Genomic DNA, 88,997 nt, shown 5'->3' on the forward strand with positions numbered 1-88,997 from the left:
ATTATGAGAACAATACGGTGAAGAGCCGCTCCTTGATCGAGAGCGCGGTCAAAGGCGGGGTGCGTCACTTCATCTTCTCCTCGACCGCGGCGACCTACGGCATTCCCGATGCGGTGCCGATCGACGAGGATGCGCGCACCCGGCCGATCAACCCCTATGGCTGGTCCAAGCTGATGACCGAGCAGAAGCTCGCCGACACCAGCTTCGCTTTTCCGATCAACCATTGCGCCCTGCGTTATTTCAATGTCGCAGGCGCGGATCCGCAGGGCCGTTCGGGCCAGTCGACCGCCGGCGCCACCCATCTGATCAAGGTCGCGGTCGAGGCTGCGATCGGCAAGCGCAGCCATGTCTCGGTCTACGGAACCGATTACGGCACTCCGGACGGCACCGGAGTGCGCGACTATATCCATGTCAGCGATCTCGCCGCGGCCCATGTCGACGCGCTCGACAAGCTCATCGCGACTCCGGACCAATCCTATGTGATGAATTGCGGCTACGGCCGCGGATTCTCGGTGCTCGAAGTGCTCGACGCGGTCGACCGGGTCACCAACCTGCACATCGAGCGCAAAATGGAAGGGCGCCGCGCCGGCGACCCCGCCGAACTCGTCTCCGACAACCGCAAAATCCTCGCCACGCTGCCGTGGCGGCCCAAACACGACGATCTCGACGCGATCGTCCGCGACGCGCTGGCGTGGGAGCGCAAGCTTGCCGAGCGGGGTGACGCCTAGAAGCTCTTGCTCACCCCCACGAAGAACGCCCTGCGCTGGCCGAACTGCGGCGCGCCGACGCCGATACCCGAACCGTCGCGGATTTCGTAGATATGATCTCCTATGTTGAAAATATCGGCGCGGATGTCGATGCCGGGCCGCTTGAAGGTGTGGCTGAGCGTCAGGTTGAACACCGCATAAGGAGGCAGCTTGCCGCCATTGGGCACCGCGCCATCCTTTCGCAGACCAGATCCGTAAATCATGCTGCCGCCGATATTGGTTCCCGCCAGCACGCCGCCGTCGAAGCGGTACGATAGCCCGGCCGACCCCGTGTAGGTCTGATCGTGGTCGAGATAGATGAAATGGTTCTGGATATAAGCGAGGTCGGCCGGATCGAAATTGAACTGGCCCGACACGATGTTTTCGCCCTTGGCCTTGGCGTAGGAGAAATTGGCGTACGCCAACAATGGCCCTTTTTTGTAATTGATGTTGCCCTCGATCCCGTCGATCCGCCCCTTGCCGTAGTTGAACGGCGTCAGGATGATCGGTGCGCCGAACTGGCCTTCGTCGATCAGGTTGCGCGAGCGGCGGTGATACGCATCCAGCCCGATCAGGATCGATTCGCCGATTTTCTGCTGAAAACCGACGTCGAAATAATCCTGGCGCTCGGCATAGGGCGTGTCGCCGGTCAGGCCGGGCGCGGCGGCGCTGGTGCCGACGAACTTGGCGACGCTGGTCGCCGCGATATTGGCAAACGGCGGCGGCGAGAAATAACGCGCATAGCCGACGTGCAGCGTGGTCCCGCCGCTCGGTTTCCAGACCGCATTGATCCGCGGGCTGAATTGCTGCTCCGACCGGAACCCCGTGTAGCGATCGAACCGGCCGCCAAAATTGATCGTCACGCCGGCAAGCGGATTCCATTCGTCCTGTAAGTAGGCGCTATAGGTCCATTCGGTCGCGGCGCCGTTGTCGACGATGGTGAATGGCTGGCCGGTCTGGTTGCCGCCGGCATCGACCGGGAAAACCTGGGTCGATGTGCGGCTGATGCCGCGATCGCGCGTTATGACGATCCCGCCGCGCAGCGTGTGCGCGCCACTCAGCTTATAGACGCCTTCGATCTGGCCGCCGGTGGTGAAATCGCGCTTGGTGGCGCGTTGTGCCAGCCCGTTGAACAACAGTTCGCCGAGCGTATCGGGGAAATAGTCGAGCGTCGAATATCGCGCGAACAACGATCCCTGCACGGTAAATGGTCCGGCGCTGTGGAGCAGGCTGAGGATGCCGAACCCGGTGCGCTCGTTCTGGCGTTCGTTCAGGTCGTCGCTTAGAAAGTCTGTGCGTCCACCGACATTGTAGGTGCCGTCGGGTTGGAGACCGCGCGGGTTGGGAATCTGGAACCGCTGGCTCGAATAGCCGCCGATCAACGACACACGGTCGTTATCGCCAATCGTCTTGTCGGCATAAGCGAACGCCTGATATTGATCGGTACGGTTGTGCAGCGAGGTGCGCCCGGGATCGACCGCCTCGATGCCGAGGTCGCTGCGCTTGTAGCTGCCGGTCAGGAAGTAGTTGGTCGTGCCGGTCGACCCGCCATATTCGATACTCGGCTCGATGGTATTGTTGCTACCGCCGTAGATTGAGACGTCGCCGCCGTTCTTGAACCCGGTCTTGGTCGTGATATCGACGATGCCAGCCGTGCGCAGGCCATATTGCGCCGGGAGAGCGCCGGTCCTGAGGTCGAACTGGTCGACTAGCTGCGGCGACAGCGTCTGGCCGAACACCGCAACGCCTTCGGGCAGAATCGTGCCGTTGATGCGATATTGCAGATTGTTGTGATCGGCGCGGACATGGAACTGGCCGAACCCGTCCTGCACGACGCCGGGCAGTTGGAGCAGGATCTTGTTGAGCTGCTGCTTGTCGCCACCGGGCAGCTCGGTAATCGTTTCATTCGAGATCGTGTAGGTGGTCGCGCCCAAGCTTGGCTGGATCGAGGCACGCGCCTTGTCGAGGTGCCCTGTGATGACGATGTCGCCGGCGGCCGGGGCGGTGGCGGTGGCAGTCGGGGCAGTCGCCGGCGGCGGAGGCGCGGCGGGTGCGTCCTGAGCGTAAGCCAGCGCGGGCGCCAGCGCCGCGATGGCGGCGCCGATCAACAATGTATTTCGCATGATATCTCCAATCTTCACGAGCCTGGGTCGGTCGGCGGGATAACCGTCGACCAAGCGGCAGTCGGGACTGCCGCAATCGTCTGTCGGTCAGGTCGTGAAGATGGGTGGTGCGCGACTTCGCCACGCGTGCGACGACGCGTGAAGCGCGAGTGGCGGCAAGGAGGCCGCCGCATAGTGGTACGCCACGCCGACGGGCGCGACGATCGTGATCGATCCACTCAGCAAATAGGCGCCGAACAGCGCCTTTTCTTCGCATAGCGGGCAGGCCGGAGCGGCCGGATCCTGCTTTTGGCCATCCACCGCCACGGTGGCTACGCTTGTCGATGCAGCCGCAGCCGACGTGCGATCCACACCGAAGTGCGCGTGAGTCTGGGTCGCAAACCCCTGGAAGAGCAGCGCAACGACAAGCCACAGCAGCGCGAACCGCCGCCCGGGTCGGGCAAACCGCCCGGCGAAGGGCTCAGGTAAAGAGGCGATCGACTGCGTCACTCCGGAGCCCGTTATGATACATTGTCTCTGACGACAACCCCTCCATGCCGGAAAGGGCACTGGTGGGCCCGTCGGGACTCGAACCCGAGACCTACAGATTAAAAGTCCGTTGCTCTACCAACTGAGCTACGGGCCCGCACCAGAGCCGCGGCGCTTACGCGAGGCGCGCGCGCCGGGTCAACCGCGCGGCGATCTGGCGCACGATCAGGCCGGTCAGCGGGTCTCGCCAGCCAGGGGCGATCTGTACCAGCGGATCGAGCACGAAGCGGCGTGCGCGAAACGCCGCATGCGGGATCGTCAGGCGATCATCGTTCCAGACGCCCTCGGACCACAGAATGATGTCGAGGTCGATCACCCGGTCGCCCCAGCGTCGGCCCCGGCGGCGCCCGAAGTCCGCCTCGATCGCCTGGAGCCGGTCGAGCAGGGCGAGCGGGTGTTCGTCGCTATCGATCAACGCCGCGGCATTGACGAAGCGCCGCAACGACGGGCCGAGCGGTGCGGTGCCGATCATCGCCGACACCGCGACAACCCCGCCGATCGCCGCCAGCGCGGCGCGCACCTCGTCGGCCGGGCCGCCGTGGCGGCCGCGCCGGTTCGATCCCAAGGCAATGACAAAACTGGACGGCATGACGCCACAGCGCCTACCGCTAAGCCGTGAACTTTGCATCCAGCCCGTTGCCCCACACCGAACCGCCGCACGATTGCCCTTTATGCCTGCGGCTGGTGGCGTTTCGCGAGGAACTGCGTGCCGAGCATCCCGATTGGTGGAACGCGCCGGTGCCCGCGTTCGGCGACTCGGACGCATGGCTATGCGTCATCGGCCTCGCGCCGGGCAAACACGGCGCCAACCGCACCGGGCGGCCGTTCACCGGCGACTTTGCCGGCGACTTGCTGTTCGCGACGCTGGCAAAGTTCGGGCTGTTGACGGGGAGCTATGCCGGCACGCCCGACGACGGGGTCGGGCTGACCGGCGCGATCATCTGCAATTCGGTCAAGTGCTTGCCGCCCGCGAACAAGCCGGTACCGGCCGAGATTCACGCCTGCCGCCCGTTCCTCGCGAGCCAGGTCGCGGCATTGCCCAACGCGCGCGTCTTCATCGCGCTCGGCCAGATCGCGCATCAATCGGCGGTCAAGGTGCTCGGCGGCAGGCTGCCCAAATGCCGTTTTGGACACCTCGCCGAACATCGCATGCCCGACGGCCGCATGCTGATCGATAGCTACCACTGCTCGCGCTATAACCAGAATACCGGTCGGCTGACGGCCGAGATGTTCGAAGCAGTGTTCGCGCGCGCGATGGAATTGCGCCTTTAGATGTCCTCGATCAACCGCCCGTACAGATCGGGCCGGCGGTCGCGGAAGAAGCCGAATGCGGCGCGGTGGCGCTTGACGCGATCGAGGTCGAGGCCCGCGACGATGACGCCTTCCTCCTCGCGGTCGAGTTCGGCGAGGATGTCGCCGCGTTCGTCGGCGATGAAGCTGGTGCCGTAAAAGGTCTGGCCGTGCTCCACCCCGACGCGGTTGGCGGCGACAATCGGGACCACGTTCGACACCGCATGCCCGACCATCGCCCGCCGCCATAATCGCGCCGTATCGAGGCTGGTGTCGTGCGGCTCGCTGCCGATCGCGGTGGGGTAGAATAGAACGTCCGCGCCCATCAGCATCATCGCGCGCGCGGTTTCGGGATACCATTGGTCCCAGCAAACCCCGACGCCCAGCGTCGTGGCGTCGGGGCCGTCCCACACCTTGAACCCGGTATTGCCGGGGCGGAAATAGAATTTCTCCTCGTACCCCGGCCCGTCGGGGATGTGGCTCTTGCGGTAGACGCCGGCGACCTTGCCGTGGGGTCCCACCATCGCGAGACTGTTGTAATGGTGCGGCCCGTCCGCCTCGAAGAAGCTGGTCGGGATCCATACCTTCAGCTCGGCGGCGAGCGCCTGCATCGCCACGACCGACGGATGCTCGGCGGTGGGTTTGGCATTGGCGAACAGCCCCTCATCCTCGATTCGGCAGAAATATTCGCCTTCGAACAGTTCGGGCGGCAGGATCACCCGCGCGCCCTGGGCATGCGCCTCGCGCACCAGGCGCGCGACGTTGGCGATGTTGCGCTCGGTGTCGGTGGTAAAGCCGAGCTGGAGCGCGGCGACGGTGATCTGGGTCATGATCGTTGTCATAGCCTCGGCGCGGTCAAAGTGGCAGTCCCCCCGACAGTGTTGACGGGAGACGGGCGATGGAACGGCTATTTGAGACGGTAGCGGGCAAGGTATCCGGTTGGGCCGGACGTCCCCCCGCATTCATTCTGGCGCTGTCGGTGATCATCGTCTGGGGCGTAACGGGTCCGATCTTCCATTATTCGGACACATGGCAGCTGATCATCAATACCGGCACCACCATCGTCACCTTCCTGATGGTGTTCCTGATCCAGAATGCGCAGAACCGCGACGGATCGGCGATCCAGGCCAAGCTCGACGAAATCATCCGCGCGACCACCGACGCGCGCAACGGCTTTATCGGGATCGAGAATCTGATGCAGGAGGAGCTCGAGGAGCTCAAGGTCGCGCTCAAGAAGGAATGCGGCGACGACGAAGGCGGCAACCACGAATCGGTCGAGCGGCTGCTCAATCGGCTTTAGACGGTCAGCCCTGCGAGCAATTTGGGCAAGGCGCCCGATTCGCCCCGCGCTTCGCGGATGAAGCGGTCCTTGAGTGCGGGCGAGCGCTGCACCGCCGACAGGCCAAAACGCCGCGCGGCATTAGCCGTCTCGCCGGGGATACCGAACAATCGCGTCAGCCCGTCGGTCGCGAGACTCACCATGAACGTGTCGAGGCTCCGCCAGCGCTGGTAGCGTTTGAGCAAGGCAGGATCGCCCGGATCGAGCCCGATGCGCTTGCCGTCGACCAGCACCTCGACCAGCGCCGCGACGTCGCGGAATCCGACATTGACGCCTTGCCCCGCGATCGGATGGATACCGTGCGCGGCGTCGCCGACCAGCGCCAGCCGCTCTGCGGTGATCGTTGCGGCATGATGGAAGCCGAGCGGATAGCCGAAGCGCGGGCCTAGCCAGGTCAGTTCACCCAAAAACCCGCCCATCTTGCGCGTCAGTTCGGCGAGATAGCCGCGCTCGCCCAGTTTCTGCATGCCCGGAGCTTGGCGCGTGCGTACCGACCAAACGATCGCCGAGCGATGCCCACGATCGTCATCGACCAGCGGTAGGATCGCGAACGGCCCCTCGGGGTAGAAAATCTCGTAGGCGACGTTTTCGTGGCTGCGCTCGTGGCCGATCGAGGTGACCAGCGCGACATGGTCGTAGCTCCAGCGCGCGACGTTTAGCCCTGCCGCCTCGCGCGTCGGCGAATTGCGTCCCTCCGCCCCGATCAGCAAGCGCGCGCGGACCTGGCCGCCATCGCTGAGCGTCGCGCGAACTCCGGAGTCGTCTCGCACGACTTCGAGCGCGCGGATTTTCATGCGTAGATCGACATGCGGCGCGGCGTTCGCGGCATCGAGCAACGCCGCGCGCAAGTCGCGATTCTCGACCATCGTCCCCAGCGCGTCTTCGCCGTCCTGCGGCACGAAATCGAGCGCACCGGGCTTCAGTCCGTCGCTGACGCGAATTCCCTCGATCGGACAACCCTTGCCGGCCAACCGTTTGGCCACGCCGATCGCTTCGAGCATCCGCATCGGCGCGCTGGCAATCGCCGAAGCGCGCCCATCGAACCCCGCCGCGGTCACCACCGCCGGATCCGCAGGATCGACGACGATACTGGTCAGCCCGTGCGCGTCGAGCGCCACCGCCAGCGCGCTGCCGACCAGTCCGCCGCCGAGGATGAGGATGTCCGCCTGACTCATGCCCGCCGCCCTAGCGCGCGTCCGCGCCGCCCACAATCACGACTGCTTGACGCGGGACTCGCCAGGCGCGAGAATCTAGCGCGAACGAACAGCGGACATTTCGGGGGTATATCGATCATGGCGAGCCGCGCGCAGCCGCCGCTCTGGCGCGAGACAGTGAAGGCCGGCGCCGCGCGCGGCTGGGCGATGGTCGGCGCGATCGCGGTTTTGGCGCTGACGCTGGCGCTGGCCGCCGCACTCCTGACGTATCATTCGGGCGACCCATCGCTGAGCACTGCCGCGGGCGGCCCCGCCGAGAATCTGCTCGGTACGCCCGGCGCGTTCGTCGCCGACCTCGCTTTCTCGATCCTCGGCCTGCCCGTCGCCGGGCTGCTCGCGGTCGGCGCGCTCTGCGGCTGGCGGTTATGGCGCGACGAACCGGTCGGGCGCTGGGGACGAATGCTGGTCATCGCCACGGCCGGCGCCGCCTTGGTCGCGACCGCGCTCGCTTTCTATTCGACCGCCGCGTCGCTGCGCTGGCCGGCCGGGCTCGGCGGCGTGGTCGGGATGGCGATCGCGGGCGGGCTCGATTGGCTGATCACGCTCATCGGCAATGCCACCGCAATCCTGTGGACCGAACGGCTGGTTGCGCTCGCGCTCGGCATCGCCGGCGTGGTGGTCTGGTTCACCAGTCTCGGCATCGGGTTGCCCCGCCTACCGCGAATCGAGCGGCGTGCGGCCAAAACCGAATTGCTGACCGATCAACGCGCGGTTCCCGAACAGCTTATCCGCCAGCCGCGCGCGGTCGCCTTGCCCGACAATCGACCCGGCCCGGTGATCGCCGAGCGCAATGCCGCCGTGGTTCAGCCCAAGCCGGCGCGTGGACCCAAGCAGACCAGCCTCGATCTGCGCGACAATTACCGCTTGCCGACGATCGACTTGCTCAAGCCGCCGCCCCCCGCCGCCGGCGGCCCGATTGATCGGGCCGCGCTCGAACGCAACGCGCGGCTGCTGGAGACCGTGCTCGACGATTTCCACGTCAAGGGATCGATCATCGAAGTGCGACCCGGCCCGGTGGTGACGATGTACGAGCTCGACCCCGCGCCGGGCATCAAGGCGAGCCGCGTGATCCAGCTCGCCGACGACATCGCACGCAACATGTCGGCGATCTCGGCCCGAGTCGCGACCGTCCCAGGGCGCACGGTGATCGGGATCGAATTGCCCAATGCCAAGCGCGAAACCGTAAGCCTGCACGAAATGGTCGCGAGCGACACGTTCGAGGACCAGTCAGCGTCGCTGCCGCTGATCCTCGGCAAGAACATCGCCGGCGATCCCGTCGTCGTCGATCTCGCGCCAATGCCCCACCTGCTCGTCGCTGGCACCACCGGGTCGGGCAAGTCGGTCGGGCTCAACTGCATGATCCTGTCGCTGCTCTATCGGCTGACCCCCGACCAATGCCGGCTGATCCTGATCGATCCCAAGATGCTCGAGCTGAGCATGTACGAGGATATCCCGCATCTGCTCGCCCCGGTCGTGACCGATCCGGCCAAGGCAATTCGCGCGCTCAAATGGGCGGTCGAGCAGATGGAGGAGCGATATCGCCAGATGTCGTCGGTCGGCGTGCGCAGCCTCGCCAGCTTCAACGACAAGGTGCGTGCGGCCAAGGCCAAGGGCCAGCCGCTCGGGCGCAAGGTCCAGATCGGGTATGAAAACGGCAAGCCGGTGTACGAGGAGGAACAGCTCGACTTCTCCCCGCTGCCGCAGATCGTCATCGTCGTCGACGAACTCGCCGATTTGATGATGACGGCGGGCAAGGAAGTCGAATTCCTGATCCAGCGGCTGGCGCAGAAAGCGCGCGCCGCCGGCATCCACCTGATCATGGCGACTCAACGGCCGTCGGTCGATGTCATTACCGGCGTGATCAAGGCCAATTTGCCGACGCGGATCAGCTTCAACGTCACCAGCAAGATCGATTCGCGCACGATCCTGGGCGAGCAGGGTGCCGAGCAACTGCTCGGCAAGGGCGACATGCTGTACATGGCGTATGGCAAGCAAATCAGCCGCGTGCACGGGCCGTTCGTGTCCGATGACGAGGTCCGCGCAGTTGCCGATCACTGGCGCGCGCAGGGACAACCCGATTACGTCCAGTCGGTCACCGAGGAAAACGACGACGGCTTCGCGCTCGACGGTGCGCCGCTCGGCGAGGATTCGGCCGAGGACCAGCAATATCGCGGGGCGATCCAGCTAGTGGTCGAAAGCCAGAAAGCCTCGACCTCATGGCTCCAGCGCCAGATGCGGATCGGCTATAACTCGGCCGCGCGGCTCATCGAACGGATGGAAAAGGATGGCATTGTCGGGCGACCCGATCACGTCGGGCGGCGCGAAGTGCTGCGCGACCGGGATGGCAACCCATTATAGGCTGCCGCGTTCAGAGCGGGTTCAAGCCCGTACCGCCAAGGCATGCGGCATCTTCAGGAGAATTCTCGTGACGTCTCGCGCCCTTGCGCTGCTTTCCCTCCCCGCGCTGATCGCCGCGGCACCATCAACCTCGCCCGAGCTCGCCAAGGTTCAGGCGCATTTGTCGGCGGTACAGTCGATGACCGCGGCATTTACTCAGACCGACCGCAACGGGAAGATGCTGACCGGCACGTTGTCGCTCAAACGTCCGGGCAAGATTCGCTTTCAGTATGAAAAAGGCGTGCCAATCCTGGTTGTCGCCGATGGCAATTCGCTGTGGTTCCTCGATTATTCGGTGAAGCAGAAGCAGCGTTGGCCAATCGGCGGCTCGCCGCTGGGCGTGTTGCTCGATCCGAGCAAGGACATCGGCCGCTTCGCTAAGGTGGTGCCGACCGCCGATCCGTCGATCCTGTCGGTTGAGGCGAACGATCCCAAGCATCCCGAATATGGGCGGATCACGATGATCTTCGAAAAGAACGGATCGGCCCCCGCCGGGCTGATGCTGATCGGCTGGGTCGCGCTCGACGCTCAGAACAACCGCACGACGATCCGGCTGTCGGGACAGAAGTTCAACGTGCCGATTTCCGATGGAACGTTCCGCTTCAACGACCCGGCGCCTGCGGGTCCGCGAAAATAACAAGTCCGTTCATCTGGGCGACAGCTTTGCCCGACTAATACAGTCCTCGCGGATGTGGGGCGGTTCGGGATTTTCCCCCTGTTGCCTGAAACGGCCCATCTCCCGCCTGCGTGACGAACGCTAGGTCGGCCCTCGCTCCATGCCCCCGGAGCGGGGGCCTTTCCATGCGCAGGGCGAACGGCGGCCACGCCGCCAATCTTGCCCAAGCACGACCGGCGCTGCTGCGCAGCGTCCGACGACGCGGCTTTGCCGCGGCGCCTTGAGGGTGACGAACCGCTCCCGACCCCCTAAGTCCTTTCCCGTGAAGATCGTCTCCTGGAACATCAACTCGGTCCGCTTCCGCATCGAGATCGTCGAACGGTTCCTGCGCGAGGTCGCGCCCGACATATTGTGCCTCCAGGAAACCAAGGTGATCGACGAGGATTTCCCGCAGGAAGCGTTTCGGCGGCTCGGCTACAAGACGATCATCCTGCACGGGCAGAAGATGCACCACGGCGTCGCAATCCTGAGCCGCGTGCCTTTGGCCGAGGACGATCGGTTCGACTGGCAAGCCAATCGCGAAGCGCGGCATGTCGGCGTGAGGCTAGCCAATGGCGTGCGGCTGGAGAACGTCTATGTGCCCGCTGGCGGTGACGTGCCCGACCGTGAGGCGAATCCGAAATTCGGCCAGAAGCTCGATTTCGTCGAGCGGATGACAGCGTGGTCGGCGACGCTCGATTGCCCGACGATTCTGGTCGGCGACCTTAACATCGCGCCGCTTCCCGCCGACGTGTGGAGCCACAAGGCGTTGCTCAAGGTCGTCAGCCACACGCCGGTCGAGGTCGACGCGCTCAACCGGCTCAAGGATTCGAACTCGTGGGTCGATCTCGGCCGGCATTTCCATCCCGCGCCCGCGCGGCTGCACACATGGTGGAGCTATCGTTCGCCCGACTGGACGGTCAACGATCGCGGGCGGCGGCTCGATCATATGTGGGCGACCGCCGATGTCGCGGCCACCGCGACCGCGCACACGGTATTCGAGTCGTGCCGCAACTGGCTCAAGCCGTCGGACCACGTCCCGATCCTGACCGAGTTCGATTTGTGAGCGCGCGCGACGTTGCCCGGGCGATCGATTCGCTGCGGCGCGGTTGGCCGATCGCGATTCGCGGGGCGGGCAAGCCTGTGGGGCTGCTGGCGATCGAGACCGCCGATGCCGGACGGCTCGTTGCGTTCGACCCAGCAGGCAATTCGCCGATCTTGCTGTCGGCGGGGCGCGCCGCCACGCTGAAGCTCGCCAACCAGATCGAGGCCGCCATCCCCGATTCGCCGGTGTTGGTCGAGCGCACTTTCTGGATCGATTTCGACTGCGCGGTGGCGCTCGCCGACCCGCAGCTCGACATGGCGACCCCGATGAAGGGGCCGTTCCGCGCAATCCCCGTATCCGACCGCGACGTCATGGCGGCGGCGCTGGGATTGGCGCGGACCGCGGGCGTGCTCCCCGCCTTTTTTGTCGGCGCAGCGCCCGCCGAAATTGTATCCATCGCCGACATTGAGGACTTCGAAGACCCGATCCATCTCACCATCTCCGCCCGGGCCAAGCTGCCGGTCGCGGGATCGGAAAAATCCGAGATCGTCGCCTTCCGCTCGCCCGATTCGCCTGGCGAGCACATTGCGCTGATCGTCGGTCGGCCCGACGGCAACCCGCCGCTCGTCCGCCTTCACAGCGAATGCCTGACCGGCGACGTACTCGGCAGCCTCAAATGCGATTGCGGACCGCAGCTCCACGCCGCGATCCATGCGATGGAGGGGACCGGCTGGGGAATCCTGCTTTATCTGCGGCAGGAGGGCCGCGGGATCGGGCTGGTCAACAAATTGCGCGCCTATGCGTTGCAGGACCAAGGGTTCGACACGGTCGATGCCAACACGCGCTTGGGGTTCGCGGTCGATGCGCGCGATTTCCGCGTCGCGGCGCGGATGCTCGATTTGCTCGGCCAGACGCGGATTCGGTTGCTGACCAACAACCCGGAGAAGGTCCGGGTGCTTGAGCAGGCGGGAATCGCCGTTACCGAACGCGTGCCGATCGCGCTGCCGCCCAACCCGTTCAATGCCAAGTATCTCGCGACCAAGCGCGATCGCACCGGACATCAACTCTAGGCGATAAACCGCGTGACCTCGGCAAAGTCGCTCGCGACGATATCGACGCCGACCGCGCGCAATCGCTCGGCATGGTCGGGCGCGCAATGCGAGCCGGCGCACAGCCCGATGACATAGCCGCCCGATGCCACCGCCCCCGTCGCACCGACGATCGAATCCTCGATGATCGCACAGTCGGCGATCGCGACGCCGAGCCGGTCGGCAGCGTAGAGGTAGAGGTCGGGGGCGGGCTTGCCGCGCGTGACATGCTCGCGGCCGCTATAGACGTGATCGCCGAACGCATCGGCTAGGCCGATATGGTCGAGGTGTCGGCGGATCCACTTGGTCGAACTCGACGATACCACCGCCTTGGGCAAATCGGCGGGGAGCGATTCGACGAAATCGACTGCGCCGGCGACCTCGCCGATCCCCTCAGCCATGACACGCTCGTCCTCGGCGGCGCGCGCGGTGTGGAAGTCTTGCGGTAACGGCCGGTCGATCCACGCCTCGACCTTGGCCAAGAAATCGACCCCAGCATAACCCATGAAATTGGCCATCGACTGTTCGGGCGTGGTCGGGTGGCCGATCCGCGTCAAATATTCCGCGATCTGCTTGTTGCCGATATATTCGCTCTCGATCAGCACACCATCGAAGTCGAAGAGCAACGCCTTAAATCTCATGCGCGTGCGCCGAACAGCGCCGACCCGACGCGCACATGCGTCGCGCCAAGCGTCACGGCAGTGTCGAAATCGCTCGACATCCCCATACTGAGCCCGGCCAGGCCATGATAGCGCGCCAGCTTGGCGAGCAGCGCGAAATAGGGTGCTGGCTCGACGCCGGCCGGCGGCAGCGCCATCAGCCCCGCGAGCGGAAGGTCGGCAGCGCGCGCTTCCTTCAACAACGCAGGCAGGTCGCCAACCAGCGCACCGCCCTTTTGTGACTCGTCGCCAATATTGACCTGTACGAAACAGGCTGGTCGCTTGTCCGCCGCGTCCATCGCCCTGGCCAGCGCGGTCACTAACGACGCGCGGTCAACCGAGTGAATCTCGTCGAACAGCGCCACTGCCTCGGCTGCCTTGTTCGATTGCAATTGACCGATCAGCGCGAGGCGGATGCTGGGATGTTGCTCGCATAAGGCGGGCCACTTCGCCTGCGCTTCCTGCACGCGATTCTCGCCGAACACGCATTGCCCGGCGGCGATCAGGGGCTCGATCGCCTCGACGGGATGCGTCTTGGATACCGCGATCAGTTCGACCGCGTCGCTGCGGCTGGCGAGCCTTTGCGCGCGCTGGATCTGATCGTGGACGCCGGCGAGCCGCGCGGCGGGGTCGTCGGTCGTCATAGTGCGCGCTATAGGCAGGGTCGTGCTGCGCCGCCAACCCCTCCCACGCCTATGGTTGATGACCGACGAGCGCCAGGGCGACGATTTATGGCGCGCGCTCGCGCGACTGCCGCGGGGAAGCGGTGTCGTGTTTCGGCATTATGCCACGCCCGCATCCGAGCGACGACGGGTGTTCGCGCGGGTGGTGCGGATCGCGGGGGTGCGCCGGCTGGTGGTGGTGCGCGCGGGCGACTGGTGCGGGCTGGGCGCGGATGGGGTGCATAACGGACGCGGACGCGGGTTGCGAACGGCATCGGTGCATTCGCGGGCCGAGGCGGTCGAAGCGGTGCGCCGCGGGGCGGAATTGGTGTTCGTGTCGCCGGTGTTCGCGACTCGGTCGCATCCGGGGGCGACCGCGCTGAGCGCACGAGGCGCGCAGGATATTGCTCGCGGATTGCGGGTAGTCGCGATTGCGCTTGGTGGGATGAATGCAAAGAATTTTCGACGACTAGCCGGCTTTTATGGCTGGGCCGCGATCGACGCCTGGGGCAGCGACGCGAAATAAATTCGCGTCGTCGGCCGAGCCGTAGGCTCGCCGGCCGGACTTTTTCTGCTTTGTCGCTATTTAGCTACCGCTAAGTCGCGGCAGAAAGTCAGAACTTAAACGTCGTCCCGACATAGACCGCCTGGCTGTCACCGCGACGATCATCGACCAAGGGCGCCAAACGGTCACGATCCTGCGCCTTGTAACGCACCCCGGCGGTCACATCGATGTTGCGGCGGAGCGAATAGGCGCCGCCGACATTGATCATCTGGGGCGTATCGGTGACCAACCCGGCATCGGTCGGCGGACGGTCGGTCACGGCCTTCAGCTTCGACGGCTTGCTCAGATTGAAGCCCGGCTCGATCCGACGCCCGCTGGGCGAAGTGCCGAGGTCCACCTTTGGCGCGTCGCCGGGGACGCTGAGCCGCTTGGCGGCGGTGGTCGCGGCGAGGTTGTACGCGATCGGCGCGACGCCGACCGACGGCGGCGCGACGTCGCCGCCCAGCCCACGCAGCGTAACGATTCCCGCCTTGGGCGTATTGATTTGCAACGCGGTCGCCACCGGACGGCGTCCGCCGCTGGTATCGGCGGGGGTGAAGCGGAATGCCGCATTGCCAATCCCGTTGCGCGCGATCAACGCGGCCAGTTTGGGATCGGCCGACGCCGGGGTAAAGAAAATACGCTGCGGAAGGAACGACTTGGGCGTACGATGCGCCGTATCCGGCGTGCCGAATGCAGGCATCGCGAACGCGCCGGCGACGGCAAGCGCCCCGACCATCGTTCCGACAATTACCCGCTTTGCGACCACAACGAATCCCTGCGACTCTTATTTGAGACTCGCTGTATCACGGATCGTTCCGCCGCCGCCACCGCAGATACGCGTTTTCGCAGAGAGTGTTGCATCATGTCCACATGACGGGCGCCGGGCGCGGCCACTTTATGCGCGCTTGCGGCGCGGCCTTGAGCATCTATAGAAGCACGGGCATCCCTTGTCTGTGTCAGGAACCCCGTCGATGACCCGTTTGCGCTACGCCGCGTATCTGGCCCTGCTGCTGCCGCTCGCCGCCTGTGGCGGCGGGAACAAGTCGCGCATGAAGGCGGATATCGCCGCGTCCAAAGTGACCACGATCGGCGTCAACGCCGATCTGTGGCGCGCCAGCCTCGACACGCTGAGCTTCATGCCGCTGGTCCAGACCGACTCGAACGGCGGCGTCATCGTCACCGACTGGTACGTCAATCCGTCGTCGCCGGCCGAGCGGATGAAGGTGACCGTGACGATCCTCGACCAGGATCTGCGCGCAGATGCGGTGCTCGTCGCGGCGCTACGACAAGTCAACCAGGGTGGCCAGTGGGTCGCGGCCCCCGTCCAGGCGGCGACCGTCCAGAAGCTCGAGGACATCATCCTTACGCGCGCGCGCGACCTGCGTCGCGCCGCCGTTACGCCTCAATAAAGAGAACAACCCCGGTGGGCGGGTAATGCCCGCCCAACAGGAACAACGATCATGTCACGCTTCAATCCACTGAAGGCCGACGCCCAGTGGCAAAAGGTGTGGGACGAGCGCCAGACGTTCGCCGCGCGTGACGATAGTCCGAAGCCCAAAAGCTATGTGCTCGAAATGTTTCCGTACCCCTCGGGACGGATCCATATGGGGCACGTCCGCAACTACACGATGGGCGACGTGCTGGCGCGCTACCGCCGGATGAAGGGGATGGAAGTGCTCCACCCGATGGGGTGGGACGCGTTCGGCATGCCGGCCGAGAACGCCGCGATGGAAAAGGGCGTCCATCCCGGCGGCTGGACCCGGCAGAATATCGCAACGATGAAGGCGCAGTTGAAACGGCTGGGCTTCGCGCTCGACTGGAGCCGCGAGCTGGCGACATGCGAGCCCGGTTATTACGGCCACGAACAGGCGCTGTTCCTCGACATGTTCGCGCACGGGCTGGTCTATCGCCGCGAATCGTCGGTCAATTGGGACCCGGTCGACATGACCGTGCTGGCCAACGAGCAAGTCATCGACGGGCGCGGCTGGCGGTCGGGCGCTTTGGTCGAGAAGCGCAAGCTGAGCCAGTGGTTCCTCAAGATCACGCAATTCGCCGACGAACTACTGGCCGGTTTGGGCGAGCTCAAGCATTGGCCCGACAAGGTACGGCTGATGCAGGAAAACTGGATCGGCAAGAGCCAGGGGTTGCAGTTCCGCTGGACGATGAGTGACGGCGGCGAGGTCGAGGTGTTCACCACGCGCCCCGACACGATCTTCGGCGCGAGCTTCGTCGCGGTCGCGGCGGACCATCCGATCGCGCAGGCGGTTGCGGCGGGTAATGCCGAAGCCGCCGCGTTCATCGAGCTGTGCAAACAGGGCGGGACCACCGCCGCCGAGCTCGAGACGCAGGAAAAACTCGGCTTCGACACCGGGCTGACCGTCGTGCATCCGTTCGATCCCGCGATTCGCCTGCCAGTCTACATCGCCAATTTCGTGCTGATGGACTACGGGACCGGCGCGGTGTTCGGCGTGCCGGCGCACGACCAGCGCGACTTCGAGTTCGCCAGCAAATACGGTCTCACCATCCGCCGAGTCGTGTCCGACGGTGACAAGACCGATCCCGGCTTTGCCGAGGCCGAAGCCTGGTCGGGTCCGGGCACGCTGGTCAATTCGCATTTCCTCGATGGGATGGATGTCGAGGACGCCAAGCGCGAAGTGATTACCCGCGCCGAGGCCGGCGGCTGGGGGCACGGCACCACCGTGTTCCGCCTGCGCGACTGGGGCGTCAGCCGTCAGCGTTACTGGGGCACGCCGATCCCCATCGTGCATTGCGGCGCGTGCGGCGCGGTGCCGGTGCCGCGCGATCAATTGCCCGTATTGCTGCCCGAGGACGTGTCGTTCGACATTCCGGGCAATCCGCTCGACCGCCATCCGACGTGGAAGCACGTTGCGTGCCCGTCGTGCGGCGGCGAAGCGCTGCGCGAGACCGACACGCTCGACACGTTCGCCGATTCGTCGTGGTATTTCATCCGCTTCGCCAGCCAGCCCAAGGACAGAGCGTTCGACCGCGCGGTTGCCGAGCAATGGCTGCCGGTCGGGCAATATATCGGCGGGGTCGAGCATGCGATCCTGCACTTGCTCTACGCGCGCTTCTGGACGCGCGCGCTCAAGCATATGGACATGCTCGACGTGGCCGAGCCGTTCGCCGGGCTGTTCACGCAAGGGATGGTGACGCACGAAACGTACAAGTCGGCCGAGGGCAAATGGCTTGCTCTGGGCGAAGTACGCGACGGCAAGGAAATTTCTACCGGCAAGCCGATCACGGTCGGCCGCATCGAGAAGATGTCGAAGTCGAAGAAGAACACGATCGATCCCGAGCCGATCGTCGACCAATACGGTGCTGACGCGACGCGCTGGTTCATGCTCTCCGATTCGCCGCCCGAGCGCGACCTGCAATGGTCGGAAAGCGGGATCGAGGGCGCGTGGCGTTTCACGCAGCGGCTGTGGCGGCTGGTCGAAGCGATCGAGGATGCGCAAGGCACCGATGCCGCGCTCGACCGCAAGCTGGCGCAGACCATCGCCGGCGTTGCGACCGACATCGAAGGGCTGCAGTTCAACAAGGCGGTCGCCAAGCTGTACGAACTGGTCAATGCGATCGAGAAGGCCGCGCCGTCCGCGTCGCGCACCGCGGCGACCAAGGCGCTGGTCCGATTGGTCGCGCCGATGACCCCGCATCTCGCTGAGGAAGCTTGGGCCGCAATGGGCGGCGCGGGGCTGATCGCCGACGCCGATTGGCCGGTGTATAACCCCGCCTTGCTGGTCGAAGACGAAGTGACGATCGCGATTCAGGTCAACGGCAAATTGCGCGATACGCTCGTCATGCCAAAGGGTAGCGACAAGGCGGTGGTCGAAGCTGCAGCACGCGCCAACACGCATGTGATTCGCGTTCTCGACGGCGCCGAACCGAAGAAGGTGATTGTCGTGCCCGATCGTCTGGTCAATCTGGTGGCATGAAGCGACTCGCCATCCTCCTCGCCCTCGCACTCCCCGCCTGCGGGCTGCACCCGCTCTACGAAGGCGGGGGATCGGGGACGGTCGCGCGCGGGCTCGCGCAGATCGAGGTCGCGCCCATCGCCGGCAAGTCGGGCTACCTGATGAGCAATGCGCTCCGCGACCGACTACCCAACCGCGGCGACGGCGCGGCGAAATACCGGCTCGAAATCAAGCTCGACGATTCGATCGTCGGGCTCGGCGTGCGCAGCGACAATACCATTACGCGCGAGCGCCGGTCGCTGCGCGCGCGCTATCAACTGGTCGACGCCGCGACCGGCGAGACGTTGCTCGACGCGACCGCCGGGTCGGACGCCGGGATCGACGTCGTCAGTTCGGAATATGCGACGATCGCCGCCGAAAACACCGCGCAGGAAAACCTGTCCAATATCGTCGCCGATCAGATCGTGACGCGCATCGCGATCTATACGCGCCGCACCGCGGACAAGTGAAAGCTTCGGAGAATCAATTAGTTAACGCGCTCGACGCGGCCTCGCCCGCGATCCGGTTGTACGTGCTGCACGGCCCCGATGAGTCGGGCGCCGCCGAACATGCCGCCCGGCTCGGCCGCGCGCTCGGCACCGATGCGGAGAAGGTCGCGATCGACGGGTCGGCGCTGAAGGGCGATCCCGGCCGCGTGACCGACGAGGCGCGCTCGCTCGCGCTGTTCGGCGGGCGGCGCTGGATCCTGGTGAGCGGTGTCGGCGACGATGCGCTCGAGGCGGCGCGGTTGCTGATCGCCGAGCCGCAGGTCGAGCACCCGGTGGTGATGCTCGCGCCCGGATTGCGCACGACGTCGAAGCTGACCCAGTTCGCGGTCGCCGAGCCCGCCGCGATGAGCTTCGCCTGCTACGTCCCCGACGGCGCCAACGCCGAGCGAATGGTCGCGGGAATCGCGCGCGAGCACGGGTTGCGCCCGACCCAGAACGCGGCGCGGCGGCTGATGAGCGCGTCGAACGGCGACCGCGCGGTGATTGCGCGCGAAGTCGAGAAGCTCGCGCTGTACCTCGATGCCGCCGCCGATCGCCCGCGCGAGCTGGACGAGGATGCGCTCGACGCCTTGGGGGCCGAGCTGGGTGACGCGCAGATGTCCGACGTCATCGACGCCGCGCTCGAGGGCCGCGTCCGCGATATCGCGCGCGCGCTCGGCCGGTTCGCCGATTCGGGCGGCGCGGCGATCCCGTTGCTGCGCCAGACGGTCCGCAAGCTGATGGCGCTCGCGGCGATGCGCGGCGAGGTCGAGAGTGGCAAGTCCGCCGCCGCCGTCGTCAAGGCGCGCCACGTCCATTTCCGCGAAGTGGCGGGAACGGTGCGTCAGGTCGAACGCTGGAAGTCGGCCGAGATCGCCGCGGCGATCGACCGGCTGCGCCGCGCCGAACGCGCGCAGATGGCGTCGGGCGGCGCCGGGGAAATATTGTCCGACGTGGCGATCACCGAGACCACGCGCGCCGCCGCAAGAGCGCGGTAGATCAACGGCTTAGAGCGGTTCGCCGGTCAGCCGCTGACACACCATATCGAGCTGGTCGAGCGTCGAATAGCTGACCGTCAACGTTCCGCCCTTCGGGCCGTAGCCGATCTTCACGCCAAGCCCGATCACGTCGCTCAATTGGCGTTCGAGCGCGGCGATATCGGCGTTGCGCCCGCTGCCGCCACTATTCGATCCGCCCCCAGCGTCGCTATTTTTGGCCGACCGCGCCAGCCGCTCGGTGTCGCGGACCGATAGCCCCTTGGCGACGACCTCGGCGGCGAGCCGCTCGACATCGGGCGCGCCGATCAATGCGCGGGCGTGCCCCATGTCGATCCGCCCATCGACCAGCAGCGCCAGGACGCTTTCGGGAAGGTCGAGCAATCGCAACAGGTTGGCAATGTGACTACGCGATTTATGGACCAGTTTGGCGAGCGCGTCCTGGGTATGCCCGAACTCGGTGATCAGCCGCTTGTAGGCGTCGGCTTCTTCGACTGCGTTGAGGTCGCGGCGCTGGATATTTTCGAGCAGCGCGATCTCGAACGTCTCGGCATCGTCGAGCTCGCGCACGATGACCGGCACCTCGTGGAGCCGCGCGCGTTGCGCCGCGCGCCAGCGCCGCTCGCCGGCGACGATCTGGTAGTAGCGGCCGTGTGGACGTACGAGGATCGGCTGGAGCACCCCGCGCACCGCGATCGATTGCGACAGCTCGTCGAGCGCGGCATCGTCGAACGCGCGGCGCGGCTGGCCCGGCTGCGGGGTCAGCGCGCCGACCGGCATCATGCGAATCCCTGCAGATGCGTCGCCGCTCGTCGGCACCGGTTCGGCGGCGATATCGCCAAGCAAGGCATTGAGCCCGCGACCGAGGCCGGGACGGGGCTTGCGCGCTTCGCTCATGCCGCGATCGCCGGCTGGGCAGGGGGCAAGCGCGTGATCAGCTCGCGCGCGAGCGCCATATACGCCTCCGACCCCGAGCAGCGATAATCGTAGATCAGCGCCGGCACGCCGTGGCTCGGCGCTTCGGACAAACGCACGTTGCGCGGGATCACCGTGTCGAACACCACCTTGCCAAGCACCGCACGGACGTCCGACGACACTTGCTCGGTCAAACGGTTGCGGCGGTCGTACATCGTCAACGCGACGCCGAGGATGGCGAGCCCCGGATTGAACCTCGAGCGGATCCGTTCGACGGTGCTCAACAGCTGGCTAAGCCCTTCCAAAGCAAAGAATTCGCACTGCAGAGGGACCAACAGAGAATCGGCGGCGACCATCGCGTTGATCGTCAGCAGACCTAGCGACGGCGGACAATCGATCAGCACGACGTCCCAGCGATCGTCGGTCGCCGACAGCGCATGGTCGAGCCGATGCGTGCGCTCCTCATAATCGACCAGCTCGATTTCGGCGCCCGAGAGGTCGACGGTGGCCGGTACGATGTCGAGCTTGGGCACCGCGGTCGCGATTACCGCATCGGCAACGCTGGCTTGGCCGATCAGCACTTCATAACTCGAAATCGTCCGCGCTACGCGATGAATGCCGAGCCCGGTCGAGGCATTCCCCTGCGGATCGAGATCGACGATCAACACCCGCTTGCCGGTCGCGGCGAGCGCGGTGCCGAGGTTGATCGCGGTCGTCGTCTTGCCGACCCCGCCCTTCTGATTGGCGACGGCGATGACCGTCATCGCCGCCTCACGCCGCGCGCGACGACGATCGCTGAATCGGGGTTGGTGATGCTCTGTTCCACGTGGAACACTCCATGCCACGTCCGCCGCGCCTCCGCCACCTCCTCGTCCGCGCTCTTTCCCTTCGGCAACAGCCAGATCGTCTCATTATTGGCGCATTGCGCGGCGGAGACGAACAAGGAATCGATCCGTGAAACGGCGCGCGCGGAGATGACCTTGGCCTTGTCGCGCACCGATTCCACCCTGGCCGCGATCACCGTGACCTCTTTCAGTCCGAGCGTGACGGCTGCATCACGCAGGTAATCCGCCCGCAATCGGCGCGGCTCGATCAATATCATTTCGCGCGCGGGTTCGACCGCCGCGACGGCCAGTCCGGGGAAACCCGCGCCGCTGCCGACATCGATCCACACGCCTTCCGGTCCCAAGGCCACCAGTTGCAGCGAATCGACGATGTGCCGCGCCCAGATCGTATCGAGCGTCGATCGCGCGACGAGGTTCTGGCGTTCGGCTTCTGTGGTGACGATTGTCGCCAATCGCTCGAGCCGGTTCATCGCCGCCGAATCGAACCGCGCCGCGGCCCATGTGCGAGCCTCGTCCTCAGTCACGCAGCGCGCCGATTGGCATGGAGTAGGATCGCGGTCAGCGCTGCCGGTGTGATTCCCCGGACTCGACCCGCCGCTGCCAGCGTCGCCGGTCGCGCGACGGCCAAGCGCTCGACCATTTCGGCCGAAAGGCCGGGGATCGCGGCGAAGTCGACATCGCCGTCAAGCACGACACGTTCGCTGGCGCGCAATTCGGCGACCTCGGCCTCCTGCCGCTCGACATACGGCGCATAACGGGCGTCGTCGATCGCCTCCGCCACGATTGGCGTCATAGCGTCGGCCAGATCGGGGACGACATCCGCCAGTTCGACGGAAGCGAAGCGCAGCCATTCGCGCGCGCTGCGGCGCGCGCCGTCCTGCGCAACGCCGGCATGCACAAGCTGACTAGCGGTCAGCTGCGCGGCAAGAGCTTGGTCGACCGCTTCCCGCTCGGCGCCGCGCGCCCGGACATGGCGGAGCCGTTCGTCGCCGAGCAATCCGGTCGCTTCCGCACTCGGTGACAGCCGTGTCTCGGCATTGTCGGCGCGCAGCCGCAGGCGGAATTCGGCGCGTGCGGTCAGCATGCGATAGGGTTCGGTGACCCCCTGCAGCACCAGATCGTCGATCATGACGCCAAGATAGCTTTGGGTGCGGTCGGGGAGGAACGGGCGGAGCCCAAGGGCCAGCGCCGCGGCGTTCGCCCCCGCGACGAGACCCTGCGCCGCTGCTTCCTCATAGCCGGTCGTACCGTTGATCTGTCCCGCGCAGAACAGGCCGGGCAGCGCAGCCAGTTCGAGCCGGTGGTCGAGCGCGCGCGGATCGAGATGATCATATTCGACTGCATAGCCGAACGCCGTGATCGACGTTCTCTCCAGCCCCGGGATTGATGCGATCAGCGCGGTTTGCGCATCGGCGGGGAGTGAGGTCGAGATGCCATTGGGATAGACGGTCGAGTCGTCGAGTCCCTCGGGCTCGAGGAATATCTGATGCCCATCACGGTCGCCGAACCGGTGCACCTTGTCCTCGATCGACGGGCAATACCGTGGCCCCACGCCCTCGATCGCCCCGGCGAACAACGGCGATCGGTCGAGCGCGGCGCGAATGATATCATGCGTCCGCTCGGTGGTTCGCGTGATCGCGCAGGCGAGCTGGGGGAGGGGTCGGCCGCGCGACAGCGGCGACATCGTCCAAGGATCGTCGTCGGACGGCTGGCGCTCGAGCCGCGCCCAATCGATTGTCTTGCCACCCAGCCGTGGCGGCGTGCCGGTCTTGAGCCGTGCCATCGGCAAGCCGAGCGCGCGCAATTGGGCCGCCATCGCGGTCGCGGCGCGCGCTCCCAGCCGACCGCCGGTTTCACGGTCATCGCCACGAAACATCCGCCCCCCAAGAAAGGTCCCGGTGGCGAGCACGACCGCTGGCGCCGTAATGCCGGTGCCGTCAGCAAGCACGACACCAGCCACTGCATCGCGCCGGATGATCAAGGTTGCCACTTCGCCGGCAATTAGTTCGACCGATTCATGGGCTTTGAGCAGTGTGCGCACCGCCGTCGCAAAGCGTTTGCGGTCGGCTTGTATGCGGGGGCCGCGGACTGCCGCTCCCTTGCTGCGGTTGAGCATGCGATAATGGATCGCCGCCGCGTCCGCCGCTCGCGCGATAATGCCGTCGCAAGCATCGACCTCCCGAACCAGATGACCTTTGCCAAGTCCGCCAATGCTGGGATTGCACGACATCGCGCCGATATTGCTGGCGTCGAACGTTACCAATGCCACACGCGCGCCGCGCCGCGCCGCCGCTGCGGCGGCCTCGACGCCGGCATGGCCGCCGCCGACAATAATGACATCGAACCCGTTCATGCCGGCGCAGCTAGCAGCTTGTTCCACGTGGAACACTCATTTTCGGCATTATGTAGCAAACGCACCAAGATGAAGGCACTAGCCCTCATCGTCGCACTGTTTGTCATCGTTTGCGGTGCAGGGAGCGCGCGGGCGTTAGGTGTAGCACCAAAAGGGGTGGTCCAAGGGTATCAGCCGCTCAACCGATGGCTCATACCGTTGTACAAGACGGTGGACGTGGGCACGTCCGTCGGAATCGACGTAGTTAATCTGCCAAAATACGAGCATATCGGCCTCATCAGCCAAAACCTCGGCAACCCTGCCAGCGGGCAATGGTACATCGTTGGGGGCGGTGCTGCCCCAGCCCCGCTCAGGCGCGACATTCCAATTTACCGGGCGGAGTTCAATGACGGCGGGAAGGCCATGGTCATCCTCTTTGTCGAGAATGCGTACCAAGACGCCCCATTCTTTCAGCCACGCGGGCCCTTTCCCAAAATTTCCCCAATTGAACTCATATCCGTACCCCTCAAGGTTCGGCTCTTTGAGGTTTATCGAACTCTGGGTAAGCAACATATGAGGGCGATCCGCGCCCTCTATGGCTTTCTCAGCGGCAAGAGCGCTGCGTTGAGCGGCTTCAGTGGCCCGCAACGTCAAAATGATCGTGGCACCCAGACCCATGATGCTGACGAGACCAACCCAGAACCCACGTTCTGTCCACAGGGCGCTGCTTTCAGCGGCCCGCGCTGCCTTCCATTGAGCGCACAGATCGGATTCCTCGCGCCCCTTTGGCTGTGTGCATGGCTCGCGATATTCAACGGGCTTGGCCTTATCGGCAAGCGCCGCATTAGCGGCCTCTGGATCGCCGGGGGCATAGCGGTAGGACTGATACCGCTCTTGCTCGGGATAATTTAGCGCAGTGATGTAAGCGCCCGTACAGAACGCAACGAACGCTAGTCCGATAGCTGCAAAGAGTGCGCCCCAATAGCGGCTAGACATTGGACCAGGAACACTGCTGTAAACTTGCCACGAGCAAGCTTGTTACGGATGTTAGGTTCGGAGTCCACTACGCCGACCGCTGCCAGCTTTTCGACCAATCCGGCATAGGTGACGTTTCGGCGTTTCAACTCCGCCTTGAGCAGCCCCTTTACCTTCGCTTCCCAAACCGTATCGCTCATTTGCCACTCCATTCGTCGCAAATGCACTCATATACGATACATTTGCCCTTGCCAAGAGTACACCGTTGCCACTATATCCGATGCATAAGCACTGGATACGATGACAATGCAACACTTCCTCCTTTCCGCAGCCGCCCGCACCTTGAGCCTCAAGGCTGTTTTCAAGATGGGCGAGGATGCTGCCTATCAGGCGTTCTGCGAGCTGCGTTGGCCCGAAACGGACGGCGAAGCGGTGTGCCCGCAATGCGGCTGCTGCGAGACGTACAACATCACGTCGCGCCGTCGTTACAAGTGCGTCGGCTGCTATCACCAGTTCAGCGTCACCAGCGGGACGATCTTCGCCAGCCGCAAGCTGTCGTTTACCGATCTGCTGGCGGCAATCGTGATCTTCGTGAACGGCGCTAAGGGCGTGTCGGCGCTGCAAGTCAGCCGCGATCTGGACGTGCAGTACAAGACGGCCTTCGTCCTGTCGCACAAGCTGCGCGAAGCAATGGCGCTAGAGGATGCCGGTCAAAAGCTGTCGGGGACTGTCGAGGTCGACGGTGCCTATTTCGGCGGCTACGTGAAGCCCGCCAACGTCAAGGATCATCGCGTCGATCGCCGCTACAAGCTGAACCAGTCAGGCAAGCGCCAGAACGTCGTGGTCGTTCGCGAGCGCGGCGGCGATATGCTGACCTTCGTCGGCAAGAGCGAAGGCGAAGGCGTTGCCCACGTTGCCCGCGTCGTGGAACCCGGAACGGTCGTTCATGCCGACGAAGCGAGCCATTGGGATGCCCTGCACGGTCGTTACGAGACGTTCCGCATCAATCACAGCGAAGCGTACTCACTGGACGGCGCTTGCACCAATCAGGCGGAAAGCTTCTTCTCGCGCCTTCGTCGCGCCGAAGTCGGTACGCACCATCATATCGCGGGTCCGTACCTGTACGCCTACGCTGGCGAAATGGCTTGGCGCGAGGATAACCGCCGCGTTCCCAATGGCGATCAAACCGCGATGGTCGTTCGGTCGGCAATGGTGTCGCCAGTGTCGCGCAAGTGGGCGGGGTACTGGCAGCGCGGAGCCTAAGCTAGCCTCAACTCAAAATCACCTGTGCGGTCGAACCGCAGATCGAAGCGCTCCAAGACGTCCATGCCTAAGATCGCGTCGAAGTTTTCATTGTTCGCGATGTCGATAATCTCGGTGGGATGAGGCAGGCCAAAATAGGTTCGCGTTTCGCTCACATCGGTATCGGTCCCGTTGGCGAAAAATCCAATTGTGGCCCAATAGAGATAATGGCGCGCTTCGTTGTGGACGTTTTGGATGAACCTCTTGCCGTGACTTTTTAGACTTTCGATTCCGATTACCCGGCGCGTGAGACAGGTTCTCTGCGCACCGGTATCAAGCAAGGCGCGATAGCCTTGAATCGGTATTTCAATCGAACGTTGCTCAGGTTCGACCGCTAGGATTTGCGGGACAAAAGCCTGAAAACCTATCTCTACTATCGCCTGTCGCCGTTCAAGCCTGCCCCGAGCCACCAGCATATGAGTAGAATCCTAGGTTGTCGCGGTCAGTAGTGACCTCTTGGACTGAAAAGCGGCCTTCCCCAAAGCGCTTCACGCCCTCGATCATCGCTGCCAAGGCGTTTCCGCAATACGCTACTATATTGCGGTCGTGCATGACTGCGTACTGCCCACGGTGCTGCGGTAGGATCTCGGGAAGCTGTTCAAGGAACGCTTCATAGTTCCGATCAATTTCGGCTATCTCGTTCGACATATCCACGCCTCCACCCTTGCCGGTGTACGCTATCATTGCGTTCCGAGTCGTGTCACGCGTTTTCTATATTGACTCCGGACCCGAATCGAGTCCGTGTGCCGAGACTCGCCATGCTGACAGACTCCAGCGCCCCGGATGAGTCGAGGCATCGTAAATTACCGCGCCGTCCCTGCGCCGGGTGAAGGTGCTGAAAATGGTATTTGCCAGCATACCGCGCGACTCTGGCGTCACCGCCTTGCCAAGCCTTGTCAGTACTCGGCCAGCTATCTCGCTGGCAGTAAGCGGCTCGCCAGCCTCTCGCAGTACCGTGAGGGCTTCTCGGCTTCCCGCGCCCCTGCGAGTCCCGGCGGGGTTTTTCGAGAAGCTACGCTTCGGCAGTATGCCGTTCACGTCATAGCCGGGCCGGAACATCTTGATGACAGCATCAAGATTCGCACGTTCAACCTCAAGCCTCATAATCTGAAAGCGTCGGTTCAGGATTTCCCCGTCGATGCGGGCGCGCTTGTCGATTAGCGCCGTCATAACGTGAGTTTCCGCCATCACTCTGCCTATGCATCCGATACGATGGCATAGCGCACTCTTGCCGGTGGCATCTACCCACGTCTTGGTGCATCTGCTACATAATGCCGCTCATTTTCCGATGCAGAACTTGCCAAACATGGCATCAAGCATCGCTTCGACCCCGACATCGCCGGTGATCCGTGCGAGCGCAGCGTTGGCACGACGCAGGGCGTCGGCGACGACCAGCTCGTCAGCGCAATCAATATCCCCCAGAGCATCGAACGCCATGCTGCAATGCCCGGCTTGCCGGGAATTGAGTGCCACATCCCCCGGCTTGGGGATCAGGACCGACGCATGGTTGGCGATGATCTCCCAAAGTGCCTCCACCGTCTCACCGCGTTGCGCGGATACCGACACGATCGGCCCCTCTCTTGGTTGTCCGCGACCGGGCAGATCGGCGCGAGCGTGGAGCCATAGCATGTGCGGAGCCGGTGGCGCATCGTCACCGAGCCACAATACGATATCGGCACCGGCGATCGCCTCATCCGCGCGGGCGATACCGATCTGTTCGATTGCGTCGTCGGTTGTGTCGCGCAGTCCCGCGGTGTCGGTCAGCACGAATGGGATGCCTTCTCGCCCGACCGACACCTCGATCCGGTCGCGCGTGGTGCCGGCGATCGGCGAAACGATCGCAGCGTCGCGGCGCGAAAGCGCGTTGAGCAATGTCGATTTGCCGCTATTTGGCGGCCCGGCCAATACAACGCGCACGCCATCACGCAAGCGCTCCACCGTTGGTGCAGCGAGCGCCGCCGCCATCTCAGCCGCCACAGAACTTGCTCGCTCACGGATGTCGCCAAGTAATGCTGGAGGAACATCGGCCTCGTCGGCGAAATCGAGCGAAGCCTCGATCTGCGCGGCTAAGTCGAGCAATGCCGCCCGCCACCCTGCGATGCGCCGCGACAGAACGCCGTCAGCCATTGCCAGCGCGGCGCGGCGCTGCAATTCGGTCTCGGCTGTCAGTAGATCGCTGAGCCCTTCGGCTTCAGCGAGGTCGATCCGGCCGTTTCCTAGCGCGCGCCGCGTAAATTCGCCGGGCTCGGCACGACGCAGGCCGGGCTGCGCGCTCAGCGACGCCTCGACCGCCGCCACCACGGCACGGCCACCATGCAAATGGAGCTCGACTAGATCTTCGCCGGTCGCGGAGGCGGGTCCGGGAAAGACCAAAACGATCGCGCGGTCGAGATGATCACCGCTTTCCGGATCGCGAATCGTGCGCACGCGCGCTTCACGTGGAGCAGGGAGATCGCCGACAAGCGCGCGTGCCGCCGTCAGCGCTGCCGACCCGCTGATCCGCACGATGGCAATCGCCGCGGGCGGGGTCCCAGTTGAGGGCGCAAAGATCGTTTCCATGCCGTCAGTCGCCCTCGACCGCTTGGCGTCAATCCTTCGTCTTACCGGCCGCGTTGTCGAACAGGCCCCGCCAGAACGCCATACTCGAGTCACCCATCGGCATCCAGTTTTTCATCATGTTTTCAAGGAGTTCAGGCTTAATCGCGGTGCCATCCATCGCGCCCATGATCGATTGGATATATTTATCGTGGATCGGCGAGAGATCGGGCAGGCCGATCGCGCGGCGTGCTTCCTCGGGGGTGCAATCCACCTCGACATTGAACTTCATCGCAAACCTTCCGCTTGAGCAGCGTCGGGGTGCTGCTACCTTGACGCCTATATGCCCCTTTATCGCGACGCCTAGCAAGGAGAGCGACCATGACCGCCACCATCAGCATCGCCACATTCGATGGCGACGGTGCGTTCGATGCGTATCTCGCTGAGCCGGCGGGCGGCAACGCCGGCTCGGCGATCGTCGTCATTCAGGAGATTTTCGGAGTCAACGCGGGGATCCGCCGCAAATGCGATCAGCTTGCCGAGGCGGGCTATCTCGCGATCGCGCCCGACCTGTTCTGGCGGCTCGGGCCGGGGATCGAACTCGACCCCGACATTCCCGACCAATTCCAGGCTGCGCTCGGCTGGATGGGCAAGTTCGACCAGGATCTGGGGATCCGCGACATCGAGGCGACGATCCGCGCGGCCCGTGGCAAGGTCGGCGGCGGCAAGGTCGGCGCGGTCGGTTACTGCCTAGGCGGGCGACTGGCCTATATGACCGCGGCGCGGACCGACGTCGATGCGAGCGTGGGCTATTACGCGGTCGGCATCGACGGCCTGCTCGGCGAAAAGCATGCCATCGCACGACCGCTAATGCTGCACATCGCCGGGGCCGATCATTTCGTCATGCCGGATGTTCAGGCCGCAATGCATGCTGGGCTCGACGACCATCCCAAAGTCACGTTGCATGACTATCAGGGGGTCGATCATGGCTTCGCTACCGAATTCGGCAAGCGTCGGGCCGATGGCGCGGCCAAGCTCGCCGACGAACGAACGATGGGGTTCTTTCGCGATAATATCTGATAATATCAGGGAACTAGATCAAACCGAACCACCGCCCGACGCCGATCTGCGGATCGACGAAGCCTTCGTGGATCATCTTGCCCGCGACGTAGAGGATCACTGCGAGGCCGAGATAGATGATCCAGCGGAACCGCTCGATCAGCCGCGCGACGATGTTGGCAGCGAGCCCCATCAGCGTCACCGATAGTGCCAGCCCGATGAACAGCACCGCGGGATGATCGCGCGCGGTGCCGGCGACCGCGAGCACGTTGTCGAGGCTCATCGACAGGTCGGCGATCGCCACCGACACGATCGCGCGGCCGAAATTGCGCGTCGATGGCGGGCCTTCGATCGCCGGCGTGTCCGGATCATCGACCGCGGCGGGGGTGCTGGCGGGGTGAAGCTCGCGAAACAGCTTCCACGCCACCCACAATAGCAACAACCCACCGGCGAACAGCAGCCCGACGATACTGAGCAATTGTGTCGCGACCAGTGCAAACCCAATCAAAAAGACCATCGCGATACCGACGCCAATGCCGAGGATTCGCTTGCGCTGCGCTGGCGGGAAGCCGGCCGCGAGCGTGCCGAGCACGATGACGTTGTCGCCGGCGAGCGTGAGGTCGATCAGGATGACTTGGCCAAGCACGGCGAGGCCGGCGGGCGTGAAGATGTCGGCGAAATCGAACATGGGGTGTGCGCCTAACGCTTTGGCGTAGCTAAAGCGAGGCCCAGCGCGCATCGGTCGGACTCGCTCAAGCGAGGACCGACGGCGCTTTGCCGCGGCGGGTCGTGGGGATTTGGGATAACAAGAGGCGTGGGCAGAGCCCACGCCGTCGGCCGGGCTTTCAGCCCGCCGGCCGTCCGGTCGCGAGTCCTGAATTAGCTTCGCTAATCCAGGCCGCTCCCTACTGATTCATCGAATCGAAGAAATCTTCGTTCGTCTTCGAATTCTTCATCTTGTCGAGCAGGAACTCCATCGCGTCGATCGTGCCCATCTGCATCAGGATGCGGCGCAGCACCCACATCTTGGACAGCTTGCCCTGATCGACCAGCAGTTCTTCCTTGCGGGTGCCCGACTTGCCGACGTCGAGCGCCGGGAAGATGCGCTTGTCGGCAACCTTGCGGTCGAGCACGATTTCCGAGTTACCGGTGCCCTTGAACTCTTCGAAGATGACTTCGTCCATGCGGCTGCCGGTGTCGATCAGCGCGGTCGCGATGATCGACAGCGATCCGCCTTCCTCGATGTTGCGCGCGGCGCCGAAGAAGCGCTTGGGCCGCTGGAGCGCATTGGCGTCGACACCGCCGGTCAGCACCTTGCCCGAGCTCGGCACGACCGTGTTATAGGCGCGGCCGAGGCGGGTGATCGAATCGAGCAGGATCACGACATCCTTCTTGTGCTCGACCAGCCGCTTGGCCTTTTCGATCACCATTTCGGCGACCTGGACGTGGCGCGTCGCGGGCTCGTCGAAGGTCGAGGAGACGACCTCACCTTTCACGCTGCGCTGCATGTCGGTGACTTCTTCCGGGCGCTCGTCGATCAGCAGGACGATCAGGAAGACTTCGGGGTGGTTGTCGGTGATCGCCTTGGCGATGTTCTGCAGCATCACCGTCTTGCCGACGCGCGGCGGGGCGACGATCAAAGTACGCTGCCCCTTACCCTGGGGCGAGACGATGTCGATCACCCGGGCCGATTTGTCCTTGGCGGTCGGATCGGTCGCGTCGAGCGTCAGCTTGCTCTCGGGATAGAGCGGCGTCAGGTTGTCGAAATTGACGCGGTGGCGGACCGCATCGGGATCGTCGAAATTGACCGCGGTGAGCCGCACCAGCGCGAAATAGCGTTCGCCGTCCTTGGGACCGCGGATCTCGCCTTCGACCGTGTCACCGGTCCTGAGACCGAATTTACGCACCTGATTGGGCGAGATGTAGATGTCGTCGGGCCCGGCGAGGTAATTCGCCTCGGGGCTGCGCAGGAACCCGAACCCGTCGGGCAGCACTTCGATCGTGCCCAGGCCCATGATCTGGTCGCCATTTTCGGCTTGTTCCTTGAGGATCGCGAACAGCAGATCCTGCTTGCGCAGCGTCGACGCGCTTTCGACACCGAGCTCCTCGGCCATCGCGACCAGCTCGGCGGGGGGTTTCTTCTTGAGGTCTTTGAGATGCATTTCGGGCGTGTCCGGGAATATTTTCGGGGAAGTTCGAGCGTCTGTCTGCGAAGGAACGCGACAATGCCGGAGGAAAGGCGGAAGCGGACCCCGGAAGGGTCACTCGCCGACGGGACTTATGGACGCGAGCCGGTCAAGTCAAGACGATCAGAACGGTTTGACCACCACGAGAATGACGATCAGCGTCACAAATAAGGCAGGCAGTTCATTGACCAGGCGGAGCTGCTTCGAGGTCAGTCGCGCATTTCCTACCGCCAGCTTCTTGGCATAGCCGACCATCCAGCCGTGATAACCGGTCATCAGCACGACCAGCAGCAGCTTGCTGTGGAGCCAGGGCTGATCCCACCAATGCCCGGCCGTGGCGATCGTCAGACCGAACGCCCAGACCAGGATCATCGAGGGCGTCATGATGATGCGGCGCAATTTGCCCTCGCGCTCGACCCATTTGTCGGCCTCGGGCGTCCCCAGCGATTCCTGGTGATGGACGAGATAGCGCGGCAGCATGAACAGGCCCGCCATCCAGAAGATCACGAAGATGACGTGCGCCGCCTTCAGCCACAGATAGATCGAGGCGAGGAAGTCCATCCTTGGTCCCTTACGATAGTCAGCCGATATGCCCGATCGGGGCGACCGACACGGCTTTCCCGCAAATCGGGCCGGGTTCAAGAGTCATATAGAATATATAGAAAAAGGTTGTTGAAGCTGTTGGCGCGTGGATGCCGGGGTTTACGCAGCTGTCCCATAACCGCCCACAGCTTGACCGCAGCTACTCCACGCAAACCCGCCGATTCGCCGCTGCCGTCCCCGTTTTTCACAGGCTGTGCGGGGAACGATTGACTGTTGGCGGGGCTGTGGACAGCGGGGCCGCTTTTCCACGGCGCAGCATCGCTTGGCGGCGTCGGCGGGTTGCGCTAGCGGTTTTGCCGATGTTGCCCACAGGGTTCGGCTCGCGCTGATATGCGTTTGCATCTGCACCTCCTCTCCGACTCGACCGGCGAGACGCTGGAGAATATCGCCAAGGCGGCGCTCGCGCAGTTCGACGATGTCGAGACGATCCGCCATTTCTGGCCGATGGTGCGTAGCGAAGCCCATCTCGAGCGGATCCTGCAGGAGATCACGCACAATCCGGGGCTCGTGCTGTTCACCCTGGTGTCGAGCGAGATGCGGCGGTCGCTCGAGACGCGGTGCCGCGCGCTCGGCCTGCCCGCCGTCGCGCCGCTCGACCCGGTCAACGACGCGCTCACGAACCTGCTCGGGCAGCAGGCCAAAGCGCGCCCCGGACGCCAGCATGTCTTGGATGCGGCCTATTTCCAGCGAGTCGATGCCATCCAGTTCACGATCGCGCATGACGACGGGGTCAATTGGGAGAATTGGGAGGAAGCCGACATCGTTCTAGCCGGCGTGTCGCGCACGTCGAAGACGCCGACGTCGATCTATTTGGCCAATCGCGGGTTCAAGACCGCCAACATCCCGATCGTGCCCGAATCGCCGCCGCCCGCAAAGCTGTTCGAACTGAAAAACCCGCTGGTCGTCGGGCTGACCACCAGCGCCGACCGCTTGATCCAGGTGCGGCGCAACCGGTTGCTGTCGCTCAACCAGAACCCCGAAACCGCCTATGTCGATCAGGAAGCGGTGACGCGCGAAGTCGCCTATGCGCGCCGGATGTTCGCCGACAACGACTGGCCGGTGATCGACGTCACCCGGCGATCGATCGAGGAAACCGCGGCGGCGATCATCGGCATGGTCAACGACCGGACCGGTGATCAATGACGCTGATTCTCGCCTCCCAAAGCGCCTCGCGTCGGGCGATGCTCGACGCGGCGGGCGTCGCGTATACCGCGCAACCCGCGTGGGTCGATGAGGATGGCGTCAAGGCGGCGATGGTCGGGCAATTGCCGCGCGATATCGCCGACGCGCTCGCCGAACTAAAGGCGATCAAGGTGTCGCAGGCACATCCAGCTGCACTGGTATTGGGCAGCGACTCGCTCGTTGCGCTCGCTGACGGGACATTACTCGACAAACCGGTGAGCCGGGAGGATGCCGCCGATCATTTGCGCGCGATGGCGGGCGGTACGCACGATTTGTGGAGCGCGGCGGTCATCGCCGAGGCTGGGCGCCCGGTATGGCGGCATGTCGAGCGCGCGCGGCTGGTAGTGCGGGCGCTGTCCGAGGATTTCATCGGATCGTATCTTGATGCCGAATGGCCCGCGATTGCCGGTTGCGTCGGTTGCTTCCGGATCGAGGGGCCGGGGGTGCAATTGTTCAGCAAAATCGACGGCAGCCACTTCACCGTGCTCGGCATGCCGCTGCTTCCGGTGCTCGATTATCTGCGGGTGCGCGGGGAGTTGGCGTCATGAAATATGCGGAAGTGATCGGCGATCCGATCGCGCACTCGAAATCACCGGTGATCCACGGTTTCTGGCTCGACGCGTTGGGGATCGCTGCCGAGTATCGCGCGACGCATGTCGTGGCCGAGGGGCTGGCCGACTATTTCAGCGAGCGCCGCGCCGATCCCGATTGGCTGGGGTGCAACGTCACCATCCCGCACAAACTGGCGGCGCTCGATTTCGTTGAGGATCGCGGCGATGTGCGGTCGTCGATCGGCGCGATCAACACCGTGTTTCGCGATTCGGGCGCGCTGATCGGCACCAATACCGACGCCGCGGGCTTCTATGCGCCGATTTCGGGGATGGAGCTCGCCGGCGAGCCGGTCTTGGTGATCGGCGCTGGCGGCGCGGCACGCGCCATCCTGTTCGCGCTGGCGCGGGTCGGGGTCGGACGCGTGACATTGCTCAACCGCAATCCGTTGAAGGGCGCGGCGTTGCTCGCCAGCTTCGGGCTCAAGGGCGACGCGTTGAAGCTCGATGCGCCGATCCCGCCTGCGGCGCTGTTGGTCAACGCTACCTCGCTCGGCATGACCGGCCAGCCACCGTTCGACCTCGATCTGTCGCCGCTGCCCGACGAGGCGGTGGTCTACGATATCGTCTATGCACCGCTCGAAACCGGCTTGCTGAAGGCGGCGCGGTCGCGGGATCTCGCGACGGTCGACGGCTTGGAGATGCTGATCGGCCAGGCCGCCCTGGCGTTCGAACTGTTCTTCGGTGCCGCGCCGCCGCGCGAGCGCGACGACGACCTGCGCGACTTGCTCACGAAATGAAGACGATCGGCCTCACCGGATCGATCGGCATGGGCAAGTCGACCGTCGCAAAGATGTTCGAGGACGAAGGCGTCGCCGTGTTCGATTCGGATGCGGCGGTGCGCGCGTTGCAGGGACCGGCGGGACGCCTGGTCGGCGCTATCGAGACGGCATTTCCTGGCACTACCGGACCCGGCGGCGTCGATCGTGCCGCGTTGGGCGCGCGCGTATTCGGCAACCCTGACGACCTCAAGCGGCTAGAGGCGATCGTGCATCCCGCGGTCGGCGAGGAACGCGCCGTTTTTCTGGCACGGCATGCCAACGACGCGATGGTGGTGTTCGACGTGCCCCTGCTGTTCGAAACCGGCGGCGACCGCGCCGTCGATGTGACCGTCGTTGTTTCGGCCGCCGCCGCCGTCCAGGCCGAACGCGTCCTCGCGCGGCCGGGCATGACACAGGAACGCCTGACCGACATCCTCACCCGCCAAACGCCGGATGCCGAAAAGCGCGCGCGTGCCGACTATGTGATACCGACCGATTGCCCGATGGAGCAAACCCACGCCTCCGTGCGTCATGTCATCGCTTGCGTGTCGGCGAGCCAAGACCGATAACGGGATCAATGCGCGAGATCATTTTCGATACCGAGACGACCGGCCTGTCCTTTACCGCAGGCGACCGTATGGTCGAAATCGGCTGTGTCGAGATGATCAACCGGGTCGAGACCGGGCGCACGTATCACGCGTATTTTCATCCTGAGCGCCCGATGCCGGCCGAAGCGCAGCGCATCCATGGGCTGTCGGATGCCTTCTTATCGGACAAACCCAAGTTCCACGAAAAGGTCGAGGACCTGCTCGAATTTCTCGGCGATGCGATGCTCGTCGCGCACAATGCGAGCTTCGACTTCGGCTTCCTCAACGGCGAATTGAAGAAATTGGGACGGGAGATCATCGCGCTCGACCGGATGATCGACACCGTCGCGATGGCGCGCCAGCGCCACCCAGGCGCCAAGCATTCCCTTGACGCGTTGTGCACGCGCTACGGCATCGATCGTAGCCACCGCGTGCTCCACGGCGCGTTGCTCGACGCGCAATTGCTGTGTCAGGTCTATGTCGAGCTCACCGGCGGGCGCCAAATCGGCCTGACTCTGGTCAGCGACGAAGAAATCGCGGTTCCGATCCTCGACGAGGATCCGCGCGCGGCGCAGCCGCGGCCGATGCGGCTGTTTCATGCCAATGACGACGAACTGGCGCGGCATGCCGCCTTTATCGCAAAGCTGAAGAACCCGCTTTGGGGGGCCGACGCGTCCGGTTGACGCGTGTGCATGGCCGAGCGTAGCAGCGCCGGCCCGGCCAGAATGGAGAATGAAGATGGAAATCCGCGTATCGGGCCACCAGGTCGAAACCGGCGACGCGTTGAAAACCCAGGTCCAGACTCGTCTCCAGGGAATCGCCGACAAATATTTCGCCCGCGCGATCTCCGCGCAGGTGACCTTCGGCAAGGGACCGCATGACGCGGGATTCACCTGCGATGTCGTCGCACACGTGATGCAAGGGCTGGTGCTCAAGGCGCGCAACGACGGCTATGATGCGCATGGTGCGTTTGACGGCGCCGCCGACAAGATCGAAAAACAGCTACGCCGCTACATGCGCCGGCTGAAGGATCGCAAGGCCGTCGCCACCGCCGTCACGGCGGCCGATGGCGATGCCGCGAATGGGTACGACAATGCCGGCTATACCCTGTTCCAGGAACCGACCGAAGACGAGCCCGCCGATGCCCCGCTGATCATCGCCGAAACGCGCGTCGACGTGCCCGACGCCAGCGTGTCGGACGCGGTGATGATGCTCGATCTGCGCAACACCCAGGCGCTGATGTTCCGCAATTCGGGGACCGGTGCGTACAACATGGTCTATCGCCGCGGTGACGGCACGATCGGCTGGGTCGAGCCGCACCGCGCGAACTGACGGACTGGACATGACCAACGATCTGTCGGACCTGATCAGGCCCGAGGGCATTGCTGAAGGGCTGGCGGTGGTGAGCAAGAAGGCGCTGTTCCAACAGCTCGGTCAGCTTGCCGCCGCGGCCTATGGCATGGATGCCAAGGCCGCGGCCGACGGGCTGGCGGTGCGCGAAAAGCTCGGGTCGACCGGGTTCGGCGGCGGCGTCGCGATCCCGCATGCGCGACTGATCGGGATCGACGCGATTTGCGGTGTCATCGTCACGCTCGCCAAACCGATCGATGTCGATGCGGTCGATGAACTGCCGGTCGACCTGGTGGTGGCCTTGTTTTCACCGCCTGACGCGGGCGCTGACCATTTGAAGGCGTTGGCGCGGGTGTCGCGCGCGCTGCGTGACGCGAAATTCGTCGCCAAGTTGCGCGGATCGGGGTCGAAGGACGCGATGTACGCACTGCTCGCTCCCGATGAGGCGCGCGATGCCGCCTGACGCCGGCGCGGCCGCGCACTTTCGCGCGCTCGAATCGCTTTATGCCGCCGCGCCGATCAACGGATTGTTCGAATCGCGGCTGGAGATCGTCGAAAGCGGGGTCGCGCGGATCGCGTTCTCGATCGAGCCGCGCCATTATCACGCCGGCGATGCGGCGCACGGAACGAGCTATTTCAAGATGCTCGACGATGCGGCGTTTTATGCGTGCAACAGCCTGGTCACCGACCGATTCCTGCTGACCACCGCGTTCAACCTGCTGTTCACGCGGCCATTGAAGGCGGGGCCGGTGGTCGCCGAAGGACGCTGGGTAAGCGGTCAGCGCCGCGTGTTCGTCGGCGAAGCGCGGCTGATCGATTCGGATGGCGAGGAAGCGGCGCGGGGCACCGGCACGTTCATGCGCTCGTCGATCCCGCTTGCCGGCTTGCCGGGTTACGGCAGCTGACCGCGCGGCTGGCGAGCGGCGTGCTGGTCAACGCGTTGGTGCGGCGCGCCAACCGCGAAGGCGGGTTCGCGACGGTGCTAGCCAAGGGTGATGCGACTGCGGGCGCGATCCTGATTATCGCGCAGGATCGTGGCGAACATGCACGAGCCTATGAGCGCGGGGTCGGCGCAAAAGGCGACACCGAACTGCTCCCGGTCGGCCCCGAGGGGGTTTCTCAGGAAGTCACCGACTACTGGATACGGCGTCGCCGTAACGATCCAGATCTATGGGTGGTGGAGGTGGATATCGCAGCGGCAGAACGATTCGTCGCTGAAACGATCCTCGACGGTTGACTTGCTGCACCGCACAATCCACAGGCAGCATCAATATCATGCGCGTTGTGCTGTGACGGGGTGCGATCCCTAACGGTTACGCAGTCGGGTGGTAGTCCGGACGGTCCCTTTTTCCTGCGACCGCATTATTTCCGCGCTCCAACCGCACTTTAGTCAGTTGAATGTCGGTTTTCTCTCGCGCCGCGGGTCCCGTGGCGATTTCTGCTACACTTTTCGCGCTGCTCGGCATGAGCAGCCCGAGCAAGGCTTGGGATGTTGCGCGTGCACCGGTCGACACCGTTACCACCGCTGTCCTTCCCGCTATTAACACACCGGGCACCGTCCCGGTTCCCAATTCCCCTCTGAAGCCGGCGACCGATCCGACTCCCGACGAGGTGTCGATCGCAAAGGCGCCACCGCCTGCCGTTGGTCTCTCCTACGCGAGCCTCGCTGCCGCTGTCGCGGCGCAGGACACGCCGCGTGAGATGGATTCCGAACTGTCGTGCCTCGCAGGCGCAGTCTATTTCGAATCGAAGGGCGAGCCGCTGTCGGGCCAGCTCGCGGTCGCCAACGTGATCATCAACCGCACGACATCGGGGCGTTTCCCGACATCGATCTGCTCGGTGGTCAAGCAGCCGGGGCAATTCTCGTTCGTGCGCGGCGGCCGGATCCCGGCGGTCGGAGCGAACGCGCAATATCGCACGGCGACGGCGATCGCGAAGATCGCGCTGGCCGATGCCTGGGCCGATCCCGCGCCCAAGGCGCTCTATTTCCACGCCCGCCGCGTCTCGCCAAATTGGGGCAAGGCGCGCGTCGCGATGATCGGCAATCATATCTTCTTCCGCTGATCGGACTTTCCAGCGTTCGCCTAATGTTCTAAAGCGGGGAGATGCTCGATGCGTCTCCCCGCTGCCCCCCGATCGGTGACGAGGCGCTGTGCGCGGCGGATGTTGCGCGCGGCGTCATTCGCATGCTCGCGCGGCACGATCTGGCGGCGATGACCGAGGTGGCGTTGGACGGCGGTCGCCGCGCCGACATCATGGCGATCGACGGACGTGGCCAGATCGTCATCGTCGAGATCAAGGTGTCGCGCGCCGATCTGCTCGGCGATGGCAAATGGTTCGATTATCTCGATCATTGCGACCGTTTCTTCTGGGCGGTGCCGGCGGGGTTCGACCACGCGCCGTTGCACGGCGAGGCATTCCTGCCCGAGCGATCCGGCGTGATCATCGCCGATCGCTACGATGCGGCGATCCTGCGCGAAGCGGCGACACATCCTTTGAGCACCGCCGGGCGCAAAAAGTGTACATTGGCGTTTGCCAGGCGAGCGGCACGGCGCGCGAGCGGGCTGGCCGATCCCGAATTGGGGTTCCTGCTCAACGCGTCCGAATAGCGCCACGCCGTCAGACGAGACCAGCCATGCCGGTCCCGCTGCCCGCCGTGGCGTCTCGCGGACTGCTTGGGCAATCCGCGTGCGCCCGCTCAGTGCCGGAAGTGCCGCATCCCGGTGAAGATCATCGCCAGTCCCGCCTCGTCCGCCGCGGCGATCACCTCGTCGTCGCGGATCGATCCGCCCGGTTGGATCACGGCGGTGGCACCGGCCTCGACGGCCGCTAGCAATCCATCAGCAAACGGAAAAAACGCATCGGAGGCGACCGCCGAGCCAGTCGTACGCGCCTCGCCCCAGCCAGCCTTGTCGGCAGCGTCCTTGGCCTTCCATGCTGCGATCCGCGCTGATTCGAGCCGGTTCATCTGCCCCGCGCCGATCCCGGCGGTGGCGCCGTCCCTGGCATAGACGATCGCGTTCGACTTGATGTGCTTGGCCACAGTCCACGCGAAGCGGCAATCGGCCATTTCCTGCGACGTCGGCTGACGTTTGGTCACGACCCGCAAAGCATTTTCATCGATCGAGCCATTGTCGCGCGACTGGATGAGCCAGCCACCAGCGATCGATTTGGCAGCGAGGCCGGACCTGCGCGGATCGGGCAGTTCGCCGGTCAGCAGCAAGCGCAAATTCTTCTTGGCCGCGAACAAGGCGACGGCCTCGGCATCGGCGTCGGGCGCGACGACCACTTCGGTGAAGATGCCGGTGATCGCCTGCGCCGTGGCGGCGTCGAGCGGTCGGTTGACCGCGATGACCCCGCCGAATGCCGATACCGTGTCGCATGCGAACGCCGCTTCATATGCTTCGGCCAGCGTTCGCGCGGTTGCGACCCCACACGGATTGGCGTGCTTGACGATGACGCAGGTCGGATCGGCGGTTCGAAACTCGGCGATCAGCTCGAGCGCGGCGTCGGCGTCGTTGAGGTTGTTGTAGCTGAGCGCCTTGCCCTGCACTTGGCGCGCTTGGCCGATCCCGCGCGTGGCTGGGCCGGTCGCGGCGTAGAACGCGGCGGCCTGGTGCGGGTTTTCGCCGTAGCGCAATTCGTCGCCCGACCGGTTGAGGATCAACGGCAAGGTCTGTGGGAAGCGCTCGCCCTGGTCGGCGAAGGCGAACCAGCTCGCAATCATCGAATCGTAGGTCGCCGTGGCGGCGAATGCCTTGGCGGCGAGCTTCTTGCGCTCATCCAGCGTGGTTTCGCCGCGCGCAATGGCGTCATAATCGGCCGGATCGGTGACGATCGCGACGAAAGCGTGGTTCTTGGCCGCCGATCGCACCATCGACGGGCCGCCGATATCGATATTTTCGATGATCTCGTTGCGCTCCGCGCCTTTCGCGACGGTCGCGGCGAATGGGTAGAGGTTGACCACGACCAAATCGATGGCGCCGATGCCGTGGTTCTCCATCGCCGCGGCATGCGCGGGATCGTCGCGCACCGCGAGCAATCCGCCATGGACCATCGGGTGGAGCGTCTTGACTCGCCCGTCCATCATTTCGGGAAAGCCGGTCAGGTCGGACACGTCGCGGACCGTCAGCCCAGCATCGCGCAGCGCGGTCGCGGTGCCGCCGGTGGAGACCAGTTCGACACCCTTCGCCGCGAGCGCGGCGGCCAGGTCGACAATCCCGGTCTTATCGGACACCGAGAGCAATGCCCGCTCGATACGAATTGGATCCATGCCGGCGCCTTCCATGAAATCGGGGCCCGGTGGCAAGGGGCTAATTCGCCGCCGGCATATTATCGCCGCAGCGATCCGCGATCGTCACCGTATCAAGCGGCGGTATCGTCGTCTTGCCCGATCGAGTTATCGCCGAGCTTGTAGCGGGGAAAGGTATTGCGAATGAACGACTTGAGCGTCGGATAGCCAAACCATACCCGCTTACTATTTTTGCCCACGCCCGTACGCTCGACGAACCCCTTCTTATAATCGACAAGTCGATTGCCGAGTTCGCCGAGCGGCTTGGTGCCGCCCTCTACATAGCCACGCACAACCAGGTCGATGGATTTGACCGTGTCGTCGTCGATTTCGATATGGCCGTCGCCGGGCGCCCGATCCGCTGCCGCGACATCCGGAGGCGCTTCGCCAGCCTGGCGAACGGCGTCGAGCTTGGCGCCGATCCCGGTGAGATCGTCGTCGGCGGACAGCGATCTGTGCCGGATGTCCAGATCGGGAATGACGACCGATCCGGCAAAAACCGAAAAGTTGTAGACCGAAACGTCTTCGCCTTTGTAGCGGATCAGGCCGTCCTTGACGCCGCCATATTTGCGGTACGTGTCGTTGGAGAGGATCGGCCAGCCGTTCGCCAGCGCCGTTTCGAGCAGGAAAAGATCGGCCTCCTCACCGCTTGGCGCGATCTGGAAATATTCGCTGGTCCGTTTGGTCAGGCCGACGAAATCGGTCCGGGCCTGCGATTTTTCGTCGGTCCTGTAGCGAAAGGACGCGTCGAAGATCGTATAGGGCAAGGCCCGATGGGCGAGCAGGGCGTTCACGACCCGCGCCAAGCCGGCGAGCGCGGTCAACTTTCCCGAGCCGGCCCCGTACAAGCTGATATTGGACCCGTCGATCAAGACGCTACGCATGCGGCACTCCCATTCGATCAGCTTAGTGCGCCCGTATCGGGAGGCAAGATCGACCAAGTCCAGATCAGGGGTAACGGACTCGTTCGCGATCAGGTCGCGCGCTTCAAGGCCCAGCCGATCGTTTCGCCGCCCGCCGTCGCTTCGCCACTGACGACGATCTGCTGAGTCGAGACCGGACGCCCGTCGGGGTCGATCCACAGGCTTTCCTCGATCGCCAGCACGCCGCCGCGGCAACGGAATTGCCACAGCTTTCCCGACGGCAAACGGAGAAGTGCCGCCATGCCGTCGGCGGTCGGCGCGGCTTCGACGCCAGCGCCCAAATGGAAGCGGATCGCGAAGATGGCTGCGGCGCTTTTGCGGCGCTTGCCGGCGGGCAACAGCATATCGTCGCCGCGCAACTCGCGGCCATCGGCCGCGAGCAGCAACTGGCGGCGGTGGAGGAAGCCGAAGCGGCGGGCATAGCCGTCATGGCTCGCCTCGATCCGGCTGCCCGTGGCGCTTTCCTGCCGCGCCTGCTCGACCTCGGCGACGCCGCGGCCGAGCGTGCCGTCGGGATGGATCGCGGTCGAATTGCTGTCGCCGACGATCAGCGTCGAATGCGCGGCGGTGGTGCGAAGGCCATCCGCAAGCGCTTGCGGGATCTGTGCGATCGCCGCGCGCGCGCCACCGCAATTGACCACCAGCCGTTCCGCCCCGTCGGACATCTCGAACGCCAGTGTGGAAGCGCAGCCGCCCGCGGCCAGCCGCGCGATCGGCGGCGGCGCGGCGTCCACGATTACCACCGCGTCGCCCTGTGCGAGCCGCTGATACCCCCAGTCGCGCGCCTGGCGCAGCGGGCGCGCGCGCACGCCGGTCGCAGCGACGATCTCGTCGATCCGTTCGGGGCGAACCGGGCCCCCACCCTGCCAGCTCGACAGGCCGTGATCGGCATGACAGACGCCCTGCAGCGCCGGCACCATCCGCCCCAGCGCTGCCGACAGCGCGGCGGGCGGGGCAAGGCGGCGGGCAGTGTACACCTCGCGCAGCATCGTCAGCAGCATGATGATGTCGAGCTGAACCAATGGCGCGCGTGCGGCGACCCCGCCATCTTCGTGCACCGCTTGCTCGATCGCCCGGGTCAGACCGTCCTCGCCGATCTGGCGGCGCGGATCGCCGCCGGGGATCAGCAGCCCCGCCGCGATCACCCCGCACCACGCGGCGATCCGCGCCACCCCGGCGGGCGCCTTGTCGGCAGCACGGTCGAGATGCCGCGCCCCGCGCGCCAGCGTGTTGAGGACGAGGCTGCGATAGACAAGGTCGCTCGACGACAGGATCAGCGGGGCGTGCGCGGTCCAGTGCAGGATGCGGCGCCCCCACAGCTCGGCGCCCCAGGCGGGCTCGCTGACCTTTTCGGCGTGAACCGCGAGCCACGCGCGCATCAGCGCCTCGGCGATTGGCGCACCGATCGCGCGCGGCGCGACGGTCGACAGGTCGCGCAGCCAGGCGAAGCTGTGGAGATGCTCGCCGAACGGCGGCTTCCAATTGGGTTTCGCGAAGTCGAGATCGGCGAACGCGATGCTTTCGCCGCGAAACGCCATCCGTTCATCGAGCAAGGCATTGCCCCGGCGCGGGTCGCCGGCGAACGGATCTTCGGGCACCGCGATCAGCTTCAATGGATGCCGCCCGCGCAGGCGCAGCGCGTGGAACGGGGTGCGCCAGGCCAACCGGCGGAAGCGTTCGGACACGCGCTCGGCGAGCGACAGCCCGCCGCTGCCGCCGTGGCGGATCAGCCGCTTGCCTTCCTCGATTTCGTCGGGCGTGTCGTCGCTCACCCGCCCCTCAGCGCGGCGATGTTGGCGGCGTAGGCGGACGGGCCGCCCTTGAAGGTCGCGGTGCCGGCGACCAACGCATCCGCGCCCGCGGCGATCGCGCGCGGCGCGGTGTCGCGGTCGATCCCGCCATCGACTTCGAGATCGACCGTCAGGCCTTGCTTGTCGATCATCGAGCGCACCGATTCGATCTTGCGCAGCGAGGACTCGATGAAGCTCTGGCCGCCGAACCCAGGGTTGACGCTCATGATCAGCACCAGATCGACCTCTTCGAGCAGATAGTCGAGCGCCTTGGCCGGAGTCTGCGGCGTCAGCACCGCCCCGGCGCGCTTGCCGAGCGAGCGGATGTGGCGGAGGCTGCGATGCGTGTGCGGGCCGGCCTCGACATGGATCGAAATGGTGTCGGCGCCTGCTTCGGCGAACTGGTCGAGAAAATCATCGACCGGCGCGATCATCAGGTGAACGTCGAGCGGCTTGTCGGTGTGCGGGCGGATCGCCTTCACCACGGCGGGGCCGATCGTGATGTTGGGGACGAAATGGCCGTCCATCACGTCGACATGGATCCAGTCGGCGCCCGCCGCGTCGATCGCGCGGACTTCCTCGCCCAATTTGGCGAAATCGGCGCTGAGGATCGAGGGGGCGATGCGGACCGGGTTGGGCATGGTGGTTTGTTAGCCAGCCCGCGCGAATCGGGCAATGAAGAAGCCGTCGCAGCCGCCTTCCGCCTCAAGCGCGCCGGGCAGGATGCGGACCCAGCCCTTGGCTGTCGGCGCGATGGCGGCGGGAAGCTCGTCGGCGCGGACCGGATCCACAGCGAAATCCTTGTTGGCCGACAGGAAGGCTTCGGCCTGATCTTCACCCTCGGCGCGTTCGAGCGAGCAAGTGGCATAAACCAGCTTGCCGCCCTTCTTGAGCCAGCCCGCTGCGTGCGCGAGCAAATGACGCTGAAGATCGGTCATCTGCTCGATCGAGGCGGAATGGATGCGGTGGATGACGTCGGGGTGACGGCGGAAGATACCCGTCGCGCTGCACGGTGCGTCGAGCAGGACGGCATCGACCGGCGCGGCCGGACTCCATTTGGTCGCGTCTTCCGCGATTATGTCCGCCGACAAATGCGTGCGGTCGAGATTGGCGCGAAGTCGCGCAAGACGACTTTCGGCGATATCGATCGCGATGACGTCCCAGCCAGCGGCGGCGAGCTGCATCGTCTTGCCACCGGGCGCGGCGCAAGCGTCGATCGCGGTGCCGGCGCCGGCGCCCAGCAGTCGCGCGGGAATCGACGCGGCGATGTCCTGCACCCACCACGCGCCCTCGCCGTAGCCGGGGAGTTCGGGGATCGCGGTGCCGCGCGGCAAGCGGCGGTGGCCGGGGAGCAGTTGCTGTCCCTCCGGGCCCTGCGCGCCGCGCAACGTCAGGTCGAGCGGCGGCGGGGTCGCCATCGCGCGCCGCGCCGCATCGACCATGTCGGCGCCCCATTGCTCGGCCCAGCGGCCGGCGGTGTCGGCGGGCAGCGCGGGCGGATCGGGCAAGGTCACGCCGCGCCGGCTGAGCGTGCCGAACACGCCATGAACCAGCTTGCGCGGGCCGCCGTCGACCAGCGGCAGCACGGTGGCGATCGCGGCATGGCTCGGCGTGCCGAGCGCGAGCATTTGCGCGAGCGCGATACGCAACACGAAACGGGCCTTGGCGTCATGCGGCAACGGACGCTGCGTCGCCGAATCGATCAGCGCGTCGATATCGGGGAGATGCCGCAGCACTTCGGCGGCGATCGCCCGCGCCAGCGCGCGGTCGTTATCGGCGCGAATACTGGCGAGCGCGCGGCCGCCGGCCTGTTCGAGCGTTTCGCCCCGCCGCAGCACCGCGTCGAGCAGCCGTAGCGCCGCCTGGCGCGCGGCGACGCCGGGCGGGAGCCCGCCAGCGTGGGGCTGGTTCATGCTTGAAGACCGGTCATCACCGGCCCATCTGGACGGTTGTGACGCGCATCGCAATTGCGCGCTGCTTTCGGAGGAACGATGCCCCGCCCGCCGCACGTCAAACCGCCCGCTTATCTGACCCCCAGCCCCCCTGTGCCTAAGCCCGAAAAGGCCGAGACGCCAAAGGACGACCCGCTCGGCCAGGATCCGACGCGCTACGGCGACTGGACGCTCAAGGGCATCGCGGTCGATTTCTAACTACAACAACATACCCTGAAGATTGGGTCGCCCGACCGCCCCGCCGCCGCGCCGGCGGGCGACCTCGGTCTCTGCGGTGAATCGTACATCGGGATCGCGGTCGGTCAGGAATCCGGTCAGGCTGGCTACCGAAATCTCGGTCCAGTCCTTGCCGCGGTCGGGCCCCCAGCGGACGCGCGGCAATAGCCCGGGCTGGTTCGACCATTCGAGCAATTGCGCGACCAACGCTTCGTTGAGCATGTCGCGCAGGTGGAACGCCGTCACATAGGCATCGGGAAACGCGCGGTGCGCGGGCAGCCCGCGCTCGTGGTCGATCCCCTCGGGCTTGCGCCAGTAGCGCAGCACCTGGTTCGAAAAGCTCGGGCTGTCGGGCCACAGCCGCATCGCGCACTTCCACGTGCAGATCCAATCGGCGCCGTGAGTCATATTGGGGGTACAGAACTTCATCTCGAAATCGGCGCGGTGCGCGGCGAGCGCGAGGCGGCGCGGATAGGGGTCGAGCACCGGCCGCGCGGCGTCGAACCATAAGGGCGCGTCGGCGACTTGCTCATCGAGTATATGATGGATCGCTTGGGTGACGGGGGGAATCGGCCGGCCAGGATTTATCAGCCGGCTGCCACCCTCGCCGTGCAATTCCCAGCGCCCGTCCTTGCCGAGCGCGACGTCCTGCCAGCCCACCTCGCACACCCCATGCGTGCCCGGGGTTTCGCCGGTGGTTTCGAGGTCGATAACGCGGATGATCGAGGGCGTGGATGCCATGACGATAAGATGGGCGCTCGGTCGCCGAAAAGCGACTCCTAGTGCCCCGCTTGCGGTCCGCGCTCCAGCCCGCTCGCCGCGAGCTGCGCATCGATCTGCGCGAGCAGGCGGTCGAGCGCGGGCTGGTCCGTGGCCTCGGCGCGCGCGACCAGCACGTCCTGCGTGTTCGACGCGCGGAGCAGCCACCAGCCATCGGGCGTGGTCACGCGCGCACCGTCGGTGCGGTTGACGTCGGCGCCTTCGGTCTCGAGCCGGTCGAGCACTTCGTCGACCACCGCGAACTTGCGCGCCTCGTCGACCTGGAAGCGCATCTCGGGCGTGTTGACCATCGCCGGCATCGCGCTTCTGATCTCGGTCATCGACTTGCCGATCATGTGGACCGCGCGGATCAGCCGGACCGCGGCATATTGCGCGTCGTCGAAGCCGTAGAATTCGTGCGCGAAAAAGATGTGGCCCGACATTTCGCCCGCGAGCGGCGACCCCGTTTCCTTCATCTTGGTCTTGATCAGGCTGTGCCCGGTCTTCCACATCAGCGGCGTGCCGCCGAGTTCGGCGATTCGGTCGTACAGCGCCTGGCTCGCCTTGACGTCGGCGATGATCGTCGCGCCGGGCAGTTCGCGCAGAACAGGTTCGGCCAGAATGGACAGAAGCTGATCGCCCCAGATCACCCTTCCCTCACCGTCGATCGCGCCGATGCGGTCGCCGTCGCCATCGAAAGCTACACCGAAATCGAGCTTCTTCTCGGCGACCAGCGCCTTGAGATGCGCCAGGTTCTTTTCCTCGGTCGGATCGGGATGATGGTTGGGAAAATTGCCGTCCACATCGGTGAACAGCAGATGATGCTCACCCGGCAGCAACTTGGTCAGCTTCTCGATCACCGGGCCGGCGGCGCCATTGCCTGCGTCCCACCCTATACGGTAGGCGCCGCCGGCATAACCCGCCATCAGCCGCCCGACATAGTCATCGACGATATCGACGTCGCTGGCGGTGCCGTCGCCTTCCTCCCAGTCGCCGTCCGCCGCCATGTGGCCGAGCTTCTGGATGTCCTCGCCGAAAAACGGGCGGTGCTGCAGGACCATCTTGAAGCCGTTATACTCGGCGGGGTTATGGCTGCCGGTTATCTGGATGCCGCCATCCACCTCCAGCTCGGCCTCGGCATAATATAGCTGCGGGGTCGGGCCCATGCCCGTGCGCACGACATCGACGCCCGAAGCGAGCAGCCCTTCGACCAGCGCGACTTCCATATCGGGCGACGAGGTGCGCCCGTCGCGCCCGACCGCGACTCGCGTGCCGCCGGCGCGGCGCACGACGGTGGCGAAGCCGCGGCCGATCGCGCGCGCGTCGTCAACGGAGAGGGTTTTGCCGACGATCCCGCGGATGTCGTATTCGCGAAGCGAGCTGGGGTCGAAACGATGGGTCATGCGGCGTCCAATCGGCGAGCCGCGCGAAAAGTTCAATCCTGACGCTTCAACAGCGTATCGCGCGCGGCGTTGACGCGTTGCGCCAGGTCGGACGAGCCGCCATGGTCGGGGTGCACCGCGAGGAGCAGGCGGCGGTGGGCGGCACGGATGTCGGCGTCGCTGGCGCGCGCATCGAGCCCGAGCAATGTCAGCGCGGCGAGCTGGTCGGCGGGTTGCGGTACGGGCGGCGGCGGGCCTTGCGGGCGCTTGCCGGACGTGTGCACCTTTTTCGGTCCCTGCCACAGCCACCAGCCGGTAATGGCGACCGCCAGCGCGAGAAGCAGCTTGAACGTCACGCGAAGAGCGGCAGGACCGGCTCGGGTAGCGCGAGCGCGGCCATCATCTCGCGCAGTTCCTGGCGCGCGGCGACGTGGCTGAGGCCCATCTCGCCGAATTCGCGGCTGTCGATCATCGTCAGCCCCTTGGGGAACAGCTCGCGATAGATCACGCGCTCGCCAAGGCCCGGGATGACGCGAAACCCGACGCGTTTCGCCAGCTGGTCGAGCGCGTCCGATACGCGGCGCATGTTGCGCGCCTCGATATGCTGGAGCCGATTGCGGAGGACGACCCAGTCGATCGTCACACCGTCCGATTTGGCGCGGGCTTTGCGCGCGTCCCAGATCAACTCGGCGTAGAAGCTCGGTCGCGTGACCTTGAAGCTGTCGGGATCGACTTGGCCGATCAGGTCGAAATCGACGAAGCTGTCGTTCATCGGCGTGACCAAGGTATCGGCGCGTGCCGCCGCCATCCGCCCGAACCGGTCGTCGCGACCGGGGGTGTCGATCACCAGGAAATCGACATCCTTGTCGAGTTCGTCGAACACCTCGCCGAACCGCGCCAGGCTCTCGCCATCGTGCGCGGCGAATTTGGGGGTGGGCAGCTCGCGCCCGGTACGCTTTTCGGTCGCCAGGCGATTTTCGAAGTATCGCGTCATCGTGCGCTGGCGATGATCGAGATCGAACGCGGCGACGCGCGCGCCACGCGCCTGCAGCGCGATCGCGACATGGACCGCGGTGGTCGACTTGCCGGTGCCGCCCTTTTCGTTGGCGAAAACGATCGTGTGTGTCTTGCGGCCGTTCGCCACGGATGTTGGACCTTATTGCCTGAACCGACCCCCGCCCGTTACAGGCTTGGCCTCCTCTACCGAAGGGTCTTTCGTCGTGCAAACCATGCATCGCCTGCCCGATTTGAGACGGTCGGTCGCTGACTTGCGGGCCGGCGGAGCGTGCGTGGCGCTGGTGCCGACGATGGGGGCACTCCATGCGGGGCATATGGCGCTGGTCGATGCAGCCAAGGCAACGGGCGCAAAGGTGGTCGCGTCGATCTTCGTCAACCCCAAGCAGTTCGGCCCTAACGAGGATTTGGCGCGCTATCCGCGACCCGCCGCGGCCGACAGCGCGTTGCTGACCGCGCACGGCTGCGATCTGGTATGGATGCCGGGGTTGGACGATATGTACCCGGCGGGGTTCGCCACCAACGTGTCGGTGTCGGGGGTCAGCGACGGCCAGGACGGTGCGGCGCGGCCGGGCCATTTCGACGGGGTCGCGACGGTGGTGGCGAAGCTGTTCAATCAAGTCCGGCCCGACGCGGCGTTCTTTGGCGAAAAGGATTTCCAGCAGCTCGCGGTGATCCGGCGGATGGTCGCCGATCTCGACTTCGGGTTGGAGATCGTCGGCGTGCCAACTGTGCGCGAGGCGGACGGTTTGGCGCTGTCGTCGCGCAATGCGTATCTTTCCGCTGACGAGCGCGTGCGCGCGGTGGCGCTGCCGCGCGCGCTCGCAGAGGCAAAGCGGGCGATCGAGGCCGGAGAGGAAGGCGCGATCGCCGCCGCCATGACGTCGCTGGCCGAGGCCGGGTTCGTCACCGACTATGTCGAACTGGTGGATGCCGCGACACTTGGGGGCCCCGTGCCGGGCCAAGCACGCCGCCTGCTCGCCGCCGCCCGGATCGGGAGCACGCGGCTGATCGACAACCTTGCGATAAAACACGGTTAAATCGCGTTAACCATTTGTTGACCCCTGTCGCCCCACTCTGACCCCAGCCAAGGGAATAAAGGGGTGGCACGATGGGCAGCAGCCTGAAGAATGCGCAGTTTCTGATCGAGAGCCGATTGCGCGATGCGATGCGCGGCGATCCGGACGCTTATTACGAGCTCGGCGTGGTCTATTCGACCGGCACGTCGGGGGCGGACATCGACCTGATCGAAGCACACAAATGGTTCAACCTGGCGGCGGTTCGCGGCCACGAAGCCGCGCAATATTGCCGCGCCGAGGTCGCCGACGAAATGACCGCGCGCGAAATCGCGACCGCGCAGGCGGCGGCCCGGGCGTTCCTCAACGAGACGGCGCGCCGCGCTGCGTAATCCCCAACCCGTCATGCTGAACTCGTTTCAGCATCCATGCGAACCACCGGCGTCATGCTAGCGGATGCGGCTGCGCATGGACCCTGAAACAAGTTCAGGGTGACGCCTACTTCTTCGCCGCCGGTTTCTTTTTCGGCGCTTTCTTCTTCACCGGCGCCTTGCGCTTGCCCTTGGTGGGCGCCGCCGCTGCGCGCGCGTCGATCAGTTGCGCGGCCTCCTCGAGTGTCAGCGCATCCTTGTCGATCGACTTGGGCAAGGTCGCGTTGGTCGTACCGTCGGTGACGTACGCGCCGTAACGCCCTTCCATCAGCTTGATTTCGGCCTCGGTCCGCGGATGCGCGCCCAGCACCTTGAGGGGCGCTTGGCTGCCACGCGCGGGCCTTCCGCCGTTCGCTGCCGCCTCGGCCAGCTTGACCACGGCGGCATTCATGCCCGTTTCGAACACCTCGGCGGTCGAGGTCAGCCGCGCATATTTGCCGTCGTGCGCCAGATAGGGGCCGTAGCGCCCGATCGAGGCGGTGATCATATTGCCGCTCTCGGGATGCGCCCCCACCTCACGCGGCAGGCTCAGCAGTTTGAGCGCCCATTCCAAATCGAGTTCGGGAATATCCTTCGGGATCGACGCGCGCTTGGCGTCCTTGCCCTCGCCGAGCTGGATATACGGTCCGAACCGCCCCGACTTGCGCTCGACTTCGAGGCCGGTCACCGGATCCTTGCCCAGCCCCTCGGGGCCGGTGTCTTCACCCTCGGCGCCGCCTTGCGCGAAGCGGCGGGTGTATTTGCACTCGGGATAATTCGAGCAGGCGATGAACGCGCCGAACTTGCCGCCGCGCAGCGCCAATTGGCCCTTGCCGCAATTGGGGCACAGCCGCGCATCGCCGCCGTCGGCCTTTTCAGGGAAGAGGTAGGGCGCGAGGAAGGTATCGAGTTGTGCGGTCACTTCGGACGGCTTGAACTCCATCACTTCCGACGTGCGCGGCTTGAAATCCTTCCAGAACGCTTCGAGCACCGCCTGCCACTGCGCGCGACCGCCCGAAATCTCGTCGAGTTCGTCTTCGAGGCCCGCGGTATAATCGAAGCTGACATATTTCTCGAAGAAGCGTTCGAGGAATGCGGTGACGAGCCGGCCCGATTCCTCGGCGAAGAAGCGGTTCTTCTCGACGTGGACGTAGGCGCGATCCTTGAGCACCTGGATCGTCGAGGCATAGGTCGAGGGGCGGCCGATGCCGAGTTCCTCGAGCCGCTTGACGAGGCTTGCTTCGGAGAATCGCGGCGGCGGCTGGGTGAAATGCTGCTCGGCGGTGACCTCGCGCTTCGCGGGCACATCGCCGTCGCGCAGCCGCGGCAAGCGGCGGCCGTCCTCGTCCTCGCTGTCGTCGGTGCCTTCCTCGTACAAAGCGAGATAGCCCGGGAAGATCACCACCTGCCCGGTCGCGCGCAGCCCGTGGCGGCCCGTCCCGTCGGCCAGGTCGATCGTCGTGCGCTCCATCCGCGCGCTCGCCATCTGGCTCGCCATCGCGCGTTTCCAGATCAACTCGTACAGCCGGCCATGGTCGCCCGATCCGGCGTGATCCTTCGAAAAATCGGTCGGCCGGATCGCCTCATGCGCTTCCTGCGCGTTCTTGGCCTTGGTCTGGTACAGCCGCGGCTTGTCGGGGACGTAGCTCGCGTCGTAGCGGTTGGTGATCGCATGCCGCGCGGCGGAAATCGCGCTGCCGTCCATCTGCACGCCGTCGGTGCGCATATAGGTGATCGCGCCGTCCTCGTAGAGCCCCTGCGCCACGCGCATCGTGTGGCTCGCCGAGAAACCGAGCTTGCGCGCCGCCTCCTGCTGCAGCGTTGAGGTGGTGAAGGGCGGCGGCGGATTGCGCGTCGCGGGCTTGGTCTCGACCGACTGGACGGTGAAGCGGCCATTCTCGACATCGGCCTTGGCCTTGAGCGCGTCGCCTTCGACGCCGATCGTCAAACGATCGATCTTGTCGCCGTTCCACTTGACCAGCCGCGCGGTGAACGGCGTGCCGTCCTGCTCGAGCGTTGCGGCGACCGACCAATATTCCTGCGCCCTGAACGCCTCGATCTCACGCTCGCGGTCGACGATCAGCCGCAGCGCGACCGATTGCACGCGGCCGGCCGACTTGGCGCCGGGTAGCTTGCGCCACAGCACCGGCGACAGCGTGAACCCGACCAGATAGTCGAGCGCGCGGCGCGCGCGATACGCGTCGATCAGATCCTCGTCGAGCTGACGCGGATGCTTCATCGCCTCGGTCACCGTCGCCTTGGTGATCGCGTTGAACGTGACTCGCTCGACTTCCTTGGGCAGCGCCTTGCGGTTGCGGAGCACTTCCTGAACATGCCACGAAATCGCCTCGCCCTCGCGGTCGGGGTCGGTCGCCAGGATCAGGCGGTCGGCGGTCTTGGCAAGATCGGTGATCGCCTTGAGTTGCTTGGCCTTGTCGGCGTAATTTTCCCAATCCATCGCAAAGCCGTCATCGGGGTTCACCGACCCGTCCTTCGCGGGCAAGTCGCGGACGTGGCCGTAGCTCGCGAGCACGCGATAGTCCGACCCGAGATATTTCTCGATGGTTTTCGCCTTGGCGGGCGATTCGACGATGACTAATTGCATAAGACCGGAAAAAGCCCCTCACGTGTACGCGTGTAAGGTGGGGAGGGTTATCGGGCCGCGTCAAGCGCGGCGATTGCAAGCAGGGCTCGTTAACCTGGCAATGCCATAGGCAGGCCTCATGCTGGATTATCATACCCTGATGGCGGAGCACGACCGGCTGGTTGTCCATGGTACGGCGCTCGATGCGGCGCTCGATGGCGGTGACGGCGCGGCGATCTACCATGCCTTCGCGACGTTGAGCACCGAACTGGTTGCGCACCTCGCCAAGGAAGACAGCATGATCTATCCGCGGCTGATCGCCGGGGACGACATTGCGACATCGGCCGCTGCGCAGGACGTGATCGACGAGTTTCGCGATCTTGCCGCCGACTGGACCGCGCTGGCCGGCTGGGCGGCGCCCGACACGATCGCCGCCGAGCCCGCGCGTTTCGCCGACGAGGCGCGGGGGCTGCTCGCGCGGTTACGCGGGCGAGTCCGCCGCGAAAACGAATTGCTCTATCCGCAAGCGTTGCGCGCCGCGCATATCAAGTTGCGCGGCTGACCGTCAGGCGCGGCGGAGGCTCCGCCACGCGACGAAAAACGCGACCGCCAGCGCCAAGTCGCCGCACACCAGCGCGAAGGTACTCGTGGCGGTGCGGCCCATGCTCCACAGGATTGCGGTCGGTACCCAGAAACTCAGCTTGGCGACCACGCCGAGCAGCATCAGCGGATGATAGTGGCGCGGGGCGCCGCCGATGATCCAGTAGAGAATCTGAAACGAGAGCGCCGCGCCGATGAAGCCGTAAAAATACTCCGGGGCGGCTAGCTTCGTGGCGGGCGCGGCGACGCGGCTTTCGAGGAAATAGATCGGCAGCAACAGGATCGCGCCGTAGATCGCGGCGCCGCGAAACAACCAGCGCACATGCTTTTCGGTCATGTCAGGCTCACCCTCCCCCCGGCGTGGCGTTCCAGCCGGCCCGCCAATTCGAGTTCGAGCAGGATCGTCGCGACGATCGCCGACGGCAACCCCGACTGACGGATCAATTCGTCGGTCGCGACGGGCACCGGGCCGAGCAAATCGGCGATGACCGCGCGGTCGCCGTCGCCGGGATCGGCGGGGGGCACGCCGGCGAAGTCGCTGCCCGGGCTGCGCACCATCGCGCGTCGATCGGGCGGATCGATTCGAGGATGTCGGCGGCCGACTGGACCAACGTCGCGCCGTCGCGGATCAACTGGTTGCAGCCCTGCGCGCGCGGATCGAGCGGGCTGCCCGGCACCGCCATGACGTCACGTCCCGCTTCATTGGCAAGTCGCGCGGTGATCAGCGAGCCCGATCTGGGCGCGGCCTCGACCACGACGGTGCCGAGCGCCAGTCCGGCGATGATTCGGTTGCGATGCGGGAAGTTGCGCGCCAGCGGCTCCATGCCGGGCGGCTGTTCGGCGATCAGCAGGCCCTCGCTCGCGACCTGTTCCTGCAACGCGCGATTTTCCGGGGGGAAGGAAATGTCGATCCCGCTGGCGATCACGCCGATCGTGCCGGTGGCGAGCGATCCGGTATGCGCGGCGGTGTCGAGCCCCCGCGCCAGACCGGACACCACCACCACGCCCTCACGCCCCAGTTCGACCGCTAGCCCACGCGCGAAGCGGCACGCCGCGGCCGAGGCGTTGCGCGCGCCGACCATCGCGACGACGGTGCGGCGGGTCAGCGCGATGTCGCCGCGCAGCGTTATCGCCGCGGGCGCATTGTCGAGCTCGGCGAGCAGCGGCGGATAGTCGGCATCGTCGAGGAACACGTAACGCGCGCCGAGCTTCTCGACCGCGGCGATCTCGCGTTCGACCGTGCCGGCGTCGATCACTCTGGGCGCCCGCCCGCCGCCGCGCGCGGCAATGTCGGGCAGTGCCTCGATCGCCGCCTCGGCGCTGTCGAAGCGCGCGAGCAACTGGCGATACGTGATCGGCCCGATCGTCGGCGTGCGGACCAGCCGCAGCCGCGCGATTCGCGGGTCGCTCAATCTTGTGCCTCACTGGCCTTGCCCCCGCCGAAGCGCGGCTCGGTGCCCTGGAGCAGGCGGTCGATATTGGCGCGATGTTTCCACAACACCAACAGCGCCAGCGCGATCAGCAGCGGGACGAGATCGAACCGTTCGAACCAGGCGGCGGCGAGCGGGGTCGACGCCGCGGCGGCCATTCCGGCGACCGACGAGATGCGCAACACCGCGAACAGCCCCAGCCAGACGACCGCGAACACGACGACGATCGGCCAGTGCAATGCTAGGCAGATGCCGATCAATGTCGCCACCCCCTTGCCACCGCGGAACCGCAACCAGATCGGGTATAGGTGCCCCAGCAGCGCGGCGGCCGCGGCGGGCACTTCGTGGCCGGGAAACAGCCAAGCGGCGAGCAATACCGCCGCGGCGCCCTTGGCGCCGTCCAGTACCGCCGTCGCCAATGCCAGCCCTTTACGCCCGGTGCGCAGGACATTGGTCGCGCCGATGCTGCCCGACCCGATGCTCCGCAGGTCGCCCGCGCCGAACGCGCGCGTCAGGATCACCCCGAACGGGATCGAGCCGAGCAGATAGCCCAGCAGCATCGCCGCCGCGGGCGGCCCCCACAGATACTCGGTCGGCAAAGCGTCACCCCCTGTCGTTGCGAATATAGAACAACCGACGTGGCACCGCCACTGATCTTGATCACACGCCAGGGCCGGTCCACAGCCCCGCGGCATGAAAGACCGGCCGATCCTGTTGTTCGATTCGGGTGTCGGCGGGCTGTCGGTGCTTGGCGCGGTGCGCGACCTGCTGCCAAGCGCAAGCCTCGTCTACGTCGCCGATTCGGCGGGGTTTCCCTATGGCACCAAGGGCGAGGTGGAGATCGCTGCGCGCGTGCCGGCGTTGCTCGGCCGGCTGGCGGAGCGGTACGACCCGCGGCTGATCGTCATCGCGTGCAACACCGCCTCGACGATCGCGCTAAGCCACGTCCGCTCCGCGCTCGACGTCCCGATCGTCGGCACGGTGCCCGCGATCAAGCCCGCCGCCGAGATGAGCGTGACTCGCGTGATCGGCGTGCTCGGCACCGATGCGACGGTGCGCCAGCCGTATGTCGATGACCTCGCGGCGCGATTCGCGAGCGATTGCCTCGTGCTGCGCCACGGCTCGGCGGTGTTGGTCGAATTGGCCGAGGGCGCATTGGCCGGCGTTGCCCCGTCACTGGATCGCGTGGCGGCGGAACTAAGCGGCCTGTTCGACCAGTCGGGCGGCGACCGGATCGACGTCGTGGTCAATGCCTGCACGCATTTCCCGTTGCTCGAAGAGGAAATGATCGCGGTCGCGCCACATCCCGTTCGCTTTATCGATGGCGCCGCCGGGATCGCGCGCCGCGTCGCGTACCTCACGCAAGATCAGGACTGGCCGGTGGCGCATCAGCCGGACCGGCTGGTGTTTACGCGCCTTGGCGATCGCGAGCGGCGAATAGCGTCCTTGCTTGCTGCACGCGGGTTCGGCGAGCCGGAAGCTCTTTAGCCGACCGGCGGCATCGCCGGGCGAAGGCGCTCGGCATAGCGGTCTGCCAGCATCTCATGGGCCCGGCGCGCGGCGGGATCGGGGGCATGCTCCGCAGCGGCGCGCTCCTGCGCTTCGCGGCGAGCGAGATAATCACGGTCATGGCCCGGCGAGTTGCTCTGATCGGTCATCGTTCGGCTCCGGCAAGAATGGCGGGAGCAATCGCTCTCGGCCGGCCGCGCATTCGCCAGCCGACGACTCGATATAGCAGCGTAACAAGTCATTCTCACTGACGCAGAGCAATTCCGTCCGCGAATTTTGCACGGATAATCGATGGAAATGCGCGGCAAGGCGCGCTAACGGGCAAATCACCATGAGCGATTCCGTCACTTCGCGCCCGGTCGATTACGCCCACGTCTTCTCGCAGGCGATCGACCGGTTGCATGCCGAGGGGCGGTATCGCGTCTTCGTCGACATCCTGCGCAACAAGGGCGCCTATCCCAATGCGCGCTGCTTTGCCGGGCACAACGGCCCCAAGCCGATCGTCGTATGGTGTTCGAACGACTATCTCGCGATGGGCCAGCATCCCAAGGTGATCGCGGCGATGGAGGAAGCGCTGCACGATGTCGGCGCGGGCAGCGGCGGCACGCGCAACATAGGCGGCAACACGCATTATCATATCGATCTCGAGCGCGAGCTCGCCGATTTGCACGGCAAGGAAGGCGCGTTGCTGTTCACGTCGGGCTACGTCTCGAACGAAGCGACGCTGGCGACGCTCGGCAAGTTGCTCCCGGGCTGCGTGATCTTTTCCGACGAACTCAATCACGCCTCGATGATTGCGGGCATCCGCAATTCGGGCTGCGAAAAGCGGCTGTTCCGGCACAACGACCTCGCGCATCTCGAGGAACTGCTCGCCGCCGAAGACCCCAACCTGCCCAAGCTGATCGCGTTCGAGAGCGTCTATTCGATGGAGGGCGACATAGCGCCCATCACGGCGATCTGCGACCTCGCCGGCCAGTACAACGCGCTGACCTATTGCGACGAAGTCCATGCGGTCGGGATGTACGGTCCCCGCGGCGGCGGCATCAGCGAGCGCGACGGCGTCGCCGACCGGCTGACGATCATCGAGGGCACGCTGGGCAAGGCGTTCGGAGTGATGGGGGGCTATGTCGCCGCCGACCAGACCATAATCGACGTCATTCGCAGCTACGCGCCGGGGTTCATCTTTACGACCAGCCTGTCGCCGGTGCTGGTCGCGGGCGTGCTCGCGAGCGTGCGCCACCTCAAGGCCTCGGCCGCTGAGCGCGAGGCGCAACAGGCGTCGGCGGCGATGCTCAAGACGCTGTTCACGGACGCCGGCCTGCCGGTGATGCCGGGCGACACGCATATCGTGCCGCTGATGGTGGGCGATCCGGTCAAGGCCAAGAAGATCAGCGACATATTGCTCGCCGAATACGGCGTGTACGTCCAGCCGATCAATTACCCCACGGTGCCGCGCGGTACCGAACGGCTGCGCTTCACGCCAGGGCCGACGCATGACGAGGCGATGATGCGCGAATTGACTCAGGCGCTGGCCGAGATCTGGGGCCGGTTGGAGTTGCGCAAGGCGGCGTGACGAGGCTCGCAACGACACACTTTCAGTCGTCATCCCCGCGAAAGCGGGGACCCATCTCCTGAACGCACTGCATGCGCGGCGGCTACGTATATATCTTGGCCAACCGCAAGAACGGCGCGCTCTACACCGGCGTCTGCGCGGACATCGGATCGTGGATGGTCCAACATAAGGCGGGCACAGGCAGCAAATTCTGCGCGTAGTATGGGATCGACAAGCTGGTCTGTGTCGAACCGCACGACGAAATCGTTGGCGCAATTGCGCGCGAGAAGGCGGTCAAAAAGTGGGAGCGGGCGTGGAAGATTCAATTGATCGAGCGCGATAATCCCGATTGGCGCGATCTCTGGTTCGATCTCAACCGCTAAGTTTGTTGCACGTTCGGGAGATGGGTCCCCGCTTTCGCGGGGATGACGGTGGGGGCTTCAGTCCTTCCCCATTTCGCTCACGTTGCCCGCAAACTCCTCGAAATCCCTAGCTTCGCTGAAATCGCGATAGACGCTGGCGAAGCGGATATACGCCACCGAATCGAGGCCCTTGAGCCCGTCCATCACCAATTCGCCGATCCGTTTCGACGATATCTCGGCCTCGCCCAACGTCTCCAGCTGGCGCTGGATGCCCGATACCAGCCGCTCGATCTGCACCGGCTCGATCGGGCGTTTGCGCGTAGCGATCTCGATCGAGCGGAGCAGTTTCTCGCGCTCGAACGGCTCCTTCTTGTTCTCGCTCTTCAGCACAACGAGGTCGCGCAACTGAATCCGCTCGAACGTCGTGAAGCGCGCCGCGCATCCCTCGCACTGCCGCCGGCGGCGGATCGCGGCGCCGTCCTCGGTTGGCCGCGAATCCTTTACCTGGCTGTCTTCATGTCCGCAAAACGGGCAACGCATCTGGGGTCCGTATCCTAACTGCTAGAACACGGACCCTATCGGATCACGCCTTCTTGGCGAAGCGGTTATACGCCATGATGCCGCCGCCGATGATCGCGCCGGTCGCCATCGAGATCGGCAAAAGGATCGCGGCCACCGCACCGATCGCGGCACCGCCGGCGATCTTCTGCGCATTCTCGTCCTTCATCAGCCCGCGCGCGGCCTGCTCGGCCTCGGCGGCGGTGTTCTTCACAAAGGCCTTGGCCGATTCGAGCGTGCTCTCGCCATCGCCCGCGACGAACGCGCCGCAGCTCGAGCAATATTTCGCGCCCTCGGCCAAAGCGGCGTCGCAATGCGGGCACATGCGGGTCAGATTCTCGGTCATCACTACAGTCCTTGATAGATCGGGAAACGGTGACATAGCGTATTAACACGCTGCTGCACAACGGATTCTATCTGAGCATCGCCCTGCTCGCCATTTTTGGCCAGTCCGTCGAGCACATCGGCGACCATATTACCGATCTCGCGGAACTCTGCAGGCCCGAATCCGCGCGTCGTGCCGGCGGGCGAGCCGACGCGGATGCCGCTTGTCTTGACCGGCGGCAATGGGTCGTTGGGGATGCCGTTCTTGTTGCACGTGATGCCCGCGCGTTCGAGCGCTTCGTCGGCATCCTTGCCGGTGACGCCGAGCGGAGTGAGGTCGACCAAGGCGAGGTGCGTGTCGGTGCCGCCCGAGACGAGGTTGCACCCGCGTTCCTTGAGCGTCGCCGCCAGCACCTTGGCGTTTTCGATGATCGCAGCCGAATACAGCTTGAAATCGGGGCGCAGCGCCTCACCGAACGCGACCGCCTTGGCGGCGATGACGTGCATGAGGGGACCGCCCTGCAATCCCGGGAACACCGCCGAGTTGATCTTCTTGGCGATCGCCTCGTCGTCGGTCATCACCATCCCGCCGCGCGGGCCCCGCAGCGTCTTGTGCGTGGTCGTGGTGACGACGTGCGCATGGCCGAACGGGGTCGGGTGGACCCCGCCCGCGACCAGCCCGGCGAAATGCGCCATGTCCACCATGAACAGCGCGCCCACTTCGTCGGCGATCGCGCGGAACTTGGCGAAGTCGATCTGGCGCGGATAGGCACTGCCGCCGGTGATGATCAGCTTGGGGCGATGCTCCTTCGCCTTGGCGAGCACTTCGTCGAAATCGATCAGGTGCGTGTCGGCGGTGACGCCATATTGCACCGCGTTGAACCATTTGCCCGACATCGCGGCCTTGGCGCCATGCGTCAGGTGCCCGCCCGCATCGAGGCTCAGACCCATGATCGTGTCGCCGGGCTTGGTCAGCGCGAGCATCACCGCGCCGTTGGCCTGCGCCCCCGAATGCGGCTGGACGTTGGCGAAGCCGCAGTTGAAGAGTTGCTTGGCACGATCGATCGCCAGCTGCTCGACCTCGTCCGACGGGTGGCAGCCCTGGTAATAACGCTTGCCCGGATAGCCTTCCGCATATTTGTTGGTGAACACCGATCCTTGCGCTTCGAGCACTGCCTTGGAGACGATATTTTCCGACGCGATCAGCTCGATCTGGTTTTGCTCGCGCGCCAGTTCATGCTCGACCCCGGCGAACACCGCCGGGTCGGCTTCGGCGAGGCCGCGGGTGAAGAAACCGTCCGGCTGGACGTCGTGAAGTGCGGTTGGATTGGTGCTCATACGGGCTCCCTGGCCGACAATTTGTCGACGCGATGCTGGTGGCGGCCCCCGGCGAAGGGGGTGTCGAGAAAGGCTCGCAGACACGCGATTGCCATACCTTCGCCGGTCAGGCGGGCGCCCATCGCGAGGACGTTGGCATCGTTATGTTCGCGAGCCAGGCCAGCGGAAAGGGGTTCGCCGACTAGCGCGCAGCGGCACGCGGGCTCGCGATTGACCGCGATCGAAATGCCGATCCCCGATCCGCACAAGGCGATGCCGCGCTCGGCTTCACCAGCCGCGATCGCGCGCGCAAGCTGGTAACCGTAATCGGGATAATCGACGCTCGCGGTGTCGTGCGGGCCCAGATCGGCGACGTCGTGACCGGCGTCACGCAACCACGCGACGAGCGTCGCTTTCAAGGCGACGGCGGCGTGATCGGACGCAATGGCGATGCGCATGAACGGGGTGCCAAGTCCTTCGGGCTGACGATGTGCGCTGCCCTTACGCCGAGCGCTGCGGTTATGCCACCCCCAGTTTGGGCTTGAGACGCAGCCAGCCGCGCGTCCGCACCGCCGCGACATGGCTGGCGCTAACCGGCAACCGCGTGCCGTCGGCGAGTACCAGCCGCCACACCCGACCCTCGCGCACCGCGCCGTCCACCGCCGACGCGGCCACCCACGCGCCGCGATGGATTTGTTCGCCGTCCACGCCGCCGAGTTCTGCCAGCACATCGGCAAAACGCGCGAGTATCAGCGGCTTCGCGCCACCCGCCAGATGAAGCCGGCAATAATGGTCTTCGGCGGTCACGTTCTGAACGGCGGCGAGATCGCGCACGCCGGCGCGAAACAGGATGCCATCCTCTGGTAGAGTGGCCGGAGCGGGATGCGCGCGGGCGAAAAACAGGACGATAAACAACGTCGCGCTAATCACCCCTGCCTCAATCCACGTGCGCGCCGGATCGATTTCGCCGGCGATGCCGAACAGCCACAACGCCGCCGGGATTTCGAGCGGGAGCGGCAGGTTGACGACCACCGCCCCGATCGCGGCGGCGCGGCGCCAATCCTGCGGGCCACGGATCCACCAAGCAAACCACATCAGCCATTTGGCCATATTCCAGCCGATCAGCACGCTCCAGAAACCGAGCCGCGTGCCGAACGGCAGCTCGATCGTGCCGAACGCGCCCATGATCGTCGCCAGCACGATCGCCGCGCCGCCGCCGAGCATCAGCATGGTGAAGCCGGGCAATGCGAGCGCGCTATCCACGAATTTTCGCGCAGGTTTGGCGAAGCCGCGGTTGCGGCGGCGACGGCGATCGGGCTGGTCGGGGGAAAGCGTCGCCATCGGGTGAGGCTGCCACGAACGAACGGGGAGTGCCAGATGCGTAAAGTTTTGATCGCGGGATTGGGGCTGGCGATGATCGCCAGCATGCCGGGCGCGGCGCAAGTCGCCGACCCGCAAATGATCGCGGCCGAACGCGCTGCAGTAGCCAAGTTCGCCTGGATGGACGGCACGTGGCGCGGGCCGGCGGTGACCAAATTCCCTGGCGGCGAGCATCGCGTAACGCAGACCGAGCGGATCGGGCCGATGCTCGGCGGCACGGTGCGCGTGGTCGAGGGGCGCGGGTTCAACCCCGACGGGACCGTCGGTTTCAACGCTTTCGCGGTGATTTCGTACGACCCGGCCAAGCAGGCATACGACTTCCATTCCTATGCGCAGGGCCGCAGCGGCAGCTTCGTTATCACGCCGACCGCCGACGGGTACGTCTGGGAAATTCCGGCGGGGCCGATGACGATCCGCTACACCGCGACGCTCAAGGACAAGGTGTGGACCGAAATCGGCGAACGGATCGCGCCTGGGCAAGCGCCCGTACAATTCTTCGAAATGCACCTAACGCGGGTTGGCGACAGCGACTGGCCGAATGGCGGTGCCATGACGCCAAAGTAGCGGAGCGTTGACAGGCGGGGCCGCGAGCGCGCAACCGCGCGGTCGTGACCGAGCAACCCGTCATCGTCCTGGTGCGCCCCCAACTGGGCGAGAACATTGGCAAGGCGGCGCGCGCCATGCTCAATTTCGGGCTGGCCGAACTGCGGCTGGTCAGTCCCCGCGACGGCTGGCCCAATCCAAGGGCAGGGCCGGCGGCATCGGGTGCCGACATGGTACTCGAACAAGCGCGCGTGTTCGACAGCGTGGCCGATGCGGTGGCCGACTGCGGGCATGTCTATGCGACCACGGTGCGTAAGCGCGGCGTGACTAAGCCGGTGGTGACGCCTGAGGTCGCGGCGCGAGACATCCATGCCGGCCCCGGCCGGTCGGCGATCCTGTTCGGTCCCGAACGCTCCGGGCTGGAAACCGACGATGTCGCGGTCGCGCGCAGCATCATCACGGTGCCGATCAATCCAGCGTTCGGCAGCATCAACCTCGCGCAAGCGGTGATCCTGGTCGCGTACGAATGGTCCAAGCACGTCGCACTCGCGCAACCGCCGGAAACCGATTTGCCGCTGCCGGCACCGCAGGAAGAGCTCGACGGCATGATCGACCAGCTCGACGCAATGCTCGTCGCATCGGGTTTTTATTTCCCCCCCGACCGCACCCCAGTCACCCGGCGCACGCTACGCACGCTGCTCACCAAGCCCGGCTGGTCGAGCCAGGAAGTGCGGACGGTGCGGGGCGTGTTGTCGGCGCTTGCTCATCCACGACAGCGAGGCTGACGTTTTTCTACTTTCGCTACGTCGATGATAACGCTAGTATTAACGTATATTTGTTCGGGAGATGAATCCGTGAAGTTGTCGTTTGTCGTGCTTGCCGCCGTGTCGTTCGCCGTTGCCGCCCCCGCATTGGCGGACAATTCCTCGGATGCGGCCAAGCCGCCAAAGGAAAAGAAAATCTGCCGTCGTGAGACCGTGACGGGCTCGATCGTGCCCTTTAAGTCGGTGTGCCATACCAGGGACGAATGGGCGTCGATCGACTCCGCCAACGCGAGGAGCGTGGAGAGTACGCTGGGCAACGCTCGTCCATCGGGCGCCCAGCGGCCCTGATCGCTATGTGATCCGCGCGGGCAAAACGGCACTGGTGCCGCGGCCCGCATTCTTACACAGACAGTGGAGTAATTCATGCGTTTCACGATAATGGCGCTCGCGGGCGTAATGCTTGCCGGGCCAGCGATTGCGCAGACTGCGGATTCGACGGCACCCACGCCCAAGCCGAAGAAGGAAAAGAAGATTTGTCGCGCCGATGCGGCGATGACTGGCTCGTACATGGTCCGCACGACATGCCGCACTCAGGCCGAATGGGCGAAGATCGACCAGTCCGGGACGGGCGGCGTTAGCGGTTCGATGAGCGGGCGCTCGTCGAGCGACCCGGGTACGATCGGCGGTAGCGTCCGCTGACCCGGACTTGACCCCGGCGCCCTTCTCTGCAAGAGGGCGCGCCTTCGCAATTGGCCCCGCACTCCGGTGAAGCGGTGGCCGTGCCTCTCATTCGTGGGACAAGCAGGCGATACCGGAACAACATTTGCCCTCCTGCGAAAAGTGGGAACCGGTTTTCGGATCGGGAGGGCAAACAACGTATAGCGATTGAAGGAAAGACCATGACGAAGCGCACCAGCGCCAAGCACAAGCTCGACCGCCGCATGGGCGAGAACATCTGGGGCCGTCCCAAGTCCCCGGTGAACAAGCGCGAATATGGCCCCGGCCAGCACGGCCAGCGCCGCAAGGGCAAGGTTTCCGATTTCGGCATCCAGCTGCGCGCCAAGCAGAAGCTCAAGGGCTATTACGGCGACGTGACCGAAAAGCAGTTCCGCGCCTGCTACGCCGAGGCCGCCCGGATGAAGGGCGATACCGGCCAGAACCTGATCGGCCTGCTCGAGCAGCGGCTCGACATGATCGTCTATCGCGCCAAGTTTGCACCGACGGTGTTTGCAGCGCGTCAGCTGGTCAGCCACGGCCATATCCGGGTCAACGGCGTGAAGTGCAACATCGCCTCGCGCCGTTGCTTCATCGGTGATGAGGTCACGCTGGGTACGAAGGCCAAGGAAATGGCGCTGGTGATGGAGGCGCAGAGCCTGGCTGAGCGCGAGATCCCCGATTATGTCGCGCCCGACGGCAATGCAAAGGTGACCTTCACCCGCGTGCCGACGCTCGACGAAGTGCCCTATCCGGTGAAGATGGAGCCGAATCTGGTGGTCGAATTCTACAGCCGCTGATGCAAGAATTTAGCGCGAGCTAAATTCGAGCGAATCATCGGCGGCTCGGCCGGCCTCGCTACGGCGAGGTTCGACGACGCGGCTTTGCCGCGGCGAGCCAGCCAAAGAGAAAGGGCGGTCCCGCAGGGCCGCCCTTTTCTTTTGGCGATGGAATGATCTAGGATCGGAAAACGGGAGTTTGCCGATGACTTCCACCATCCGCCCGCTTGATCCCGCCCGGATCCTGCGATTGTCGAGCATCGCGGTCGGCGCCGCCTTTGCCTCGGCGTCCGGTCTGGCGCTGTTGTGGTTTGTTGGCTTGGCGACGGGCGGCGTCGGCGCTGCGATCTGGCTCGCGGCGTTCATCGTGGCGCACGGTTTCTTCATCGCGCTGGTGACCGCGACGGGACTTGGCCCAATCGGGAAACGCGAAGGCGCGGGGCCATCGCTCGGCATCGCGATTAAGGCCGCCGTACCGATCGCGCTGCCGCTCGCCGCCGCGTTCGGATTGGTTGCGGTGACCAGTGACTTGCGTTGGTCGCTGCTCGGCTGGGGGATGCTCGTTGCCCTCGCGCTGCCCGCCCGGATTGTCTGCCGGTTGCGCGGCGAACGCCCCGCGATGCGGCCGGTAGGGCAACGGGTGGCGTTTGCCGCCCTCGCGCTGGCGCTGATCGAACTGCCGGGCTGGCCGATCCAGTCCTGCACCGGCGAATGTTGGGGGTTCATGGAAGGTGGTATCGTCGCGGTCCCCTTGTTGGGCACATATCTCTTCTTCGCCAGCTTCTCTGCGGCGTTATTGTCGATCCATGCGGTGCGCGGCGTGACGCCCGCCTAAGGCGCCATTCCCATCGAAGCTCGCAGGAACGCGTCCGCCTTCGCCAGCATGCCGGCGCGCGCTACGTCATCGTCGAGCTGGTGGTCGAGGCCCTTGTATTCGACCAATTCGACCTTGGCGCCCGCGCTCTTCAGCTTACCGGCCATCAACCGCGACTCGCCGATCCCGACATTTGTGTCGCGGTCGCCATGAAACAGCAGAACCGGGGCCTTGATGCGACTGGCATTCCGCGCCGGCGATCCCTCGACGACCCAAGGGCCGTGACCGATCTGGGCGTCGCGCTGGGGATAATAAGAGTAAGCGCGGGCTTCGTCGCGCAACGTGTCGAGATCGGTGACGGGCGCCACCGCGACGATCGCCTTGTAGAGATCGGGATCGACGACCGACGTCTGCAAGGCAGCATAGCCGCCATAGGACCAGCCGACGATCGCCAGTTTCTGAGGGTCGGCAATGCCCGATTTGACCATCCAATGACCGGCATCGTTGATGTCGCTCATCGCAGTGCGCCAGCCCTGATAGCCATTCTTGTTATACCATTGGTCGCCATAGCCGGCCGAGCCGCGAAATTCGGGCTGGATCACGGCATAGCCACGCGCCGCGAAGAATTGCGACAGCCAGTCGAACCCCCATTCGTCGCGCGCCGCCGGGCCGCCATGCGGCATGACGATCGCGGGCAGGTTCTTGCCGTCGCTGCCCGCAGGCAGCGTCAGATAGGCCGGGATGGTGGTCCCGTCGGCGGCCTTGTAGGTGATCGCCTTCACCGTGCTTAGCGGCATGCCGGCAAGTTCCGATCGAGCGGCCAGGATTTCGGATAGCGAGCGGGTCTTCTTGTCGAACAGATAGTAACGGCCGGGGTCGTTGTCGCTGCCGGCGAAGAGCAGCAGCTTGTTTTCGTCCGCACTGGCATCGATGAAGGTGATGATGTGGCCGGGAAGCGCCTTGGCAAGGCTGGCCTGGAGTGCCTTGAGGGCGGGATCGAAGAACATCACTTCGCGTCGATCGGTGACGTAGCTTGCTCCGACCACACGATCGCGGCGGCCGACCGATATCAACGAATCCATATCGACATCCGGCCGCGACATGACGAGCTTCTTCGTCATGCTGCCATCGAGCGAAACGCTGTAGAGCGCGGCACGGCCGTCGGTCGATTCAAATCCGTAAGCAACGTTGAGCTCGCGATCCACCGCCTCCGGCACAAAGCCGCTGTAAACGTTGCCGTTCAGCCTGACCGTGCCGAACGGTTTCCAGTCGCGGCTGTTGGGCTGGCGATAGGAATAGCTGATACGATTGCCGTCGTAACCGTTGCCGTCGGTCGACTGGATGCCCATCATGCGCACGACGCCCTGGCCGTCGCTGATATAGGCAACGACGTTCTCGCGCGGTTGCTCGATGGCCTTGCGCGACAGGGTGGTGGTATCGACCAGATCGACGCCCAGGCCGCTGCGGGTTTCCGCGGCATGTGTGCCGGTGGAATATTCGGGCACGTAGAAATGCGTCATCAGCACCGACCCTGTGCCGTCCGCTCCCCAATCGACCAGCGAGCCGCCGTCCTGGGTGATGCCCAGCGCCATGGAACTGGTCCGCGCGGACAGCACTTTTGCCTTCGAACCGTCGTCGTTGAGCGCGATCGTGCGAGAGTAACCGAGCCGAACCGTGCCTTCGTTGTCGGTCAGCGAGATGCTGCAGATCAGCCGGGTGTCGGTCGACCAGCGGCAATCGCGCAACTGGTCGATGTCGCCGCTCGATTTCATGATCGGTTTGGGGGGCGCGTCGGTCGTCAAATTGACAACGTACAATGTCATGCCGCGCCCCGGGGTCGGCATCAGCATGGCTACCTTGTCTCCACTCGGCGACAGGCTGATCTGCTGGATGTTTTCGCGCGCGCCGAAGGCCTTCGCCGTCTCGGCCGGCGACGTGGCGGCCGGCGCGTCGGCTGGGCGGCCCGCAATCGCACCGCCTGCCATCGCGACCGTCGCCAGCGCGACCAGCGCCTTCCCAAGATACCGCATTCTATCCCCTATTTGTTTCTTACCGTCCGAATTTCCGACACTTAGCGGGCCCGCGATGGCGCGCAATGAGAAACTGCCTGGCTGTTGCGGCCGAGGTCCCGGGCATCGGCTTGCAAGGGGCGAAAGGCCCTGTCAGACAACACGCAATCCTGCCATCCCCCGAAAGGTACAGCATGCGCCGCCTCGTCTTCACCATCGCCGTGATCGCCGCCGCCGGCACCGCCTTTGCCCAATCGGGCGCGCCCGCCATCTCGGTCGATACGCTCAAGAACGTCACCAGGACGCTGTCGTCCGACGATTTCGAAGGCCGCGCGCCGACCACGCCGGCGGAAGCCAAGGCAACCGGCTATATCGTCGAGCGGATGAAGGCGGCGGGGCTTCAGCCGGGCAATAACGGATCGTGGTTTCAGGACGTGCCGCTGGTCGAAATGACCGCGCAGAACGTGACGCCGATGACCTTCACCGGGGGCAAGGCGCCGGTGAGTCTGACCTATCGCAGCGACATGGTGCTCGCCACCTATCGCGTGACGCCGCGGATCGACATCCGGAATTCGGACGTGGTCTTCGTCGGATATGGCATCAACGCGCCGGAAAAGGGCTGGAACGATTATGCCGGGATCGACGTGAAGGGGAAGACCGTCGTCGTCCTGGTCAACGACCCGGACTGGCAGAAGCCGCAGCGCACCGGGCTCTTCGAGGGCAGGGCGATGACCTATTACGGCCGCTGGACCTACAAGTTCGAGGAAGCCGCGCGCCAGGGCGCCGCTGCGGTGCTGATCGTCCACGATACCGAGCCCGCGGCGTATGGCTGGGGCGTCGTGCAGTCGAGCTGGACCGGGCCGCAACTCGAGCTCGACGCGAAGGGCGATCACATGGATCAGTCGAGGGCGATCGGCTGGATGCAGCTGGCGAAGGCAAAGGCGTTGTTCGCCAGCGCGGGGAAGGATTTCGCCAAGCTGTCAGCGGCGGCGAAGGTCAAGGGGTTCAGGGCGGTACCGCTTGGCGTCAAGGCGTCGGTGAGCTTCACCAATAGCATCAAGCGCCAAGCGTCGAAGAACGTCATCGGCATCCTGCCCGGCACCGAGCGCCCCGACGAGACGATCTTCTACACCGCGCATTGGGACCATTTGGGGCGCTGCGATGCGGTCAAGGGTGACGACATCTGCAACGGCGCGCTCGACAATGCGAGCGGCGTCGCCGGGCTGATCGCGCTGGCCGAGGCACAAGTGAAGGCCGGGCCGGCCAAGCGCAGCATCGTGTTCATGTCGGTCACGGCGGAGGAGTCGGGGCTGCTCGGCTCCAAATATTATGCCGAGCATCCGGTCTATCCGCTGAGCAAAACCGTGGGTGGAGTGAACATGGATGGGCTCAACGTGATCGGGCCGTCCAGGGATGTCGTCGTCACCGGCTTCGGCAAGTCCGAGCTGGAGGATCTGATCAAGCCGCTGATCGAGGCGCAGGGCCGCGTGATGAAACCCGAGCCCAATCCCGAACGCGGCGGCTATTTCCGGTCGGACCATTTCAGCTTCGCCAAACTGGGCGTGCCGATGTTCGACGGCGGATCGGGCGAGGATCTGGTCGAGGGCGGCGTCACGAAGGGCCATGCCGCGGTGCTCGACTATATCGCCAACCGCTATCACAAGCCGCAGGACGAATATGATCCCTCATGGAACTGGGCCGGCGCGGTGCAGGATTTGACACTCTATTTCCAGCTCGGCCGCCAGCTGGCGATGGGGAGTGACTGGCCGAATTGGTACAAGACCGCCGAATTCCGCGTGATCCGCGACAAGGCCCGCGCCGGGAAGTGACTCGACTGCCGCCGCCCAAGCCCGAATGGGCGCCGCACAAGGCGGTGTGGATCGGCTTTCCGAGCCACCCCGAATTGTGGGAGCTCGACCTCGAGCCGGCGCGCGACGAAGTAATTGCGTTCGCAGAAGCCGTGCATGCCGGCGGCAAGGGCGAACAAGTGCTGCTAGTCACCGCCGACGAGGAAGCGGCGGTCGCGGCGCGGCGGCGCGCGGGGGATGTCGCACGCGTGGTGGTGCAGCCGTTCGGCGACATCTGGCTGCGCGACACCGCGGCGATCATTCGCGGCGACGGTGTTGCGGCCGACTTCCAGTTCAACGGCTGGGGCGGCAAATACGACCTGCCTGGTGACGACGATATCGGCATGCGGCTGGCGCAGGCGCGCGGCAAGAAGTGCGAGAGCTTCGACTGGATCCTCGAAGGCGGGGCGATCGACGGTGACGGGACCGGGCTGGTGGTGACGACCGAGCAATGCCTGCTTAACCGCAACCGCAACGGTATGATGACGCGGAGCGAGATCGAGGACGCGTTGTTCCGGGACCTCGGCTATGACGAGGTCCTGTGGCTCGGTGACGGATTGCTCCACGATCATACCGACGGCCATGTCGACAACCTCGCGCGGTTCGTCGCGCCGCGCACGCTCGCGGTACCGGAGGCGAGCGACAACGATCCCAATTGGCAAGTCTATCAGCGCGCGGCGCAAAGTGCGCAGGCGCACGAGGGCGTCACGGTGGTGCATGTGCCGTCGCCGGGGCGCGTGTTGCGCGACGAGGAGATCGTGCCCGCGAGCTACATGAATTTCTATATCGGCAATGCCAGCGTTGTGGTGCCGCTTTATGGCAGCGAGAACGATCAAGCGGCGGTCGCGGCGATCGGTGCCTTGTTTCCGGGCCGGCAGGCAATCGGGCTACGGGCCGATCATATCCTGACCGGCGGCGGAAGTTTTCACTGCATTTCGCAGCAAATCCCCGCGTAAAATCCTACTGCAACGTCACGCGGTCCTCGCCGTCATGGCGGCCGAAGAATTGCATCAGCTGGACGATCAGTTCGGCACGCGCCGCAAGGTCGGGGGCTTCGAGCAGCGCCTGCTTGGCGGCCGAATCGAACGGCGCGATCTGCGCGATGCCGTTGACCAACGCCTCGTCGTCGAGCCGCGCGACCGAATCCCAGTCGACCGCATAGCCCTGCGCGTCCGCGAAGCGTCGCGATTCGGACTCCAGGCTGGCGCGGTGGGCAATCGACAGCGCCTCGGGTTCGGCCGCTTCGGGCATCAGGTCGGCCTCGACCTGGCGGAACGGCGTCGTCACGTCGAGCTCGCGGACGATGCGGAACAGCGAGACGCCTTCGAGCACAATGTCGTAGCGCCCGTCGTCATGCGCCTCTACGTCGGTGATGCGCCCGACACAGCCGAGATCGAACAAAAGCGGGCGCTGTGTATCGGCGCCGCGACCGCCGACCGCGCGGGGCTGGATCATCCCGATCCGCCGGTCGCGCGCCATCGCGTCGCTGACCAGCGCGCGATAGCGCGGCTCGAAGATGTGCAGCGGCAAATGCATGCGCGGGAACAGCAACGCGCCGCCCAGAGGGAAGATCGATAGGCGCGTGGTCATGTGAACAGGATCGCCGACAGCCGTCGGCGTTGCCCGGATACCCACGGATCCTCGAGCCCGACGACTTCGAGCAATTTGAGGAATTGCCCGCGCGCCGCACCCTCGTTCCAGTCGCGGTCCTTGGCGACGATCGCCAGCAGCGAATCGGCCGCCGCGTCGCGCTCGCCCGCCGCCATCTGCGCGTTGGCGAGGTCGAAGCGCGCCTGCAGGTCGTCGGGGTTGGCTTCGACGGCGGCGATTAGCGGTGCGAGGTCCGCCGCCGGCGGCGCCGAGCGCGCCAAGTCGAGCGCGGCGCGGGCACGGTCGATCTCGGGCGTCTTGGCGATGTCCTCCGGCACGACGGCCAGCGCCGTTTCGGCCTCGTCGAGCCGAGCGGCGGCAACCAGCGCGCGGACGCGGCCCGACACCACCTCGGGATTATCGGGCGCGATCTCGGCGATCTGATCGAACACCGACAGCGCGCGCTCGGCATCGCCCTCGGCGAGCACTTGCTCGCCCATCGCGATCAGCGGCTCGATCTCCGCCTCGGTTTGCGCCTCGGCGCTATCGACCGGCAATTGCGCCAGAACCTGGTCGATCATCGCCTTTAACTGCGATTCGGTGCGCGCGCTGGTCAGGTCGGCGACCAATTGCCCCTGAAACATCGCATAGACGGTAGGGATCGACTTGATCTGGAATTGCGCGGCGATGAACTGGTTCTTGTCGGTGTCGACCTTGGCGAGCACCACGCCCTTGTCGGCATAGTCCGCCGCGACCTTTTCGATCACCGGCGACAGCGCCTTGCACGGGCCGCACCATTCGGCCCAGAAATCGATCAGCACGAGCTTGGTCATCGACGGCTCGACCACGTCGCGGCGGAAGGTCTCGACGGCTTCCTTTTCTTGCGGGGTCATTCCAAGCGTGGCCAACATGCGTCTCCGGTGAAGTGATGGCCCTTATGTGGGCGCGGACCGCCCCAAGCCAAGGCTTTTTGCAGCGAAGACACGGGGCTTGCGAAGGGCAAGGGGCGATGCTAGTGGCCCCGCTCCTTACCCGCCCGTGGTTCACGGGCCGGCGCCAGAGCGGGCGTAGCTCAGGGGTAGAGCACAACCTTGCCAAGGTTGGGGTCGAGGGTTCGAATCCCTTCGCCCGCTCCAACTGCCGCAGCGATTTAGCTGCGCTAAATCGTGCTCAGCGGCAGTTCGGACGGCATCGCCAGCGGCGATGACCGACGGCGTGGCTTGCCACGCCGGAACCCTCGAGTCTTTTGTTGGCGCCTCGCCCTGCCGGGCTACGCGCGTGGTTCGAATCCCAAGGCGATCCCAAGAAAAAAACCGCCGAACCAAGTCCGACGGCTCTTCCCAATTCAACCTGCACAAGAACCTCAGGCCGCGATCACCTCGACCTTGCCCGTACCGCGCATATGACGGCCGAAGCTCGCCGCCGAGCGCTTGATGTCGGCAACATGCGCGTCACGCCCCGCGAGCGCGGAGGCGCCGCGATAGGTCGCCGCCAGATCGGGCACCACCACCATCTTGCCCGCCTCGGCGTACCGGCGTGCGGTCGCCAGCGCGGTGGCGTCGAGCCCGCCAGCGCCATGCAACAGGACGACGGTGTCGATCGGCGTCAGCCCGCGCGGTGCGACCATGTAGCCATCGATCATGCGATTGCCGTGGAACACGTAGCGGCCGCGGAACACGCGAAGGTCGCCGGTGCCGCCGATCGCGCGCGCCACACCGGGCAATGCGACGGTCGCTGCGGTGGCTGCCGCCATTCCGCCGATCGCTTTGCGGCGGCTGATCGAATTGTTCGTAACCAGGCTCATCTGCATCCCCTATGGCCAGCGCTTTGTCTTAGCCTAGTCCGATCGCGATTCGGACACAACATTTACCGCGCGAGCACGATTTCGGCCACGTGGCGCCGCCCCCCGGTCCGCGCGAGCTGGACGAACACGTCGACCGTACTGCGGACATAATGATGCACGTCGTCGCGCCCGAGCCGCGTACCCGTTTGGAGCACCAGCAACGCAATCTGTTCGATCGCGCGTTCGGCGCTGTCGGCATGGACCGTCGTCATCGATCCGGGATGGCCGGTATTGACCGCGCGCAGGAAGGTATAGGCTTCGGGGCCGCGCAATTCGCCGACGATGATCCGGTCGGGGCGCATGCGCAGGCTGGCGGCGAGCAACGAATCGGCGCTGACCTGCGCCTCGCCCAGCGCGCTGCGCGCCGCCAGCAAGCCGACCGCATTTGCGTGACCGAGATGCAGTTCGGGCGTGTCCTCGATCAGGATCAGGCGTTCCTGGGCGGGGATTTCGCGGATCAGCGCGTTGAGGAACGTCGTCTTGCCGGTCGATGTGCCGCCCGACACCAGGATGTTCTTGCGCGCGCGCACCGCGAGCGCGAGCAACGCCGCGATGTCGCCCGCGTCGAGCAACCGCGCGAGCTCGATATCGGCGGGCGAGCGTTCGCCGACATCGCCGCGCTTGGTCTCGGCAAACGCGCCGGTCGCGACATAGTCGGCGAGGGTCAGGTCGGGCGAGATGTGCTTGCGGATCGCCAGCGCCAGCGGGCCGCGCGTCGCCGGCGGCGCGACGATCTGGACGCGCGCGCCATCGGGCAAGGTCGCCGACAGCAAGGGATGCTCGCGGCTGATCCCCTGGTGCGACAGCGCGGCGATCTGGCGCGCGAGCCGATCGAGCGTCGCGGGGTCGAGCGCAGGGGCGTCGTACCGCTCGGTCGCGCCGCCGATCGTCTCGACCCACAGCTCGCCGGGGCGATTGACATAGATGTCGGTCACGTCGTCGCGCGCCAGCACCGCGCCGAGCGGCGCGAGATAGCTTTTGAGATAAACGGGGTCCGACGCGGCTATCGCTTTGCCTCCACGGATGTGAAGTCGAGGTCGCGCGCGACGAACACGCTGACCGAGACGCCCTGTTTCACCCGCAGCGTGCGCTGGAACTGCTCCGACCCGGAAAGCGGTGATGCGCTCCCCACGACGCTGCCGGGCACGGAGAGGATGGCGACGCTGTTGTTGTTACCGGAAAGCCCAGCGGCATAACCGGTCCCGACGCTGAGCGCGGTCTGGAGGAACGCCGAGGCGAAACGTTCGAGGAAGTGGCTGTTGACTCGCCCCTTTATGCCGACGCGCCCAAGCGGATCGGCCGACGGCGAGCCGAGCGCGATCGTCGCGCCATCGGGGCGGACGAGCCGAGTCCAGATGACGAGCGCGCGATTCTGCCCGGGCTGGAGGTCGGCCTTGTACTCGCCGATCAGCCGGCTGCCGCGCGGGATCAGCACCTTGCTGCCGTCGAACCCGCGCACGTCGCGCGTCACCAAGGCGCGTGCCGGACCCGGGCGAGTCGAATCGAGCGCGGTTTCGAGCACGGCGGGGATCAGCGTCCCTTGCGACACCGTCGTCGCGCGGTTGCGCATGACCGACGCGCGCGCGCGCACGGTCGATAGCGCGCCCGCACTGCCTCCGGCGGGCGCGCCCGCGCCCGGCGCTGCCGTAACCGGATTGCCGTCGGGATCGGTGGAGACGGTCGCGCCGCCGCCTCCTGCCGCTTCAGCTGCGGTGGTGTCGACCACCAGCATCGGCCCGTTCGGCACGCGCGGCGGCGGCGGGGTGGGGGCGACGATCTGGGGCTGCTGCGGCGGCTGGACGTAGACGATGCGCGGCGCGGGTGGCGGCGCAGGCGGCGGTGGCGGCGCGACGATCACCGGCTCGGCCGTGGGCGTCGGTTCGGGCATGGGCGGGATGTAGAGCGGGGCGGCGGGGGCGGGCACGCCGGTGCCGCTGAACCGCGGGCTGGTCGATGGCGCGGATAACTGGCGGCGGCGCGCGTCGAGGATCAGGAACAGCACCAGCCCGAGCGCGACGACGCCGGCGACGATCATCCAGTTGGCGACCCCGCTGCGCTGGCGCGCGACGACCGGCCGGGCGCTATGCTCGGTTGGCCCCCGCGGATCTGCGCCCGCGACCGCCATCAGTTTCGTACCTGCGGGACGCGCACCGCCGCCGCCGTCAGATTGTCGAGCCGGAACACCAGCCGGTTGGCGATGCTGTCGAGCACATAGCGGCCGTCGCGCATCGCCCCGTCGGCGAGCGTTTCCTTGCCGTCGCGGCCGATCTTGAACACCGCCGGCAAGGTCTGGTCGGCACGCCACACGATGTACGTCTTCATGCCGTCGTCGGAAATCGCATCGGGCTGAATTTGCCTGGCGCCGCTCAATTTATAGCGCCCGGCGGCGGCCACCGGCTGGTCGCTCGCGGCGGTTTCGGTGGGGGGCGGGGGATAGGTGAACCGCACGGTGAACGCCTGCGCGCCGCCATAGCCGCCCGACAGCTCGAAATTATAGGCGCGCGCGTCGGTGACCACCGTCATGTTGGTGGTGACGCCGCCTTGCGCCGGACGGATGAACAGCCGGTCGCCGCGCTTGTTCGGCGTGACTTGCCACGCCCCGCTATCGCCGACCGCGACGGTCTCGATCCGCTCGTCGGGGGCAAATTCGACCGCCAATTGATAGCCGATCGCGACTTGCAGCTGCACGACCTGATCGGGGTCGTACATCACCGTCTGGATACGCGGATCGCCGGCGCCGGGCACCGGGCGCACCTGCGCCGCCGCCGGGCTGGCAGCAATCAGGGCAAGCAACCCCAGCAGAAAACCGGTTTTGCTCAAAGTTCAACATCGGGGCTGGCGGGCCGGCGGGTCGGCGCGGGCCTGGCGTTCAGCTCGGGTGCGGAAATCTTCGGTTCGGTGGGAGCGAACGTCGCGGTCGGCGCGGGCTCGGGTGGGGTCACCGCTTCCTGGTCGCGGCGATAGCGCGTCACCTGGAAGCCGAGCGGGTTGATAAAGCGATCCTCGGCGCGCATCGGCTCGGTAGTGAAGCGATAGCGGATCACCGCGACCCACGACGCGGCGGGTTGCGGCGCGCCGCCGGCGTCACGCCGGATCGTCTCGAACCGCACCAGCGCGCTGTTGCCGCCGAGCGACGACACGCTTTTCACGCGCGTTTCGACGATCGTCGAGGCGGGCAGGCGTTGGAGCGGGCTTTCGGGGTTGGAGGCGACCACGCCGCTGACATAATCCGACTTGGCGGTGTCGACCGACCAGGCCTGAACCTTGGCGTAGCTCGCCTGGAGCTGCGCGCGGTCATAGCTTTCGCGCGCGATCACGTATTGGACCAGGAACGATTGTGTCAGTGCGGTGTCGGGCGCGATCTTTTGCGCGTCGAGCGGCTTGAGTTCCTGGACATAGCCGGTCTGCTTGTCGACCAGTAGCGTGTAGGGAACGACGGTCTTGAGCGGCGCGAGGAAGATCAACGCCAGCGCCTCGCACAACGCGACGACCAACGCGACCGTCGCGACGATCCACGCCAAGCGGCGCGACGCGCGCAACGCATCCTCGCGGTCCTCCGCCCAGCTGCCCGCCTCGCGGTAATAAGCGTCGAGCGATTCGCGCGCGGCCTGTTTCATTGTCCACTATCCCGCCGTGATGCCCCGGGCGACACGCGCCCGCGTGTCCGCCGCCTGAAGCTTTGGCCGAGCGGCACCGCGCCTGCAACCGCGACGTCGTTCGACGCGGTGGGGACGATGCCGGGTCGGCCGAACGACGTTGCGGCGGGCTGCGCCGCCTGCGATTCGCGCCGCTGCGTCGTGGCGACCGCGTCGGCGATCGCCAGTGCGCGGCCGCGCTCGTCATTGGGCACGGTCTGGCCGGCGCGCGGCGCGTCGATCGACGTCGTGCGTCCGGCGATGCCATCGGCGACGCGGTCGCGCAGCACGCGCCACGCCGCGGGCAGGCGGAACCCCGCAGCGACCTTTCCCGCCGCGACCAGCACCGCGACCAGCGTGATCGCGAATACTAAGGTCAGCACCAGCAATTCGACCGGCACCGCGGGCGTCGCAAGGTTCTGGTGCCGCAGATCGAGCACCGCCGCGAGCCATGGCTCGAGCAGCGCCAGCTCGACCCCCAAAACGATCGCGGTGGCAAGCGCGCCAAGCGCCGCGCCGGCGAGCCCGCGGACCCAGCCCTCGAACAGGCCGCGCGTGCCGTCGAACAGCAGAAAGATGACGAACAACGGCCCGAGCGCGAGTAGCAGCCCGGCGATCAGCCGGACGCTCGCAAAACTCGCGATCGCGCCCGACAGGAACAAGGTGCGCGAACTGCCCAACAACGAGAAATCGCGTTGCGGATCCCACCGCGCGCGGTTGCCGAGATCCTGCACGCGGCGCAGTTCCTGCGCCTGTTGCGCGGGGGTCAGCGAGGCGGTGGGTCCCACCACCACAGCGGCATTGAGCGGCCGGCCGGTGCCGACCACGTTGAGTTCGGCGAGCTGGTAATCGACCAGTTGCACGCGCGCTACCAAACCACCCGGCGCGCCGGGCAAGCCCGCTGGCGACCCGATGCTGCTCGCCAGTTCGGCGGGCGCGCGCAGCGTGACGTCATAGGCGAGCGTGCGGAACGCGGGCCAGCTCGTCGCCAGCGCCAGCACCACGCCGACCTTGATCGCGGCGACCACGCCGTCGCGCACCGACGGGGTCTCGCCGAGCAATAGCCGATAGCCGATCAGCGCGATGAAGAGTGTCAGCGCGCCGGTCAGCAGCAGTGCCGCCGGGCCGCCGGGGCTGGCGAGCGCCTGATATCCGCCCGCACCCAGATTCTGAGCCTGGCAGTCGAGGTGCGCGAGCACGCTCGATACGAACGCATCGTCCGAAATGGCGGGGCACGTCACTTGCATCAGGCGCGCTCCAGCAAGCGCGGGATCCAGTCGGCCGGGTCGTCGCCCTCGGCGGCGCGAATCTCGTCGAGCAGCCGCACGGTGCGCTCGCGCCCCGACAGGATCGTCAGCATGTCGCGCTCGCCGGTCAGGTTCAGCCGGACGACGACGCTTTCGTTGCCGTGCTTGATCAGGAAGCAATGCGCGTCGTCGGGCAGCGTGCGGACGATCTCGTATTCGTGCGGGGTCAGCCCGAACCCGTCGACATAATCGACCGCGCGCGCCTTGGGATTGGTCATGAAGATCTGCGTCGCGGCTTGTTCGATGATTGCGCTGGCGATCTTCGATTCGAGCGCGTCCTGCGCGCTCTGTGTCGCGAAACCGACGATGCCGTTGCGTTTGCGGATCGTCTTTTCCCAATCCTTGATGCGGCGCACGAACACTTCGTCATCGAGCGCTTTCCAGCCTTCGTCGACGACAATGATCGCCGCCGACCCGTCGAGCCGTTCCTCGACGCGGTGGAACAGGTACATCATCGCCGGCGTGCGCACCGCCGGATCGTCGAGGATCTGTGTCATGTCGAACCCGACAGCGTCGGCACTCAGGTCGGTCAAATCGCGCTCGTTGTCGAATAGCCACGCGCGCTCACCGTCGCCCCACCACGGGCGCAGCCGCGAATAGAGATCGGCCGCGGTCGGGCGGGATCCGCCGCGGAACAGTTCAGCGAGATGACGAAGACGGCGGTGCTCGGCCGGCTGCTCGAAATTCGCGTCGATCGCATCCTTGATCTTCGCCGCCTCGTCGATATCGGCGCCGCCCGCCAGCTTGGCGACCCAGTCGATCAGGAACTGGCGGTTGGCGGGATTGTCCTCGAGCTGGAGCGGGTTGAGCCCCGCCGCGGTGTCGGGGCGCAGCACGTCGTATCGCCCGCCGATCGCGCGGATGAACAGCTCGGCGCCGCGATCCTTGTCGAAGAAGATGATCCGCGGATGGAACTTGCGCGCCTGCGCGAGCAGGAAGTTGAGCACCACGGTCTTGCCCGACCCTGACGGGCCGATGACGGTGAAATTGCCGAGGTCGCCCTGGTGGAAGTTGAAATAATACGGCCCGGCGGCGGTGGTTTCGAGCAGGCTGACCGCTTGCCCCCAATGGTTGGCCTCGGGCTTGCCGAGCGCGAAATTGTGGCTGGAGGCGAACCCGGCGAAATTGCCGGTCGAGATCAGCCCGCGACGGGCGATATATTTGAAGTTTCCCGGGAATTGCGCCCAAAAGGCGGGTTCGAGCGCGATGTCCTCGCGCACCGCGATGATTCCCAGATCCGCGAGCGTCGCCTGCACTTCGGCGACCCCGGCATCGACCTCTGCCAATGTATTCGCGTGGACCGCAACGGTCATGTGATGCTCGCCGAACCCGGCGCGGCCGGCGGCGACCTCGTCCTTGGCGCTCGACAGCTCGCCACGCAGGCTGATTGCTTCGTCCTCGGCCGAGCGCATCCGGCGCAGCGCGAGGTTCATCTTGCCGAGCGCGGCCTGGCGGTCGACGAACCCGAAGCTCTGCGACACGGTCAGTTCGAACGGCAGCCGGAGCAATTCGTCGAGCATGCCCGGCGCGGTCTGGGCGGGGTAATCCTTGATCGACACCATCCCGGCGAAGCTGCGCTCGGCATGCCCGGCGACGCCAAGTTCGACCGTCTCCTCGCCGAAGCTGACGCGCCGATAGGGCAGGTACGCGCCGGCATCCTGCATCGGCATCAGCACCGGGCGCATCTCCGCATTGTAAAGCGCCGATAGGAATTCGAGCGGTTCGGAACACACGCCGGCCTTGGTCTCGTACACTCCGAGCAAGCGCGGCGCATAGCTGCCGAGTTGCGCCATCACCGCGTCGCGCGCGGTGTCGAGCTGGTGGAGTTCGTGCGCGACCAGCACGTCGCGGTCTTCACCCGCCGCGCCGAACCAGCCACGCATGCGGTCGGCGATCCCGACTTGGCCCTGCATGGGACGGCGCACCAGCGTCAGGAAGATGTCGTTGACGTAGAGCTTCCGCGCCGCGAGCCGCGCGCGCCACGCGGCGTCGAGCTTGGTCGAGAAGTCGTCGGGGAATTTGTCGGTCAGCTCGACATCGGCCTCGCGCCGGATGACGTGATGATAGACCGCGAAGCGCGACGATCCGATCGCCTGGAGCATCGCGTCGCGCAGCGCCTTGCGGTAATTGATCTCGTCGGTGTCGGCGGTCTCGAACAGCAAGCCGCGCAACTGGATCACCTGCATCAGCAAGCCGTCGCGCGTTTCCACTGTATGGTCGTCAACGTGCCGCGCGTACGGCAAATGATGCCCCGCCGACTTCTCGCGCGCGACTGCCCGCCGGTCGTCGGTCAGGGGCGGTAGGAGTTGCATCGCCAGATCGCATGGTTGCGGACGCGCGGACAGCGGCTGGCGCGGGTCAGCCAGAGGTCGAAGAAGCGCGGCTCGCGCACGCACAAAACCATTCCGACGAGATGGACGACGACCGCGACGGCCAGCACCCAGATCGAATGGAACACCAGGAACAATTCGGTCGCGATCACGCCGTTGACGACGAAATAGCTATAGGTGACCCCGGCGAACATCTGCGGACGCGTCAACGCGACGAACAGCGGATCGCGGTCTACGCCACCTGCCATGACCTAGTTGCCGAGGCCGGCGGTCGACTGGATGCCGGCAACGATGCTGGCGGCGCCGAACAAGATGAAGCAGCCGATGATGACGGTCGCGCCATAGCGCCAGTTGATCCGCCCGGTCAGCATCAGGAACCCGACCGAGGCGACCGCGATCACCGCGACGACAGTGGCCACCGTGCCGAGCAAGGTACCCTGCAACCAGCGCACCGCCGATACCAGCACACCCGACCCGGCTGGGTCGGACAGCGTGTCCTGCGCATGCGCGACGCTCGCCTGCAACATCGTTACGACGGCGGCGATCAGCGCCGGAACTTTGGACTTGATGAAACGCAACACGTTCTAACCCCGCCTAACCTATCAATCGGGAGCGGTTCGCGGACGGCGCGTGTGCGGTATCCGGCGCCCCCAACGCCCGAGTCGCCGGTGTGCACCAGCGGACACGGGGTTTCAAGCAGAGTCGGGCGCCGACCATCTCCGGATGAAACGCGTGCTTGCTCCGTGCGTTGACTCGCCATGCCCTCCAGCGTGATCCGATCGTTCGATTACGACCCCGCCGCGCACCGGCTCGACGTCCAGTTCGTGAGCGGGCGGCGCTACGCGTATCTCGACGTACCCGAGCGCGAGGTTGAGGCGATGCGCCGCGCGACGTCGAAGGGCGGCTTCTTCAACCGCCGGATCCGCGACCGCTATCGCTTCGAGCGCGGGTGAGGCTATCGTGCGGCATGGCAGAGATACGAATCGGCATCGGCGGCTGGACCTATGAACCGTGGCGCGGGACCTTCTTTCCCGACAAATGGCCGCACAAGCGCGAACTCGAATACGCTTCGCGCCACCTGACCGCGATCGAGGTCAACGGCACCTATTATTCGGGGTTCAAGCCCGCGACCTTCGCAGGCTGGGCCGAAGTCGTGCCAGACGACTTCGTGTTCACGCTGAAGGCGTCGCGCTTCTGCACCAACCGCAAGGTGCTGGCCGAGGCCGGCGAATCGGTACAGCGCTTCGTGAGCCAGGGTATCGTGGAACTGGGCGCCAAGCTCGGGCCGGTCCTTTGGCAGTTCATGGCGACCAAGAAATTCGACCCCGACGATTTCGGCGCATTCCTGAAACTGCTCCCGGCCAAGGAGGACGGTGTTGCGCTGCGCCATGCGGTCCAGGTGCGGCACGACAGCTTCCACGTTCCAGCCTTCGTCGAGATGTGCCGCGCCGCGAATGTCGCGATCGTCTATGCCGAATCGCCCGATTATCCCGCGATCGCCGATATCACCGCCGACTTCGTCTATGCCCGACTCGAAAATAGTATCGAAGAGGAGCCGGCCGGATATTCCCCCGCCGCGCTCGATCATTGGGCCAAGGTCGCGAAGGGGTGGGCCGCAGGTGAGGCGCCTGCGGGGCTACCCTATTTCGGCGATCCGCCAGCCAGGACGCCACGCGACACGTTCGCCTTCTTCATCAGCGGCGCCAAGGTGCGCGCGCCCGCCGCCGCACAAGCGCTGATCGCGCGGGTCTAGCGGATCGGTGTCACGCCGGGTGCGGGCGGTGTCGCGGCGCGGCCCTGAATGGCGGCGGTTTCCAGCGTGATCAGGGCCTTGCGCGCCGCGACATATTGGCGCGCGCCGGTCATCCAGCCGGTCGCCTGTGCCGCGCCGGGCAAGCGGTTCACTTCCTCGACTGCCGCCTCGACCTGCCCCTGTGCGAGCATGCGCCGGACGCGCGCAAGCCGCTCGCTCGGCACCGGCGACGGCGTATTGCGCGGATGGACCACCACCAGGCTGCCAAGCAGCCGCCACACCGCGCCGCCCCAGCCACCGGCACCTGCCGGACCGAGCGCGAGCTGCGGACCAATCTGGTCGAGCCCAAGCCGTAAATCCTCGGTCGTTACCGGGTGGTGCGATGCATCGATGATCGTCGCGACTTCGGCGGGCTGGGTCGCGCCGAAGCGGTCGCGCAATTGCTGTTCGAGATAACCGAGGTCGAGCCCGCGGTCGATCGCGCGGCGCGACACCAAAACGACGAGCAAGGCTTCCGCGCGCGACGCATTGCCATAGGCGTTGGCCGACGCGGCGGTGATCGCGGCGCCGCGCTGTTCGAGCGCGGCGAGTTGCGCGGACAGGATTTCCTGCCGCGCCGATAGCGATGCCGGATCGGTCGCGACCGGGGCGGCGACGATGACCTTCGGCGGAGCGGCGGTGACCACTTGCGGTTGCGCCGCGGTTTGCGGCGTGCCGCGCAGATGGTCGATCGCCCAAAGCGCGAGCAACAGACCGATCAGAAATGTCACCAGCGCGATCCCGGCGGTCGTCGCAAGCGTCAGGCGGCGCGTGCCGGGCGAGGCCTGAGGCGATATTGGGGGCGGGGCAACGTCGCTCATGGTGCTCTTATCCGCGCGGGCGCGGGCAGGGTCAATCGGCGAGGCCGCGCGTGAGCGCCACCAACGCGGTATCGTTCGGCGACGAAGCGGCCGAAACTTGTTCCCACCCCGGCCCGGCGGCCTCCGCGACCGCAGGGCTGATCGTGACGAGGCGGATGGAGGCGCGATGAGGCCCGGCCAGTTCGGCCAACCGGTGTGCCGCCCGGGCGGAATGGAGCAGTACGACTGTGCCGGCGAGGGAATGGATCGCCGCGGCGTCGATCCTAATCGGATCGCTGGCATAGACCGCGATGGCCTCGGCAATGACGCCACCCACGTGCAATTGCCGCTCGCGCCCCGCCAGCAGCAGCGCGCGCGAGAAACCGCGCGCAACCAGCGTCGCGGCGAGATCGGCGCCGTCCCCATTCCCTACATGCGCAACGGCCAGCCCGCGCGCTTCGGCGGCGGCAGCGGTCGCTGGGCCGACGGCAAATACGGGAAGTCCCGCCAGCGCATTCAGTCCGGGACCGGCCAGTCGCGGCGCGTTCGCGCTGGTCAGCACCAAGGCGTCGAACCTTGCCGGATCGGGAGCGACCCAATCCAGCGCGTGGACGTCGAATAGCGGCAAGCGGATCGCGGTCAGCCCGGCTGCCTCGACGCGCGTGACAGTTGCCGCGTTCCCGGGTTCGGGCCGCAGAACCGCGACCGGCCGTGTCATGACGTCACTCGCCGCATGGCTTGTGCTACCGGGCGAGGCGCGTAGAGGAAAGAGCATGCTGATATTGGGCCTGGAATCCTCGTGCGACGAGACCGCGGCAGCGTTGGTCACCGGCGACCGGCGTATCCTGGCGCACAAGCTGGCGGGGCAGGAAGCGGCGCACGCGCCCTATGGCGGCGTGGTGCCGGAAATCGCGGCGCGCGCGCATGTCGAAGCACTCGAGCCGTTGGTCGCCGCGGCGTTGGCCGAGGCGGGGGTGACGCTGGCAGATATCGACGCGGTCGCGGCAACCGCGGGCCCCGGGCTTATCGGCGGGGTGATGGTCGGGCTGGTGACCGGCAAGGCGCTCGCGCATGCGGCGGGCAAGCCCTTGGTCGCGGTCAACCATCTCGAAGGTCACGCGCTCAGCCCACGGCTGGCCGATCCCGACCTGCAATTCCCCTATCTGCTGCTGCTCGTGTCGGGCGGACATTGCCAGCTGCTGCTGGTTCAGGGCGTCGGCGCGTATCGACGCCTTGCGACGACGATCGACGACGCGGCGGGCGAGGCGTTCGATAAGACCGCCAAGATATTGGGCCTCGGCTTCCCCGGCGGTCCTGCGGTCGAGCGCGCCGCCGCCGCGGGGCGGCTGATCGTGCCGTTGCCGCGCCCGTTGTTCGGATCGTCCGAGCCGCATTTCTCTTTCGCCGGTTTGAAGAGCGCGGTGCTGCGCGCGCATGAGGCGGAGACGTGGTCGAAGGAGGACATTGCCGCGAGCTTCCAGCAAGCGGCGGTCGACTGCCTGGTCGACCGCACCAGGCGGCAATTGGGTGAGGTGGATGCGACCGCGTTGGTCGTCGCTGGCGGGGTCGCCGCCAACACGGCGGTACGCGCAGCGCTCGAAGCCTTGGCCAGCGAATACAAACTGCCGTTCAGCGTCCCGCCGCAATGGCTGTGCACCGACAATGCCGCGATGATCGCCTGGGCGGGCGCCGAGCGCTTCGCCGCCGGGCTGACCGACCCGCTCGACGTCGCCGCACGCCCGCGCTGGCCGCTCGACCCGGACGCCGAAAAGGTTCGCGGCGCGGGAGTGAAGGCATGAGGATTGGCGTCATCGGCGGCGGGGCGTGGGGTACCGCGCTCGCGCAGGTCGCCGCGCAGGATTGTGAGCCCGTCACCCTATGGGCGCGCGAGGCCGAGGTGGTCGCCTCGATCAACGAGCGTCACGTCAACGACCTCTTCCTGTCGAGTGTCCCGCTGTCACCCTCGATCACAGCAACCGACGACCTAAGCAACCTAGGTGGGTCGGACGCCTTGCTGGTGGTAGCGCCGGCGCAGCATGTCCGCGGTGTGCTGTCGGGCGCCGATTTCGGGCGCACACCGCTGGTGCTGTGCGCCAAGGGGATCGAGGCGGGAACGCGATTGCTGGTCGGCGAGGTCGCTCGCGCGGTCCAGCCGAATGCGCCGATCGCTGTGCTGTCGGGACCGACCTTTGCACATGAGGTCGCGGCGGGATTACCCACTGCGGTAACGCTGGCGTGCGAGGACACCGCGCTCGCCGCCGCGCTGGCCGATCGGCTCGCGGCGCCGACGTTCCGCACCTATGCCTCGGACGACGTGATCGGTGCGGAGATCGGCGGCGCGGTCAAGAACGTGCTGGCGATCGGCTGCGGCGTGGTCGAGGGCGCGCGGTTAGGCCAGAATGCGCGCGCCGCGCTGATCGCGCGCGGGTTCGCCGAGATGACGCGATTCGGGCTGGCACGCGGTGCGCGGGCCGAGACGATGGCCGGGCTGTCGGGGCTCGGCGATCTCGTCCTGACCTGCTCGTCGACCAGCAGCCGCAATTTCTCGCTCGGTGTCGGGCTCGGCGAAGGGCGATCGGCCGAGGAATTGCTCTCGGACCGGCGCACGGTGGCCGAAGGCGCGTTTACGGCACCTGTTCTGCGCGAGGCCGCCGCCGAAGCGGGAGTCGATATGCCGGTGTGCGAGGCCGTTTGCGCGTTGCTTGCGGGCGCCCCGGTCGGCGACGTGATTGGCGCGCTGCTCGCTCGTCCGCTCCGCGAGGAGCGCGGCTAAGGTTTCTTGAATTTGAAGATGAACTGGTCGGTCCGGCCGCGGATCGACTTGTCGAACACCGCCTTGGTGCGGTCGTCGCCCGGATTGGCGAGCAGCTTGCTCTCGCCGACGAAGGCGAACCCCGCTGCCTCGACTTGTTTTTTGACGATCGCGGGGTCGATCCGGTGGAGCGTATCGGTATCGCGCATCCCCGATCCGGCAGCCGCGGCGTGATCGATGATCAGAAAGATGCCGCCCGGCTTGAGCGCATCGAACGCCAGCGTGTTGAGTACCGCCGGGTCGATATTGCCCATGAATTTGTCGGGATAATCGTGATAATTTTGCGACGTGAAGACCAGATCGACCGGCTCGGCCGCCTTCAGCTCGGTCGCTGCTTGCGTGCTCGCGCTGACATTGGCGAAGCCGGGGTCGCGGGTCAGCGCGGCATAGTTCCTGACGTCGGTCGCCGCTTCGTTGGCATAGGGCGCCGCCCAGATGCCGTAGACGTGGCCGCTGGGACCCACGATCCGTGCGAACGTCCGCGTCCAATACCCGCCGCCCGGGATCAAATCGATCACCTTGTCGCCTGCCTTCAGCCCTGCAAACGCCGCGATTTCGGGCCCGTGGCGGCGCGCGTCGGTGGCGGTATCGCGCGCCAAGCTGGTGTCGGGCGCGGCGGTGTTGGCGGTCGGCGCATTACCCGAACAGGCCGCGGTCGTGGCGAGCAACGCGACCGCGAGGAGCCGCCTCACTTGAGCGGCTTGCGGAACTTGTAGACGAACTGGTCGGTCACGCCGCGGATCGCCGGGTCGAATACCTTCAGCGTGTGGTCGTCCTTGGGATTGGCCAGCACGATCGACTCGCCGATCCATTGAAAGCCCGCCGCCAGCACCTGCTTCTTGACGATCGCCGGATCGATGCGATGAAGCGTCTTGGTATCCGCGAGGCCTCTTCCGGCGGGTGCCACGTGATCGACGATCAGATAGATGCCGCCCGGTTTCAGCGCGGCGAAGACCGCCTGATTGAACGCGACATAGCCAGCCTCGCCGCCGAAATTGTTGAGGTCGTGATAATTCTGGACGGTCCAGAACAGATCGACGGGCTTCGCTACGGTCGGTAGATTGGTGGCCTGGCCATCGGCTGTGACATTGGCGAATTTGCGCGCGGTCAGCGCATCGATGTCGCTCTGATACGATTTCACCGCGACGTGCGGCCACAGCGAATAGACGTGGCCCGACGGCCCGACGACGTTGGTGAAGATGCGCGACCAATATCCCTTGCCGGGCAGGTAATCGACCACCGTCTGGCCGGGCTTCACCCCAGCGAAGGAAAGCACCTCGGCGGCATGGCGCCGAGTATCGTCGCCAGCCTGATCGGCGCGTGCCGGGTCGGCCAGCGCTTTGGTGATTGCGGGCGATATCGCCGCCTTCGCCACCACCGCAACCGGCACGGCCAACGCCGCCGCCGCGAGCACCATCGTTAGTCCGCGCATCTCGCTCTCCTGTGGATCGTTACGCCAATGGTCTGACGCCGCCTCGCGTGATTACAATGACCTTAGCGCTACACGTCCAGATTGGCCACGCTCAGCGCATTTTCCTGGATGAACTCGCGCCGCGGCTCGACCACGTCGCCCATCAATCGCGTGAAGATGTCGTCGGCCAGATCGGCCTGTTCGACATGAACGCGCAGCATCGACCGGTGCGTCGGGTCGAGCGTGGTTTCCCACAATTGCTCGGCGTTCATCTCGCCCAGCCCCTTGTAGCGCTGGATCGCGAGGCCCTTGCGCCCCGCCGCGAGGATCGCGTCGAGCAATTGCGACGGCCGCGCGATCAGCGATTCGCCCTTGCCGACCACGACCGGCAGATCGTCGTCCTCGTCAATCGGGTTTTCGGCGTCCTCGGCGGCCTGCGCGGCTTGGGCTGACTTGGACGGCACCAGCTTGGCGGCCACGGCATAGCTGCCGGCCTGTTCGACCGCGAGCGCGTGGAGCTTGCGCCCTTCCGCGGACAGCAGGAACGCCGCCTCGATGATGTGGTGGTCGGTCACCCCGCGCCACCAGCGCTCGAAATGGATTCCGCCATCCTCGGTCACGCGCGCGGTCCAGCGCGCTTCGGGGTCGCCCTGATCGAGCCGCTCGGTCGCAGCGGCGAGATGCGCCTGGCGTTCGGCGGCGGGCGCCTTGGGGTCGAGGCCGCCGGTCATCGCCAGTGCCTCGATGATCGTCGGATCGTAGCGGCGCGGAACATAGCGCATCAGCGTGCGCATCCGCCGCGCATGCTCGACCAGATCGCGCAGATCGGCGCCCGACCGCGCGCCGGACGGGCTGTCGAGCGAGGTGGAGGCGACTCCGTTCTCGACCAGATATTCGTCGAGCGCGGCATCGTCCTTCAAATACACTTCGCTGCGCCCGCGCGTCGCCTTATAGAGCGGCGGCTGCGCGATGAAGAGATGCCCCGCGTCGATGATCTCGGGCATCTGGCGATAGAAGAAGGTCAGCAGCAAGGTGCGGATGTGCGCGCCGTCGACATCGGCGTCGGTCATGATGACGATCTTGTGGTACCGCAGTTTCTCCAGATTGAAGTCGTCGCGGCCGATGCCGGTGCCCATCGCCTGGATGAGCGTGCCGATCTCGCGGCTGCCGAGCATGCGGTCGAACCGCGCGCGCTCGACGTTGAGGATCTTGCCGCGCAACGGCAGGATCGCCTGGTAATGGCGGTCGCGGCCCTGCTTGGCCGACCCGCCCGCCGAATCGCCCTCGACCAGGAACAATTCGGACTTGGCCGGGTCCTTTTCCTGGCAGTCGGCGAGCTTGCCGGGCAGGCTCGAGATGCCGAGCACCGACTTGCGGCTCGCCTCGCGGGCTTTCCGCGCCGCCTCGCGCGCGGCGGCGGCGTCGATCGTCTTCTGGATGATCGAGCGCGCGTTGGCGGGGTTTTCCTCGAGCCATTCGGCGATCTTGTCGGCGAGCAGGCTCTCGAGCGGCTGGCGCACCTCGGACGAGACGAGCTTGTCCTTAGTCTGCGAGCTGAACTTGGGATCGGGCAGCTTGACCGAAACGATCGCGGTCAGCCCCTCACGCATGTCGTCGCCGGTCAGCGTGACCTTCTCCTTTTTCAGGAGGC

General features: G+C 65.7%; 100 protein-coding genes, 2 tRNA genes and 1 pseudogene. 45 read left to right on the forward strand and 58 right to left on the reverse strand.

Annotated elements, in window-relative coordinates; all coding sequences use genetic code 11:
- Positions 1-728: UDP-glucose 4-epimerase GalE (gene galE / locus JWM94_RS05925; protein WP_299423393.1), on the forward strand; the 728-nt coding region annotated here is incomplete at its 5' end.
- On the opposite strand, the gene JWM94_RS05930 is transcribed toward galE, so the two are convergent.
- From JWM94_RS05930 to folK, 4 genes are all read right to left on the reverse strand, one after another.
- Positions 725-2,869 (reverse strand): TonB-dependent receptor, encoded by a 2,145-nt coding sequence (locus JWM94_RS05930; protein ID WP_299423398.1) that lies wholly within the window; start codon positions 2,867-2,869, stop codon positions 725-727. The genes galE and JWM94_RS05930 overlap by 4 nt on opposite strands.
- An 87-nt stretch (positions 2,870-2,956) precedes the next feature.
- Complete coding sequence (locus tag JWM94_RS05935) at positions 2,957-3,358, reverse strand: hypothetical protein (RefSeq protein ID WP_299423403.1); 402 nt, start codon at positions 3,356-3,358, stop codon at positions 2,957-2,959.
- A 60-nt stretch (positions 3,359-3,418) separates the two neighbouring features.
- A tRNA-Lys gene (locus JWM94_RS05940) sits at positions 3,419-3,494 on the reverse strand.
- A gap of 18 nt (positions 3,495-3,512) precedes the next feature.
- A complete protein-coding gene (gene folK / locus JWM94_RS05945) occupies positions 3,513-3,986 on the reverse strand; it encodes a 2-amino-4-hydroxy-6-hydroxymethyldihydropteridine diphosphokinase (protein ID WP_299423408.1) in 474 nt (157 codons plus the stop codon).
- Between the two features lie 26 nt (positions 3,987-4,012).
- On the opposite strand from folK, the gene JWM94_RS05950 reads away from it, so the two are divergent.
- Positions 4,013-4,669, forward strand: a complete 657-nt coding sequence (locus JWM94_RS05950; protein ID WP_299423411.1) for a uracil-DNA glycosylase — start codon at positions 4,013-4,015, stop codon at positions 4,667-4,669.
- Here the strand turns inward: JWM94_RS05950 and aguB are convergent.
- Positions 4,666-5,517: an N-carbamoylputrescine amidase gene (gene aguB, locus JWM94_RS05955; RefSeq protein ID WP_299423416.1), complete on the reverse strand. Its 852-nt coding sequence runs from the start codon at positions 5,515-5,517 to the stop codon at positions 4,666-4,668. The genes JWM94_RS05950 and aguB overlap by 4 nt on opposite strands.
- A 68-nt stretch (positions 5,518-5,585) precedes the next feature.
- Between aguB and JWM94_RS05960 the strand changes: the two genes are divergently transcribed.
- Positions 5,586-5,987 (forward strand): low affinity iron permease family protein, encoded by a 402-nt coding sequence (locus tag JWM94_RS05960; protein ID WP_299423420.1) that lies wholly within the window; start codon positions 5,586-5,588, stop codon positions 5,985-5,987.
- Here JWM94_RS05960 and JWM94_RS05965 read toward each other — a convergent pair.
- Positions 5,984-7,201, reverse strand: a complete 1,218-nt coding sequence (locus JWM94_RS05965; RefSeq protein WP_299423424.1) for a UbiH/UbiF/VisC/COQ6 family ubiquinone biosynthesis hydroxylase — start codon at positions 7,199-7,201, stop codon at positions 5,984-5,986. The genes JWM94_RS05960 and JWM94_RS05965 overlap by 4 nt on opposite strands.
- Positions 7,202-7,318: 117 nt before the next feature.
- Here JWM94_RS05965 and JWM94_RS05970 point away from each other — a divergent pair, with 117 nt between their 5' ends.
- The 4 genes from JWM94_RS05970 (at position 7,319) to ribA (ending at position 12,407) form a co-directional block, all read left to right on the forward strand.
- Positions 7,319-9,598 carry a DNA translocase FtsK gene (locus JWM94_RS05970; protein WP_299423429.1) on the forward strand — a complete coding sequence of 760 codons (2,280 nt, stop codon included), beginning with the start codon at positions 7,319-7,321 and terminating at the stop codon, positions 9,596-9,598.
- A gap of 67 nt (positions 9,599-9,665) precedes the next feature.
- The gene (locus JWM94_RS05975; RefSeq protein WP_299423434.1) at positions 9,666-10,274 is read left to right on the forward strand and encodes an outer membrane lipoprotein carrier protein LolA; all 609 of its coding nucleotides are present in this window, start codon (positions 9,666-9,668) and stop codon (positions 10,272-10,274) included.
- A gap of 301 nt (positions 10,275-10,575) precedes the next feature.
- Entirely contained in the window at positions 10,576-11,358 is a 783-nt protein-coding gene (locus tag JWM94_RS05980) for an exodeoxyribonuclease III (protein ID WP_299423438.1), read from the forward strand.
- Entirely contained in the window at positions 11,355-12,407 is a 1,053-nt protein-coding gene (gene ribA, locus JWM94_RS05985) for a GTP cyclohydrolase II (RefSeq protein WP_299423442.1), read from the forward strand. Before JWM94_RS05980 ends, ribA begins: the two co-directional genes overlap by 4 nt.
- On the opposite strand, the gene JWM94_RS05990 is transcribed toward ribA, so the two are convergent.
- Positions 12,404-13,066 carry an HAD family phosphatase gene (locus JWM94_RS05990; protein WP_299423447.1) on the reverse strand — a complete coding sequence of 221 codons (663 nt, stop codon included), beginning with the start codon at positions 13,064-13,066 and terminating at the stop codon, positions 12,404-12,406. The two genes, ribA and JWM94_RS05990, sit on opposite strands and share 4 nt — an antisense overlap.
- Positions 13,063-13,728, reverse strand: a complete 666-nt coding sequence (locus tag JWM94_RS05995; RefSeq protein WP_299423452.1) for a YggS family pyridoxal phosphate-dependent enzyme — start codon at positions 13,726-13,728, stop codon at positions 13,063-13,065. The genes JWM94_RS05990 and JWM94_RS05995 overlap by 4 nt, the downstream gene beginning before the upstream one ends.
- Before the next feature lie 58 nt (positions 13,729-13,786).
- Between JWM94_RS05995 and JWM94_RS06000 the strand changes: the two genes are divergently transcribed.
- Positions 13,787-14,272, forward strand: a complete 486-nt coding sequence (locus JWM94_RS06000) for a thiamine phosphate synthase (protein ID WP_299423456.1) — start codon at positions 13,787-13,789, stop codon at positions 14,270-14,272.
- 88 nt (positions 14,273-14,360) lie between these two features.
- Here JWM94_RS06000 and JWM94_RS06005 read toward each other — a convergent pair whose 3' ends face one another.
- On the reverse strand, positions 14,361-15,059 hold the full coding sequence (locus JWM94_RS06005; RefSeq protein ID WP_299423459.1) for a hypothetical protein: 699 nt from the start codon (positions 15,057-15,059) through the stop codon (positions 14,361-14,363).
- Between the two features lie 205 nt (positions 15,060-15,264).
- Between JWM94_RS06005 and JWM94_RS06010 the strand changes: the two genes are divergently transcribed.
- The 4 genes from JWM94_RS06010 to holA are packed head-to-tail and all read left to right on the forward strand — an operon-like array spanning position 15,265 to position 19,750.
- The gene (locus JWM94_RS06010) at positions 15,265-15,702 is read left to right on the forward strand and encodes a DUF3576 domain-containing protein (protein WP_299423464.1); all 438 of its coding nucleotides are present in this window, start codon (positions 15,265-15,267) and stop codon (positions 15,700-15,702) included.
- Between the two features lie 48 nt (positions 15,703-15,750).
- Entirely contained in the window at positions 15,751-18,246 is a 2,496-nt protein-coding gene (leuS, locus tag JWM94_RS06015; RefSeq protein WP_299423768.1) for a leucine--tRNA ligase, read from the forward strand.
- Complete coding sequence (gene lptE, locus JWM94_RS06020; RefSeq protein ID WP_299423471.1) at positions 18,243-18,734, forward strand: LPS assembly lipoprotein LptE; 492 nt, start codon at positions 18,243-18,245, stop codon at positions 18,732-18,734. The genes leuS and lptE overlap by 4 nt, the downstream gene beginning before the upstream one ends.
- Positions 18,731-19,750 carry a DNA polymerase III subunit delta gene (gene holA / locus JWM94_RS06025; protein WP_299423475.1) on the forward strand — a complete coding sequence of 340 codons (1,020 nt, stop codon included), beginning with the start codon at positions 18,731-18,733 and terminating at the stop codon, positions 19,748-19,750. Before lptE ends, holA begins: the two co-directional genes overlap by 4 nt.
- Before the next feature lie 9 nt (positions 19,751-19,759).
- On the opposite strand, the gene JWM94_RS06030 is transcribed toward holA, so the two are convergent.
- Genes JWM94_RS06030 through mnmG form a run of 4 tightly spaced genes read right to left on the reverse strand, consistent with a single transcriptional unit; the run spans position 19,760 to position 23,860 of the window.
- The gene (locus JWM94_RS06030; RefSeq protein WP_299423479.1) at positions 19,760-20,644 is read right to left on the reverse strand and encodes a ParB/RepB/Spo0J family partition protein; all 885 of its coding nucleotides are present in this window, start codon (positions 20,642-20,644) and stop codon (positions 19,760-19,762) included.
- The gene (locus JWM94_RS06035) at positions 20,641-21,426 is read right to left on the reverse strand and encodes a ParA family protein (protein ID WP_299423484.1); all 786 of its coding nucleotides are present in this window, start codon (positions 21,424-21,426) and stop codon (positions 20,641-20,643) included. The genes JWM94_RS06030 and JWM94_RS06035 overlap by 4 nt, the downstream gene beginning before the upstream one ends.
- Positions 21,423-22,031: a 16S rRNA (guanine(527)-N(7))-methyltransferase RsmG gene (gene rsmG / locus JWM94_RS06040; RefSeq protein ID WP_299423489.1), complete on the reverse strand. Its 609-nt coding sequence runs from the start codon at positions 22,029-22,031 to the stop codon at positions 21,423-21,425. The genes JWM94_RS06035 and rsmG overlap by 4 nt, the downstream gene beginning before the upstream one ends.
- The gene (mnmG, locus tag JWM94_RS06045) at positions 22,028-23,860 is read right to left on the reverse strand and encodes a tRNA uridine-5-carboxymethylaminomethyl(34) synthesis enzyme MnmG (protein ID WP_299423493.1); all 1,833 of its coding nucleotides are present in this window, start codon (positions 23,858-23,860) and stop codon (positions 22,028-22,030) included. The genes rsmG and mnmG overlap by 4 nt, the downstream gene beginning before the upstream one ends.
- Here mnmG and JWM94_RS06050 point away from each other — a divergent pair.
- A complete protein-coding gene (locus JWM94_RS06050; protein ID WP_299423497.1) occupies positions 23,822-24,751 on the forward strand; it encodes a hypothetical protein in 930 nt (309 codons plus the stop codon). The genes mnmG and JWM94_RS06050 overlap by 39 nt on opposite strands.
- A 38-nt stretch (positions 24,752-24,789) precedes the next feature.
- On the opposite strand, the gene JWM94_RS06055 is transcribed toward JWM94_RS06050, so the two are convergent.
- Entirely contained in the window at positions 24,790-25,014 is a 225-nt protein-coding gene (locus tag JWM94_RS06055) for a DUF6471 domain-containing protein (RefSeq protein WP_299423501.1), read from the reverse strand.
- A 106-nt stretch (positions 25,015-25,120) separates the two neighbouring features.
- Here JWM94_RS06055 and JWM94_RS06060 point away from each other — a divergent pair, with 106 nt between their 5' ends.
- Positions 25,121-26,077 (forward strand): IS1595 family transposase, encoded by a 957-nt coding sequence (locus JWM94_RS06060; protein WP_299423505.1) that lies wholly within the window; start codon positions 25,121-25,123, stop codon positions 26,075-26,077.
- Here JWM94_RS06060 and JWM94_RS06065 read toward each other — a convergent pair.
- The 5 genes from JWM94_RS06065 to JWM94_RS06085 all read right to left on the reverse strand — a co-directional run bounded on the left by JWM94_RS06065 (position 26,074) and on the right by JWM94_RS06085 (position 28,943).
- On the reverse strand, positions 26,074-26,532 hold the full coding sequence (locus JWM94_RS06065; protein ID WP_299423508.1) for a hypothetical protein: 459 nt from the start codon (positions 26,530-26,532) through the stop codon (positions 26,074-26,076). The two genes, JWM94_RS06060 and JWM94_RS06065, sit on opposite strands and share 4 nt — an antisense overlap.
- Positions 26,507-26,770 carry a hypothetical protein gene (locus JWM94_RS06070; RefSeq protein WP_299423511.1) on the reverse strand — a complete coding sequence of 88 codons (264 nt, stop codon included), beginning with the start codon at positions 26,768-26,770 and terminating at the stop codon, positions 26,507-26,509. Before JWM94_RS06070 ends, JWM94_RS06065 begins: the two co-directional genes overlap by 26 nt.
- 57 nt (positions 26,771-26,827) lie before the next feature.
- Positions 26,828-27,286, reverse strand: coding sequence for a hypothetical protein (locus tag JWM94_RS06075; protein ID WP_299423514.1), 459 nt, complete (start codon positions 27,284-27,286; stop codon positions 26,828-26,830).
- A gap of 108 nt (positions 27,287-27,394) precedes the next feature.
- On the reverse strand, positions 27,395-28,675 hold the full coding sequence (mnmE, locus tag JWM94_RS06080) for a tRNA uridine-5-carboxymethylaminomethyl(34) synthesis GTPase MnmE (RefSeq protein WP_299423517.1): 1,281 nt from the start codon (positions 28,673-28,675) through the stop codon (positions 27,395-27,397).
- A 28-nt stretch (positions 28,676-28,703) separates the two neighbouring features.
- Positions 28,704-28,943: a DUF6489 family protein gene (locus tag JWM94_RS06085; protein ID WP_299423520.1), complete on the reverse strand. Its 240-nt coding sequence runs from the start codon at positions 28,941-28,943 to the stop codon at positions 28,704-28,706.
- 89 nt (positions 28,944-29,032) lie between these two features.
- Here JWM94_RS06085 and JWM94_RS06090 point away from each other — a divergent pair, with 89 nt between their 5' ends.
- The gene (locus JWM94_RS06090) at positions 29,033-29,731 is read left to right on the forward strand and encodes a dienelactone hydrolase family protein (protein ID WP_299423522.1); all 699 of its coding nucleotides are present in this window, start codon (positions 29,033-29,035) and stop codon (positions 29,729-29,731) included.
- Between the two features lie 13 nt (positions 29,732-29,744).
- Here JWM94_RS06090 and JWM94_RS06095 read toward each other — a convergent pair whose 3' ends face one another.
- The 3 genes from JWM94_RS06095 to JWM94_RS06105 form a co-directional block, all read right to left on the reverse strand.
- Complete coding sequence (locus tag JWM94_RS06095; RefSeq protein WP_299423527.1) at positions 29,745-30,398, reverse strand: YjbE family putative metal transport protein; 654 nt, start codon at positions 30,396-30,398, stop codon at positions 29,745-29,747.
- Between the two features lie 217 nt (positions 30,399-30,615).
- Complete coding sequence (gene rho, locus JWM94_RS06100) at positions 30,616-31,872, reverse strand: transcription termination factor Rho (RefSeq protein ID WP_299423531.1); 1,257 nt, start codon at positions 31,870-31,872, stop codon at positions 30,616-30,618.
- A 147-nt stretch (positions 31,873-32,019) separates the two neighbouring features.
- Entirely contained in the window at positions 32,020-32,457 is a 438-nt protein-coding gene (locus JWM94_RS06105) for a CopD family protein (protein ID WP_299423536.1), read from the reverse strand.
- A 372-nt stretch (positions 32,458-32,829) separates the two neighbouring features.
- On the opposite strand from JWM94_RS06105, the gene JWM94_RS06110 reads away from it, so the two are divergent.
- From JWM94_RS06110 to JWM94_RS06160, 11 genes are all read left to right on the forward strand, one after another.
- On the forward strand, positions 32,830-33,642 hold the full coding sequence (locus tag JWM94_RS06110) for a pyruvate, water dikinase regulatory protein (protein WP_299423541.1): 813 nt from the start codon (positions 32,830-32,832) through the stop codon (positions 33,640-33,642).
- Positions 33,639-34,229 (forward strand): nucleoside triphosphate pyrophosphatase, encoded by a 591-nt coding sequence (locus tag JWM94_RS06115; RefSeq protein ID WP_299423546.1) that lies wholly within the window; start codon positions 33,639-33,641, stop codon positions 34,227-34,229. The genes JWM94_RS06110 and JWM94_RS06115 overlap by 4 nt, the downstream gene beginning before the upstream one ends.
- Complete coding sequence (gene aroE / locus JWM94_RS06120; RefSeq protein ID WP_299423549.1) at positions 34,226-35,029, forward strand: shikimate dehydrogenase; 804 nt, start codon at positions 34,226-34,228, stop codon at positions 35,027-35,029. Before JWM94_RS06115 ends, aroE begins: the two co-directional genes overlap by 4 nt.
- Complete coding sequence (gene coaE / locus JWM94_RS06125) at positions 35,026-35,619, forward strand: dephospho-CoA kinase (protein ID WP_299423554.1); 594 nt, start codon at positions 35,026-35,028, stop codon at positions 35,617-35,619. The genes aroE and coaE overlap by 4 nt, the downstream gene beginning before the upstream one ends.
- A gap of 8 nt (positions 35,620-35,627) precedes the next feature.
- On the forward strand, positions 35,628-36,320 hold the full coding sequence (gene dnaQ / locus JWM94_RS06130; protein WP_299423558.1) for a DNA polymerase III subunit epsilon: 693 nt from the start codon (positions 35,628-35,630) through the stop codon (positions 36,318-36,320).
- A gap of 55 nt (positions 36,321-36,375) precedes the next feature.
- On the forward strand, positions 36,376-36,969 hold the full coding sequence (gene raiA, locus JWM94_RS06135; protein ID WP_299423561.1) for a ribosome-associated translation inhibitor RaiA: 594 nt from the start codon (positions 36,376-36,378) through the stop codon (positions 36,967-36,969).
- A gap of 10 nt (positions 36,970-36,979) precedes the next feature.
- Positions 36,980-37,450 (forward strand): PTS sugar transporter subunit IIA, encoded by a 471-nt coding sequence (locus tag JWM94_RS06140; RefSeq protein WP_299423565.1) that lies wholly within the window; start codon positions 36,980-36,982, stop codon positions 37,448-37,450.
- Positions 37,440-37,892 (forward strand): PaaI family thioesterase, encoded by a 453-nt coding sequence (locus JWM94_RS06145; protein ID WP_299423569.1) that lies wholly within the window; start codon positions 37,440-37,442, stop codon positions 37,890-37,892. The genes JWM94_RS06140 and JWM94_RS06145 overlap by 11 nt, the downstream gene beginning before the upstream one ends.
- A gap of 20 nt (positions 37,893-37,912) precedes the next feature.
- Positions 37,913-38,224 (forward strand): DUF1491 family protein, encoded by a 312-nt coding sequence (locus JWM94_RS06150; RefSeq protein ID WP_299423573.1) that lies wholly within the window; start codon positions 37,913-37,915, stop codon positions 38,222-38,224.
- Positions 38,225-38,451: 227 nt separating this feature from the next.
- The gene (locus tag JWM94_RS06155; protein WP_299423576.1) at positions 38,452-39,051 is read left to right on the forward strand and encodes a cell wall hydrolase; all 600 of its coding nucleotides are present in this window, start codon (positions 38,452-38,454) and stop codon (positions 39,049-39,051) included.
- A 41-nt stretch (positions 39,052-39,092) separates the two neighbouring features.
- Entirely contained in the window at positions 39,093-39,596 is a 504-nt protein-coding gene (locus tag JWM94_RS06160) for an MmcB family DNA repair protein (RefSeq protein WP_299423583.1), read from the forward strand.
- Between the two features lie 89 nt (positions 39,597-39,685).
- Here JWM94_RS06160 and purH read toward each other — a convergent pair whose 3' ends face one another.
- From purH to JWM94_RS06185, 5 genes are all read right to left on the reverse strand, one after another.
- Positions 39,686-41,260, reverse strand: a complete 1,575-nt coding sequence (purH, locus tag JWM94_RS06165) for a bifunctional phosphoribosylaminoimidazolecarboxamide formyltransferase/IMP cyclohydrolase (protein WP_299423588.1) — start codon at positions 41,258-41,260, stop codon at positions 39,686-39,688.
- 92 nt (positions 41,261-41,352) lie between these two features.
- Positions 41,353-42,162 carry a hypothetical protein gene (locus JWM94_RS06170; protein WP_299423772.1) on the reverse strand — a complete coding sequence of 270 codons (810 nt, stop codon included), beginning with the start codon at positions 42,160-42,162 and terminating at the stop codon, positions 41,353-41,355.
- A gap of 89 nt (positions 42,163-42,251) precedes the next feature.
- On the reverse strand, positions 42,252-43,973 hold the full coding sequence (locus JWM94_RS06175) for a heparinase II/III family protein (protein ID WP_299423591.1): 1,722 nt from the start codon (positions 43,971-43,973) through the stop codon (positions 42,252-42,254).
- The gene (gene rpe, locus JWM94_RS06180) at positions 43,970-44,632 is read right to left on the reverse strand and encodes a ribulose-phosphate 3-epimerase (protein WP_299423594.1); all 663 of its coding nucleotides are present in this window, start codon (positions 44,630-44,632) and stop codon (positions 43,970-43,972) included. The genes JWM94_RS06175 and rpe overlap by 4 nt, the downstream gene beginning before the upstream one ends.
- 9 nt (positions 44,633-44,641) lie before the next feature.
- The gene (locus JWM94_RS06185; RefSeq protein WP_299423598.1) at positions 44,642-45,904 is read right to left on the reverse strand and encodes a transcription antitermination factor NusB; all 1,263 of its coding nucleotides are present in this window, start codon (positions 45,902-45,904) and stop codon (positions 44,642-44,644) included.
- Between the two features lie 78 nt (positions 45,905-45,982).
- Between JWM94_RS06185 and JWM94_RS06190 the strand changes: the two genes are divergently transcribed.
- The gene (locus JWM94_RS06190) at positions 45,983-46,141 is read left to right on the forward strand and encodes a DUF1674 domain-containing protein (RefSeq protein WP_299423602.1); all 159 of its coding nucleotides are present in this window, start codon (positions 45,983-45,985) and stop codon (positions 46,139-46,141) included.
- Here JWM94_RS06190 and JWM94_RS06195 read toward each other — a convergent pair whose 3' ends face one another.
- From JWM94_RS06195 to JWM94_RS06210, 4 genes are read right to left on the reverse strand one after another with little or no spacing between them, the layout of a single operon-like run.
- Positions 46,142-46,900, reverse strand: a complete 759-nt coding sequence (locus JWM94_RS06195; protein WP_299423605.1) for an exonuclease domain-containing protein — start codon at positions 46,898-46,900, stop codon at positions 46,142-46,144.
- A gap of 38 nt (positions 46,901-46,938) precedes the next feature.
- Positions 46,939-48,321: a phosphoglucomutase/phosphomannomutase PgmG gene (pgmG, locus tag JWM94_RS06200; protein WP_299423609.1), complete on the reverse strand. Its 1,383-nt coding sequence runs from the start codon at positions 48,319-48,321 to the stop codon at positions 46,939-46,941.
- Between the two features lie 32 nt (positions 48,322-48,353).
- Positions 48,354-48,656, reverse strand: a complete 303-nt coding sequence (locus JWM94_RS06205; protein WP_299423613.1) for a J domain-containing protein — start codon at positions 48,654-48,656, stop codon at positions 48,354-48,356.
- A complete protein-coding gene (locus JWM94_RS06210) occupies positions 48,653-49,444 on the reverse strand; it encodes a division plane positioning ATPase MipZ (RefSeq protein WP_299423618.1) in 792 nt (263 codons plus the stop codon). The genes JWM94_RS06205 and JWM94_RS06210 overlap by 4 nt, the downstream gene beginning before the upstream one ends.
- Before the next feature lie 76 nt (positions 49,445-49,520).
- Between JWM94_RS06210 and panC the strand changes: the two genes are divergently transcribed.
- Both panC and JWM94_RS06220 read left to right on the forward strand, forming a co-directional pair.
- Positions 49,521-50,354, forward strand: coding sequence for a pantoate--beta-alanine ligase (panC, locus tag JWM94_RS06215; protein WP_299423621.1), 834 nt, complete (start codon positions 49,521-49,523; stop codon positions 50,352-50,354).
- Positions 50,355-50,425: 71 nt separating this feature from the next.
- Positions 50,426-50,722, forward strand: coding sequence for a hypothetical protein (locus tag JWM94_RS06220; RefSeq protein WP_299423626.1), 297 nt, complete (start codon positions 50,426-50,428; stop codon positions 50,720-50,722).
- A gap of 106 nt (positions 50,723-50,828) precedes the next feature.
- On the opposite strand, the gene topA is transcribed toward JWM94_RS06220, so the two are convergent.
- The gene (gene topA / locus JWM94_RS06225) at positions 50,829-53,345 is read right to left on the reverse strand and encodes a type I DNA topoisomerase (RefSeq protein WP_299423630.1); all 2,517 of its coding nucleotides are present in this window, start codon (positions 53,343-53,345) and stop codon (positions 50,829-50,831) included.
- A gap of 118 nt (positions 53,346-53,463) precedes the next feature.
- On the opposite strand from topA, the gene JWM94_RS06230 reads away from it, so the two are divergent.
- Positions 53,464-53,886 (forward strand): hemerythrin domain-containing protein, encoded by a 423-nt coding sequence (locus tag JWM94_RS06230; protein ID WP_299423633.1) that lies wholly within the window; start codon positions 53,464-53,466, stop codon positions 53,884-53,886.
- 3 nt (positions 53,887-53,889) lie between these two features.
- Here JWM94_RS06230 and JWM94_RS06235 read toward each other — a convergent pair whose 3' ends face one another.
- The 3 genes and pseudogenes from JWM94_RS06235 to plsY all read right to left on the reverse strand — a co-directional run bounded on the left by JWM94_RS06235 (position 53,890) and on the right by plsY (position 55,914).
- A complete protein-coding gene (locus JWM94_RS06235; protein ID WP_299423636.1) occupies positions 53,890-54,261 on the reverse strand; it encodes a hypothetical protein in 372 nt (123 codons plus the stop codon).
- Positions 54,258-55,336 (reverse strand): annotated as a pseudogene (dprA, locus tag JWM94_RS06240) (DNA-processing protein DprA). Before dprA ends, JWM94_RS06235 begins: the two are co-directional and overlap by 4 nt.
- A complete protein-coding gene (plsY, locus tag JWM94_RS06245; protein WP_299423777.1) occupies positions 55,333-55,914 on the reverse strand; it encodes a glycerol-3-phosphate 1-O-acyltransferase PlsY in 582 nt (193 codons plus the stop codon). Before plsY ends, dprA begins: the two are co-directional and overlap by 4 nt.
- 133 nt (positions 55,915-56,047) lie before the next feature.
- Between plsY and murI the strand changes: the two genes are divergently transcribed.
- On the forward strand, positions 56,048-56,842 hold the full coding sequence (murI, locus tag JWM94_RS06250; RefSeq protein ID WP_299423639.1) for a glutamate racemase: 795 nt from the start codon (positions 56,048-56,050) through the stop codon (positions 56,840-56,842).
- Here the strand turns inward: murI and JWM94_RS06255 are convergent.
- Positions 56,839-57,012, reverse strand: coding sequence for a hypothetical protein (locus JWM94_RS06255; protein WP_299423643.1), 174 nt, complete (start codon positions 57,010-57,012; stop codon positions 56,839-56,841). The two genes, murI and JWM94_RS06255, sit on opposite strands and share 4 nt — an antisense overlap.
- Positions 57,013-57,194: 182 nt before the next feature.
- On the opposite strand from JWM94_RS06255, the gene hemA reads away from it, so the two are divergent.
- Positions 57,195-58,436 carry a 5-aminolevulinate synthase gene (gene hemA, locus JWM94_RS06260; RefSeq protein WP_299423647.1) on the forward strand — a complete coding sequence of 414 codons (1,242 nt, stop codon included), beginning with the start codon at positions 57,195-57,197 and terminating at the stop codon, positions 58,434-58,436.
- A gap of 419 nt (positions 58,437-58,855) precedes the next feature.
- Here the strand turns inward: hemA and nrdR are convergent, their stop codons facing one another.
- From nrdR to JWM94_RS06290, 5 genes are all read right to left on the reverse strand, one after another.
- Entirely contained in the window at positions 58,856-59,317 is a 462-nt protein-coding gene (gene nrdR, locus JWM94_RS06270) for a transcriptional regulator NrdR (protein WP_299423650.1), read from the reverse strand.
- 43 nt (positions 59,318-59,360) lie between these two features.
- Positions 59,361-59,681, reverse strand: a complete 321-nt coding sequence (locus tag JWM94_RS06275; protein ID WP_299423654.1) for a zinc ribbon domain-containing protein — start codon at positions 59,679-59,681, stop codon at positions 59,361-59,363.
- Positions 59,682-59,683: 2 nt separating this feature from the next.
- Positions 59,684-60,997: a serine hydroxymethyltransferase gene (gene glyA, locus JWM94_RS06280; protein ID WP_299423658.1), complete on the reverse strand. Its 1,314-nt coding sequence runs from the start codon at positions 60,995-60,997 to the stop codon at positions 59,684-59,686.
- Complete coding sequence (gene rpiB, locus JWM94_RS06285) at positions 60,994-61,434, reverse strand: ribose 5-phosphate isomerase B (protein WP_299423662.1); 441 nt, start codon at positions 61,432-61,434, stop codon at positions 60,994-60,996. Before rpiB ends, glyA begins: the two co-directional genes overlap by 4 nt.
- A 61-nt stretch (positions 61,435-61,495) precedes the next feature.
- Complete coding sequence (locus tag JWM94_RS06290) at positions 61,496-62,317, reverse strand: LytTR family DNA-binding domain-containing protein (RefSeq protein ID WP_299423665.1); 822 nt, start codon at positions 62,315-62,317, stop codon at positions 61,496-61,498.
- A gap of 36 nt (positions 62,318-62,353) precedes the next feature.
- On the opposite strand from JWM94_RS06290, the gene JWM94_RS06295 reads away from it, so the two are divergent.
- From JWM94_RS06295 to JWM94_RS06320, 6 genes are all read left to right on the forward strand, one after another.
- Positions 62,354-62,920 (forward strand): DUF1579 domain-containing protein, encoded by a 567-nt coding sequence (locus tag JWM94_RS06295; protein WP_299423669.1) that lies wholly within the window; start codon positions 62,354-62,356, stop codon positions 62,918-62,920.
- Between the two features lie 44 nt (positions 62,921-62,964).
- Positions 62,965-63,684, forward strand: coding sequence for an RNA methyltransferase (locus JWM94_RS06300; protein ID WP_299423672.1), 720 nt, complete (start codon positions 62,965-62,967; stop codon positions 63,682-63,684).
- Between the two features lie 69 nt (positions 63,685-63,753).
- On the forward strand, positions 63,754-64,011 hold the full coding sequence (locus tag JWM94_RS06305; RefSeq protein ID WP_299423676.1) for a hypothetical protein: 258 nt from the start codon (positions 63,754-63,756) through the stop codon (positions 64,009-64,011).
- Positions 64,012-64,086: 75 nt separating this feature from the next.
- Entirely contained in the window at positions 64,087-64,362 is a 276-nt protein-coding gene (locus JWM94_RS06310) for a hypothetical protein (RefSeq protein ID WP_299423679.1), read from the forward strand.
- Positions 64,363-64,562: 200 nt separating this feature from the next.
- Positions 64,563-65,177 (forward strand): 30S ribosomal protein S4, encoded by a 615-nt coding sequence (rpsD, locus tag JWM94_RS06315; RefSeq protein WP_299423683.1) that lies wholly within the window; start codon positions 64,563-64,565, stop codon positions 65,175-65,177.
- Positions 65,178-65,361: 184 nt separating this feature from the next.
- Positions 65,362-65,991: a hypothetical protein gene (locus JWM94_RS06320; RefSeq protein WP_299423688.1), complete on the forward strand. Its 630-nt coding sequence runs from the start codon at positions 65,362-65,364 to the stop codon at positions 65,989-65,991.
- Here the strand turns inward: JWM94_RS06320 and JWM94_RS06325 are convergent.
- Positions 65,988-68,000, reverse strand: a complete 2,013-nt coding sequence (locus tag JWM94_RS06325) for an alpha/beta fold hydrolase (protein WP_299423691.1) — start codon at positions 67,998-68,000, stop codon at positions 65,988-65,990. The genes JWM94_RS06320 and JWM94_RS06325 overlap by 4 nt on opposite strands.
- 173 nt (positions 68,001-68,173) lie before the next feature.
- Here JWM94_RS06325 and JWM94_RS06330 point away from each other — a divergent pair, with 173 nt between their 5' ends.
- Positions 68,174-69,808 (forward strand): M28 family metallopeptidase, encoded by a 1,635-nt coding sequence (locus JWM94_RS06330; RefSeq protein ID WP_299423694.1) that lies wholly within the window; start codon positions 68,174-68,176, stop codon positions 69,806-69,808.
- The gene (locus JWM94_RS06335; protein ID WP_299423698.1) at positions 69,805-70,782 is read left to right on the forward strand and encodes an agmatine deiminase family protein; all 978 of its coding nucleotides are present in this window, start codon (positions 69,805-69,807) and stop codon (positions 70,780-70,782) included. The genes JWM94_RS06330 and JWM94_RS06335 overlap by 4 nt, the downstream gene beginning before the upstream one ends.
- Positions 70,783-70,786: 4 nt before the next feature.
- On the opposite strand, the gene JWM94_RS06340 is transcribed toward JWM94_RS06335, so the two are convergent.
- Together JWM94_RS06340 and JWM94_RS06345 are read right to left on the reverse strand one after the other, a co-directional pair.
- Positions 70,787-71,416, reverse strand: a complete 630-nt coding sequence (locus JWM94_RS06340; protein ID WP_299423703.1) for an LON peptidase substrate-binding domain-containing protein — start codon at positions 71,414-71,416, stop codon at positions 70,787-70,789.
- A complete protein-coding gene (locus JWM94_RS06345; RefSeq protein ID WP_299423707.1) occupies positions 71,413-72,309 on the reverse strand; it encodes a tetratricopeptide repeat protein in 897 nt (298 codons plus the stop codon). The genes JWM94_RS06340 and JWM94_RS06345 overlap by 4 nt, the downstream gene beginning before the upstream one ends.
- Before the next feature lie 168 nt (positions 72,310-72,477).
- On the opposite strand from JWM94_RS06345, the gene JWM94_RS06350 reads away from it, so the two are divergent.
- Positions 72,478-72,552: transfer RNA gene (locus JWM94_RS06350), tRNA-Gly, on the forward strand.
- Positions 72,553-72,779: 227 nt separating this feature from the next.
- On the opposite strand, the gene JWM94_RS06355 is transcribed toward JWM94_RS06350, so the two are convergent.
- From JWM94_RS06355 to JWM94_RS06395, 9 genes are all read right to left on the reverse strand, one after another.
- A complete protein-coding gene (locus tag JWM94_RS06355; RefSeq protein ID WP_299423710.1) occupies positions 72,780-73,220 on the reverse strand; it encodes a hypothetical protein in 441 nt (146 codons plus the stop codon).
- 62 nt (positions 73,221-73,282) lie between these two features.
- Complete coding sequence (gene virB11 / locus JWM94_RS06360; RefSeq protein ID WP_299423782.1) at positions 73,283-74,284, reverse strand: P-type DNA transfer ATPase VirB11; 1,002 nt, start codon at positions 74,282-74,284, stop codon at positions 73,283-73,285.
- On the reverse strand, positions 74,263-75,384 hold the full coding sequence (locus JWM94_RS06365; protein WP_299423715.1) for a TrbI/VirB10 family protein: 1,122 nt from the start codon (positions 75,382-75,384) through the stop codon (positions 74,263-74,265). Before JWM94_RS06365 ends, virB11 begins: the two co-directional genes overlap by 22 nt.
- Complete coding sequence (locus tag JWM94_RS06370) at positions 75,384-76,079, reverse strand: TrbG/VirB9 family P-type conjugative transfer protein (protein WP_299423718.1); 696 nt, start codon at positions 76,077-76,079, stop codon at positions 75,384-75,386. The genes JWM94_RS06365 and JWM94_RS06370 overlap by 1 nt, the downstream gene beginning before the upstream one ends.
- On the reverse strand, positions 76,076-76,876 hold the full coding sequence (locus JWM94_RS06375) for a VirB8/TrbF family protein (RefSeq protein ID WP_299423722.1): 801 nt from the start codon (positions 76,874-76,876) through the stop codon (positions 76,076-76,078). Before JWM94_RS06375 ends, JWM94_RS06370 begins: the two co-directional genes overlap by 4 nt.
- Entirely contained in the window at positions 76,873-78,141 is a 1,269-nt protein-coding gene (locus tag JWM94_RS06380) for a type IV secretion system protein (RefSeq protein WP_299423725.1), read from the reverse strand. The genes JWM94_RS06375 and JWM94_RS06380 overlap by 4 nt, the downstream gene beginning before the upstream one ends.
- The gene (locus JWM94_RS06385) at positions 78,141-80,513 is read right to left on the reverse strand and encodes a VirB4 family type IV secretion/conjugal transfer ATPase (RefSeq protein WP_299423729.1); all 2,373 of its coding nucleotides are present in this window, start codon (positions 80,511-80,513) and stop codon (positions 78,141-78,143) included. The genes JWM94_RS06380 and JWM94_RS06385 overlap by 1 nt, the downstream gene beginning before the upstream one ends.
- Positions 80,492-80,779 (reverse strand): type IV secretion system protein VirB3, encoded by a 288-nt coding sequence (locus JWM94_RS06390; RefSeq protein WP_299423732.1) that lies wholly within the window; start codon positions 80,777-80,779, stop codon positions 80,492-80,494. Before JWM94_RS06390 ends, JWM94_RS06385 begins: the two co-directional genes overlap by 22 nt.
- Before the next feature lie 3 nt (positions 80,780-80,782).
- A complete protein-coding gene (locus tag JWM94_RS06395) occupies positions 80,783-81,100 on the reverse strand; it encodes a TrbC/VirB2 family protein (RefSeq protein ID WP_299423787.1) in 318 nt (105 codons plus the stop codon).
- Positions 81,101-81,301: 201 nt separating this feature from the next.
- Between JWM94_RS06395 and JWM94_RS06400 the strand changes: the two genes are divergently transcribed.
- Entirely contained in the window at positions 81,302-81,484 is a 183-nt protein-coding gene (locus JWM94_RS06400) for a KTSC domain-containing protein (protein ID WP_299423735.1), read from the forward strand.
- Positions 81,485-81,498: 14 nt separating this feature from the next.
- Positions 81,499-82,284, forward strand: a complete 786-nt coding sequence (locus JWM94_RS06405; protein WP_299423738.1) for a DUF72 domain-containing protein — start codon at positions 81,499-81,501, stop codon at positions 82,282-82,284.
- Here the strand turns inward: JWM94_RS06405 and JWM94_RS06410 are convergent.
- Both JWM94_RS06410 and JWM94_RS06415 read right to left on the reverse strand, forming a co-directional pair.
- Positions 82,281-83,144, reverse strand: a complete 864-nt coding sequence (locus tag JWM94_RS06410; RefSeq protein WP_299423742.1) for a hypothetical protein — start codon at positions 83,142-83,144, stop codon at positions 82,281-82,283. The two genes, JWM94_RS06405 and JWM94_RS06410, sit on opposite strands and share 4 nt — an antisense overlap.
- Before the next feature lie 31 nt (positions 83,145-83,175).
- Positions 83,176-83,841, reverse strand: a complete 666-nt coding sequence (locus tag JWM94_RS06415; RefSeq protein ID WP_299423745.1) for a uroporphyrinogen-III synthase — start codon at positions 83,839-83,841, stop codon at positions 83,176-83,178.
- Between the two features lie 55 nt (positions 83,842-83,896).
- Here JWM94_RS06415 and tsaD point away from each other — a divergent pair, with 55 nt between their 5' ends.
- On the forward strand, positions 83,897-84,922 hold the full coding sequence (tsaD, locus tag JWM94_RS06420) for a tRNA (adenosine(37)-N6)-threonylcarbamoyltransferase complex transferase subunit TsaD (RefSeq protein WP_299423748.1): 1,026 nt from the start codon (positions 83,897-83,899) through the stop codon (positions 84,920-84,922).
- Positions 84,919-85,896, forward strand: coding sequence for an NAD(P)H-dependent glycerol-3-phosphate dehydrogenase (locus JWM94_RS06425; RefSeq protein ID WP_299423753.1), 978 nt, complete (start codon positions 84,919-84,921; stop codon positions 85,894-85,896). The genes tsaD and JWM94_RS06425 overlap by 4 nt, the downstream gene beginning before the upstream one ends.
- On the opposite strand, the gene JWM94_RS06430 is transcribed toward JWM94_RS06425, so the two are convergent.
- From JWM94_RS06430 to JWM94_RS06440, 3 genes are all read right to left on the reverse strand, one after another.
- On the reverse strand, positions 85,893-86,627 hold the full coding sequence (locus JWM94_RS06430) for a methyltransferase domain-containing protein (RefSeq protein ID WP_299423756.1): 735 nt from the start codon (positions 86,625-86,627) through the stop codon (positions 85,893-85,895). The two genes, JWM94_RS06425 and JWM94_RS06430, sit on opposite strands and share 4 nt — an antisense overlap.
- Positions 86,624-87,367: a methyltransferase gene (locus JWM94_RS06435; protein ID WP_299423761.1), complete on the reverse strand. Its 744-nt coding sequence runs from the start codon at positions 87,365-87,367 to the stop codon at positions 86,624-86,626. Before JWM94_RS06435 ends, JWM94_RS06430 begins: the two co-directional genes overlap by 4 nt.
- A gap of 68 nt (positions 87,368-87,435) precedes the next feature.
- Positions 87,436-88,997: toprim domain-containing protein (locus JWM94_RS06440; protein ID WP_299423765.1), on the reverse strand; the 1,562-nt coding region annotated here is incomplete at its 5' end.

The sequence above is a fragment of the Sphingomonas bacterium genome (assembly GCF_028289855.1).
Lineage (GTDB): Bacteria > Pseudomonadota > Alphaproteobacteria > Sphingomonadales > Sphingomonadaceae > Sphingomonas.

What these genes read in the sequence shown, in the direction of transcription:
- JWM94_RS06145 (WP_299423569.1), top strand. Translation starts at nt 37,440, where the DNA reads ATGCCGCCTGACGCCGGCGCGGCCGCGCACTTTCGCGCGCTCGAATCG.
- rho (WP_299423531.1), bottom strand. Translation starts at nt 31,872, where the DNA reads ATGCATCTCAAAGACCTCAAGAAGAAACCCCCCGCCGAGCTGGTCGCG.
- JWM94_RS06140 (WP_299423565.1), top strand. Translation starts at nt 36,980, where the DNA reads ATGACCAACGATCTGTCGGACCTGATCAGGCCCGAGGGCATTGCTGAA.
- mnmG (WP_299423493.1), bottom strand. Translation starts at nt 23,860, where the DNA reads ATGAACGGGTTCGATGTCATTATTGTCGGCGGCGGCCATGCCGGCGTC.
- nrdR (WP_299423650.1), bottom strand. Translation starts at nt 59,317, where the DNA reads ATGCGTTGCCCGTTTTGCGGACATGAAGACAGCCAGGTAAAGGATTCG.
- JWM94_RS06295 (WP_299423669.1), top strand. Translation starts at nt 62,354, where the DNA reads ATGCGTAAAGTTTTGATCGCGGGATTGGGGCTGGCGATGATCGCCAGC.
- JWM94_RS06310 (WP_299423679.1), top strand. Translation starts at nt 64,087, where the DNA reads ATGCGTTTCACGATAATGGCGCTCGCGGGCGTAATGCTTGCCGGGCCA.
- JWM94_RS06290 (WP_299423665.1), bottom strand. Translation starts at nt 62,317, where the DNA reads ATGGCGACGCTTTCCCCCGACCAGCCCGATCGCCGTCGCCGCCGCAAC.
- JWM94_RS06095 (WP_299423527.1), bottom strand. Translation starts at nt 30,398, where the DNA reads ATGTTCGATTTCGCCGACATCTTCACGCCCGCCGGCCTCGCCGTGCTT.
- JWM94_RS06255 (WP_299423643.1), bottom strand. Translation starts at nt 57,012, where the DNA reads ATGACCGATCAGAGCAACTCGCCGGGCCATGACCGTGATTATCTCGCT.
- JWM94_RS06065 (WP_299423508.1), bottom strand. Translation starts at nt 26,532, where the DNA reads ATGCTGGTGGCTCGGGGCAGGCTTGAACGGCGACAGGCGATAGTAGAG.
- JWM94_RS06380 (WP_299423725.1), bottom strand. Translation starts at nt 78,141, where the DNA reads ATGCAAGTGACGTGCCCCGCCATTTCGGACGATGCGTTCGTATCGAGC.
- rpiB (WP_299423662.1), bottom strand. Translation starts at nt 61,434, where the DNA reads ATGCGCATCGCCATTGCGTCCGATCACGCCGCCGTCGCCTTGAAAGCG.
- JWM94_RS06385 (WP_299423729.1), bottom strand. Translation starts at nt 80,513, where the DNA reads ATGCAACTCCTACCGCCCCTGACCGACGACCGGCGGGCAGTCGCGCGC.
- JWM94_RS06325 (WP_299423691.1), bottom strand. Translation starts at nt 68,000, where the DNA reads ATGCGGTATCTTGGGAAGGCGCTGGTCGCGCTGGCGACGGTCGCGATG.
- JWM94_RS05965 (WP_299423424.1), bottom strand. Translation starts at nt 7,201, where the DNA reads ATGAGTCAGGCGGACATCCTCATCCTCGGCGGCGGACTGGTCGGCAGC.
- JWM94_RS06320 (WP_299423688.1), top strand. Translation starts at nt 65,362, where the DNA reads ATGACTTCCACCATCCGCCCGCTTGATCCCGCCCGGATCCTGCGATTG.
- tsaD (WP_299423748.1), top strand. Translation starts at nt 83,897, where the DNA reads ATGCTGATATTGGGCCTGGAATCCTCGTGCGACGAGACCGCGGCAGCG.
- murI (WP_299423639.1), top strand. Translation starts at nt 56,048, where the DNA reads ATGAAAGACCGGCCGATCCTGTTGTTCGATTCGGGTGTCGGCGGGCTG.
- rpe (WP_299423594.1), bottom strand. Translation starts at nt 44,632, where the DNA reads ATGCCCAACCCGGTCCGCATCGCCCCCTCGATCCTCAGCGCCGATTTC.
- JWM94_RS06195 (WP_299423605.1), bottom strand. Translation starts at nt 46,900, where the DNA reads ATGGCATCCACGCCCTCGATCATCCGCGTTATCGACCTCGAAACCACC.
- JWM94_RS06105 (WP_299423536.1), bottom strand. Translation starts at nt 32,457, where the DNA reads ATGGACTTCCTCGCCTCGATCTATCTGTGGCTGAAGGCGGCGCACGTC.
- mnmE (WP_299423517.1), bottom strand. Translation starts at nt 28,675, where the DNA reads ATGGAAACGATCTTTGCGCCCTCAACTGGGACCCCGCCCGCGGCGATT.
- JWM94_RS06355 (WP_299423710.1), bottom strand. Translation starts at nt 73,220, where the DNA reads ATGAGCCTGGTTACGAACAATTCGATCAGCCGCCGCAAAGCGATCGGC.
- JWM94_RS06220 (WP_299423626.1), top strand. Translation starts at nt 50,426, where the DNA reads ATGGGCAGCAGCCTGAAGAATGCGCAGTTTCTGATCGAGAGCCGATTG.
- JWM94_RS06155 (WP_299423576.1), top strand. Translation starts at nt 38,452, where the DNA reads ATGAGCAGCCCGAGCAAGGCTTGGGATGTTGCGCGTGCACCGGTCGAC.
- JWM94_RS06030 (WP_299423479.1), bottom strand. Translation starts at nt 20,644, where the DNA reads ATGAGCGAAGCGCGCAAGCCCCGTCCCGGCCTCGGTCGCGGGCTCAAT.
- purH (WP_299423588.1), bottom strand. Translation starts at nt 41,260, where the DNA reads ATGGATCCAATTCGTATCGAGCGGGCATTGCTCTCGGTGTCCGATAAG.
- pgmG (WP_299423609.1), bottom strand. Translation starts at nt 48,321, where the DNA reads ATGACCCATCGTTTCGACCCCAGCTCGCTTCGCGAATACGACATCCGC.
- JWM94_RS06010 (WP_299423464.1), top strand. Translation starts at nt 15,265, where the DNA reads ATGACCCGTTTGCGCTACGCCGCGTATCTGGCCCTGCTGCTGCCGCTC.
- JWM94_RS06425 (WP_299423753.1), top strand. Translation starts at nt 84,919, where the DNA reads ATGAGGATTGGCGTCATCGGCGGCGGGGCGTGGGGTACCGCGCTCGCG.
- lptE (WP_299423471.1), top strand. Translation starts at nt 18,243, where the DNA reads ATGAAGCGACTCGCCATCCTCCTCGCCCTCGCACTCCCCGCCTGCGGG.
- JWM94_RS06170 (WP_299423772.1), bottom strand. Translation starts at nt 42,162, where the DNA reads ATGCGTAGCGTCTTGATCGACGGGTCCAATATCAGCTTGTACGGGGCC.
- JWM94_RS06435 (WP_299423761.1), bottom strand. Translation starts at nt 87,367, where the DNA reads ATGCGCGGACTAACGATGGTGCTCGCGGCGGCGGCGTTGGCCGTGCCG.
- folK (WP_299423408.1), bottom strand. Translation starts at nt 3,986, where the DNA reads ATGCCGTCCAGTTTTGTCATTGCCTTGGGATCGAACCGGCGCGGCCGC.
- JWM94_RS06345 (WP_299423707.1), bottom strand. Translation starts at nt 72,309, where the DNA reads ATGACCCCGCAAGAAAAGGAAGCCGTCGAGACCTTCCGCCGCGACGTG.
- rpsD (WP_299423683.1), top strand. Translation starts at nt 64,563, where the DNA reads ATGACGAAGCGCACCAGCGCCAAGCACAAGCTCGACCGCCGCATGGGC.
- JWM94_RS06275 (WP_299423654.1), bottom strand. Translation starts at nt 59,681, where the DNA reads ATGACCGAGAATCTGACCCGCATGTGCCCGCATTGCGACGCCGCTTTG.
- JWM94_RS06330 (WP_299423694.1), top strand. Translation starts at nt 68,174, where the DNA reads ATGCGCCGCCTCGTCTTCACCATCGCCGTGATCGCCGCCGCCGGCACC.
- JWM94_RS06235 (WP_299423636.1), bottom strand. Translation starts at nt 54,261, where the DNA reads ATGACCGAAAAGCATGTGCGCTGGTTGTTTCGCGGCGCCGCGATCTAC.
- JWM94_RS05995 (WP_299423452.1), bottom strand. Translation starts at nt 13,728, where the DNA reads ATGACGACCGACGACCCCGCCGCGCGGCTCGCCGGCGTCCACGATCAG.
- JWM94_RS06365 (WP_299423715.1), bottom strand. Translation starts at nt 75,384, where the DNA reads ATGGCGGTCGCGGGCGCAGATCCGCGGGGGCCAACCGAGCATAGCGCC.
- plsY (WP_299423777.1), bottom strand. Translation starts at nt 55,914, where the DNA reads ATGCTGCTGGGCTATCTGCTCGGCTCGATCCCGTTCGGGGTGATCCTG.
- JWM94_RS05930 (WP_299423398.1), bottom strand. Translation starts at nt 2,869, where the DNA reads ATGCGAAATACATTGTTGATCGGCGCCGCCATCGCGGCGCTGGCGCCC.
- JWM94_RS06160 (WP_299423583.1), top strand. Translation starts at nt 39,093, where the DNA reads ATGCTCGATGCGTCTCCCCGCTGCCCCCCGATCGGTGACGAGGCGCTG.
- JWM94_RS06000 (WP_299423456.1), top strand. Translation starts at nt 13,787, where the DNA reads ATGACCGACGAGCGCCAGGGCGACGATTTATGGCGCGCGCTCGCGCGA.
- JWM94_RS05960 (WP_299423420.1), top strand. Translation starts at nt 5,586, where the DNA reads ATGGAACGGCTATTTGAGACGGTAGCGGGCAAGGTATCCGGTTGGGCC.
- glyA (WP_299423658.1), bottom strand. Translation starts at nt 60,997, where the DNA reads ATGAGCACCAATCCAACCGCACTTCACGACGTCCAGCCGGACGGTTTC.
- JWM94_RS06075 (WP_299423514.1), bottom strand. Translation starts at nt 27,286, where the DNA reads ATGACGGCGCTAATCGACAAGCGCGCCCGCATCGACGGGGAAATCCTG.
- JWM94_RS06410 (WP_299423742.1), bottom strand. Translation starts at nt 83,144, where the DNA reads ATGAGCGACGTTGCCCCGCCCCCAATATCGCCTCAGGCCTCGCCCGGC.
- JWM94_RS06390 (WP_299423732.1), bottom strand. Translation starts at nt 80,779, where the DNA reads ATGGCAGGTGGCGTAGACCGCGATCCGCTGTTCGTCGCGTTGACGCGT.
- topA (WP_299423630.1), bottom strand. Translation starts at nt 53,345, where the DNA reads ATGCAATTAGTCATCGTCGAATCGCCCGCCAAGGCGAAAACCATCGAG.
- JWM94_RS06055 (WP_299423501.1), bottom strand. Translation starts at nt 25,014, where the DNA reads ATGAGCGATACGGTTTGGGAAGCGAAGGTAAAGGGGCTGCTCAAGGCG.
- JWM94_RS06185 (WP_299423598.1), bottom strand. Translation starts at nt 45,904, where the DNA reads ATGAACCAGCCCCACGCTGGCGGGCTCCCGCCCGGCGTCGCCGCGCGC.
- JWM94_RS06085 (WP_299423520.1), bottom strand. Translation starts at nt 28,943, where the DNA reads ATGAAGTTCAATGTCGAGGTGGATTGCACCCCCGAGGAAGCACGCCGC.
- JWM94_RS06375 (WP_299423722.1), bottom strand. Translation starts at nt 76,876, where the DNA reads ATGAAACAGGCCGCGCGCGAATCGCTCGACGCTTATTACCGCGAGGCG.
- JWM94_RS06190 (WP_299423602.1), top strand. Translation starts at nt 45,983, where the DNA reads ATGCCCCGCCCGCCGCACGTCAAACCGCCCGCTTATCTGACCCCCAGC.
- JWM94_RS06230 (WP_299423633.1), top strand. Translation starts at nt 53,464, where the DNA reads ATGCTGGATTATCATACCCTGATGGCGGAGCACGACCGGCTGGTTGTC.
- hemA (WP_299423647.1), top strand. Translation starts at nt 57,195, where the DNA reads ATGAGCGATTCCGTCACTTCGCGCCCGGTCGATTACGCCCACGTCTTC.
- coaE (WP_299423554.1), top strand. Translation starts at nt 35,026, where the DNA reads ATGAAGACGATCGGCCTCACCGGATCGATCGGCATGGGCAAGTCGACC.
- JWM94_RS06060 (WP_299423505.1), top strand. Translation starts at nt 25,121, where the DNA reads ATGCAACACTTCCTCCTTTCCGCAGCCGCCCGCACCTTGAGCCTCAAG.
- JWM94_RS06090 (WP_299423522.1), top strand. Translation starts at nt 29,033, where the DNA reads ATGACCGCCACCATCAGCATCGCCACATTCGATGGCGACGGTGCGTTC.
- JWM94_RS06405 (WP_299423738.1), top strand. Translation starts at nt 81,499, where the DNA reads ATGGCAGAGATACGAATCGGCATCGGCGGCTGGACCTATGAACCGTGG.
- JWM94_RS06115 (WP_299423546.1), top strand. Translation starts at nt 33,639, where the DNA reads ATGACGCTGATTCTCGCCTCCCAAAGCGCCTCGCGTCGGGCGATGCTC.
- JWM94_RS05990 (WP_299423447.1), bottom strand. Translation starts at nt 13,066, where the DNA reads ATGAGATTTAAGGCGTTGCTCTTCGACTTCGATGGTGTGCTGATCGAG.
- raiA (WP_299423561.1), top strand. Translation starts at nt 36,376, where the DNA reads ATGGAAATCCGCGTATCGGGCCACCAGGTCGAAACCGGCGACGCGTTG.
- JWM94_RS06415 (WP_299423745.1), bottom strand. Translation starts at nt 83,841, where the DNA reads ATGACACGGCCGGTCGCGGTTCTGCGGCCCGAACCCGGGAACGCGGCA.
- JWM94_RS06340 (WP_299423703.1), bottom strand. Translation starts at nt 71,416, where the DNA reads ATGACCACGCGCCTATCGATCTTCCCTCTGGGCGGCGCGTTGCTGTTC.
- JWM94_RS06050 (WP_299423497.1), top strand. Translation starts at nt 23,822, where the DNA reads ATGGCCGCCGCCGACAATAATGACATCGAACCCGTTCATGCCGGCGCA.
- JWM94_RS06035 (WP_299423484.1), bottom strand. Translation starts at nt 21,426, where the DNA reads ATGACGGTCATCGCCGTCGCCAATCAGAAGGGCGGGGTCGGCAAGACG.
- JWM94_RS05970 (WP_299423429.1), top strand. Translation starts at nt 7,319, where the DNA reads ATGGCGAGCCGCGCGCAGCCGCCGCTCTGGCGCGAGACAGTGAAGGCC.
- aroE (WP_299423549.1), top strand. Translation starts at nt 34,226, where the DNA reads ATGAAATATGCGGAAGTGATCGGCGATCCGATCGCGCACTCGAAATCA.
- aguB (WP_299423416.1), bottom strand. Translation starts at nt 5,517, where the DNA reads ATGACCCAGATCACCGTCGCCGCGCTCCAGCTCGGCTTTACCACCGAC.
- dnaQ (WP_299423558.1), top strand. Translation starts at nt 35,628, where the DNA reads ATGCGCGAGATCATTTTCGATACCGAGACGACCGGCCTGTCCTTTACC.
- JWM94_RS06110 (WP_299423541.1), top strand. Translation starts at nt 32,830, where the DNA reads ATGCGTTTGCATCTGCACCTCCTCTCCGACTCGACCGGCGAGACGCTG.